98 protein-coding genes and 1 tRNA gene are annotated in these 115,343 nt (G+C 71.0%); 44 read left to right on the top strand and 55 right to left on the bottom strand.

The window, feature by feature from the left end:
* The first annotated feature begins 13 nt into the window (after positions 1-13).
* Positions 14-391, top strand: a complete 378-nt coding sequence (locus tag ACZ5DC_RS10760; protein ID WP_468651470.1) for a DUF6344 domain-containing protein — start codon at positions 14-16, stop codon at positions 389-391.
* 159 nt (positions 392-550) lie between these two features.
* The gene (locus ACZ5DC_RS10755) at positions 551-1,333 is read left to right on the top strand and encodes a glycosyltransferase family 2 protein (RefSeq protein WP_468651468.1); all 783 of its coding nucleotides are present in this window, start codon (positions 551-553) and stop codon (positions 1,331-1,333) included.
* A gap of 24 nt (positions 1,334-1,357) precedes the next feature.
* Here the strand turns inward: ACZ5DC_RS10755 and ACZ5DC_RS10750 are convergent, their stop codons facing one another.
* The gene (locus ACZ5DC_RS10750) at positions 1,358-1,558 is read right to left on the bottom strand and encodes a ferredoxin (protein ID WP_468651466.1); all 201 of its coding nucleotides are present in this window, start codon (positions 1,556-1,558) and stop codon (positions 1,358-1,360) included.
* Between the two features lie 539 nt (positions 1,559-2,097).
* On the opposite strand from ACZ5DC_RS10750, the gene ACZ5DC_RS10745 reads away from it, so the two are divergent.
* Both ACZ5DC_RS10745 and ACZ5DC_RS10740 read left to right on the top strand, forming a co-directional pair.
* The gene (locus ACZ5DC_RS10745) at positions 2,098-6,522 is read left to right on the top strand and encodes an nSTAND1 domain-containing NTPase (RefSeq protein WP_468651464.1); all 4,425 of its coding nucleotides are present in this window, start codon (positions 2,098-2,100) and stop codon (positions 6,520-6,522) included.
* Positions 6,523-6,733: 211 nt separating this feature from the next.
* The gene (locus ACZ5DC_RS10740) at positions 6,734-6,904 is read left to right on the top strand and encodes a hypothetical protein (RefSeq protein ID WP_468651462.1); all 171 of its coding nucleotides are present in this window, start codon (positions 6,734-6,736) and stop codon (positions 6,902-6,904) included.
* Positions 6,905-6,966: 62 nt separating this feature from the next.
* Here the strand turns inward: ACZ5DC_RS10740 and ACZ5DC_RS10735 are convergent.
* The 9 genes from ACZ5DC_RS10735 to dnaA form a co-directional block, all read right to left on the bottom strand.
* Positions 6,967-7,043: transfer RNA gene (locus tag ACZ5DC_RS10735), tRNA-Ile, on the bottom strand.
* A gap of 112 nt (positions 7,044-7,155) precedes the next feature.
* Positions 7,156-7,905: a DUF3566 domain-containing protein gene (locus ACZ5DC_RS10730; protein ID WP_468651460.1), complete on the bottom strand. Its 750-nt coding sequence runs from the start codon at positions 7,903-7,905 to the stop codon at positions 7,156-7,158.
* Positions 7,906-7,923: 18 nt separating this feature from the next.
* Positions 7,924-10,518 (bottom strand): DNA gyrase subunit A, encoded by a 2,595-nt coding sequence (gene gyrA, locus ACZ5DC_RS10725; protein ID WP_468651458.1) that lies wholly within the window; start codon positions 10,516-10,518, stop codon positions 7,924-7,926.
* 42 nt (positions 10,519-10,560) lie between these two features.
* A complete protein-coding gene (gene gyrB, locus ACZ5DC_RS10720) occupies positions 10,561-12,642 on the bottom strand; it encodes a DNA topoisomerase (ATP-hydrolyzing) subunit B (protein ID WP_468651456.1) in 2,082 nt (693 codons plus the stop codon).
* A 395-nt stretch (positions 12,643-13,037) separates the two neighbouring features.
* Entirely contained in the window at positions 13,038-13,598 is a 561-nt protein-coding gene (locus ACZ5DC_RS10715) for a DciA family protein (RefSeq protein ID WP_468651454.1), read from the bottom strand.
* Entirely contained in the window at positions 13,595-14,716 is a 1,122-nt protein-coding gene (gene recF / locus ACZ5DC_RS10710; RefSeq protein WP_468651452.1) for a DNA replication/repair protein RecF, read from the bottom strand. The genes ACZ5DC_RS10715 and recF overlap by 4 nt, the downstream gene beginning before the upstream one ends.
* Positions 14,717-14,792: 76 nt before the next feature.
* The gene (gene gnd, locus ACZ5DC_RS10705; RefSeq protein ID WP_468651450.1) at positions 14,793-15,668 is read right to left on the bottom strand and encodes a phosphogluconate dehydrogenase (NAD(+)-dependent, decarboxylating); all 876 of its coding nucleotides are present in this window, start codon (positions 15,666-15,668) and stop codon (positions 14,793-14,795) included.
* Between the two features lie 261 nt (positions 15,669-15,929).
* Entirely contained in the window at positions 15,930-17,060 is a 1,131-nt protein-coding gene (gene dnaN / locus ACZ5DC_RS10700; protein WP_468651448.1) for a DNA polymerase III subunit beta, read from the bottom strand.
* 914 nt (positions 17,061-17,974) lie between these two features.
* A complete protein-coding gene (gene dnaA, locus ACZ5DC_RS10695) occupies positions 17,975-19,918 on the bottom strand; it encodes a chromosomal replication initiator protein DnaA (RefSeq protein WP_468651446.1) in 1,944 nt (647 codons plus the stop codon).
* A 396-nt stretch (positions 19,919-20,314) separates the two neighbouring features.
* Here dnaA and rpmH point away from each other — a divergent pair, with 396 nt between their 5' ends.
* From rpmH to ACZ5DC_RS10650, 9 genes are all read left to right on the top strand, one after another.
* Positions 20,315-20,452 (top strand): 50S ribosomal protein L34, encoded by a 138-nt coding sequence (rpmH, locus tag ACZ5DC_RS10690; RefSeq protein ID WP_003956500.1) that lies wholly within the window; start codon positions 20,315-20,317, stop codon positions 20,450-20,452.
* Between the two features lie 21 nt (positions 20,453-20,473).
* Positions 20,474-20,845: a ribonuclease P protein component gene (gene rnpA, locus ACZ5DC_RS10685; protein WP_078611778.1), complete on the top strand. Its 372-nt coding sequence runs from the start codon at positions 20,474-20,476 to the stop codon at positions 20,843-20,845.
* Positions 20,842-21,216 carry a membrane protein insertion efficiency factor YidD gene (yidD, locus tag ACZ5DC_RS10680; protein ID WP_366752780.1) on the top strand — a complete coding sequence of 125 codons (375 nt, stop codon included), beginning with the start codon at positions 20,842-20,844 and terminating at the stop codon, positions 21,214-21,216. Before rnpA ends, yidD begins: the two co-directional genes overlap by 4 nt.
* A gap of 3 nt (positions 21,217-21,219) precedes the next feature.
* Complete coding sequence (yidC, locus tag ACZ5DC_RS10675; protein ID WP_468651443.1) at positions 21,220-22,491, top strand: membrane protein insertase YidC; 1,272 nt, start codon at positions 21,220-21,222, stop codon at positions 22,489-22,491.
* Positions 22,492-22,506: 15 nt separating this feature from the next.
* Positions 22,507-23,019, top strand: coding sequence for a Jag family protein (locus ACZ5DC_RS10670; protein ID WP_344346964.1), 513 nt, complete (start codon positions 22,507-22,509; stop codon positions 23,017-23,019).
* A 117-nt stretch (positions 23,020-23,136) separates the two neighbouring features.
* Positions 23,137-23,853: a 16S rRNA (guanine(527)-N(7))-methyltransferase RsmG gene (rsmG, locus tag ACZ5DC_RS10665; protein ID WP_366759902.1), complete on the top strand. Its 717-nt coding sequence runs from the start codon at positions 23,137-23,139 to the stop codon at positions 23,851-23,853.
* Between the two features lie 319 nt (positions 23,854-24,172).
* Positions 24,173-25,246, top strand: coding sequence for a ParA family protein (locus ACZ5DC_RS10660; RefSeq protein ID WP_468652058.1), 1,074 nt, complete (start codon positions 24,173-24,175; stop codon positions 25,244-25,246).
* The gene (locus ACZ5DC_RS10655) at positions 25,243-26,343 is read left to right on the top strand and encodes a ParB/RepB/Spo0J family partition protein (RefSeq protein ID WP_468651440.1); all 1,101 of its coding nucleotides are present in this window, start codon (positions 25,243-25,245) and stop codon (positions 26,341-26,343) included. The genes ACZ5DC_RS10660 and ACZ5DC_RS10655 overlap by 4 nt, the downstream gene beginning before the upstream one ends.
* A gap of 221 nt (positions 26,344-26,564) precedes the next feature.
* On the top strand, positions 26,565-27,182 hold the full coding sequence (locus ACZ5DC_RS10650) for a GNAT family N-acetyltransferase (RefSeq protein WP_468651438.1): 618 nt from the start codon (positions 26,565-26,567) through the stop codon (positions 27,180-27,182).
* 66 nt (positions 27,183-27,248) lie between these two features.
* On the opposite strand, the gene trxA is transcribed toward ACZ5DC_RS10650, so the two are convergent.
* The 7 genes from trxA to ACZ5DC_RS10615 all read right to left on the bottom strand — a co-directional run bounded on the left by trxA (position 27,249) and on the right by ACZ5DC_RS10615 (position 37,094).
* Positions 27,249-27,581, bottom strand: coding sequence for a thioredoxin (gene trxA, locus ACZ5DC_RS10645; RefSeq protein WP_468651436.1), 333 nt, complete (start codon positions 27,579-27,581; stop codon positions 27,249-27,251).
* 47 nt (positions 27,582-27,628) lie between these two features.
* Positions 27,629-28,597, bottom strand: coding sequence for a thioredoxin-disulfide reductase (gene trxB, locus ACZ5DC_RS10640; RefSeq protein WP_366752774.1), 969 nt, complete (start codon positions 28,595-28,597; stop codon positions 27,629-27,631).
* A 153-nt stretch (positions 28,598-28,750) separates the two neighbouring features.
* A complete protein-coding gene (locus ACZ5DC_RS10635; RefSeq protein ID WP_468651433.1) occupies positions 28,751-29,692 on the bottom strand; it encodes an anti-sigma factor family protein in 942 nt (313 codons plus the stop codon).
* A complete protein-coding gene (gene sigM / locus ACZ5DC_RS10630; protein WP_468651431.1) occupies positions 29,689-30,438 on the bottom strand; it encodes an RNA polymerase sigma factor SigM in 750 nt (249 codons plus the stop codon). The genes ACZ5DC_RS10635 and sigM overlap by 4 nt, the downstream gene beginning before the upstream one ends.
* Positions 30,439-30,463: 25 nt before the next feature.
* Positions 30,464-32,185: a protein kinase family protein gene (locus ACZ5DC_RS10625; RefSeq protein ID WP_468651428.1), complete on the bottom strand. Its 1,722-nt coding sequence runs from the start codon at positions 32,183-32,185 to the stop codon at positions 30,464-30,466.
* A gap of 118 nt (positions 32,186-32,303) precedes the next feature.
* Positions 32,304-34,676: a murein biosynthesis integral membrane protein MurJ gene (gene murJ, locus ACZ5DC_RS10620; protein WP_468651426.1), complete on the bottom strand. Its 2,373-nt coding sequence runs from the start codon at positions 34,674-34,676 to the stop codon at positions 32,304-32,306.
* A gap of 45 nt (positions 34,677-34,721) precedes the next feature.
* Positions 34,722-37,094, bottom strand: a complete 2,373-nt coding sequence (locus ACZ5DC_RS10615; protein ID WP_468651424.1) for a DUF6049 family protein — start codon at positions 37,092-37,094, stop codon at positions 34,722-34,724.
* A 256-nt stretch (positions 37,095-37,350) separates the two neighbouring features.
* Here ACZ5DC_RS10615 and ACZ5DC_RS10610 point away from each other — a divergent pair, with 256 nt between their 5' ends.
* A complete protein-coding gene (locus ACZ5DC_RS10610; RefSeq protein WP_468651422.1) occupies positions 37,351-38,793 on the top strand; it encodes a CCA tRNA nucleotidyltransferase in 1,443 nt (480 codons plus the stop codon).
* Positions 38,794-38,885: 92 nt separating this feature from the next.
* Here the strand turns inward: ACZ5DC_RS10610 and ACZ5DC_RS10605 are convergent, their stop codons facing one another.
* The 3 genes from ACZ5DC_RS10605 to ACZ5DC_RS10595 form a co-directional block, all read right to left on the bottom strand.
* Positions 38,886-40,148, bottom strand: coding sequence for an MFS transporter (locus ACZ5DC_RS10605; protein WP_468651420.1), 1,263 nt, complete (start codon positions 40,146-40,148; stop codon positions 38,886-38,888).
* A gap of 100 nt (positions 40,149-40,248) precedes the next feature.
* Positions 40,249-41,331, bottom strand: coding sequence for an inositol-3-phosphate synthase (locus ACZ5DC_RS10600; RefSeq protein ID WP_468651418.1), 1,083 nt, complete (start codon positions 41,329-41,331; stop codon positions 40,249-40,251).
* Positions 41,332-41,374: 43 nt separating this feature from the next.
* On the bottom strand, positions 41,375-42,058 hold the full coding sequence (locus ACZ5DC_RS10595; protein ID WP_468651416.1) for a PadR family transcriptional regulator: 684 nt from the start codon (positions 42,056-42,058) through the stop codon (positions 41,375-41,377).
* Positions 42,059-42,841: 783 nt separating this feature from the next.
* Between ACZ5DC_RS10595 and ACZ5DC_RS10590 the strand changes: the two genes are divergently transcribed.
* Positions 42,842-45,157 (top strand): transglycosylase domain-containing protein, encoded by a 2,316-nt coding sequence (locus ACZ5DC_RS10590; RefSeq protein ID WP_468651414.1) that lies wholly within the window; start codon positions 42,842-42,844, stop codon positions 45,155-45,157.
* 129 nt (positions 45,158-45,286) lie between these two features.
* Positions 45,287-46,843 carry a glycosyltransferase family 87 protein gene (locus ACZ5DC_RS10585; protein WP_468651412.1) on the top strand — a complete coding sequence of 519 codons (1,557 nt, stop codon included), beginning with the start codon at positions 45,287-45,289 and terminating at the stop codon, positions 46,841-46,843.
* 64 nt (positions 46,844-46,907) lie between these two features.
* Here the strand turns inward: ACZ5DC_RS10585 and ACZ5DC_RS10580 are convergent, their stop codons facing one another.
* The 3 genes from ACZ5DC_RS10580 to ACZ5DC_RS10570 form a co-directional block, all read right to left on the bottom strand.
* On the bottom strand, positions 46,908-47,939 hold the full coding sequence (locus tag ACZ5DC_RS10580) for an alanine racemase (protein ID WP_366752762.1): 1,032 nt from the start codon (positions 47,937-47,939) through the stop codon (positions 46,908-46,910).
* A gap of 85 nt (positions 47,940-48,024) precedes the next feature.
* Positions 48,025-49,143 (bottom strand): lipid II:glycine glycyltransferase FemX, encoded by a 1,119-nt coding sequence (locus ACZ5DC_RS10575; protein WP_030640113.1) that lies wholly within the window; start codon positions 49,141-49,143, stop codon positions 48,025-48,027.
* Between the two features lie 120 nt (positions 49,144-49,263).
* Complete coding sequence (locus ACZ5DC_RS10570; protein WP_468651409.1) at positions 49,264-49,578, bottom strand: hypothetical protein; 315 nt, start codon at positions 49,576-49,578, stop codon at positions 49,264-49,266.
* 273 nt (positions 49,579-49,851) lie between these two features.
* On the opposite strand from ACZ5DC_RS10570, the gene rpsF reads away from it, so the two are divergent.
* The 4 genes from rpsF to rplI all read left to right on the top strand — a co-directional run bounded on the left by rpsF (position 49,852) and on the right by rplI (position 51,596).
* Positions 49,852-50,142, top strand: coding sequence for a 30S ribosomal protein S6 (gene rpsF / locus ACZ5DC_RS10565; RefSeq protein ID WP_014673750.1), 291 nt, complete (start codon positions 49,852-49,854; stop codon positions 50,140-50,142).
* 80 nt (positions 50,143-50,222) lie between these two features.
* Positions 50,223-50,813, top strand: coding sequence for a single-stranded DNA-binding protein (locus ACZ5DC_RS10560; RefSeq protein ID WP_468651407.1), 591 nt, complete (start codon positions 50,223-50,225; stop codon positions 50,811-50,813).
* 81 nt (positions 50,814-50,894) lie between these two features.
* A complete protein-coding gene (gene rpsR, locus ACZ5DC_RS10555) occupies positions 50,895-51,131 on the top strand; it encodes a 30S ribosomal protein S18 (protein ID WP_003949403.1) in 237 nt (78 codons plus the stop codon).
* Between the two features lie 18 nt (positions 51,132-51,149).
* The gene (gene rplI, locus ACZ5DC_RS10550; RefSeq protein ID WP_030640106.1) at positions 51,150-51,596 is read left to right on the top strand and encodes a 50S ribosomal protein L9; all 447 of its coding nucleotides are present in this window, start codon (positions 51,150-51,152) and stop codon (positions 51,594-51,596) included.
* Between the two features lie 132 nt (positions 51,597-51,728).
* Here rplI and ACZ5DC_RS10545 read toward each other — a convergent pair whose 3' ends face one another.
* Positions 51,729-53,072 carry an MATE family efflux transporter gene (locus tag ACZ5DC_RS10545; RefSeq protein WP_468651404.1) on the bottom strand — a complete coding sequence of 448 codons (1,344 nt, stop codon included), beginning with the start codon at positions 53,070-53,072 and terminating at the stop codon, positions 51,729-51,731.
* A 475-nt stretch (positions 53,073-53,547) separates the two neighbouring features.
* Between ACZ5DC_RS10545 and dnaB the strand changes: the two genes are divergently transcribed.
* Entirely contained in the window at positions 53,548-55,026 is a 1,479-nt protein-coding gene (dnaB, locus tag ACZ5DC_RS10540) for a replicative DNA helicase (RefSeq protein WP_468651402.1), read from the top strand.
* Between the two features lie 112 nt (positions 55,027-55,138).
* On the top strand, positions 55,139-56,524 hold the full coding sequence (locus ACZ5DC_RS10535) for a serine hydrolase domain-containing protein (protein WP_468651400.1): 1,386 nt from the start codon (positions 55,139-55,141) through the stop codon (positions 56,522-56,524).
* 64 nt (positions 56,525-56,588) lie between these two features.
* On the opposite strand, the gene ACZ5DC_RS10530 is transcribed toward ACZ5DC_RS10535, so the two are convergent.
* Both ACZ5DC_RS10530 and ACZ5DC_RS10525 read right to left on the bottom strand, forming a co-directional pair.
* Positions 56,589-57,041, bottom strand: a complete 453-nt coding sequence (locus tag ACZ5DC_RS10530; RefSeq protein ID WP_468651398.1) for a GNAT family N-acetyltransferase — start codon at positions 57,039-57,041, stop codon at positions 56,589-56,591.
* 9 nt (positions 57,042-57,050) lie between these two features.
* The gene (locus tag ACZ5DC_RS10525) at positions 57,051-57,509 is read right to left on the bottom strand and encodes a MarR family winged helix-turn-helix transcriptional regulator (RefSeq protein WP_468651396.1); all 459 of its coding nucleotides are present in this window, start codon (positions 57,507-57,509) and stop codon (positions 57,051-57,053) included.
* Between the two features lie 145 nt (positions 57,510-57,654).
* On the opposite strand from ACZ5DC_RS10525, the gene ACZ5DC_RS10520 reads away from it, so the two are divergent.
* On the top strand, positions 57,655-58,863 hold the full coding sequence (locus tag ACZ5DC_RS10520; protein WP_468651394.1) for an MFS transporter: 1,209 nt from the start codon (positions 57,655-57,657) through the stop codon (positions 58,861-58,863).
* A gap of 94 nt (positions 58,864-58,957) precedes the next feature.
* Complete coding sequence (locus tag ACZ5DC_RS10515; RefSeq protein ID WP_468651392.1) at positions 58,958-59,377, top strand: GlcG/HbpS family heme-binding protein; 420 nt, start codon at positions 58,958-58,960, stop codon at positions 59,375-59,377.
* Between the two features lie 79 nt (positions 59,378-59,456).
* Here ACZ5DC_RS10515 and ACZ5DC_RS10510 read toward each other — a convergent pair whose 3' ends face one another.
* The 6 genes from ACZ5DC_RS10510 to ACZ5DC_RS10485 form a co-directional block, all read right to left on the bottom strand.
* Positions 59,457-60,323, bottom strand: coding sequence for a GNAT family N-acetyltransferase (locus ACZ5DC_RS10510; protein WP_468651390.1), 867 nt, complete (start codon positions 60,321-60,323; stop codon positions 59,457-59,459).
* Positions 60,324-60,542: 219 nt separating this feature from the next.
* On the bottom strand, positions 60,543-61,025 hold the full coding sequence (locus ACZ5DC_RS10505) for an NUDIX hydrolase (RefSeq protein WP_468651388.1): 483 nt from the start codon (positions 61,023-61,025) through the stop codon (positions 60,543-60,545).
* Between the two features lie 87 nt (positions 61,026-61,112).
* Positions 61,113-62,018, bottom strand: a complete 906-nt coding sequence (locus ACZ5DC_RS10500; RefSeq protein ID WP_468651386.1) for a LysR family transcriptional regulator — start codon at positions 62,016-62,018, stop codon at positions 61,113-61,115.
* Between the two features lie 213 nt (positions 62,019-62,231).
* Entirely contained in the window at positions 62,232-63,377 is a 1,146-nt protein-coding gene (locus ACZ5DC_RS10495) for a cystathionine gamma-lyase (RefSeq protein WP_468651384.1), read from the bottom strand.
* Positions 63,374-63,865, bottom strand: a complete 492-nt coding sequence (locus ACZ5DC_RS10490; RefSeq protein ID WP_468651382.1) for a low molecular weight protein-tyrosine-phosphatase — start codon at positions 63,863-63,865, stop codon at positions 63,374-63,376. Before ACZ5DC_RS10490 ends, ACZ5DC_RS10495 begins: the two co-directional genes overlap by 4 nt.
* Before the next feature lie 4 nt (positions 63,866-63,869).
* Positions 63,870-64,247, bottom strand: a complete 378-nt coding sequence (locus ACZ5DC_RS10485; protein ID WP_366752747.1) for a phage holin family protein — start codon at positions 64,245-64,247, stop codon at positions 63,870-63,872.
* Positions 64,248-64,351: 104 nt separating this feature from the next.
* Here ACZ5DC_RS10485 and ACZ5DC_RS10480 point away from each other — a divergent pair, with 104 nt between their 5' ends.
* The 4 genes from ACZ5DC_RS10480 to ACZ5DC_RS10465 all read left to right on the top strand — a co-directional run bounded on the left by ACZ5DC_RS10480 (position 64,352) and on the right by ACZ5DC_RS10465 (position 66,702).
* Positions 64,352-64,669 carry a cupin domain-containing protein gene (locus ACZ5DC_RS10480; protein WP_171154736.1) on the top strand — a complete coding sequence of 106 codons (318 nt, stop codon included), beginning with the start codon at positions 64,352-64,354 and terminating at the stop codon, positions 64,667-64,669.
* 134 nt (positions 64,670-64,803) lie between these two features.
* Positions 64,804-65,016: a DUF5326 family protein gene (locus tag ACZ5DC_RS10475; RefSeq protein ID WP_356118675.1), complete on the top strand. Its 213-nt coding sequence runs from the start codon at positions 64,804-64,806 to the stop codon at positions 65,014-65,016.
* A 201-nt stretch (positions 65,017-65,217) separates the two neighbouring features.
* On the top strand, positions 65,218-66,165 hold the full coding sequence (locus ACZ5DC_RS10470) for an IclR family transcriptional regulator (RefSeq protein WP_468652056.1): 948 nt from the start codon (positions 65,218-65,220) through the stop codon (positions 66,163-66,165).
* 99 nt (positions 66,166-66,264) lie between these two features.
* Complete coding sequence (locus ACZ5DC_RS10465; protein WP_030640078.1) at positions 66,265-66,702, top strand: SsgA family sporulation/cell division regulator; 438 nt, start codon at positions 66,265-66,267, stop codon at positions 66,700-66,702.
* Positions 66,703-66,832: 130 nt separating this feature from the next.
* Here the strand turns inward: ACZ5DC_RS10465 and ACZ5DC_RS10460 are convergent, their stop codons facing one another.
* Positions 66,833-68,233 (bottom strand): YibE/F family protein, encoded by a 1,401-nt coding sequence (locus tag ACZ5DC_RS10460; protein ID WP_468651378.1) that lies wholly within the window; start codon positions 68,231-68,233, stop codon positions 66,833-66,835.
* A gap of 242 nt (positions 68,234-68,475) precedes the next feature.
* On the opposite strand from ACZ5DC_RS10460, the gene thiC reads away from it, so the two are divergent.
* Entirely contained in the window at positions 68,476-70,260 is a 1,785-nt protein-coding gene (gene thiC / locus ACZ5DC_RS10455) for a phosphomethylpyrimidine synthase ThiC (protein ID WP_468651376.1), read from the top strand.
* Between the two features lie 100 nt (positions 70,261-70,360).
* Here the strand turns inward: thiC and ACZ5DC_RS10450 are convergent, their stop codons facing one another.
* The 3 genes from ACZ5DC_RS10450 to ACZ5DC_RS10440 form a co-directional block, all read right to left on the bottom strand.
* Positions 70,361-71,224, bottom strand: a complete 864-nt coding sequence (locus tag ACZ5DC_RS10450) for a hypothetical protein (protein WP_468651374.1) — start codon at positions 71,222-71,224, stop codon at positions 70,361-70,363.
* A gap of 181 nt (positions 71,225-71,405) precedes the next feature.
* The gene (locus tag ACZ5DC_RS10445) at positions 71,406-72,485 is read right to left on the bottom strand and encodes a metallophosphoesterase (RefSeq protein ID WP_468651372.1); all 1,080 of its coding nucleotides are present in this window, start codon (positions 72,483-72,485) and stop codon (positions 71,406-71,408) included.
* Positions 72,486-72,781: 296 nt separating this feature from the next.
* Entirely contained in the window at positions 72,782-73,894 is a 1,113-nt protein-coding gene (locus ACZ5DC_RS10440; RefSeq protein WP_171154747.1) for a LacI family DNA-binding transcriptional regulator, read from the bottom strand.
* Between the two features lie 452 nt (positions 73,895-74,346).
* Here ACZ5DC_RS10440 and hisC point away from each other — a divergent pair, with 452 nt between their 5' ends.
* The 4 genes from hisC to cydD all read left to right on the top strand — a co-directional run bounded on the left by hisC (position 74,347) and on the right by cydD (position 81,887).
* On the top strand, positions 74,347-75,426 hold the full coding sequence (hisC, locus tag ACZ5DC_RS10435) for a histidinol-phosphate transaminase (protein ID WP_366752741.1): 1,080 nt from the start codon (positions 74,347-74,349) through the stop codon (positions 75,424-75,426).
* 319 nt (positions 75,427-75,745) lie between these two features.
* Positions 75,746-77,254, top strand: a complete 1,509-nt coding sequence (locus ACZ5DC_RS10430) for a cytochrome ubiquinol oxidase subunit I (protein WP_468651369.1) — start codon at positions 75,746-75,748, stop codon at positions 77,252-77,254.
* 15 nt (positions 77,255-77,269) lie between these two features.
* Entirely contained in the window at positions 77,270-78,289 is a 1,020-nt protein-coding gene (cydB, locus tag ACZ5DC_RS10425; protein WP_468651367.1) for a cytochrome d ubiquinol oxidase subunit II, read from the top strand.
* Between the two features lie 61 nt (positions 78,290-78,350).
* A complete protein-coding gene (cydD, locus tag ACZ5DC_RS10420) occupies positions 78,351-81,887 on the top strand; it encodes a thiol reductant ABC exporter subunit CydD (protein ID WP_468651365.1) in 3,537 nt (1,178 codons plus the stop codon).
* A 186-nt stretch (positions 81,888-82,073) separates the two neighbouring features.
* On the opposite strand, the gene ACZ5DC_RS10415 is transcribed toward cydD, so the two are convergent.
* The 4 genes from ACZ5DC_RS10415 to ACZ5DC_RS10400 form a co-directional block, all read right to left on the bottom strand.
* A complete protein-coding gene (locus ACZ5DC_RS10415; RefSeq protein WP_468651363.1) occupies positions 82,074-82,946 on the bottom strand; it encodes a Cof-type HAD-IIB family hydrolase in 873 nt (290 codons plus the stop codon).
* Between the two features lie 101 nt (positions 82,947-83,047).
* On the bottom strand, positions 83,048-83,950 hold the full coding sequence (locus ACZ5DC_RS10410) for an LLM class flavin-dependent oxidoreductase (RefSeq protein ID WP_468651361.1): 903 nt from the start codon (positions 83,948-83,950) through the stop codon (positions 83,048-83,050).
* 74 nt (positions 83,951-84,024) lie between these two features.
* Positions 84,025-84,573 carry an RNA 2'-phosphotransferase gene (locus tag ACZ5DC_RS10405; protein WP_468651359.1) on the bottom strand — a complete coding sequence of 183 codons (549 nt, stop codon included), beginning with the start codon at positions 84,571-84,573 and terminating at the stop codon, positions 84,025-84,027.
* Positions 84,574-84,709: 136 nt separating this feature from the next.
* The gene (locus tag ACZ5DC_RS10400) at positions 84,710-86,458 is read right to left on the bottom strand and encodes an SDR family oxidoreductase (protein ID WP_468651357.1); all 1,749 of its coding nucleotides are present in this window, start codon (positions 86,456-86,458) and stop codon (positions 84,710-84,712) included.
* A gap of 531 nt (positions 86,459-86,989) precedes the next feature.
* On the opposite strand from ACZ5DC_RS10400, the gene ACZ5DC_RS10395 reads away from it, so the two are divergent.
* The 5 genes from ACZ5DC_RS10395 (at position 86,990) to ACZ5DC_RS10375 (ending at position 90,871) form a co-directional block, all read left to right on the top strand.
* Entirely contained in the window at positions 86,990-87,949 is a 960-nt protein-coding gene (locus tag ACZ5DC_RS10395; RefSeq protein ID WP_468652054.1) for an ABC transporter ATP-binding protein, read from the top strand.
* Entirely contained in the window at positions 87,939-88,856 is a 918-nt protein-coding gene (locus tag ACZ5DC_RS10390; protein WP_468651355.1) for an ABC transporter permease, read from the top strand. The genes ACZ5DC_RS10395 and ACZ5DC_RS10390 overlap by 11 nt, the downstream gene beginning before the upstream one ends.
* Positions 88,857-88,908: 52 nt before the next feature.
* On the top strand, positions 88,909-89,820 hold the full coding sequence (locus ACZ5DC_RS10385) for an ABC transporter ATP-binding protein (protein ID WP_366752732.1): 912 nt from the start codon (positions 88,909-88,911) through the stop codon (positions 89,818-89,820).
* A gap of 10 nt (positions 89,821-89,830) precedes the next feature.
* Entirely contained in the window at positions 89,831-90,550 is a 720-nt protein-coding gene (locus ACZ5DC_RS10380; RefSeq protein ID WP_468651352.1) for an ABC transporter permease subunit, read from the top strand.
* Between the two features lie 78 nt (positions 90,551-90,628).
* On the top strand, positions 90,629-90,871 hold the full coding sequence (locus ACZ5DC_RS10375) for an SGM_3592 family protein (protein WP_468651350.1): 243 nt from the start codon (positions 90,629-90,631) through the stop codon (positions 90,869-90,871).
* Positions 90,872-91,251: 380 nt separating this feature from the next.
* Here the strand turns inward: ACZ5DC_RS10375 and ACZ5DC_RS10370 are convergent, their stop codons facing one another.
* The 9 genes from ACZ5DC_RS10370 to ACZ5DC_RS10330 form a co-directional block, all read right to left on the bottom strand.
* On the bottom strand, positions 91,252-92,052 hold the full coding sequence (locus tag ACZ5DC_RS10370; protein WP_468651348.1) for an HAD family hydrolase: 801 nt from the start codon (positions 92,050-92,052) through the stop codon (positions 91,252-91,254).
* Positions 92,049-93,326 (bottom strand): serine--tRNA ligase, encoded by a 1,278-nt coding sequence (serS, locus tag ACZ5DC_RS10365; RefSeq protein WP_468651346.1) that lies wholly within the window; start codon positions 93,324-93,326, stop codon positions 92,049-92,051. Before serS ends, ACZ5DC_RS10370 begins: the two co-directional genes overlap by 4 nt.
* A 586-nt stretch (positions 93,327-93,912) precedes the next feature.
* The gene (gene pheA / locus ACZ5DC_RS10360; protein WP_468651344.1) at positions 93,913-94,845 is read right to left on the bottom strand and encodes a prephenate dehydratase; all 933 of its coding nucleotides are present in this window, start codon (positions 94,843-94,845) and stop codon (positions 93,913-93,915) included.
* A gap of 120 nt (positions 94,846-94,965) precedes the next feature.
* Positions 94,966-96,246: an iron uptake transporter deferrochelatase/peroxidase subunit gene (gene efeB / locus ACZ5DC_RS10355; protein ID WP_468651342.1), complete on the bottom strand. Its 1,281-nt coding sequence runs from the start codon at positions 96,244-96,246 to the stop codon at positions 94,966-94,968.
* Positions 96,247-96,254: 8 nt separating this feature from the next.
* Positions 96,255-98,228, bottom strand: a complete 1,974-nt coding sequence (locus ACZ5DC_RS10350) for a copper resistance CopC/CopD family protein (RefSeq protein WP_468651340.1) — start codon at positions 98,226-98,228, stop codon at positions 96,255-96,257.
* A 13-nt stretch (positions 98,229-98,241) separates the two neighbouring features.
* Positions 98,242-98,706: a copper chaperone PCu(A)C gene (locus ACZ5DC_RS10345; RefSeq protein ID WP_468651338.1), complete on the bottom strand. Its 465-nt coding sequence runs from the start codon at positions 98,704-98,706 to the stop codon at positions 98,242-98,244.
* Entirely contained in the window at positions 98,703-99,356 is a 654-nt protein-coding gene (locus ACZ5DC_RS10340) for an SCO family protein (protein WP_468651336.1), read from the bottom strand. The genes ACZ5DC_RS10345 and ACZ5DC_RS10340 overlap by 4 nt, the downstream gene beginning before the upstream one ends.
* Positions 99,357-99,460: 104 nt before the next feature.
* Positions 99,461-100,183, bottom strand: a complete 723-nt coding sequence (locus ACZ5DC_RS10335) for a YcnI family copper-binding membrane protein (RefSeq protein WP_468651334.1) — start codon at positions 100,181-100,183, stop codon at positions 99,461-99,463.
* A 173-nt stretch (positions 100,184-100,356) separates the two neighbouring features.
* Complete coding sequence (locus ACZ5DC_RS10330; protein ID WP_468651332.1) at positions 100,357-101,217, bottom strand: hypothetical protein; 861 nt, start codon at positions 101,215-101,217, stop codon at positions 100,357-100,359.
* Between the two features lie 186 nt (positions 101,218-101,403).
* Here ACZ5DC_RS10330 and ACZ5DC_RS10325 point away from each other — a divergent pair, with 186 nt between their 5' ends.
* Positions 101,404-101,847: an ATP-binding protein gene (locus ACZ5DC_RS10325; protein ID WP_468651330.1), complete on the top strand. Its 444-nt coding sequence runs from the start codon at positions 101,404-101,406 to the stop codon at positions 101,845-101,847.
* On the opposite strand, the gene pdxR is transcribed toward ACZ5DC_RS10325, so the two are convergent.
* The 3 genes from pdxR to ACZ5DC_RS10310 form a co-directional block, all read right to left on the bottom strand.
* Positions 101,837-103,234, bottom strand: a complete 1,398-nt coding sequence (gene pdxR, locus ACZ5DC_RS10320; protein WP_468651328.1) for a MocR-like pyridoxine biosynthesis transcription factor PdxR — start codon at positions 103,232-103,234, stop codon at positions 101,837-101,839. The genes ACZ5DC_RS10325 and pdxR overlap by 11 nt on opposite strands.
* Positions 103,235-103,356: 122 nt before the next feature.
* Positions 103,357-104,841 carry an aminopeptidase P family protein gene (locus tag ACZ5DC_RS10315; RefSeq protein ID WP_468651326.1) on the bottom strand — a complete coding sequence of 495 codons (1,485 nt, stop codon included), beginning with the start codon at positions 104,839-104,841 and terminating at the stop codon, positions 103,357-103,359.
* 154 nt (positions 104,842-104,995) lie between these two features.
* Positions 104,996-106,381, bottom strand: coding sequence for a PP2C family protein-serine/threonine phosphatase (locus ACZ5DC_RS10310; RefSeq protein ID WP_468651324.1), 1,386 nt, complete (start codon positions 106,379-106,381; stop codon positions 104,996-104,998).
* Positions 106,382-106,992: 611 nt separating this feature from the next.
* Between ACZ5DC_RS10310 and ACZ5DC_RS10305 the strand changes: the two genes are divergently transcribed.
* The gene (locus tag ACZ5DC_RS10305; protein WP_468651322.1) at positions 106,993-107,658 is read left to right on the top strand and encodes a bifunctional DNA primase/polymerase; all 666 of its coding nucleotides are present in this window, start codon (positions 106,993-106,995) and stop codon (positions 107,656-107,658) included.
* A 190-nt stretch (positions 107,659-107,848) separates the two neighbouring features.
* Positions 107,849-108,322, top strand: coding sequence for a hypothetical protein (locus ACZ5DC_RS10300; RefSeq protein ID WP_468652052.1), 474 nt, complete (start codon positions 107,849-107,851; stop codon positions 108,320-108,322).
* Positions 108,323-108,583: 261 nt separating this feature from the next.
* Here the strand turns inward: ACZ5DC_RS10300 and ACZ5DC_RS10295 are convergent, their stop codons facing one another.
* From ACZ5DC_RS10295 to ACZ5DC_RS10285, 3 genes are all read right to left on the bottom strand, one after another.
* Positions 108,584-109,546 (bottom strand): DUF5926 family protein, encoded by a 963-nt coding sequence (locus ACZ5DC_RS10295; protein ID WP_468651320.1) that lies wholly within the window; start codon positions 109,544-109,546, stop codon positions 108,584-108,586.
* A 208-nt stretch (positions 109,547-109,754) separates the two neighbouring features.
* Positions 109,755-110,432 (bottom strand): ATP-binding protein, encoded by a 678-nt coding sequence (locus ACZ5DC_RS10290; RefSeq protein WP_468651318.1) that lies wholly within the window; start codon positions 110,430-110,432, stop codon positions 109,755-109,757.
* An 83-nt stretch (positions 110,433-110,515) separates the two neighbouring features.
* The gene (locus ACZ5DC_RS10285) at positions 110,516-111,343 is read right to left on the bottom strand and encodes a glycerophosphodiester phosphodiesterase (RefSeq protein WP_468651316.1); all 828 of its coding nucleotides are present in this window, start codon (positions 111,341-111,343) and stop codon (positions 110,516-110,518) included.
* A gap of 239 nt (positions 111,344-111,582) precedes the next feature.
* Between ACZ5DC_RS10285 and ACZ5DC_RS10280 the strand changes: the two genes are divergently transcribed.
* The 3 genes from ACZ5DC_RS10280 to ACZ5DC_RS10270 form a co-directional block, all read left to right on the top strand.
* The gene (locus tag ACZ5DC_RS10280; RefSeq protein ID WP_468651314.1) at positions 111,583-113,019 is read left to right on the top strand and encodes a S1C family serine protease; all 1,437 of its coding nucleotides are present in this window, start codon (positions 111,583-111,585) and stop codon (positions 113,017-113,019) included.
* Positions 113,020-113,434: 415 nt separating this feature from the next.
* Positions 113,435-114,565, top strand: a complete 1,131-nt coding sequence (locus tag ACZ5DC_RS10275; RefSeq protein WP_468651312.1) for a hypothetical protein — start codon at positions 113,435-113,437, stop codon at positions 114,563-114,565.
* A 299-nt stretch (positions 114,566-114,864) separates the two neighbouring features.
* Positions 114,865-115,343, top strand: a 479-nt coding sequence (locus tag ACZ5DC_RS10270; RefSeq protein WP_468651310.1) for an alcohol dehydrogenase catalytic domain-containing protein, incomplete at its 3' end; no start/stop codon positions are given.

Here is a 115,343-nt window from a genome sequence, read left to right as displayed (position 1 = left end):
AAAGTGAGGGGCCATGACCGCGCAGAACAAGGTCATGAAGCTGTGGACCGCCATCGTCACCGCCTTCCTCGCGCTGTGCACGGCGCTCGGACTCGTCTCCGCCACCACCACGACCGCCGCCGCGGCCGCACCCCGGACCGAGACCCCGAGCACCGGCACGGCGCACCGCACCATCCCGACGATCCCGGCGATGCGCCACTGGGCCTGGTCCCATGCCAAGGCCCTGCCCCCCACGATGAAGCAGCGGATCCGGGCGGAGGCCCACGGCAAGACGCCGAGCTGCCGCCACCGCCCCCTCGACGGGACACAGACGGAACCGCAGCCGCGGGTACCGGAGCAGACGGACGCCAGGTCCCACGAGCAGCACCTCTCGGACTCCCTCGACTGCTGAGCCCTCCCCACCGCTGTACCGCAACGTCTCGACCGCACGGCGACTTGCGTACGCACCAGTCGACACGAACAGACCCCCGGCCGGGTTCGGCCGGGGGTCTCGCGCTTTTCCCGGTAGGTCATCCTCGTACGGCAACGACCGGCACCCGCAGGAGAGGTGGTGAGCGCTGCCGTGAACCGGCGCGTCACCGTAGTCACCGCTGTCCACGGCCCGTCCGCCCGTTTCCTGGCGGACGCGTACGCGTCGCTGCGCGCGCAGCGGCTGCCCGCCGGCTGGGAGTGGGAGTGGGTCGTCCAGGAGGACGGCACGACGGACGCGGTCCGCCCGTACGTCCCCGACGACGCCCGCGTCAGCTTCCGCCAGGGCCGGCCCGGCGGACCCGGGGTCGCCCGGACGATCGCGCTGGCACGCGCCCGGGGCGCCTACGTCAAGGTCCTGGACGCCGACGACCAGCTCACGCCGGGCGCGCTCGCCCGCGACCTGGCCGTGCTGGAGGCGGACCACACCGTCGGCTGGACGACGTGCCGCGTCCTCGACCTGCTGCCCGACGGCTCCACGGCCGCCTTCGCCGGCGATCCCGGCGAGGGCCCGATCGAGCGCGGTACCGTCCTCGACCACTGGAAGCGGAACGACTTCCTGGCCCCGGTCCACCCGGCGGGCCTGTGCGTACGGCGGGAGCTGCTCACCGCGCTGGGCGGCTGGATGGCGCTGCCCGCCTCGGAGGACACCGGTCTGCTGCTGGCGCTGGACGCGGTGAGCCGCGGCTGGTTCTGTGCGGAGCCCGGTCTGCTGTACCGCAAGTGGGAGGGGCAGGTGACGGGGCAGGCGGCCCACGTCGACCCCGCCGAGCGGGCGGCCCGCATGGCCGTGGCGGAGGCCCGTGCGCGCGCGCTCGCCGCCTTCGGCTGGAGCTACGCACCGGCTCCTTCCGCCGCCCGGTGAGGACGGCCGTGCCGCCCCCGGTGCCTACTCGGTGAGGACGATCGCCTGCGACGGGCACTTCTCGGCGGCCTCCAGGACCGCCTCCCGGACCCGCGCGTCCCCGGCCATGTCCGCACCGCCGGGCCGTACGACGCCGTAGCCGTCCTCGAACGCGAACACGGCCGGCGCCCGGTGCGCGCACTCGGCGGAGCCGTAGCACAGGGAGCGGTCGACGGAGACCTTCATCTGTCCTCCAGTCGGGGCGGGTGACCTCCGGGCGGTCTTCAGGGCGTCACTGCCCGGCCGCGCACCCCCCGAACCGGGCCACCGGACCGGAACGCGGCTTCGGCGACGGCGGGTGAGCCGAGACGTCCCGTCGAGCGGCTGGGTTCCCGCCCGCCCGGCACCGGTCCCTCCCCTCGTGGGGACCGGTGCCGAACGGTGCGGGGCCGTCGACCCGCGCCAAGTCGGCGGGGTGGCGCGGGTCGAAGCACGGGAACGGTTTCCGGTGCCGCGCGCGGACCGGCGCGGGGCGGCGCGACGCGATGGGGAGTGGCCGACTTTGACCGAGAACGTTCGGTGCCATGGGCTGTCTCTCCGAGCGCTGGGCCGGTGGCCTGTCCGGACGGTGTGTGACGGGTCCGCTACCGGGTTCGGATCCTGCCACCTGTCACCCCCGTGGAGGAGGCACCGGTCTCCGGTCCGGCCCTTAACCGCAGGTCAGGCGTATAAGGTGAGTTTTCCGGTCCGGACGTCACTCGCGAGGGAGAGTAAGGGGTGGGACCTTGAGTTCCGACTCAGGGGCACGCACAGCCTTCGCCGAGCGCCTCGCGCTGCTGTACAAGGAGGCCGGAAACCCTCCCCTCAAGAGCGTCTCGGAAGCGGTCGTACGACTCCAGCGGATCGACGAGCGCGGCCGGCCGGTCCGGGTCTCCGCGCAGCGGATCAGCGACTGGCGCCGGGCCAGGAACGTACCGGCCCAGTTCGCCGCCCTCGCGGCGGTCCTGCAGATCCTGATCCCGGAGGCGCGGCGGCTGCGTCCCGCTCCGGTCTCCGCCGGCCTGTACGACCTCGGCCACTGGCAGCGGCTGTGGGAGCTGGCGGTGGCCGGACCGGCCGCCGACCGGCCCGCGCCGCCCTCGCAGGAGAACCGGCGGCCACCGGCCCAGGCCCCGCCCGTCGCCGGCGGCGTGTGTCCGTACCGGGGGCTGGCCCCGTACCGGCGGGAGGACGCCAGGTGGTTCTTCGGCCGGGAACGGAGCACGAAGGCCCTCGTCGCCCAGCTCCGCGCGGCCGAGCGGTCCGGCGGGCTGGTCATGCTGGTCGGCGCCTCGGGAGCCGGGAAGTCGTCCCTGCTGAACGCCGGCCTGGTCCCGGCGATCCGCGGCGGAGCCTTGGACACGGGGGCGCCCGGCGGGGCGGGGAGCGTGGGTGCGGGGGTGCAGGCCGGGCACGCGGGCGCGGAGGCCGGCGCGGGTGCTTACGCCGGGGCCGGGCATGGGGGTGCGGGGGGTCCCGGCGACGCCGGGAACGCGGGCACGGGTGCTGATGGCGGGGCCGGGAACCCGGGCGCGGACACGGGGGCGGGCGGCACGGGGCCGGGAGCCGACGGGGCATCGGTCCCTTCCCGGCACGAGGCGGGCCCCCTTCGGCACGAGACGGCCCCTGCCCGACAGGAGACGGTCCCTTCCCCGCGCGAGGAGGCGCCCGCACCCGCCGGGGAGGCCCCCGCCCAGCCCGCCGACCACCCTGACCGCCCCACGGGCCACCCCACCGGCCGTCCCACCGGCGACCACCCCACCGACCCGCCCGGCCCCGTCCTTCAGTTCGTCCCGGGTGCCGATCCGCTGGGTGAGCTGGTCCGCCGTGTCCCCGAGCTCGCCGCCGTCGCCGAGGAGGCCCGCAGGGCCGAGCGGGAAGCCGCGCGGAACCCGGCGCTGCCGGGCTGCGACGCCCCGCACCTCACCCGGGCCGTGCGCGCGGCGGTCGCGGCCTGGGCGCACCGCGCGACGGGCCCGGACGACCGGCCGGTCGTCATCGTGGACCAGTTCGAGGAGGCGTTCACCCTCTGCGCCGACGAGGCCGGCCGGCGCGTCTTCATCCACTTCCTGCACACCGCCTGCACCCCGCCCGCCGGCGCCGCGGGCCCCGCGCCCGTCCGGGTCGTCCTCGGCATCCGCGCCGACTTCTACGAGCAGTGCCTCGACCACCCGGAACTCGCCGACGCGCTCCAGCACCGGCACATGGTGCTCGGCCCGCTGACCGGCACCGAACTGCGCGAGGCGGTGACCGGTCCGGCCAAGGCGGTGGGTCTGGAACTGGAGCCGGGCCTCGCCGAGCTGATCGTGCGCGAGGTGAGCGCCGACGGCCCGCGCGGCGCGCACGACGCGGGCGTGCTCCCGCTGCTCTCCCACGCCCTGCTGGCCACCTGGCAGCGCCGCAAGGCCGGCCGGCTGACCCTGGCCGGCTACCGCGCGGCGGGCGGCATCCAGGGCGCGGTCGCGGCGACCGCCGAACGCGCCTGGTCCGGTCTGGATCCGGCGGCCCGCGCCGCCGCCCGGCTGCTCCTGCTGCGGCTGGTCCGGCTGGGCGAGGACACCCAGGCCACGCGCCGGCGCGGCACCCGGCGGCAGCTGGCGCAGGAGTCGTCGGACCCCGGCAAGACGGAGGAGTCGCTGGAGGCCCTGGTGCGGGCCCGGCTGGTGACGCTGGACGCGGACACCGTGGAGATCACCCACGAGGCGCTGCTGCACGCCTGGCCCCGGCTGCGGCACTGGATCGACGAGGGCCGGGGCGACCATCTGCTGCGCCAGCGGCTGGAGGAGGACGGACGGGCCTGGGAGGACTCGGGCCGGGACAGCTCGCTGCTGTACCGGGGGTCGCGGCTGGAGCAGGCCCGCGGCTGGGCGAGGTCGGCCGGGGACACGTATCTGACCCGCAGCGCGGTGGAGTTTCTGGCCGCCTCGGTGCGGCTGCGCAAGCGCTCGGTGTGGCTGAGCCGGGCCGCGGTGGCGGCGCTGGTGGCGCTGGCCGTGCTCGCGGCCGGCACGGCGGTGATCGCCTGGAAGCAGCGCGACGACGCCGTGTTCGAGCAGGTGCTCGCCGAGGCCGACCGGGTCCAGCACACCGATCCGTCCCTGGCCGCCCAGCTCGACCTGGTCGCGCACCAGCTGCGCCCCGGCGACGAGGGCACGTACAGCCGCCTGATCTCGATCGTGAACGCGCCGCTGGCCACCCCGCTGTCCGGCCACACCGGCGCCGTCTACCTGACCTCCTTCAGCCCGGACGGCGACACGCTGGCGACGGCCAGCTACGACCGCACCATCCGGTTGTGGGACGTGACCGACCCGAACCGCCCCGCCCCGCTCGGCGCACCCCTGACCGGCCACACCAGCTGGGTCAGCAGTGCCGTCTTCAGCCCGGACGGCCGCACCCTGGCCAGCGCCGGCGACGACGGCACGATCCGGCTGTGGGACGTCTCCGACCCCGCGCACGCCCGCCCGCTGGGCGCACCGCTCACCGGCCACCAGGGCACGATCTACCTCGTCGCCTTCAGTCCCGACGGGCGCACGCTGGCCACGGCCGGCGAGGACCGCACCGTGCGGCTGTGGGACGTCACCGACCCGCGCAGGCCCGGCGCCCTCGCCACCCTGCGGGGGCACCGCGCCGCGGTGCGCTGTGTGGCGTTCGCCCCGGACGGGCGGACGCTCGCGACGGGCGGCGACGACGACACGATCCGGCTGTGGGACGTCTCCGCGCCCCGCCGGCCCCAGCCGGTCAGGACGCTGCGCGGGCACACGGACCTCGTGCACTCGGTGGCCTTCAGCCCCGACGGGCACACCCTGGCCAGCGGCAGCGCGGACGACACCATCCGGCTGTGGGACGTCACCGACCCCGCCCGCGCCGCGGCGGTCGGCTCGCCGCTGACCGGCCACACCGGCCCGGTCTGGTCGGTGGCGTTCAGCCCGGACGGCGGCCGGCTCGCCGCCGCGAGCGCGGACAGCACGGCGAGCCTGTGGAACGTCAGCGACCCGGACTCCGCGTCCCAGGTCGGCGAGCCGCTCGCGGGCAGCAGCGGCGAGATGTACGCCCTGGGGTTCCGCCGGGACGGCCGGACCCTCGCCACCGGCAGCGGGGACGGCAAGGTACGCCTGTGGTCGGTCCCGACCTCGGACATGATCGGCCGGACCGGAGCGTTCCGCCCCGACGGGCGGGTGCTGGCCACGGCCGCCCGGGACGGCAGGCTGCGGCTGTGGAACGTGACGCGGCCCGGCCGGCCCGTCCTGCTCGGCGAGCCGTTCATGCGGGCCGACGGCGACCAGCGCTCCCTGGTGTTCTCCCCCGACGGCCGCACACTCGCCGTCCTCACCGGTGTCCGGACCGTCCGCCTGTGGAACGTCACCGACCCCGCCCACCCGGTCGCCGCCGGCCCGCCGCTGCACCTGCGCACCCGCTTCATGGGCCCCGAGGCGCTGGCCTACAGCCCGGACGGCCACACCCTGGCCACCGCCTACGACGACCGCACCGTCCAGCTGTGGGACGTGGCCGACCCGGGCCGCCCGGCCCCGCTCGGCAGGCCGCTCACCGGCCACCGGGGCTACATCGACAGCCTCGCCTTCAGCCCGGACGGCCGCACCCTGGCCAGCGGCAGCGCGGACAGCACGATCCGGCTCTGGGACGTGACCGACCCCGCGCACACCCGCCCCCTGGGCAGGCCCCTCACCGACCACTCCGGCCCGGTCAACGCGCTCGCCTTCGCCCCGCGCGGCCACACCCTGGCCAGCGGCAGCGACGACGACACGGTCCGCCTGTGGAACACCGCCGACCCGGCGCGCGCCGCACCCCTGGGCAAGCCGCTCACCGGGCACACCGAGGCGGTCACGTCCCTGACGTTCAGCGCCGGCGGCTCCACCCTGGCCAGCGGCGGCAACGACAACACGGTCCGCCTGTGGGACGTCACCCACCCCGCCTCGGCGGCTCCGATCGGCCAGTCGATGAGCCCCAACGCCAAAACGGGCAACTTCCTCATCTTCAGCCCCAAGAGCCACGTCCTCGGCGTCTCCAGCGGCACCGACACGGTCCGGCTGTGGAGCCTGGACGCCGGCACGGCGATCCGGCACATCTGCTCGGTCACCCGGGGCGTCCTGACCCCCCGGCGCTGGCACGAGTACCTGCCGCGCCTGGGCTACGACCCCCCGTGCGGTCGATGATCGGCCAACCTGCCCCTTTCCCCCCGGACTTGGCCCCACACAACCGACAACCTTGTTACCCTTGGCCATAGCCCGATCGCTGGTGCATCCCCCGTCGCCAGCGGTCGGGCCTTTTCTTGCGCCGGCGCCCGCATTCGCCCGCCCGTGAGCCTGCCGCAGCGTGACCACCGGTATGCGGGGCACTCGTGCGGCGCCGGAGGAGGCGGTGCACATGACCGACGACGAGTTCTACAAGCGAGACCAGACCGAAGGCGCGGCTCTCCCCGAGGACCGCCCCAGGGAGGGAGCGCTCCCGAGCCCGTCCCGGGGCGGCAAGGGCGTCTGGGTGGTCCTGGGCATAGTGGTTCTTCTCATCATCGTCTTCGCACTCATACTGGTATGAGCGACGGATGCGTCACCCGAAACGAAAGACCCCCGGCCCTGCTGGACCGGGGGTCTTATCGCTGGTGGGGCTAACAGGATTTGAACCTGTGGCCTCATCCTTATCAGGGATGCGCTCTAACCAACTGAGCTATAGCCCCGCCGCGCTCTGCGGTGTGTGTCCCGCGCGCTGACTCCTGAAGATTAGCGCACGACCGCGCCAGTCCCAAAATCGGTTGTCGGGGGGCCGTCAGAACGCCGCTGGTCCGCGGGTCACTCGTCCTCCGCCAGCGTCAGCTCGATGCCGCCCACGAAGCCCGCGGAGAGGTTGTAGATGAACGCGCCGAGCGTCGCGAGCGCCGTGGCCAGGACCACGTCGATGACCGCGATGATCGCCGCGAACGTCAGGACGTGGGGGAGCGACAGGAACGCCTGGAGGTCGAAGCCGTTCGCCTCGCTCGAACCGGTCGCCTCCGAGATCGTGCCGCCGACCGTCGAGAACACGCCCATCGCGTCCATGACCATCCACAGCACCGCCGAGGCGACGACCGTACAGATGCCGAGCGCGATGGAGAGCAGGAAGCTGACCTTCATCACCGACCACGGGTCGGCCTTGGCCACCCGCAGCCGTGCCTTGCGGGTCCGGGGGGCCGTCCGCACGCCCGTACGCGGCTTGCGCGTCGCTCCGGCCGGCGCCTGCGCCGGATAGGCCTGCGGCGGGTGGTAGGGCCCGTCGGGCTGCTCCTGGCGCCGCTCCCCGGGCAGCGGCGACGCCGGCCGCGCCTCACCGGACGCGGCCGGGCCTCGGGTGTCCGTCACAGTTCCCCCCTGGGATCCAGACGTACGGGAAGAGTCCGTCTCGGACACCTTCACCGGCTTCAGGTTCGTCGTCTGCGGGTCGTGCGCACCACCGGCGGGCGCACTGCCCGCCGGCAGCCCGCTCGCGGCGGAGCCACGGCCGCCGCCGTCCGTTTCCGTACCCGTGGAGGTACCGGCCGATCCGGCGCCCGTGGCTCCGCTCACGCTGACTCACTCCTCGTGCTACTCGGCCGAGGGTGCCTCACCCTCGTCCGTGCCGGCGGTCGCGACACCCTCGGCGGTCTCGTCCACGGCCACGTCGCCGTCGACTTCCTCCGCCTCGCGCCCCGCTTCGGCGTTACGTGCGATACCGACGACGGCATCGCGCTTGCCCAGATTGATCAGTTGGACGCCCATGGTGTCACGGCCCGTCTCCCTGACCTCGCTGACTCGCGTGCGAATCACACCGCCGGACAGGGTGATCGCGAGGATTTCGTCGTTCTCCTCGACGATCAGCGCGCCGACGAGCGACCCGCGGTCCTCCACGATCTTGGCGGCCTTGATGCCGAGGCCGCCGCGGCCCTGGACGCGGTACTCGTCGACGGCGGTCCGCTTCGCGTACCCACCGTCGGTGGCAGTGAACACGAACGTACCGGGTCGCACCACATTCATCGAGAGGAGCTCGTCGCCCTCCCGGAAGCTCATTCCCTTGACGCCGGAGGTGGCGCGGCCCATCGGACGCAGCGAATCGTCCGAGGCGGTGAACCGGATCGACTGCGCCTTCCTGCTGATCAGCAGCAGGTCGTCGTCCGCCGAGACCAGCTCGGCGCCGATCAGCTCGTCGTCCGAACCGTCCTCGCGTTCCCGCAGGTTGATGGCGATGACACCACCGGAGCGAGGCGAATCGTAATCCTTCAGTGGCGTCTTCTTGACCAAGCCGGACTTGGTGGCCAGCACCAGGTAGGGCGCCGCCTCGTAGTCACGGATGGCCAGGATCTCAGCGATCGCCTCGTCCGGCTGGAAGGCGAGCAGGTTCGCCACGTGCTGGCCGCGCGCGTCCCGGCCGGCCTCGGGCAGCTCGTACGCCTTCGCCCGGTAGACCCGGCCCTTGTTGGTGAAGAACAGCAGCCAGTGGTGCGTGGTGGAGACGAAGAAGTGGTCGACGATGTCGTCTTCCTTCAGCTTCGCGCCGCGCACACCCTTGCCGCCGCGCTTCTGCGCCCGGTAGTCGTCCGTCTTCGTCCGCTTGACGTAGCCGCCGCGCGTGACGGTGACGACGATGTCCTCCTCGGCAATCAGGTCCTCGATGGACATGTCGCCCTCGTACGGGATCAGCTTGGTCTGCCGGTCGTCGCCGTACTTCTCGACGATCGCGGCCAGCTCCTCGCTGACGATCCCGCGCTGGCGCACCGGCGAGGCGAGGATCTGGTTGTACTCGTTGATCTTCGCCTGGAGTTCGTCGTGCTCCTGGACGATCTTCTGCCGCTCCAGGGCCGCCAGCCGGCGCAGCTGCATCTCCAGGATCGCGTTCGCCTGGATCTCGTCGATCTCCAGCAGGCCCATCAGGCCGCTGCGCGCGACGTCGACGGTCTCACTGCGCCGGATCAGCGCGATGACCTCGTCGATGGCGTCCAGGGCCTTCAGCAGACCGCGCAGGATGTGCGCGCGCTCCTCGGCCTTGCGCAGCCGGAACCGGGTACGGCGGACGATGACCTCGATCTGGTGCGTCACCCAGTGGCGGATGAACGCGTCCAGCGACAGGGTGCGCGGCACGCCGTCGACCAGCGCCAGCATGTTGGCGCCGAAGTTCGTCTGCAGGTCGGTGTGCTTGTACAGGTTGTTCAGCACGACCTTGGCGACCGCGTCCCGCTTCAGGACGATCACCAGGCGCTGCCCCGTACGGGACGACGTCTCGTCGCGGACGTCCGCGATGCCGCCGATCTTGCCGTCCTTCACCAGGTCGGCGATCTTCTGCGCCAGGTTGTCCGGGTTCACCTGGTACGGCAGCTCGGTCACCACCAGGCACTGCCGGCCCTGGATCTCCTCGACCTCGACCACCGCGCGCATCGTGATGGAGCCGCGGCCGGTGCGGTACGCCTCCTCGATGCCCTTGCGGCCCACCACCAGGGCGCCGGTCGGGAAGTCGGGGCCCTTGATGCGCTCCATGAGCGCGTCCAGCAGCTCCTCGTGCGAGGCGTCCGGGTTCTCCAGGTACCACTGGGCGCCGGCCGCGACCTCGCGCAGGTTGTGCGGCGGGATGTTGGTCGCCATGCCGACCGCGATACCGGCCGAGCCGTTGATCAGCAGGTTCGGGAAGCGGGCCGGCAGGACGGTCGGCTCCTGGGAGCGGCCGTCGTAGTTGTCCGTGAAGTCGACGGTCTCCTCGTCGATGTCCCGGACCATCTCCATCGACAGCGGCGCCATCTTGCACTCGGTGTAGCGCATGGCCGCCGCCGGGTCGTTGCCCGGCGAGCCGAAGTTGCCGTTGGAGTCCACCAGCGGCATCCGCATCGACCACGGCTGGGCGAGACGCACCAGGGCGTCGTAGATGGAGGAGTCGCCGTGCGGGTGGTAGTTGCCCATGACGTCGCCGACGACACGGGCGCACTTGTAGAAGCCGCGCTCGGGGCGGTAGCCGCCGTCGTACATCGCGTACAGCACGCGGCGGTGGACGGGCTTGAGGCCGTCCCGGACGTCGGGCAGCGCACGGGACACGATGACGGACATCGCGTAGTCCAGGTACGAGCGCTGCATCTCCGTCTCGAGCCCGACGGGCTCGACACGCATCACGAGTTCGCCGCCCTCTTCGGGGGTGGCGGGAGTGTTCTCGTCGGCCATTGCTGGTGAGGATCCTTCCTGGTGCGGTCAGCTGAGACCGACTCAGATGTCGAGGAAGCGGACGTCCTTGGCGTTGCGCTGGATGAACTGGCGACGGGCCTCGACGTCCTCGCCCATGAGGACCGAGAACAGGTCGTCGGCCTGGGCCGCGTCGTCCAGGGTGACCTGGCCGAGGACCCGGTGCTCCTGGTCCATGGTGGTCACGCGCAGCTCCTCGGCGTTCATCTCGCCGAGGCCCTTGAAGCGCTGGATCGAGTCCTCGCGCACGCGCTTGCCGCGCTGGCGGCCCATCTCGATCAGCGCGTCGCGCTCACGGTCCGAGTAGGCGTACTCCACGTCGTCCCGGCCCCACTTGATCTTGTACAGCGGGGGACGGGACAGGTAGACGTGCCCGGCCTCCACCAGCGGCCGCATGAAGCGGAACAGGAAGGTCAGCAGCAGGGTGCTGATGTGCTGGCCGTCGACGTCGGCGTCCGCCATCAGGATGATCTTGTGATAGCGCAGCTTCTCGATGTCGAAGTCCTCGTGCACACCCGTGCCGAAGGCCGAGATCAGCGCCTGGATCTCCTGGTTCTGCAGGATCTTGTCGATCCGCGCCTTCTCCACGTTCAGGATCTTGCCGCGGATCGGGAGGATCGCCTGGTACTGCGGGTTCCGGCCGGACTTGGCCGAGCCGCCGGCGGAGTCACCCTCGACGATGAAGATCTCGCACTTGGCCGGGTCGTTGGACTGGCAGTCGGCCAGCTTGCCCGGCAGCGACGCCGACTCCAGCAGCCCCTTGCGGCGGGTCAGGTCGCGGGCCTTGCGGGCCGCCACGCGCGCGGTGGCCGCCTGGATGCCCTTGCGGATGATGTCCGCCGCCTCGACCGGGTTGCGGTCCAGCCAGTCGTTGAGGTGCTCGTAGACCGCCTTCTGCACGAAGGTCTTCGCCTCCGTGTTGCCCAGCTTGGTCTTCGTCTGGCCCTCGAACTGCGGCTCGCTCAGCTTGACCGAGATGATCGCGGTCAGACCCTCACGGATGTCGTCGCCGGTGAGGTTGTCGTCCTTCTCGCGCAGCAGCTTCTTGTCGCGCGCGTACTTGTTGATCAGGCTGGTGAGGGCCGCGCGGAAGCCCTCCTCGTGCGTGCCGCCCTCATGGGTGTGGATGATGTTCGCGAAGGAGTACACGCCCTCGGTGTAGCCGCTGTTCCACTGCATGGCGACCTCGAGGGACAGGCTCTTGTCCCTGTCCTCGGCCTCCAGCGAGACGACCGTCGGGTGCACCGCGTCCCCCTTGCGGGAGTTGAGGTACTTCACGAAGTCGACGATGCCGCCCTCGTAGTGGTACGTGACGGTCTTGACCTCGGCCTTCTCGTCCGCACCCGCCTCGTCCGCGCCGCTGGTGGCCTTCGCCGACTCGCGCTCGTCGGTGAGCCGGATCGTCAGGCCCTTGTTGAGGAACGCCATCTCCTGAAAACGCCGGGACAGCGTCTCGAAGGAGTACTCGGTGGTCTCGAAGATCTCCGGATCGGCCCAGAAGGTGACCGACGTCCCGGTCTCCTCCGTCGCCTCGTGCTTGACCAGCGGCGCCGTCGGGACGCCCATCTTGTAGTCCTGCGTCCAGCGGTGGCCGTCCGTCCTGACCTCGACGGCAACCTTGGTGGACAGCGCGTTCACGACGGACACACCCACACCGTGCAGACCGCCGGAGACGGCGTACCCGCCGCCGCCGAACTTGCCGCCCGCGTGCAGCACGGTCAGCACGACCTCGACGGCCGGCTTGCCCTCGGAGGGCACGATGCCCACCGGGATGCCACGGCCGTTGTCGACGACGCGCACGCCGCCGTCGGCGAGGATCGTCACGTCGATGGTGTCCGCGTAACCGGCCAGCGCCTCGTCGACCGAGTTGTCGACGACCTCGTACACGAGGTGGTGCAGTCCGCGCTCGCCCGTGGAGCCGATGTACATGCCGGGCCGCTTGCGGACCGCGTCCAGCCCTTCGAGCACGGTGATAGCGCTGGCGTCGTAGGACGCGGAGGCCGCGGCGGGCTCCGTGGCCTCGGCGTTCACGCCGGCGTCGGTGGACGGGATGTTCTCGTTGGGGTTGCCGGAATCGGCCACGAAGCGCCCTTTCTGGCACAGCACGAGCCGGGCTCGTCGGCAGGTTGCCGGAGCGGCTGCGGCATGTTGCGTTGGTAAGCCTTGATCAGCGTTGCTCAGCTTTTCCCGGGCGGTCCCCACGTTGGGGCGGGATTGTCTTCCAGTCTACCGGTAGCACTGACATCGATGGGGGTTTGCGGGCACCTGGGCTCCCATGTGCCGCCCTCAACCGGTCTCCGCCGAGTACCGATATACGGAAGGGGGCTCCAAGGGGCTCACAGCGGCACTCAGCGCTTCGAGCCGTCAACCCGTGGCTACTGGCGGGTCAGATGGCGGTCCGAGGCCTGCCGACGGGGGCTGCGGCGCACCCCACAGCGGTGATCCACACCTGTGGACGGGGCGCGACGGCACGCCGGGCCGGGCGCCCGACGTGAGGTACATCACCCGTAGGTGTCGCCGGGTCCGGTGCTCCCCGGAGCCCGCAGCGGGCCGTAGCGGCGGGCCTGGCCGCCCGGATTGAGCACCTTGATCATCCGGACGCTGCCGTGCCCGAGGTCCTCGTTGATCCGCGCCACCAGGGCGGGGGCGAGCACCCGCAGCTGGGTCGCCCAGGCCGTCGAGTCGCACTGGACGGTCAGCACCCGCTCGTCCTCGTCGTACCGCTGCGGCACACAGTGCCGGGCCAGGTCCTCGCCGACGATCTGCGGCCAGCGGCCCATCACCCCGCCCACCGCGGCCGGCTTCTCCCAGCCGCGCTCGGTGATCAGCCGGTTGATCGCCGCGCCCAGCGCCATGGGATCGCGTCCGTCGGCGCGCGCGCCGGAACGCAGACCGCCGCCCCGCCGCGCCTGCTTCTTCTGCCGCGCCGCGTCCCCCCGCGCGCGTGCCTGCTCCCTCGCCGCGCGCAACGCCACGCGCGCGAGGTCGACGCCGGACGGCTCGTCACCGCCCCGCGCGGCCGTCTTCCGGCGATCGGGGGTGTCCGGCCCGTCGGTGCTCATACGCGCTCCACCGCCCCGCCGGCCACCGTGTACCGCGCGCCGGCCAGCACAGGGGGTACGTCGTCGTCCACGGCGGCGGTGACCAGCACCTGCTCGCCCGGCGCGACCAGCTCCGCCAGCCGCTCCCGGCGGCGGGCGTCCAGCTCGGCGAAGACGTCGTCCAGGACCAGCACCGGCTCGTTGCCCTCGGCGCGCAGCAGGTCGTAGGAGGCCAGCCGCAGCGCCAGGGCGTAGGACCAGGACTCGCCGTGCGAGGCGTAGCCCTTGGCCGGCAGCTGACCGAGTTTGAGGAGCAGGTCGTCGCGGTGCGGCCCCACCAGGGTCACGCCCCGCTCGATCTCCTGCTTGCGCGCCTCCGCGAGGGCCGCCGTCAGCTGGGCGTAGAGGTCCTCGCGCGTGTGCGCCTCGCCCGGCGCCGACGGCTTGTACTCCAGCGCCACCGGACCGCCCCCGGGAGCGAGCTGCTCGTACGCCTTGTCGGCGAGCGGCCGCAGCGCGGCGATGAGATCCATCCGCTGGGCGAGCAGCTCCGCGCCCGCGCGCGCGAGATGCTGGTCCCACACGTCGAGGGTGGAAAGGTCCATGGACCGCCCACCGTGCCGGCGGGCCAGCGCGGCCGTCTTCAGCAGAGTGTTGCGCTGCTTGAGCACCCGCTCGTAGTCCGAGCGCACACCCGCCATCCGCGGGGACCGCGCGGTGATCAGCTCGTCAAGGAACCGCCGCCGCTCACCCGGGTCGCCCTTGACGAGCGCGAGGTCCTCGGGCGCGAACAGCACGGTCCGTACGATCCCCAGCACGTCCCGCGGCCTGACCTGCGAGGAGCGGTTGATCCGGGCGCGGTTGGCCCTGCCCGGGTTCAGCTCCAGCTCGATGAGCTGCTGCCGGTCGCCCTGCCGGACCTGCGCCCGCACGACCGCCCGCTCGGCGCCCATGCGGACCAGCGGGGCGTCGGAGGCCACCCGGTGGCTGCCGAGGGTCGCCAGGTAGCCGACCGCCTCCACGAGGTTGGTCTTGCCCTGCCCGTTGGGGCCGACGAAGGCGGTGACGCCCGGGTCGAGCGGGACCTCGGCCCGGGCGTACGAGCGGAAGTCGGCGAGCGACAGATGCGTGACGTGCATGGCGGGACCGCCGACCTCCCTCAGGCTCGTGGATCGCGGAACGACCCTCTTGTGGATCGCGGAGCGACCCTGTGGATTACTTCTTCTCCACCGCGTGGCCGCCGAACTGGTTGCGCAGCGCGGCGATCATCTTCATCTGCGGCGAGTCCTCCTGGCGGGAGGCGAACCGCGCGAACAGCGACGCGGTGATCGCCGGCAGCGGCACCGCGTTGTCGATCGCGGCCTCCACCGTCCAGCGTCCCTCACCCGAGTCCTGCGCGTACCCGCGCAGACCCTCCAGGTGCTCGTCCTCGTCCAGGGCGTTCACCGCGAGGTCCAGCAGCCAGGAGCGGATGACCGTGCCCTCCTGCCAGGAGCGGAAGACCTCACGGACGTCCGTGACGGAGTCGACCTTCTCCAGCAGCTCCCAGCCCTCGGCGTAGGCCTGCATCATGGCGTACTCGATGCCGTTGTGGACCATCTTCGCGAAGTGGCCCGCGCCGACCTTGCCCGCGTGCACCGAACCGAAGTCGCCCTCCGGCTTCAGCGCGTCGAAGACCGGCTGCACCTTGGCGACGTTCTCGGCGTCGCCGCCGTACATCAGCGCGTACCCGTTCTCCAGGCCCCAGACGCCGCCGGAGACACCGCAGTCGACGAAGCCTATGCCCTTGGCGGCCAGCTCCTCGGCGTGCCTCTCGTCGTCCGTCCAGCGGGAGTTGCCGCCGTCCACGACCACGTCGCCGGGCTCCAGCAGCTCGGCCAGCCGGTCGATGGTCGACTGGGTGGGCTCGCCGGCCGGGACCATCACCCAGACCACGCGCGGGCCCTTGAGCTTGCCCACAAGCTCTTCCAGGCTGTGGACATCCGCGAGGTCCGCGTTGCGGTCGTATCCGAGGACGGTGTGGCCCGCGCGGCGGATCCGCTCGCGCATGTTGCCGCCCATCTTGCCGAGGCCGACGAGACCGAGCTCCATCAGTTGTGTCCTTAGGTCGCTGTGTGGCGTGAGAGGCACCGAAGTGCCGAGCCGAGCCTAAACCCGGACGCTCATGCACAGCTGTGGGCATAGCCGCTCACCTGCGGGAACAGCCCCGTCCACGGACTCGTGCTCATCACCGGGTGCCCTTCGCGGCGAACCCGGCCGCCCTGGCCGCGCGGCCGGCGCCCCCGCCGGGGCCGACCGCGGTGCCGGGCGCCCCGTGCGGCACCCGGCACCGTGCACAGCTGTGGACGACGATCAGCCGCTGAGCCGCACCGGCATGATCAGGTACTTGTAGGCCTCGTCGGCCTCCGCGTCCACCGCCGGCTTGCCGCTCAGCAGCGCCGGCTTCGTGGACGTGGTGAACGACAACTGCGCCACCGGCGAGTCGATCGCGCTCAGACCGTCCAGCAGGAACGTCGGGTTGAACGCGATGGAGATGTCATCGCCGTCCAGCTGGGCGTCCACCCTTTCCACAGCCTGTGCGTCGTCGCTCGACCCGGCCTCCAGGATCAGCACGCCCTGCTCGAAGCTCAGCCGCACCGGGGTGTTCCGCTCGGCGACCAGCGCCACGCGCTTGACGGCCTCCACGAAGGGCGCGGTCTCGATCACGGCGATGGAGTTGAACTCGGTCGGGAACAGCGTGCGGTACTTCGGCAGGTCGCCCTCGAGCAGGCGCGTGGTCGTACGCCGCCCGGCGCCCTCGAAACCGATCAGGCCCTCACCGGCGCCGGACCCGGACAGCGCCAGCGTGACGCTGTCCCCGGCGCCCAGCGACTTCGCGGTGTCCAGCAGCGTCTTCGCCGGGACCAGGGCGACCGCGGACGCGTCCGGGTTCTCCGGCTTCCACAGGAACTCGCGGACCGCGAAGCGGTAGCGGTCGGTGGAGGCCAGGGTGACCGTGTCGCCCTCGATCTCGATGCGCACACCGGTGAGCACCGGCAGCGTGTCGTCCCGGCCGGCCGCGATGGCCACCTGGGAGACCGCCGCGGCGAAGACCTCGCCGGGGACGGTGCCGGTCGCGTTCGGCATCTGCGGCAGCGCCGGGTACTCCTCCACAGGCAGGGTGTGGAGGGTGAACCGGGAGGAGCCACAGGTCACCGTGGCCCGTACACCGTCTGTGGAAATCTCCACCGGCCGGTTGGGGAGGGCGCGGGAGATGTCGGCGAGCAGCCGGCCGGAGACGAGGACGGTGCCCTCCTCCTCGACCTCCGCCTCGACGTTCACCCGCGCGGAGACCTCGTAGTCGAAGCTGGACAGGCTGAGCTTGCCGTCCTCCGCCTTCAGCAGCAGGCCGGCGAGGACAGGCGCCGGCGGACGGGCCGGGAGGCTGCGTGCGGCCCACGCCACTGCCTCCGCGAGTACGTCGCGTTCCACCCGGATCTTCACCGTAAGCCGCCTCCTGATGCTGCCGTTGCTGCTGAGTCCTCCGACTCGGTGTCACCGCCCTCTGCGACGGGAAGGACACCGGAACCAGTCTGACGCACGGCACTGACAGTAGGTGCCCGTTGGGGTCAAGTCCGACCGAGGGGCAGCCGGACGCGAGAGGGCGAGTTGTGCACAGGCCCCGCTTCCAAACGATTGCCGAGCTCTCTCTAGTCGGGAGTAGTAGTAGGGCCTGTGGATACCGTGGATAACCACGTTTGCCCAGCTCAGCGCTGATATTTTGTCCACCGGCCCTGTGGGTGGAGGCAGTGGACAACCGGGGCTGTCTGTGGAGAACGGAAAGTTCTGCACACGCCGCCCACAGGCTGAGGGCAGTTCTCCCCAGCTGTGTCCCCAGGAATACCCAGGTTTCCCACACCCCAATCCGGCACCTTCCTGTGACGGCTTTCACTCGACGCGGTGAGCGGGTGCGCCGGGTTGCCGAACAGTGGACAGCGCTGTGGAGAAGCTGGGGATCGCTGGGGACAACTGCCCCCAGCCTGTGGGCCGCCGGTGGACAACTCCGTGCACAGGCTGTGGATCGCGGAGTTGTCCACAGTCTGTGGAGATCGTTCGTCCACGATTCCACAGGCCTCTGAGCTGGGCGGAAGCCGGGGCCGAGGCTTCCCTGTGGACACGGTTCGGGACAACTTCCCAGTCCCCAGGATGTGGATGGAAGAAAGTCACCGAATCTGTGGAGAGTGGCCGTAACCAGGCAAGTAATCGAACACCGGGTGGCGGGCGGGGCCACCACGGGAGCCGTGCCGCCGGCGGCTGACGGGCCGTCCCGGCCGCCTGCGGGGACGCGAAAGGCGCCCCCGGGATCTCTCGTCCCGAAGGCGCCTCGGTGCGGCCGTACGACCTGCGCCGGCCGCGGGTCAGCCGTTCTTGATGCGGTTGGTCAGCTCGGTCACCTGGTTGTAGATCGACCGCCGCTCGGCCATCAGCGCCCGGATCTTGCGATCGGCGTGCATGACGGTCGTGTGGTCCCGCCCGCCGAACTGCGCCCCGATCTTCGGCAGCGACAGGTCCGTCAGCTCCCGGCACAGGTACATCGCGATCTGCCGCGCGGTGACCAGCTGACGGCCGCGCGAGCTGCCGCACAGGTCCTCGACCGTGAGCCCGAAGTAGTCAGCGGTCGCCGCCATGATGGCGGTCGCGGTGATCTCCGGCGTCGAGTCCTCGCCCCCGGGGATCAGATCCTTCAGGACGATCTCCGTCAGGCCCAGGTCCACCGGCTGCCGGTTGAGCGAGGCGAACGCCGTCACCCGGATCAGCGCGCCCTCCAGCTCACGGATGTTCCGCGAGATCCGGGAGGCGATGAACTCCAGCACCTCCGGCGGTGCGTTGAGCTGCTCCTGCACCGCCTTCTTCCGCAGGATCGCGATGCGCGTCTCCAGCTCGGGCGGCTGGACGTCGGTGATCAGGCCCCACTCGAAGCGGTTGCGCAGCCGGTCCTCCAGCGTGACCAGCTGCTTGGGCGGCCGGTCGCTGGAGAGCACGATCTGCTTGTTCGCGTTGTGGAGCGTGTTGAAGGTGTGGAAGAACTCCTCCTGCGTCGACTCCTTGTCCGCGAGGAACTGGATGTCGTCGACGAGCAGGATGTCCATCTCCCGGTAGCGCTTGCGGAAGCTGTCGCCCTTGCCGTCGCGGATGGAGTTGATGAACTCGTTGGTGAACTCCTCCGAGCTGACGTACCGCACGCGCGTGCCCGGGTAGAGGCTGCGCGCGTAGTGCCCGATGGCGTGCAGCAGGTGCGTCTTGCCGAGCCCCGACTCCCCGTAGATGAACAGGGGATTGTAGGCCTTCGCCGGAGCCTCGGCGACCGCGACCGCCGCCGCGTGCGCGAACCGGTTGGAGGCGCCGATGACGAACGTGTCGAACAGGTACTTCGGGTTCAGCCGCGCGGTCGGCTCACCGGGGCCGCTCGCCGGCGCGGACTGCGCGGCCGGCGGTCCGGCGGGGCCGGCCGGGGGCATGTCCGGGCGGCCGGGACCACCGCGGTGCACCGGCGGCTCGGGCAGCTCGCGGCGGACCGGTTCGCGCTGGTCGTACTCGGTCCGGGACGGGTCGTAGTCCCCGCGCGGGGCGTCGTAGTCCGGGCGGGACGGCTCGTACTCCGCGCGCGGGCCGTCGTAGTCGCCGCGCTTGTGTTCGTACGGTGACCGGTCCCTGCCCTGCGGGCGGTAGTCCTGGGACGGCGAGCCGTACGCGTCCCCGCCGTAGCCGTCCTGGGACGACGGCGAGGCGTACGGATCACGCTCGGGGAAGCCGAGCCGGGGCTGCTGCCAGCCGTACTCGTCCTGCCCGGGGCGCGGCCAGGCGCCGGGCTCGGGGCGCTGGTACTCGGAGGGGTAGGCCGGGCGGGCGGTGGGGAGCTGGTCCGGGCGGCCGGGCGGCAGCTGCTCGGCGCGCGGGTCGCCGACCGGGCGGTCGCCGCGGTGGCGGCCGTAGCCCTCGTAGGGCCCCGCGGGGAGTTCCGGCTCCTCGTAGCGCGGCTTCGGCGTCTGCGGCGCGGGGGGCGCCGCGGGCGCCGGCGGCTCGCCGGCCGAGTCGTCCACGGTGATCGCGATGCGGATGGGGCGGCCGCACTCCCGGCTCAGCGTCTCGCTGACGATCGGTGCCAGGCGGCCTTCCAGCACACCCTTCGCGAACTCGTTCGGTACGGCCAGCAGGGCCGTGTCCGCGACCAGCGCGAGCGGCTGGCAGCGCCGGATCCAGTGCTCGTCCTTCGCCTCCACACCCTGTCCGCGGCCCTCTCCGAGGAGCTGCTCCAGTACTCGTGGCCACACTGCGGCAAGATCGGCAGGTACGTCAGCCACAGGGCACGCTCTCTCACAGGTCCCACGAACGTGTGGTTCGCGGACGGGTCGGGATGGAATCCGGGTGGTGGGCGGGGGCGATCCCGCTCGGGTGGGGACAAAGGAACGAATCGGAGTCCAGCCACGGTAGTCAGCGCGGCGGGTACGGTTCAAGTTGTTGTCCCCAGCCTGTGGACAGTGTCCCCCGGCGCCCCTCGGTTTGACCGGATGGCGCAGCCGCGCGTACCGTAACCAGGTCGAGTTGTCGATGGCTGCTGCCGCCTGCCTCCGATGGGCACAGATCACGTCAGGTGATCGGGAAGCGGTGCACTCGGGCGTGACGCGAGCTACTCGTGGGCGCACGGTGACAGCCAGGACGGCACCCCGCCACTACCGATTCTTTTCTGGAGCCCCCGAGTGAGCAAGCGCACCTTCCAGCCGAACAACCGTCGTCGCGCGAAGACCCACGGCTTCCGGCTGCGTATGCGCACCCGTGCCGGCCGCGCGATCCTCGCGTCCCGCCGTAGCAAGGGTCGCGCCCGCCTGTCCGCCTGATCCCGATCAGGTCATGACGTCGTGCTGCCCACCGAGAACCGGCTGAGGCGGCGCGAGGACTTCGCGACCGCGGTACGACGAGGTCGTCGGGCCGGACGCCCGACCCTCGTCGTCCACCTTCGAAGCGGTGCAACGGACCCGCACGCGCCTGGGGAGAGCGCTCCCCCGACGCGTGCGGGTTTCGTCGTGAGCAAGGCCGTGGGTGGTGCGGTCGTGCGCAACACAGTGAAGCGCAGACTGCGCCATCTGATGCGTGACCGAGTCGCCCTGTTCCCCCCCGGTAGCCTGGTAGTCGTACGAGCGCTGCCCGGAGCGGGCGACGCAGACCACGCACAGCTGGCCCGAGACCTGGATGCCGCCCTTCAGCGGCTGCTGGGAGGGGGCGCGCGATGAAGTACCCGCTGCTGGCTCTGATCAAGCTGTACCAGTGGACGATCAGTCCATTGCTGGGGCCTGTGTGCAAGTACTACCCGTCGTGCTCCCACTACGGCTACACGGCCATCGACCGGCACGGTGCGATCAAGGGAACGGCACTCACCGCCTGGCGCATCCTCCGGTGCAATCCGTGGTCGCTGGGCGGTGTGGACCATGTTCCGCCGCGTAAGCGCCCGCGGTGGCACGAAATGCTGCGCAATGCGTGGCGCGCACGCAGGGGCGGGTCCTCCGCCGCCGAACCGGCCACCGAAGCGAAGCTCGAGAAGCCTGCTTCCGAGCTTCCTCCGAGCCCGGCCGCAGAGACCTCGTCCCATGCCCAAGGAGCATGATTAGTGGACACGATTGCCAGCCTCTTCAGTTTCATCACCTGGCCCGTCTCCTGGGTCATCGTCCAGTTCCACAAGGTGTACGGGGCGCTCTTCGGCCCTGACACCGGATGGGCCTGGGGCCTGTCCATCGTGTCCCTGGTGATCCTGATCCGCATCTGCCTGATCCCGCTCTTCGTGAAGCAGATCAAGTCGACGCGCGCGATGCAGACGCTCCAGCCGGAGATGAAGAAGATCCAGGAGCGCTACAAGAACGACCGGCAGCGTCAGTCCGAAGAGATGATGAAGCTGTACAAGGAGACGGGCACCAACCCGCTCTCCTCGTGCCTTCCCATCCTGGCGCAGTCCCCGTTCTTCTTCGCCCTGTATCACGTGCTCAACGGCATCGCGACGGGCAAGACCATCGGTGTCATCAACGAGCCGCTGCTCGCCAGCGCCCGTCACGCGCACATCTTCGGCGCTCCGCTGGCCGCCAAGTTCTTCAGCAGCGAGAGCCAGATCAGCGCTCTCGGCGCCTCGCTGACCGACGTCCGTGTCGTCACCGCGATCATGATCGTGCTGATGTCGGCGTCGCAGTTCTACACGCAGCGCCAGCTGATGACGAAGAACGTCGACACCACGGTGAAGACGCCGTTCATGCAGCAGCAGAAGATGCTGATGTACGTCTTCCCGGTCATGTTCGCCGTCTTCGGTGTGAACTTCCCGGTCGGTGTCCTCGTCTACTGGCTGACCACCAACGTGTGGACCATGGGCCAGCAGATGTACGTCATCCACAACAACCCGACCCCGGGTTCCAAGGCCCAGGCCGCCTACCTGGAGCGCCTGTCCAAGCACGTCACGCAGCACGGCAAGATCCGCCGGCGCAGCGAGAAGGTCATCATCAAGGCGATCGTCGCCAAGGGCCGTGACCGGAACGAGTTCGAGCGCAAGTTCATCAACGCGCTGAACAAGGCGGGCCTCGCCGCCCAGGCCGACGGCACTGTGACGCAGGGCACGGTCCAGGCCGCGGCGCAGACCGAGGAAGGCGCGGACACCGGCACCGCCACGGCTGCCGCCGCCCGGCGCCAGCAGCCCAAGCGCCAGACCAAGGCCCAGCGCCAGTCCGGGCCCAAGCAGGCGGGTGAGCCCACCTCGCTGGAGAAGTCCGACGAGCCGCAGGACGCCAAGCCCGCCGCTGCCAAGCAGCCCCAGAAGCCCGGTTCCGGCACCCGCAGCAAGGCCCAGTCCGGCCAGCGCAAGGGTGGCCCGCAGCGGCCCAAGTCCCCGTCCAAGAAGTAAGAAGGAGCCCATCCCGTGACGGAAGGCACCACCTCCGCCGCTGCCGAGGGTGCAGACACCCTCACCCGCCTGGAGCAGGAGGGTGAGATCGCGGCGGACTACCTGGAGGGTCTGCTGGACATCGCCGACCTCGACGGCGACATCGACATGGACGTCGAGGCCGACCGCGCCTCCGTGTCGATCATCAGCGACACCGGCAGCCGTGACCTGCAGAAGCTGGTCGGCCGGGACGGCGAGGTGCTGGAGGCGCTGCAGGAGCTGACGCGCCTGGCGGTGCACCGGGAGACCGGCGACCGCAGCCGGCTGATGCTGGACATCGCGGGGTACCGGGCCAAGAAGCGGTCCGAGCTGTCCGAGCTGGGTGCCAAGGCCGCCGCCGAGGCCAAGAGCAGCGGCGAGCCGGTGAAGCTCAAGCCGATGACCCCGTTCGAGCGCAAGGTCGTGCACGACGCGGTCAAGGCCGCGGGGCTGCGCAGCGAGTCCGAGGGCGAGGAGCCGCAGCGGTTCGTCGTCGTGCTGCCCGCCTGATCGGCTCTCCCGTTCCACCGGCCCCGTCTGTTGAGCAGGCGGGGCCGAACTTTGTCAGCCTGGTAGTTCTGGTGGCCGGTGCGCGAAGCGCCGGCGCTGTACGGAAGGACGGTCCCCGTGACGGAGGCAGCGGAGCTTCCCCCCGCGCCCGAGCAGGCGCGCGAAGTGTTCGGTGATCGCTTCGCCGATGCGGTCCGCTATGCGGAACTGCTCGCCGAGGCGGGTGTGCAGCGCGGCCTGATCGGCCCGCGGGAAGTGCCCCGCCTGTGGGAGCGGCACCTCCTGAACTGCGCGGTGCTCTCCGAGGCTGTCCCCGAAGGGGTGACGGTCTGCGATGTCGGTTCCGGCGCGGGACTGCCGGGTATCCCGCTGGCCCTGGTCCGCGACGACCTGAACATCACGCTGCTGGAGCCTCTGCTGCGGCGCACCAACTTCCTCACGGAGGTCGTCGAGCTCCTCGGTCTGGACCACGTCACCGTGGTGCGGGGCCGTGCCGAGGAGGTCCTGGGCAAGCTCCAGCCCGTCCATGTGGTGACCGCCCGGGCCGTGGCCCCGCTCGACCGCCTGGCCACCTGGGGCATCCCGCTGCTGCGGCCGTACGGCGAGATGCTCGCGCTCAAGGGCGACACCGCCGAGGAGGAGCTGAAGGCATCCGCTGCCGCGCTCAGCAAGCTGGGCGCGGTGGAGACGTCCATCCTCCACGTGGGTGAGGGCATCGTGGATCCGCTGTCGACGGTGGTGCGGGTCGAGGTCGGTGAGAGCCCGGGTGGCGTCCGCTTCGCCGCCAAGCGGGCGAAGGCGGCCCGGACGGGACGCACTCGCCGACGCCGCTGATCCGTCCTGACGACGAGACGTACTCCACACAAGCTGCCAAACCCGCGCAAGCCGGAGTGTCGCAACGGTCCGGTCGCAGCCGCTGTGCATCGTGTTTCACGTGAAACGTCGCTCACTGCTGCACGGCATCATCAGTCGTGGCCGCGCCGCGGCCGAACCTCGCGACCGGAAGCCTCTCGGTTCCCTGGGAGAGGTCCCTGCTCCGGATACCCCGGCCCTTCCCCCGGCAACTCCGTCCCCCTCCAGGGGCACGGAGTTGTCCACAGAGGTGGATTTCTCCACAGAAGACCAGGCCTCACTGGTTCACGACCCCGAAGGCATGGGAGGCTCTGTTCATTGCGAGCCTGAAGTCGAGGAGAGTGAATCCTTGCGGTCCGACGCCAACATCGCGGGACCGATGACCGATCCGGTCCCCGGTCCCCGTACCGAGTCGATGGGGGCGGATGTTTCACGTGAAACACCGCCTCCGATGGACGACACTCCCATCGGTCGTGCGGCCCAACTGGCGGTGGAGGCTCTCGGCCGCGCCGGCGAAGGTCTGCCCCGGCCGGAGCAGACCAGAATCATCGTGGTCGCCAACCAGAAGGGTGGCGTGGGCAAGACGACGACGACCGTCAACCTTGCCGCTTCGCTGGCTCTGCACGGCGCCCGCGTCCTGGTGATCGACCTCGACCCGCAGGGCAACGCGTCCACGGCCCTCGGGATCGACCACCACGCCGACGTTCCGTCCATCTACGACGTGTTGATCGAAAGCAAGCCTCTCGCCGAGGTCGTCGAGCCGGTCGTAGACGTCGAAGGCCTCTTCTGCGCCCCCGCCACCATCGACCTTGCCGGTGCGGAGATCGAGCTGGTGTCCCTGGTGGCCCGGGAGAGCCGGCTCCAGCGGGCCATCCAGGCGTACGAGCAGCCGTTGGACTACATCCTCATCGACTGCCCGCCCTCGCTCGGCCTGTTGACGGTCAACGCGCTGGTCGCGGGCGCCGAGGTACTCATCCCGATCCAGTGCGAGTACTACGCCCTGGAGGGCCTCGGCCAACTCCTGCGCAACGTCGACCTGGTGCGGGGGCACCTCAACCCCACCCTGCATGTGTCGACCATCCTGCTCACCATGTACGACGGCCGGACGCGCCTTGCCTCCCAGGTCGCGGAAGAGGTGCGCAACCACTTCGGTGACGAGGTGCTGCGGACGAGCATTCCCCGCTCCGTCCGTATCTCCGAGGCACCGAGTTACGGGCAGACGGTGCTGACTTACGATCCAGGATCGAGCGGCGCCCTCTCGTATCTTGAGGCGGCCCGAGAAATCGCGCTGAAGGGCATCGGCGTCAGTTACGACGCGAGCCAGGCCCATATCGGCGCCCAGAAAGACCAGAGCATGGTGGAGGGGATCCAGTGAGCGAGCGACGGAGGGGTCTGGGCCGTGGTCTCGGCGCACTGATCCCTGCTGCCCCGACGGAGAAGGCACCGGCTCCGGCGGCGATGGGGGGTGGAGGATCCAGTTCCTCCACAGCCGCTCCGGTGCTGACGACCGACCGCGGAGTGGCCGCGGCGAAGGTGGCCGCACTGCCGCCGGTGGCGCAGGAGACAGAGGCGGCTCCGGCGAGCGAGGCCGTCGAGGTGTCCGCATCCCCGATGGGCGCCCACTTCGCCGAGATCCCCCTGGACGCCATCACGCCGAACCCACGCCAGCCGCGTGAGATCTTCGACGAGGACGCCCTCCAGGAGCTGATCACCTCCATCAAGGAGGTCGGCCTCCTGCAGCCCGTCGTCGTGCGGCAGCTGGGTCCCGGCCGCTACGAGCTGATCATGGGTGAGCGGCGCTGGCGCGCGTGCCGAGAAGCCGGCCTGGAAGCCATCCCGGCCATTGTCCGGGCCACGGACGACGAGAAGCTCCTCCTGGACGCGCTGCTGGAGAACCTGCACCGCGCGCAGCTGAACCCGATCGAAGAGGCCGCCGCCTACGATCAGCTGCTGAAGGACTTCAACTGCACACACGACCAGCTGGCCGACCGGATCGGCCGGTCCCGTCCGCAGGTCTCCAACACACTGCGTCTGCTGAAGCTGTCGCCGACCGTCCAGAAGCGGGTGGCGGCCGGAGTCCTCTCGGCCGGCCACGCCCGGGCCTTGCTGGCCGTCGAGGACTCCGAGGAGCAGGACCGGCTGGCGCACCGGATCGTGGCCGAGGGGTTGTCGGTGCGCTCCGTCGAAGAGATCGTGACGCTGATGGGCTCGCGCCCGCAGAAGGCCTCGCGCGCCCGGGGACCCCGGGCCGGGTCGCTGCCCTCGCCGGCGCTGAGCGAGCTGGCCACCCGGCTCTCGGACCGCTTCGAGACACGGGTGAAGGTGGAGCTGGGTCAGAAGAAGGGCAAGATCACCGTGGAGTTCGCCTCCGCGGATGATCTGGAGAGGATCCTCAGCACGCTCGCCCCGGGCGAGAAGCTGGCCCTTCAGAAGAGCCTTCAGGAGAGCGACGGCGAGGAGACGCACGACTGAGCCTCGGGCGGTGCCGCCCTGTGAGCAGTGGAGCGGACCGTGTCCGGTGTGTACCGGAACACGGTCCGCTCTTTGCTTTGAGGCGGTATCGAGTGAATCCGATCGTGGATACGATGCGATCAGATAGGGCACATCCACCAGACAGCGTCTGCATCTGTGAGTGGAAAGACGGGGGCAGCCGCTCGCGATGCGGCGGGCGAAGGAAGCGAGGATCAGCCTTCATGGGGCGTCGGCTCGTGCCGCTCACACTGGACAACCTTCAGGACGTTCCCCACCCTTGCCGTTCGTGTGTCTTTTGGGAGCTGGACCCTGTCAGCGGCGAAGCGGCGGTGAACGCGGGCACGGCCGCAATGGAGAAGGAATCCTGGATCTCCGCCGTTCTGCTGGACTGGGGGTCGTGCGGCCGGGTGGTGTACGTCGACGACGTACCGGCGGGCTTCGTCCTCTACGCCCCGCCGGCCTATGTCCCTCGCTCGACGGCCTTCCCCACGAGCCCGGTCTCGCCGGACGCCGTTCAGTTGATGACCGGTTTCGTCATGCCGGGATACCAGGGACAGGGGTTGGGCCGGGTGCTGGTGCAGGCGGTTGCCAAGGATCTGCTGCGCCGGGGCTTCAAGGCGGTCGAGGCCTTCGGCGACTCCCACTGGAAGGAGCCCGCCTGTCTGCTGCCCGCCGAGCATCTGCTGGCCGTGGGCTTCAAAACGGTACGGCAGCACCCCATGCATCCTCGGCTGCGGCTGGAGTTGCGATCCACGCTCTCCTGGAAGGAAGACGTGGAGATGGCGCTTGACCGGCTCCTGGGGGCGGTCCAGAAGGAGCCCGCGCTGAGGCCGCTGTAGCGGAGAGGGCTCAACATGAAGGGGCCGACCCTTGCGGGTCGGCCCCTTCATGTTTCACGTGAAACGTCACTGGGTGATGAACTCTTCGAGGTCGCGGAGAAGCGCGGCCTTGGGCTTGGCGCCGACGATGGTCTTGGCAACCTCGCCGCCCTGGTAAACGTTCAGGGTCGGGATGGACATGACGCCGTACTTGGCAGCCGTGCCCGGGTTCTCGTCGATGTTGAGCTTGACGATCTCGATCTTGTCGCCATGCTCGGCGGCGATCGCCTCCAGGGAGGGGGCGATCTGACGGCACGGGCCGCACCACGCCGCCCAGAAGTCCACGAGGACGGGCTTGTCGCTCTTGAGGACGTCCTGATCGAAGGAGTCGTCGGTCACAGTCTTCAGGTTGCCGGCCACGGTGGGCTCCTTACCTTGGTCGTGCGGTGGGGTGAGGGAGAGGAAGGTCAGACGGCGGTCTTCTCAGGCTCCGCCTTCTCCTCGTCCGCGAGGGCGGCGAGGAAGCGCTCGGCGTCCAGGGCGGCGGAGCAGCCGGTGCCGGCCGCGGTGATCGCCTGGCGGTAGGTGTGGTCCACCACGTCACCGGCGGCGAAGACACCGGGCAGGTTGGTGCGGGTGGACGGGGAGTCGACCTTCAGGTAGCCCTCCTCGTCCAGGTCCAGCTGGCCCTTGAACAGCTCGGTGCGCGGGTCGTGGCCGATCGCGATGAACAGGCCCGTCGCAGGGAGCTCGGACAGCTCGCCGGTCTTGACGTTGCGCAGCGTCAGGCCGGAGAGCTTCTGGTCGCCGTGGATCTCGGCGACCTCGCTGTCCCAGACGAACTTGATCTTCGGGTCACCGAAGGCACGCTCCTGCATTGCCTTGGAGGCGCGCAGGGTGTCCCGGCGGTGGACGATCGTCACGGACTTGGCGAACCGCGAGAGGAAGGTGGCCTCCTCCATCGCGGTGTCGCCACCACCGATCACGGCGATGTCGTGGTCCTTGAAGAAGAACCCGTCACAGGTGGCGCACCAGGAGACGCCCCGGCCGGACAGCGCGTCCTCGTTCGGCAGGCCCAGCTTGCGGTGCTGGGAGCCGGTGGTGACGATGACGGCCTTCGCCCGGTGGACCGTGCCCGCGGTGTCGGTGACGGTCTTGATCTCACCGGTGAGGTCGACGGAGACGACGTCGTCCGGGATCAGCTCGGCGCCGAACCGTTCGGCCTGGGCGCGCATGTTGTCCATGAGCTCGGGGCCCATGATGCCGTCGCGGAAGCCCGGGAAGTTCTCCACCTCGGTGGTGTTCATCAGCGCGCCACCCGAGGTGACAGCTCCTTCGAACACCAGGGGCTTCAGCGACGCACGGGCGGTGTAGAGCGCCGCCGTGTAGCCTGCGGGCCCGGAGCCGATGATGATCACGTTACGGACGTCGCTCACGGCTTGATTCCTCGTCTCTGGTCTGCGTCAGTCGACCGGTGGGAGCTCCTTTCGGAACTCTCACCCCACCCAACGGATCCTACGGTCCCTGCATTCCCGGTGTGCCCCGGCACACGCGTGCCCGGGAACGACCGAAGGAGTGTTCCAGCCGGCTCAGTGACGCGCGACGGACTGCTTCAGCAGAACCGTGCCGGCGGAAGCCGTCTGCTGATGCACACAGACAGCGTCGACCACATAGGCGGTGACCCGCCTGTTGTCGTGTGCATCGGCCACGACGACGAGGTAGGCGGGCTTCCCCCCGTAAGTTCCCGTCTTGGCGGCCAGGACGTTCGTGCTCGGGGTGAGTGCTCCCCGGACACAGTCGGGGACCGGAACCGTGGTCTGGAGGAGGGTGTTGGGGCCCTGGGTCGACCCGGGTGTGTCCGACCCGTCGTCACCGCCCAGCCGAGGCTCCACGCTGTCCGACGGCAGACCCTTCTTGGCGCTGAGGAGGGCGTGCACCTGGTTCTGCACGCTGTCGCCGGAGAAGGTGTCAGCGGAGATGGTCGGTGTCCCATGGGCGGTCGTGTGGTCGCTGGTGCCCCCGAGCGACTTCGCGATCAGCCCTCCGGCACCCAGCACCGCGGCGGTGAGGACGGCGCCCAGGACGAGCCGGCCACGGCGCCGACCACGCTGCGGTCCCTTGCGTCCGGGGCCGGTCCCCGCGCGCGAACGTCCGGCGGGACGGTCGACGGGGTGATCAGGGGCAGGAGCAGTGGAGTGGACGACGGGGCGGGTAGTGGGGTCCTCGGTGGCGGGCGATGTTTCACGTGAAACATCGCCTGCGGTGTCCTCGGTGCCCACGCGCTGTGGTGCCTCGGCCGCAAGGGCGGCGCCGATGCGCTCGACCACCTCGTCCGGCATGCGTTCCGGCGCAGGCACGGCACCCAGCAGGTCCCGGATCCCCTGCAGTGACGCGTAGACGTCCGCGCATGCCTCGCAGGCGTCCAGATGGCGCCGTACATCGGTGCTGCGATCCGACGGAAGGAGGCCCTCGCTGAGGTCGGCGATCTCCGTGACGTCCGGATGCCCGGCCGTGTCTGTCGTGGAAGTCACGCTCGCCCACCTCCGCCCTTCACTACGGCTGTATCGCTCGGACCCATGTCCCCGGGATGTCCGCTCGGTGACCCCGTTGCCGGTGGGACGGATGCCCCCTGCCCCCGGTTCCGTCCCGGACTGGTTTCTTTCCCGGCCCCGGCGCCGGCCGATCGCGTCTCCGGGGTGCCTTCAGGCCGTAGATGCGTGAGCAGCGGCAACAGCCTTGCCCTGCCCCGGGCGCACCTGCTCTTCACCGTCCCCGTCGGGACATCGAGGATCCGTGCGGCTTCGGCCACGGGGTAGCCCTGCATGTCCACCAGAACAAGCGCGGCCCGCTGCTCTGGCGGAAGAGTGCCGAGCGCTTCGAGGAGCTGGCGGTGCACGTCCTTCCGCTCGGCCGGCGCCGAGGCGGACTCGTACGGCTCCAGCAACTGCTCCAGCCGCTCGGTGTCGTCGACCGGGGCCGTCTTCCGCGAAGCCGCCTTGCGGGCCCGGTCCAGGCAGGCGTTCACCGTGATCCGGTGCAGCCACGTCGTGACGGCCGACTGTCCCCGGAACGTGTGGGCGGCCCGGTAGGCGGACACCAGGGCGTCCTGAACCGCGTCAGCGGCCTCCTCGCGGTCCCCCAGGGTCCGCAGGGCGACCGCCCACAGCCGGTCCCGGTGGCGCCGTACGATCTCGCCGAAGGCCTCGGAGTCGCCTTCCACGTGGCGGGCGAGCAGGTCGTGGTCGCCCACCCCGTCGTATCCGGCGCCGTCCGCCATCTGCCCCTCCGGTCCGGGTGAGACGTCAGCCCGTGAACTTCACTTCGCCGATGGCCTGCTTGTACCCGGCACTGGCGTACAGGGTGGAGTCGTATCCCGAGTTGGGCACGGCCGTCAGCCAGACGAGCACGTACTGCGTCTTGACCGACTTGGTGGCCTTCACCGTGGCCGTGGTGCCCGTCGTCGTCACGCTGCCGATCTTCGTCATGGAATCCAGCGAGGCCGGGGACAGCGAATCCGCGGCGTAGAGCTCGACCGTCGTGTGGTCACCGCCGTAACGGAGGTCGATGGTGGCCGTGCTGAGCTGCTTGGCCGAGCCGAGGTCGTACACGATGCCGACGCCCGGCTTGAACGGCGCGATCGTCGGACCTTCGTTGAAGCTCTTGGTCTTCCAGTACGTCGAGGCGTCGCCGTCGTACGTCTTGGAGACGTTGCCGGGACTCTGGGCGTCACCCTTGGCGACGAACTCCTGGCCGTTCTGGATCTTTATGGGAGTCGGCTTCGGCTTCAGGGCGTTCTTGTCGCCGCCGTCCGTCGTCTGGCTCTTGTTGGTGTCGTCCGACTTCCCGCCGTGGTCCATCAGAGCGTCCGCCAGCTGCCAGCTGCCCAGACCCAGGGCGGCGATGAGCAGGGCCGACACCGCCCACTTCAGGGCCTTCCCGGTGCGGCTCTGCAACGGCGGCGGCGGGGGAGCCATCGGCTGCGTGACCCCCGGGTGGGGCGCCGGGCGGCCGTAGGTGCCCTGCTGATAGGTCGTGCGCTGGTACTCCGGAGGGGCCGTGAACGCCGGCTCGGGCGGGCGGATGCGCGGCATCTCACCGATCGCCTTCACCAGCTCCTCCGGCGTGGTGCACGGAGCCTCGTGGCGGGATGCCGTGGCACCGTCGTTGACGAGGGCGCGCATGGCGAGTTCGGACAGGCCGCGGTGCACACCGGCCCGCACCTGGTCCGGAGGGATGAGGCCGATGTCCTTGGGGAGACCGGACAGGCCGTAGGCGTCGCTCTCGTAGGGCCAGCGCTGGGTCAGCGCCGCGTACAGCAGGGCGCCGATCGCCTCGGTGTCGGTGCGCTGCGGGGTGTCGGAGCTGATGCCCCGCAAGGCGGCGTTCACGGCCAGGCCCCGGATGCGCCACTGGCCGGTGGAGGCGCGCAGCACGGCGTTCGGGTTCAGCCGCAGATGGGCCAGACCCTCCCGGTGCGCGGCGGCCATGGCGGAGGCGACCTGACTGACCATCTGGTAGGCGTCGTGCGGCTCCAGCGGGCCGCCGGCGAGCAGGGTGGACAGTTCGGTGGCGTCGGGCAGCCACTCATGGACGACGTAGACGAGGTCGTTCTCCTCGACGGCGTCGAGGACCTGGACGAAGCGCGGGTCGCCGAGGAGGGCTGAGGAACGGGCGGCGGCGAGGACGGCACGGGCCCGGGCGTGGTCCGCGGGCAGTACGTGGACGCCGACGGCACGACGGAGTTTCTCGTCGACCGCACGCCAACTGCTGAATCCGTCCAGACGGGTGACGCACTCCTCCAGCCGGTAACGTCTGGCGAGCTTGTGACCGCTGTGCAACTCCGGGGACGAAGCCTTCCGCCCGGGACCTTCGGTTCCGCCGCTCCCCTGTGCCTCCACGCTGTCCGTGTCCCGCTCCGGGTTCTTGGCCACCCCGTCGGCCGTGGACTGGTCCGCCTTGGCGGTCAGCGGTTGCTCACCGCTGTTGTCTGCCACGTCGACGGCAGCCGTGCTCCGTTCCGCCACCGTCGTCCCTGCCTCCCCATCCGTTGCACGCTGTCCGACGCCGAAACCAATTGTGCCCACAGTCCGCCGCTATGCACGACACACAGCGGCGGACGATGGTTGTGCGCCTACCCCCGCCTCAACGCCCCAGACGCCCGCGCACCATACCGACGAGCGAGTTGAGTTCCTCGATGCGCATCCGCCGGGCGGCGACGAAGAAGACACCGACCAGAACGACGCCGCCGGCGAGCAGCGCGGCGAAGGAGCCGACGACGCCCAGTCCGAGGGTGTGTCCGATGCCGTAGCAGGCCGCGCCGCTGAGGAGCGCCGCCGGGAGGGAGGCGATACCCAGGCGCGCGTAGGTGCGCAGCACCCGCGAGCCGTCCAGGTCCCCGCCCAGCCGCTGGCGCAGCCGGCGCCAGGCGACGCCCACCCCGATGGCGTAGGCCAGGCCGTAGGCGGCGGCCATGCCGGCGACGGCCCAGCGGGCCGGCAGCAGGAAGTAGCACAGAACCGAGGCGCCGGCGTTGACCGCTGCCACGATGACCGTGTTGTAGAAGGGGGTGCGGGTGTCCTCGTAGGCGTAGAAGGCGCGCAGGACGACGTACTGCACGGAGTAGGGGATCAGACCGAGGGCGAAAGCCATCAGCATGTACCCCATGTTGGTGGCCGCGCCGGTGCCGGCGGAGCCGAAGATGAGCGTGCACATCGGGATGCCGAGCGCGACGAACCCGAAGGCGATCGGCACGATGGCGACCGCGGTGGTGCGCAGACCCTGGGAGATGTCGTCGCGGACGGCGCCCGCGTCGCCCTCGGCCGCCGAGCGCGAGATGCGCGGCAGCAGGGCGGCCATCAGGGAGACGGTGATGATGGCCTGCGGCAGGCCCCAGATCAGCTGGGCGTTGGCGTAGGCGGCGAAGCCGGCGCCCTTGACCCCGGAGTCCTTGCCCGCGGCGGTGGACAGCTGCGTCACGACCATGGCGCCCGCCTGGTTGGCGAGGACGAACAGGACCGTCCACTTGGCGAGCATCGCGGCCTTGCCCAGGCCGTGACCCTTCCAGTCGAAGCGCAGGCGGACCCGGAAACCGGTCTCGCGCAGGTAAGGGATCATCGCCAGGGCCTGGACGACCAGGCCGAGCAGCACGCCGGCGCCGAGCAGGCGCTGGCCCTCCGGCGGGATGGTGGTGACGTCCATGTGGGAGTTGGCGGCGGTGCCGTAGACCCAGATGAACATGCCGAGCGTCACGATGATGACGATGTTGTTCAGGACCGGGGTCCACATCATCGCGCCGAACTTCCCGCGCGCGTTGAGGATCTGACCCATCACCACATGGATGCCCATGAAGAAGATCGAGGGCAGGAAGTAACGGGTGAAGGTGACCGCGACCTCGTTCGCCGCCGGGTTGCTGGCCACCGGGTTGGCGAGCAACCGCACCAGGAGGGGCGCGGCGAACATCGCGAGTCCCGTCAGGGCGGCCAGGGCCACCATCACAAGGGTCAGCAGCCGGTTGGCGAAGGCCTCGCCGCCGTCCTCGTCCTCCTTCATCGAGCGCACGAGCTGGGGCACGAACACGGAGTTCAGGCCACCGCCGACGGTGAGGATGTAGATCATCGTCGGCAGCTGGTAGGCGACCTGGAAGGAGTCGGCGAGGAAGCCGAGGCCCAGCGCGGCGGCGATCAGCGCGGAGCGGATGAAGCCGGTGAGGCGGGAGACCATCGTGCCCGCCGCCATGACCGCGCTGGACTTCAGCAGCCCGGTGGCCCGTCCGCCCTTCTTGGCGGGAGCGGCCGTGTCACCGGCCGTGGTGGCTTCCGGCTCGACGAGCCCGGGCGGGCCCGCGGGATCCGCGGCGGCGGCCGGAGCGGGCACCTGGGACTGCGCCGCGTACCCGGTGGCGGGACCGGCCGGGTACCCGGCGCCCGCGTACGGGTGGCCCTGCTGCGGGTGGTGACCGTGCTGCGGCGGGTACGGGCCGGCGGGGCCGTACCCGCCGCCCGGCGCCGCGGCGGGTCCCGGAACGGCCGGGGGATCCATGGGCGCCTGGGCGCCGCCCTGCTGCTGGTCCTTGAAGAGGTGCGCGAAGGCGTCCGGCTCGTGGTACTCCTCGCCGGAGTGGCTGACCAGGTCGTCCACGCCCACGAACTGGGTCGTGCGCGGATCTTCGCCGTAGGGCAGGTAGGGGGCCGTGGTGCCCGGCTCAGGCGCCGGGGTCTGCGCCCACACGTTCGGGTCGGGTGCGTAGGGCGACTGGGCGGGCGGGGCGTACAGCGGCTGCTGCTGGTCGTAGCTGCCCGGGGGCGGCGGCGGGTGCGCGGCACGGTCGTACAGCGCCTCGGCGACCGGGTCCTGGGCAGCCAGGTCGCGCGCCCGGTACGGGTCCTGCTCGTAGGCGTCCTGGAGGTACATGTCCGCCGCGTGCTGCGGCGGTACCTGGCCGGGCTCGGGCGGCGGCTCGGGGTAGCCCGAGCCGGCCGCGCCCTGACCGCGGTCACCGTCGTACGGCGCGTTCATGCTTACCCCACCTCATCGTCCCGGGCCCACCGGCCACGACATCGCTCAACGGTCCACTCTCTCACCCGTCCCGGACGGGTCGGCGTTTTCCGGTGCGGTGTCCGGCGCAGGGTCACTCGGCTGCTCCGGGTCGTCGGCCCCGGAGGTGGAGTCGGACTCCTCCGGGAGACGGTCACCGGGCCCCTCCGGGTTCCCGGGCCGGCCCGCGTCCTCCCCTGCCGTGCCGGGACCGTCCTCGTCGGCCTGCCGGGCGGCCGCGCGCTTGCGCTGGGTGTACATGCGGAATCCGGCGAGCACGAGGAGCAGGACGCCGCCGCCGATGACCAGCATCACGGTGGGCGTGACCTCGGTGACCTTCACGTCGAAGCTGACGGCGTCGCCGTAGGGCCGGCCGTCCTCGGTGTACAGCTGGGCGAGGACCGTCACCCGGCCGTTGGCGTTGGCCGAGGTGGTGAACTTCACCGACTGGCTGTGCCCGCCGGAGACCTCGACGGGCTGTTCCGCGTAGGCCTTGCCGTGGATCTTCAGACGGGTCGGCATGGTCGAGGTGAGGCGCAGCACCAGGTGGCCCACGGGCTGGACCAGGTTGTTCTGGACGGTCACCGGGATGGTGGCGCTGCGGCCCGAGAGCTTGGTCTCGGACTTGTCGATCAGCTTGACCTGCTTGGACAGGTCGTCCATCCAGGCCTCCACACCGTCGCGATAGCCGACGGCCTCGCCCCTGCGGCCCCGCCAGGACGTGGACATCTCCCGGTTTATGGCCCGCCCGAAGGGCGTGACGACGCGGGACTGGTCGGAGAGGATCACCCGGAAGTTGTCGAGCTTGTCCTGGGTGCGGGCGATCTGGTCGAAGGCCGCCCTCGGCAGTTCCTGCCGGCGCAGCGAGGAGGGGTAGGTGGACCTCGGGGGGATGCGCGTGGTGGCGCCCGGGTCGGGCTTGTCCTTGGCCGCCGCGGAGAGGTCCTGCGACTGCGACCAGGTGCCGCCCTGGAGCGCCTTCAGCGCCGCCGCCATCGCCTGCGCCTGCCTCGCCGTGGGCATGCGCTGCGGGGCGACGACGATGCTGCGCTGCTTGTCCGTCTGGGCGTTCAGCGCCAGGCTCTGGGCCAGGAAGCGCTGGACGGCGAGGGTGGCCGAGCCCGCCTTCGTGAGGTCGCCCTCGAACGCCGTGGACAGCCGGGCGTCGGCGACGACCGCCGTGGTGCCCCCGCCGACCGGACGGGCGGCGGACGGCGTGTACGGCAGTCCGCCGGTCTCCTGGAGGCTGTCGCTGCGGGCGATCACCCGGTCGGCGCCGGCGGAGGTCGCGACCTTCATGATCGACGGATCCACGGCGCCGTTCACCGGCCAGGCGAAGTCGGTGCTCGGTGTGACATGGAGCACGGTCTTCACGGTGATCGCGGCGACGTCGGTGGCGTCCTTGAGGTGGCTGAGCGAGCCGGTGACGCTGGTGCCGTTGTGGGCCAGAGAGGCCAGGTCCGGGTCGGCGAACGGCAGGGCGACGACCTCTTTGCCGGCCACCGCCTTCTGCAGGGCGGCCAGCCACTGCTGGGCGGCCGCCTGGTGTGCGCGCGGGCCGGGCGTGCTGGTGCCGTCGGCCGCCTGGAGCCGGTAGTTGCCCGCGGCCATCGCGTCGACCGAGGCGAGCAGGTCGGGGTCGATCACCCAGGTGACGTCGAGGTCCTTGCCCAGGTCCACCATCTGAGCCAGCCGGCCGCCGGGGGCCAGCTCCTTGGCGAGGTCGTCGTCGAGGAACTCCGGCGTCTGCAGTTCGCCCGCGCCCGTCTTCGCCGTCAGGTGGGCCGTGGAGATCAGCGGCCACAGGAACGACGTCTTGGTCTTGGCGTCGGCGTCCGACGGCTGCCAGGGCAGGAACGTCCGCTGGATGCCGAGCACCTGGTCCCATGCCTGGGCGGAGGTCTGGCCGGACAGGGTGACGTCGAACTCGTAGACCCCGTCGTCGCCGAGGTCGAGCTTGTCCACGGGCACGGAGATCGTGAAGTGCTCGGCGACCCCGGGGGCCAGCTTGTCGAACTTCTCCTCGTACTTGTCGCCGACCTCCGTGCCGGTGCCGCCCTGCGGCTCGTCGGAGTGCCGGGCGACGGAGTCGATCTCCGAGCGGCTGGTCAGCTGGGGGCCGACCCGCAGACCCACATGTGCGTCGGTGACGGCCCGCTTGCCGTTGTTCGTCACCGTGCCCGAGACGGTCACCGTGTCGCCGTCCGTGGGGGCACTGGGGCTGAGCGAGTCCAGGGAGACGGACACCGTGCCGGACGAGTCGGCCTGTGCGGGCCCGGCGGCGGGCAGCTGGAGCAGACCGGTCAGCAGTGGTGCCCCGGCGAGCAGTGCTCCGGCGCGCCGCAGCCACCGGCGGGCAGGTGAGGCACTGGTCCCCTGGAAGTCAGCCGCCTCGGCCACGCGCTCGCCCGTCCCTCGTCGTCGTCAGTGGTCGTCGGAATGTGCGTCCACGCATGGTAACGATGCGCGCCGAAGGGAAGTGCCGCGGTCTCCTCTACAAGATCGAAGGACAACCGTGACCCGTCCCCTATATCCAGTATCGAGGGGAGAGCGGCCGTACGCCGCAAGAGCAGCGCTTGCACGGATATGCCGGGAGCTGTCCGCACCGCGTTATCGGGGCGCCCCCGGTCGCGCGAGGCACGTACCCTCTTCTGTTGTGCCGAACCCGAACGAAGACACTCCCTCTGCCCTGAGCCAGGCGCAGCAGCGCGCGGTCGCCGAGCTGCTGCGGGTGGCCCCCGTCGCCGACGATCTCGCCCGTCGATTCCAGGAGGCGGGCTTCTCGCTCGCCCTGGTCGGCGGATCGGTCCGCGACGCACTGCTCGGCCGGCTCGGCAACGACCTGGACTTCACCACCGACGCCCGCCCCGAGGACGTACTGAAGATCGTCCGGCCTTGGGCGGACGCCGTATGGGAGGTGGGCATCGCCTTCGGCACGGTCGGCGCGCACAAGGGCGGCTACCAGATCGAGATCACCACGTACCGGTCCGAGGCGTACGACCGCACCTCACGGAAGCCGGAGGTGTCGTACGGCGACTCCATCGAGGAGGATCTGGTCCGCCGCGACTTCACGGTCAACGCGATGGCCGTGGCGCTTCCGGCGAAGGAGTTCATCGACCCGCACGGTGGACTGGAGGATCTCGCGGCGCATGTCCTGCGGACACCGGGCACGCCCGAGGAGTCGTTCTCGGACGATCCCCTGCGCATGATGCGGGCCGCCCGGTTCGCCGCCCAGCTGGACTTTGAGGTCGCCCCCGAGGTCGTCACCGCCATGACGGAGATGGCCGGACGGATCGAGATCGTCTCCGCCGAGCGGGTCAGGGACGAGCTGAACAAGCTCATCCTGTCCGCGCACCCGCGCAAGGGCCTGACGCTGCTCGTCGACACTGGGCTCGCCGGGCACGTACTGCCCGAGCTGCCGGCGCTGCGACTGGAGAGGGACGAGCACCACCGGCACAAGGACGTCTACGAGCACACGCTGATCGTCCTGGAGCAGGCGATCGCGCTGGAGGAGGACGGTCCGGACCTCACCCTCCGGCTGGCCGCGCTGCTGCACGACATCGGCAAGCCGCGCACCCGACGCTTCGAGCAGGACGGCCGGGTCTCCTTCCACCACCACGAGGTGGTCGGCGCCAAGATGACCAAGAAGCGCATGACCGCCTTGAAGTACTCCAACGAGCTGGTGAAGGACGTCTCACGGCTGGTCGAGCTCCACCTGCGTTTCCATGGCTACGGAACCGGTGAGTGGACCGACTCGGCGGTCCGCCGGTATGTGCGTGACGCGGGCCCGCTGCTGAACCGCCTGCACAAGCTGACCCGCTCCGACTGCACCACGCGCAACAAGCGCAAGGCGGTCGCCCTGTCCCGGGCCTACGACGGCCTGGAGGAGCGCATCGCCCAGCTCCAGGAGCAGGAGGAGCTCGACGCGATCCGCCCCGACCTCGACGGCAACCAGATCATGGAGATCCTCGGCGTCGGTCCCGGCCCGGCCGTCGGCAAGGCGTACAAGCACATGCTGGAGCTGCGCCTGGAGAACGGGCCGATGGAGCACGACACCGCGGTGACGGCGCTCAAGGAGTGGTGGGCCGAGCAGGGCTGAGTCGGTCCGGGCGATGTTTCACGTGAAACAGACACCAGGGACGGAGGCACCGAGGGGCGATGTTTCACGTGAAACATCGCCCCTCGCTTTGTCTACCGACGCGCGAAACGGGCCAGCCCGGCGGCGATCACGCCATAGATGACGGCGACGAGAGTCACCAGTACGGTCGAGCGGCCGTCCGGCGGGAGCATCAGGGCCGCCACTCCCGCGGCGCCGACGAAAGCGACGTTGAAGAGCACGTCGTACACGGAGAAGACCCGGCCGCGGAATCCGTCTTCGATGCAGGACTGGACGATCGTGTCCGTGGCGATCTTGGCGCCTTGGGTGATCAGGCCCAGGACGAAGGCCGCGACCATGAGGGGTCCGGCCGTGAAGGGCAGACCCAGGGCGGGTTCCAGCACCAGGGCCGCGCCGGAGCACACGATGATCCAGCGGAGGGGACCGAGCCGGCCCGCCGCCCACGGCGTCACCACGGCCGCCGCGAAGAATCCCGCGCCGGACAGCGCCAGCGCTGCCCCGAGGAGTCGCAGCCCTTCCTCGGGAGTGTCGGCCAGGGCGTAGCGGCAGAGCATGAGCAGCAGGACGAGGAGGGCGCCGTAGCAGAAACGCATCAGGGTCATCGCGCCCAGGGCCCAGGCCGCCTCCCTGCGTCTCGGCGTGGCCAGGTGGCGCATGGCCGCCAGCAGTTCGCGCGCCGTCGTGGCGAGCGCCGCGCCGAGAGGGGGCCGGGCCGGGTGCCGGTCGGGGCCGAGGAGGTCGGGCGCCAGGCGGAGGGACGCGAGGCTCGCGCACAGGTACAGGAGGGCGCCGAGCAGCACCACTGCCGCGTCGGAGTCCGATGCGACGATCCGTACGCCGAAGGCCAGGGCTCCGCCGACGGTCGCGGCGAGGGTGCCGGCGGTCGGGGAGAGCGAGTTGGCCAGCACCAGGCGCTCGGTGTCGACGACGCGCGGCAGGGCGGCGGACAGCCCGGCGAGGACGAAACGGTTGACGGCCGTAACACACAGAGCGGACACGTAGAACAGCCAGTCGGGAGCGTGGCCGAGCATCAGCACGGCGGTGGCCGCGGCCAGCAGGGCACGCAGCAGATTGCCGTACACGAAGACCTGCCGGCGGCGCCAGCGGTCCAGCAGGACACCGGCGAAGGGCCCGACCAGTGAGTAGGGGAGCAGCAGGACCGCCATCGCCGAGGCGATCGCGGCGGCCGAGGTCTGCTTCTCCGGGGAGAAGACGACGTACGCGGCGAGCGCGACCTGGTAGACGCCGTCGGCGCCCTGGGACAGGAGGCGGACGTACAGCAGCCGCCGGAAGTTGTTCAGGCGCAGCAGGACGCGCAGGTCACGGACGACGGGCATGGGTCACACCCTCACACATGCGGAAGGTCCCCGGGTCACGGGACCCGGGGACCTTCACAGCCCTGGCAGGAGCGTTCTCGTGCGAGCGGCGCCGGACGTCTTAGCGCTCGACCTCACCGCGGATGAACTTCTCGACGTTCTCGCGGGCCTCGTCGTCGAAGTACTGGACCGGCGGGGACTTCATGAAGTATGAGGACGCGGAGAGGATCGGGCCACCGATGCCGCGGTCCTTGGCGATCTTCGCGGCGCGTAGCGCGTCGATGATGACACCGGCGGAGTTCGGGGAGTCCCAGACCTCCAGCTTGTACTCCAGGTTCAGCGGGACGTCACCGAAGGCACGACCCTCCAGGCGGACGTAGGCCCACTTGCGGTCGTCCAGCCAGGCCACGTAGTCGGACGGGCCGATGTGGACGTTCTTCTCGCCGAGGTCCCGGTCGGGGATCTGGGAGGTGACGGCCTGTGTCTTGGAGATCTTCTTGGACTCCAGGCGCTCGCGCTCGAGCATGTTCTTGAAGTCCATGTTGCCGCCGACGTTCAGCTGCATCGTGCGGTCGAGGATGACACCGCGGTCCTCGAACAGCTTCGCCATGACGCGGTGCGTGATGGTGGCGCCGACCTGGGACTTGATGTCGTCACCGACGATCGGCACACCGGCCTCGGTGAACTTGTCCGCCCACTCCTTGGTGCCGGCGATGAAGACCGGGAGGGCGTTGACGAAGGCGACCTTGGCGTCGATGGCGCACTGGGCGTAGAACTTCGCCGCGTCCTCGGAGCCGACGGGCAGGTAGCAGACCAGGACGTCGACCTGCTTGTCCTTCAGGACCTGGACGATGTCGACCGGCTCGGCGTCCGACTCCTCGATGGTGGCGCGGTAGTACTTGCCGAGGCCGTCGAGGGTGTGGCCGCGCTGGACGGTGACACCGGTGGTGGGAACGTCGCAGATCTTGATGGTGTTGTTCTCGGAGGCGCCGATGGCGTCCGCGAGGTCGAGGCCGACCTTCTTGGCGTCGACGTCGAACGCGGCGACGAACTCGACGTCGCGGACGTGGTAGTCACCGAACTGCACGTGCATCAGGCCGGGGACCTTGGACGCCGGGTCGGCGTCCTTGTAGTACTCGACTCCCTGCACCAGCGACGCGGCGCAGTTGCCCACGCCGACGATGGCTACGCGAACCGAACCCATTCCGGTTGCTCCCTGTGTGTACGAGTGAGGCCCTGACTGGGACTCACGTGGCGGTGTCGTCGGGCGTATCCGTCCGCGGGGTGTCCCCGGAACGGGGCAGGCCGCCCGTCGATCCAGTGGTGGTGTCCTGCTGAGCGGGCCCCCCGGACGCGGAACCCTTCAGGTCCCGTCCGGCCCGCTCGCTCTCGATGAGCTCGTTCAGCCAGCGCACTTCGCGCTCCACGGACTCCATCCCGTGGCGCTGGAGCTCAAGTGTGTAGTCGTCGAGGCGCTCCCGGGTGCGCGCCAGGGAGGCGCGCATCTTCTCCAGGCGCTCCTCCAGGCGGCTGCGCCTGCCCTCCAGGACGCGCATGCGCACATCGCGCGAGGTCTGCCCGAAGAAGGCGAACCGTGCGGCGAAGTGCTCGTCCTCGTACGCGTCGGGACCGGTCTGCGAGAGCAGTTCCTCGAAGTGCTCCTTGCCTTCCGCGGTCAGCCGGTAAACGATCTTGGCGCGGCGTCCGGCGAGGGGAGCGGCGAGGGCGTCGTCGTGGGTGTTCCCGGGTTCCTCGATCAGCCAGCCGCTGGCCACCAGCGTCTTGAGGCAGGGATACAGCGTTCCGTAGCTGAACGCGCGGAACACACCCAGTGACGTGTTGAGTCGTTTGCGCAGCTCGTAGCCGTGCATCGGGGACTCCCGGAGCAGGCCGAGCACGGCGAACTCAAGGATGCCGGAGCGCCGGCTCATCGTCGCCTCCTCTCGGTCCCGCAGGTCCGTCCCACAGGTCTCGCACTGCCTGGCAGCGTCTTTATCTCGTGCTGATGTATCGACTCGATACATCAGCACGATAGAACGGCCTACCGCACGCGACAAGGGGGTCGGTGGTGAACGGGATCACATCACTGTTTCGTTGGAGGCAACTTGCCTGTTTTGGGGTGAACTTCGGAGCTCGGCGCGTTTTGGTGGTGCGTAGTCTGTGCGGCATGCACACCACCGGGAACCGCGTGATGCCTGGGGAGCGTCGTCGTCCCTGGTGCAGTACGGGTGAATGCAGGACCGACCACATCCGTACTTCGGGGGGACCGGAAATCAGCCGCCGTTCCAGGCGCGCACGGGTGCGCCTGCCCGAGGAGTAATCGTTCGATGAGCGAGCACCGTCGCAAACCGCCGCAGCCGCAGGGAGGCGGACGTGCCGCGGCCCGACGCGGCCAGTCCGGTCCGTCCTCCGGCCGCCGTGCGGCACCGCGAGGCGCCACCGGGTCCCCTTCCGACTCCTATGGGTCCCGTTCCCCGGGGTCGGAGTCCGCTGACCCGGGAAGTGAGGAGCGTGCCTACGGCGGCCGTGCCGAGGCCCGCCGTGCCGCCCAGAGAGGTGGCCGACGCAGAGCGGCCGACAACGCCGGCGGCCGGCGCGGCGGCCCGGGCGGGCCGACCGGTCCCGGGCGCGGTAACGGCCGCGCGACGACCGCGCCCGGCAAGAAGCGGTTCATCGACTACCCGAGGGCCGGCAAGTACGGCTGGCGACGGTGGGTGCCGTCCTGGAAGCTGGTCAGCGGGCTGTTCATCGGCTTCGTCGGCAGCCTGGTGGTGATGGTCGGCGTCGGCTACGCGATGGTCTCCATCCCGAACGAGAACGACGCGGCCAAGTCGCAGAACAACGTCTACTACTGGGCCGACGGCAGTCAGATGGTGGCGACGGGCACCGGGGTGAACCGGCAGAACGTCACCATCGACAAGATCCCCGAGGCCATGCAGTGGGCCGTGATCTCGGCGGAGAACAAGAGCTTCTACGACGACTCGGGCGTCGACCCCATGGGTATCGCCCGAGCCCTGGCGAACATGGCCCGGGGCGGCCAGACGCAGGGTGGCTCGACGATCACCCAGCAGTTCGTGAAGAACACCTACCTGAGCCAGGAACAGACGGTCACCCGCAAGTTCAAGGAGATGTTCATCTCCATAAAGGTGGGCACGAAGCTCGACAAGAAGCAGATCCTGCAGGGCTACCTGAACACCTCGTACTACGGCCGGGGTGCCTACGGCATCCAGGCCGCCGCGCAGACCTACTACGGCGTGAACGCCGTCGATCTCAAGCCGAGCCAGTGCGCCTTCCTCGCGGCCCTGCTGAAGGGCCCGACGTACTACGACCCGGCCGGCAACGCCGACCTCGACCCGTCGGCGAACGCCACGGACAACCTGCGGCGTTCCCAGGAGCGCTGGGCCTGGATCCTCAGCGAGATGCACAAGGACAAGCACCTCAGCGATGCCCAGTACCAGGTGGCCAAGAGCAAGTACCCCAAGCCGCAGGGCCGCAAGGCGACCAAGAACATGACCGGCCAGATCAGCTACCTCGTCGACACGGCCAAGAAGTACGTCCTGAACCACTCCAAGATCACCGAAGCGCAGTTCGACCAGGGCGGCTACCAGATCTACACGACCTTCGACAAGAAGAGCGTCAACGCCCTGAGCGCGGCCGTGAAGAAGGTCCAGAAGGAGCGCCTCGACCCGAAGCGCCGTGATCTGGACAAATACGTCCAGTTCGGTGCGGCATCGGTGGTGCCGAAGGACGGTGCGATCGTCGCGCTCTACGGAGGTGACGGCTACGAGAACGGGCACTTCACCAACAACGCCGACACGTCCGGTGTCCCCGTCGGTTCGACGTGGAAGCCGTTCGTCCTGGCCGCGGCGATGGAGTACGGCACCTACAAGTCCGACGGTGAGGGCCTCTCACCGCTGAGCAAGTACAACGGCAACGACAAGCTCAAGGTGAGGAACCAGGACGGGAGCTACGTCCTGAACAAGGACGGCTCGGTCTTCTACCAGCGCAACGAGGGTCCCAAGCCCTGGGGCTACATCACGCTGCGCAAGGCCATGGAGCAGTCCATCAACACCCCGTTCGTGCAGCTCGGCATGGACGTGGGGATGTCGAAGGTCCGAGACGTCGCGAGGGCGTCCGGCATCCTCGACTCGAGCTTCGCCACGCTCAACCCCTCCTTCGCCATCGGCACCTCGACGCCGAGCGCGATCCGTATGGCCGACGCGTACGCCACGTTCGCCGCGTCCGGCCAGCACACGGATCCGTACTCGGTGACGAGCGTCAAGAAGGAGGGTCAGGAGCTGCCGGGCTTCACCAAACCCAAGCGGAAGCAGGTGATGCCGGAGAACGTGGCCAACAACGTCACGGACACGCTGGAGAACGTGGTCCAGAACGGTACGGGCCAGAACGCCAAGGCGCTGGGACGTACCGTGGCCGGCAAGACCGGTACCACCGACAGCAACAAGTCGGCCTGGTTCGTCGGCTACACCCAGCAGCTGTCGACCTCGGTTGCGATGTTCCGAGAGAACCCCAAGGACCACGAGCTGCTGTCCATGAACGGCACGGCGGGTGTGGACTCCATCCACGGTGGTGACATCCCGACGCTGGTGTGGACCGAGTACATGAAGGCCGCACTCAAGGGCAAGAACGACCCCGGCTTCCCGGACCCCACCGAGATCGGCAAGGTCCAGGACGAGCTGGGTGCTCCCTCCCCGACCCCGAGCGTCACCATCACGCCGAGCGAGACGCCGAGCGACTCGCCGACTCCGACGCCGAGCGTGACGACCACCTCACCGTCGCCGACGCCGAGCGAGTCCTGCCAGCTCGGCTGGGACCCGAACTGCAACGGCAACGGAAACGGCAACGGAAACGGAAACGGCGGGGGCAACGGCAATGGCAACGGAGGCCTGGACACGGGTGGTGTCGACGGAGGCGGAGGCGAGTCGCCGACACCCACGGCCACGGACACGACCGGCACCGGTAACACCCGAGGAAACGGCAACGGGGGCTTCTTCGGGGGCCAGAACGGCTGACCCGGCGATCTGACCGGTTGGCGACCATATCGCCCACCAAGGGTGTTTCACGTGAAACATGGGCCGCCGCACCCACCAGGTGCGGCGGCCCTCGGTGTTTTCCCAGCCGGGTACGGCAGGATGTGCCCCATGCCCAGTGCAGAGATGACGCCCGCGAGCATGCACGAGCCCGAGTCCGTGCGGTCCGCCGTGGCGGAGCCGGTGCAGCCGACCAGGGAGGACGAGGTCGCCGCCGCCGGCAGTGAGCTGATCGGTGGTCCCCTGGGGCGGCATGCCCTGCTGGGAACCTCCTGGTGGACCCCCGTGCGGGTCGTGGCGCTCGTGGCGATCGGCATGTTCGCCCTCGGCCTGGTCCAGAAAGCACCCTGCTACCACAGCGGCTGGTTCTTCGGAGCGAGCAGTCAGTACACGCACGCCTGCTACTCGGACATCCCGCACCTCTACCAGGGCCGTGGGTTCGCCGACCATCTCGTGCCGTACTTCGACAAGCTCCCCGGCGACATGGACTACCTCGAATACCCGGTGCTCACCGGGCTGTTCATGGAGGTGGCCTCCTGGCTGACCCCGCACAGCGGGAGCATCCAGCACCAGGAGCAGTGGTACTGGTTCGTGAACGCCGGGATGCTGATGGTGTGCGCCGCCATCATCGCCGTGTGCGTGGCCCGTACCCACCGCCGGCGCCCCTGGGACGGTCTGCTGGTCGCCCTCGCGCCCGCCCTCGCGCTGACCGCGACCATCAACTGGGACCTGCTGGCCGTGGCGCTCACGGCCGCCGCGATGCTGATGTGGTCCCGGGGCCGCGCCCTCGCCTTCGGTGTCCTCCTGGGACTCGCCACGGCCGCCAAGCTGTATCCCGTACTGCTGCTGGGGCCGCTGCTGGTTTTGTGCTGGCGGGCGGGCAAGTGGCGCGCGTTCTTCCAGGCCGCGTCCGGCTCGGTGGTGGCCTGGCTCGTGGTCAACCTACCCGTGATGATCACGCATGACGCGACGGGCTTCCACATCCGCGAGGGCTGGGCGAAGTTCTACACCTTCAGCAAGGAGCGCGGCGTCGACTTCGGCTCCTTCTGGCTGATCTGGGCGCAGAACTCCAGCAGCCCGCCCACCACCGAGTTCGTCAACACCGCCGCCACGGTGCTGGTGGTCCTGTGCTTCCTCGGTGTCGCCGCGCTGACGTTCACCGCCCCGCGCCGGCCGCGCTTCGCCCAGCTGGCCTTCCTGATGGTGGCCGCCTTCATCCTCACCAACAAGGTCTACTCCCCGCAGTACGTCCTGTGGCTGGTGCCGCTGGTGGTCCTCGCCCGGCCCAAGTGGCGGGACTTCCTGATCTGGCAGGCCTGCGAGGTGGCGTACTTCCTGGGTATCTGGCTGTACCTCGCCTACACGACCAGCGGAGACGCACACAAGGGCCTGCCGACGCAGGGCTACCACTGGGCGATCGTCGTGCACCTGCTGGGCACGCTGTACCTGTGCGCCGTCGTCGTGCGGGACATCCTCATGCCGGAGCGGGACGTGGTGCGCCGGTCCGGCGACGACGATCCGTCCGGCGGAGTGCTCGACGGTGCCGAGGACGTGTTCGTGCTCGGCGCGGAAGCCCGTCCCCCGCACCACGCCGACCACTTCGAGGGGCCTCAGGTGGACTGGGGCCGGCCGGAGACCCTGACCCAGGAAGACCGCCGTTCGCTCTGAGCGAACACGTGGAAGGCCGTATCCGGGAGCACCGGATACGGCCTTCTCGTCGTTCTCGACGGGCTCAGCGGTCCACGAGACGGTCGAACTGGGTCGTGGTGTGCCGCAGATGGGCGACCAGCTCGTCGCCGACCTTCGGCTCGGGGGCGTCCGAAGGCACGAACAGGATCGACACCTGCATGTGCGGCGGCTCGGCGAACCAGCGCTGCTTGCCGCCCCAGACGAACGGGGAGAGGTTCCGGTTGACCGTGGCGAGCCCCGCCCGGGCGACGCCCTTGGCGCGCGGCATGACGCCGTGCAGGGCCTTCGGGGCCTCCAGACCCACCCCGTGCGACGTTCCGCCCGCCACGACCACCAGGAAGCCGTCAGAGGCCGCCTTCTGCTGCCGGTAGCCGAACCGGTCGCCCTTCGTCACACGCGTGACGTCCAGGACGGCACCGCGGTACTCGGTGGCGTCGTGGTCCCCCAGCCACAGCCGCGTGCCGATGCGGGCGCGGAACCGGGTCTGCGGGAACTGCTGCTGGAGCCGGGCCAGGTCGTCCGCCTTGAGGTGGCTGACGAACATCGTGTGCAGCGGCAGCCGTGCCGCACGCAGCCGGTCCATCCAGCCGATGACCTCCTCGACGGCGTCCGAACCGTCGGTGCGGTCCAGCGGCAGATGGATGGCGAAGCCCTCCAGCCGGACGTTCTCTATGGCCTGGTGCAGCTGGGGCAGGTCCTGCTCGCTGATGCCGTGCCGCTTCATCGAGGACATCACCTCGATGACGACACGGGCGCCCACGAGGCCGTACACGCCGTCGATCGACGACACCGAGCGGACGACCCGGTCGGGCAGCGGCACGGGCTCCTCGCCACGCCGGTACGGCGTGAGCACGAGCAGGTCGCCGCTGAAGAAGTCCTTGATGCGCGCGGCCTCGTAGGTCGTGCCGACGGCGAGCAGGTCGGCACCGAGCCGGGTGGCCTCCTCCGACAGCCGTTCGTGCCCGAAGCCGTAGCCGTTGCCCTTGCAGACCGGGACGAGTCCCGGGAACTGCTCCTGCACGTGCTTGTGGTGCGCCCGCCAGCGCGCGGTGTCGACGTAGAGCGTGAGCGCCATGGCCGGACCCGGAACCTTTCTCGTGGCTGCGGTGAATCAGAGGTGTGAGAGCTGTGAGGGCTATGGAACCAAACGCCCGCGCGGCTCAGCGCCGCGACATGTAGATGTCGAGCGCCTTGTGGAGCAGCTTGTTCAGCGGGAAGTCCCACTCGCCGAGGTACTCGGCGGCCTGGCCGCCGGTGCCGACCTTGAACTGGATGAGACCGAAGAGGTGGTCGGTCTCGTCCAGCGAGTCGGAGATGCCGCGCAGGTCGTAGACGGTGGCGCCGAGCGCGTAGGCGTCGCGCAGCATCCGCCACTGCATGGCGTTGGACGGCCGGACCTCGCGGCCGATGTTGTCGGAGGCGCCGTAGGAGTACCAGACGTGCCCGCCGACGATCAGCATGGTCGCTGCCGAGAGGTTCACCCCGTTGTGGCGGGCGAAGTACAGCCGCATGCGGTTGGGGTCCTCGGTGTTGAGGGCCGTCCACATGCGCTGGAAGTACGACAGCGGGCGGGGCCGGAAGTGGTCGCGGACGGCCGTGATCTCGTACAGCCGCTGCCACTCGGGCAGGTCCTGATAACCGCCCTGGACGACCTCGACGCCGGCCTTCTCGGCCTTCTTGATGTTGCGGCGCCACAGCTGGTTGAAGTTCTTGTGGACCTCTTCCAGGGAGCGGTTGGCCAGCGGCACCTGGTAGACGTACCGGGGCTGCACGTCGCCGAAGCCGGCACCGCCGTCCTCGCCCTGCTGCCAGCCCATGCGGCGCAGCTTGTCGGCCACCTCGAAGGCGCGCGGCTCGATGTAGTCGGCCTCCAGGTCGCGCAGGCGCTTGACGTCCGGGTCCTGGATGCCCCTCTTGATCGTGTCGGCGTTCCAGCGGCGGATGATCACCGGCGGGCCCATCTTCACGGAGAAGGCACCCTGCTGCTTCAGGTGCGCCAGCATCGGCTGGATCCAGTCGTCCAGGTTCGGCGCGTACCAGTTGATGACCGGGCCCTCGGGCAGATAGGCGAGGTAGCGCTTGATCTTGGGCAGCTGGCGGTAGAGGACCAGGCCCACGCCGACCAGCTGGCCGCTCCGGTCGAACCAGCCGAGGTTCTCCGAGCGCCACTCCGCCTTCACATCTGCCCATGCCGGGACCTGCATGTGGCTCGCCGCCGGCAGGCTCTGGATGAAGGCCAGATGCTGCTCGCGACTGATGGTCCTCAGGGTCAGGCTCATTCGGGGCGCTCCTCGGGCTGGTGTGTCCCCATGGGTACAGGGGCTCCGGCTCTCGCGCCGAAGCCTACTGCGCCTGGCGAGCGCCCCGACTGGGCGTACGGGGCTTTGAGCCCGGTGAGGTCAGCTGATGACCCCGCCGAACAGGCCGCCGTGGGCCATGCCGATCAGAAAACCGACTCCGGCGGCGCCGAGACCCAGGACCAGACCGAACCGCTGCCGCGTGGTCACCGAGATCCACTGTCCGTACACGCCCGTGGCCAGTGCCACCAGGCCCGCCCACGAGGACAGCAGGTGAAGGCTGTGAAAGAAGGACGTGATGAAGGACAGCAGGCCCAGGACGAACGTCACCGCCATCAGGGTGTCCTGAAGCGGATGGGGCTTGCCGTCCGTGGCGAAGAGGGAACCGGCGGTGTTGGGTCGCAATGCCTGTGCCATGGGCACCTCCTGCGGAAGGCGGCGCATCGTAGCGCCGTACACACCCGATGTGTACAGATTGTCGGGGACGACGGACGGATTTCAACCGGAAGCGTGGGTGCGGGTAGTCTGTACCGTCTGCACTGGTGTCTGCCCAGACCTGTCCAGGTCACACTGCGGGCTTCCCTGAGGGAACCCCGATTGTCAGTGGCGGCCGATACCGTTGCGTACGCATCACAACCCTCCTGCCACGGAACGACCGTGGCCGCTGAGTCCAAAGGAGGTGGGTTCCACATGCGTCACTACGAGGTGATGGTCATCCTCGACCCCGATCTCGAGGAGCGCGCTGTCTCCCCGCTGATCGAGAACTTCCTGTCCGTCGTCCGTGACGGCGGCGGCAAGGTTGAGAAGGTCGACACCTGGGGCCGTCGTCGTCTCGCCTACGAGATCAAGAAGAAGCCCGAGGGCATCTACTCGGTCATCGACCTGCAGGCCGAGCCTGCGGTCGTCAAGGAGCTCGACCGCCAGATGAACCTGAACGAGTCGGTCCTCCGGACCAAGGTCCTCCGTCCCGAGACCCACTGAGCCCTCCCGCTCAGCTGATCCCGGGATTCGAGTAGCAGCAACAAGCAGCCAGAGCAGCAAACCCGCCGAGAGGTTCCCCCATGGCAGGCGAGACCGTCATCACGGTCATCGGCAATCTTGTCGACGACCCCGAGCTGCGCTTCACCCCGTCCGGTGCGGCGGTCGCGAAGTTCCGCGTCGCGTCCACTCCCCGCACCTTCGACCGCCAGACGAACGAGTGGAAGGACGGCGAGAGCCTCTTCCTGACCTGCTCGGTCTGGCGTCAGGCGGCGGAGAACGTCGCCGAGTCGCTCCAGCGAGGCATGCGCGTCATCGTGCAGGGCCGGCTGAAGCAGCGGTCCTACGAGGACCGTGAGGGCGTCAAGCGCACGGTCTACGAGCTGGACGTCGAGGAAGTCGGCCCCAGCCTGCGCAACGCCACGGCCAAGGTCACCAAGACCGCCGGTGGCGCTCGCGGTGGCCAGGGCGGTTACAGCGGCGGTGGCGGCCAGGGTGGCGGTGGCTGGGGCGGTGGCCCCGGTGGCGGCCAGCAGGGCGGCGGCGCTCCGGCCGACGACCCGTGGGCGACCGGCGCTCCCGCCGGTGGCAACCAGGGTGGCGGCCAGGCTGGCGGCGGCTGGGGCGGAGGCTCCGGCGGCGGTGGCGGCTACTCGGACGAGCCCCCCTTCTAAGCCTTCGGGCCAGGCCTTCAGGGCCGGTCCGGGTCGAGGGCGGGTCGTATCCCAACTTCTTGATCACACAGGAGAAACACCATGGCGAAGCCGCCTGTGCGCAAGCCGAAGAAGAAGGTCTGCGCTTTCTGCAAGGACAAGGTCACGTACGTGGACTACAAGGACACGAACATGCTGCGGAAGTTCATTTCCGATCGCGGCAAGATCCGTGCCCGCCGCGTGACCGGCAACTGCACGCAGCACCAGCGTGACGTCGCCACGGCCGTCAAGAACAGCCGTGAGATGGCGCTGCTGCCCTACACGTCCACCGCGCGCTAAGGGAAGGGTGACCGACTCATGAAGATCATCCTCACCCACGAGGTCTCCGGCCTCGGTGCCGCGGGCGACGTCGTCGACGTCAAGGACGGCTACGCTCGCAACTACCTCATCCCGCGGAAGTTCGCTATCCGCTGGACCAAGGGTGGCGAGAAGGACGTCGAGCAGATCCGTCGTGCTCGCAAGATCCACGAGATCCAGACCATCGAGCAGGCCAACCAGGTCAAGGCCCAGCTCGAGGGCGTGAAGGTCCGTCTGGCCGTCCGCTCCGGCGACGCCGGCCGTCTCTTCGGTTCCGTCACCCCGGCCGACATCGCGTCCGCGATCAAGGCTTCCGGTGGCCCCGAGGTCGACAAGCGCCGCATCGAGCTGTCCGCTCCGATCAAGACCCTGGGCGCCCACGAGACGTCCGTGCGTCTGCACCCCGAGGTTGCCGCCAAGGTCAACGTCGAGGTCGTCGCGGCCTGATCGCCGCGTGATCGCCGCGCTCGCTTGAGCCGGTGAAAGGGGCCGCACCCTTCCGGGGGTGCGGCCCCTTTCTCATGATCCCTTCTCATGGCCGGGCTTCCACGACGGGACGGAATGTTTCACGTGAAACGGTCAGCGGGTCGCGCCCGTCACGATCCAGCGGCCCGAACGGCTCCGCAGCCACAGGGTCAGCATCCGGATCGACATCATCAACGTCATGGCGCCCCAGAGGGCGGTGAGGCCACCGCCGAGTGAGGGAACGAGCAGGGCCGCCGGTGCGAACACCACCAGGGTGACGACCATGGCCCAGGCCAGATAGGGGCCGTCCCCCGCTCCCATGAGGACGCCGTCAAGGACGAAGACGATCCCGCAAACGGGCTGCGACAGTGCCACGAGGAGCAGGGCCGGCAGAGCGGCGTCCTTCACCAGGGAGTCGCCAGTGAACAGCGGCAGGAAGAGCGGTCGTGCGGCCACGACGAGAAGGCCCAGGACGACACCGGTCGCGACGCCCCACTGGACCATGCGACGGCAGGCTTCACGGGCTCCCTGGGTGTCGTCCGCTCCGAGATAGCGGCCGATGATGGCCTGTCCCGCGATCGCTATCGCGTCGAGTGCGAAGGACAAGAGGTTCCACAGGGACAGGACGATCTGGTGGGCGGCGATGTCGGCATCGCCGAGACGGGCCGCGACCGCCGTGGCGATCATGATGATGGCCCGCAGGGACAAGGTGCGGACCAGCAGTGGGACGCCGGCCTGAGCCGAGGCCCGGATGCCGGCTGCGTCCGGCCGGAGGGACGCACCGTGCCGACGGGCCCCGCGGACGACGACGGTCAGATAGGCGGCCGCCATGCCGCACTGTGCGATGACCGTGCCCCAGGCCGAACCGGCGATGCCGAGCCCGGCGCCGTAGATGAGCCCCGCGTTCAGTGCGGCGTTGGCGATGAATCCCGCGACGGCGACATAGAGCGGGGTCCTGGTGTCATGCAGGCCGCGCAGCACTCCGGTCGCGGCCAGGATGATGAGCATGGCCGGGATGCCCAGCGCGGAGATGCGCAGATAGGTGGTGGCGTAGGGAGCAGCGGTCGTCGAGGCGCCGAGGAGGTCCACGATGCCGGGTGCGAGGGGCAGGACGACGGCGATGACGGCGATGCCGAGCAGCAGCGCCAGCCAGATGCCGTCCATGCCCTGGCGGATGGCTGCCGTGAGATCACCGGCACCGACGCGGCGGGCCACGCCGGCCGTGGTGGCGTAGGCGAGGAAGACGAAGACACTCACGGCGGTGGTGAGGAGCGCCGAGGCGACGGCGAGACCGGCGAGCTGTGCGGTCCCGAGATGGCCGACGATCGCACTGTCCGCCATGACGAAGAGAGGCTCGGCGACGAGGGCGCCGAAGGCCGGGACGGCCAGCGCGACGATTTCTCGGTCGTGCCGGCGCAGGGCGGCCTTGGGGATCTCTGGAGCCTGTGTCATGAGCATCAATGTAATCGTCCACAGGTAAGAGATGCAACCGGCTATTGATCCTTACTTTTGCTGGTGGGTCGTGTCCTTTCGGGTGCCGTTCGACGCGATCTTGGCCCGACTGGGGAAGTTTTTTCTCTGCACAGCCGGTGGATCGTAAAAACGCAGGTCACAGGCTTGGTCTCGATGGGATCGAGGGCTTGTTCACAGGGCTTTCCACCGGGTCGTGCACAGGTTTCGGCGAGTTCTCCACAGCATCCGGGCCGTCGTCCACATGGCCTGTGGATAACCAGATTGGCTGACGGTGCCGACGGGCCTACGGTGGTCCGGCGCCCGCTCCCTCACCGGGCTCCGGAAACGTCCTTCTCCGGGCCTGGGAACCGTCACAAACCCGACGCGCCAGAACCGGAGTTGGGCGTCTTATTTGTCAGTGTCGTGCCGTACAACAGAGGACACGGCGAGGTCCGCCGTGCGGACGGGAGGAGGTGGCTCGGTGAGCATTTCCGAGCCCTTGGACGATCCGTGGGCCGACAGCGGGCCCAGTGATCGTCTGCCGGCCTCCCGTCGGCGGGATGACGTCGGCCGGGGTCGTGACGAGCAGCACGACCGGGGCCGGGAGAACGGCGCCTGGGACGGCGGGGGTTCGTCCTTCGAGCGGGTCCCGCCGCAGGACCTGGACGCCGAGCAGTCCGTGCTGGGCGGCATGCTGCTGTCCAAGGACGCCATCGCCGATGTCGTCGAGATCCTCAAGGGCCACGACTTCTACAAGCCCGCGCACGAGACGATCTACCAGGCCATCCTGGACGTCTACGCCAAGGGCGAGCCGGCCGACCCGATCACCATCGCCGCCGAACTCACCAAGCGCGGCGAGATCAACAAGGTCGGCGGCGCCGCGTATCTGCACGGCCTCGTCCAGACCGTGCCGACGGCGGCCAACGCCGAGTACTACGCGGAGATCGTCCATGAGCGGGCCGTCCTGCGACGCCTGGTCGAAGCCGGTACGCGCATCACGCAGATGGGATACGCGGCCGACGGAGACGTGGACGAGATCGTCAACCGCGCCCAGGCCGAGATCTACGCCGTCACCGAGCAGCGCACCAGCGAGGACTACCTCCCGCTCGGCGACATCATGGAAGGCGCCCTCGACGAGATCGAGGCGATCGGCTCGCGCAGCGGCGAGATGACGGGTGTGCCCACTGGGTTCACGGACTTCGACTCGTTGACGAACGGCCTCCATCCCGGCCAGATGATCGTCATCGCGGCCCGTCCCGCCATGGGTAAATCGACCCTCGCCCTGGACTTCGCGCGGGCCGCCTCCATCAAGCACAACCTTCCGAGCGTCATCTTCTCGCTCGAGATGGGCCGCAACGAGATCGCGATGCGCCTGCTGTCCGCCGAGGCCCGGGTCGCCCTGCACCACATGCGGTCCGGCACGATGACCGACGAGGACTGGACGCGGCTCGCCCGCCGCATGCCGGACGTGTCGGCCGCGCCGCTGTACATCGACGACTCCCCGAACCTGTCGATGATGGAGATCCGCGCCAAGTGCCGGCGCCTGAAGCAGCGCAACGACCTGAAGCTGGTCGTCATCGACTACCTCCAGCTGATGCAGTCCGGTGGCTCCAAGCGGGCCGAGAGCCGTCAGCAGGAGGTCTCGGACATGTCCCGTAACCTCAAACTGCTCGCGAAGGAACTGGAGCTCCCGGTCATCGCGCTCTCGCAGCTCAACCGTGGTCCCGAGCAGCGCACCGACAAGAAGCCGATGGTCTCCGACCTGCGTGAGTCCGGTTCCATCGAGCAGGACGCCGACATGGTCATCCTGCTGCACCGCGAGGACGCGTACGAGAAGGAGTCCCCGCGTGCGGGCGAGGCGGACCTGATCGTCGCCAAGCACCGAAACGGTCCGACGGCCACCATCACGGTCGCCTTCCAGGGCCACTACTCGCGTTTCGTGGACATGGCCCAGACCTGATCCACCGGGTGCGGTGCGGCCACGGTCACGGACGGGGGGCGGGGGCGGCCACGGCCGGGGGCGCACGGCAAATGCATTCGACGCCCGCCCCCGCACCAGGTGGACTGGGTCCATGACGACAACTCAGGAAGCGCTGCTCCCCGCCACCCGCCGGGCCCTGCTGCACCGGATCGCCGTCGCGCAGGCCGAAGGACGGGCTCCGTCCCTGGTCGCCGCGGTGGTCCGGGACGGGCAGGCCGTGTGGCACGGGGCGCGGACCTCGGTGGACGGCCACGGACCGGACGAGACCGTGCAGTACCGGATCGGGTCCATCACCAAGACCTTCACCGCCGTTCTGGTGATGCGGCTGCGGGACGAGGGCGTCCTCGACCTCGGTGACCCGCTGGAGAAGCATCTGCCGGGCACCGGTGCGGGGGAGTCGACGATCGTGGAGCTGCTCGCCCACACCGCGGGGCTGGCGGCCGAATCCCCCGCGCCCTGGTGGGAACGGACGCCCGGCGCCCTGCGGCCCGAACTGAGCGATGTGCTCGGGGAACAGCCCCTCCTGCATCCCGTCGGCCGCCGGCACCACTACTCCAATCCGGGCTACACGGTCCTCGGCGCCCTTGTGGAAGAGCTGCGCGGCGCCCCCTGGGAGGAGGTGCTGCGCGCGGAGATCCTGGAGCCGCTGGGCCTGCACCGGACGAGCACGCAGCCGGAACCCCCGCACGCGGGCGGATGGGCGGTGCACCCGTGGGCCGACGCGATGCTCCCCGAGCCGATGGAGGACCTGGGCCGGATGGCGCCGGCCGGTCAGCTCTGGTCGACGACCGGGGACCTGGCGCGGTTCGCCGCGTTCCTGGCCCGGGGAGACGAGCGGGTCCTGAGTGCGGAGTCCATCCGGGAGATGCGTACTCCGGCGGCGCCCGCCGAGGCCGCGGATGTGGTGGACGGGGTCACGTACGGTCTGGGCATGCAGATCCAGTGCCGTGACGGCCGGCTGCTCGTCGGACACTCCGGCTCCCTGCCGGGGTTTCTGGCGAACCTCACGATCAGCGTGGAGGACGACGTGGCCGCAGTGGTGCTCGCCAACTGCACCAGCGGTCCGCTGCTGGGTGCCGTGGGAGCGGACCTCGTCCGGATCGTCGCGGAGGCGGAACCGCGGATCCCCGAGCCCTGGCGGCCGCTGCGTGAGGCGGATCCGGCGGTGCTGGAGCTGGTGGGGCAGTGGTACTGGGGCACTCACGCCTTCGGCCTGCGCGCGACCGCGGATGGCCTGCTCGCGTTGGCGCCCCTGACGGGTGGCGGACGGAAGGCCCGTTTCCGTCCGAACGGCGACGGCACCTGGACCGGGCTGGAGGGCTACTACGCCGGTGAGCTGCTGCGGCCCGAACGGCGTCCGGACGGATCGGTGAGTCACCTGGATCTCGGCTCATTCGTGTTCACCCGGCAGCCGTACGACCCCGAGGCACCGGTGCCCGGTGGCGTGGACCCGAAGGGATGGCGGGGCATCGGCTAGCCCGGATGCATACAAGGGGTGTGTTTCACGTGAAACACACCCCTGTCCGTTCTTCGGGGCGCCGTCAAAGACGGAGCTTGAAGCCCTCGTGTGAGGCGGTGAAGCCCAGCCGCTCGTAGAAACGGTGTGCGTCGGTCCGCGTCTTGTCGGACGTGAGCTGGACCATCTGGCAGCCGCGCTGTCGGGACGTGTCGATCGCCCACTCGATCAGCCGGCTCCCCAGCCCGCTGCCCCGCTCATCGGCGTGGATGCGTACGGCCTCGATCAGCGCGCGAGTGGCCCCCTTGTGGGAAAGCCCGGGGATGATCGTCAGTTGGAGAGTGCCGATCACACGGCCCGCGCGCACGGCGACGACGACGTGCTGATGGGGGTCGGCGGCGAGGCGCTCCAGCGCGTTCCGGTACGGCGTGAGATCGTCGGGCGACTCACGCTGGACCCCGAGCGGGTCGTCGGCGAGCATCGCCACGATCGCCGGGAGGTCGTCAGCGGTCGCGGCGCGAATCTCAAGATCGTCCATAGGCGCACCCTATGCGGGCACGTTCAGGGACTCCACCACGCGCACCAGCGGTGCGAGTTCCGGATTCTGGGCGGCACTGTCCAGGGCCTCGCGCAGGGCGGCGTCATTGGTGGGCCGCGCCTCCTCCAGCAGCCGCAGGCCCGCCGGGGTGACGTTGGTGTAGATGCCGCGCCGGTCGGTGGGGCACAGATAGCGCTCCAGCAGGCCGCGGTCCTCCAGTCGGGTCACGAGGCGGGTGGTGGCGCTCTGGCTGAGCACGACCGCGTCGGCGACCTGCTTCATCTGCAGATGGCCGCCCTCGCCGTCGTGCTGTCTGCTGAGGACATCCAGCAGTGAGTACTCGCGGACGCTCAAGTCGTGTGCGGCCTGCAGAGCGCGCTCTATGTGCGCCTCGATCCGTCCGTGCAGCGCAGAAAGGGCGCACCAGCCCTGTGCGAGGGCGGTGAGCGCGGGGTCCGTCGCTGTCATTGGCGTTCTTCCTCCGTCCCGGAGTTGCTGCACCCCAGGGTAGACCACCAGCGCAATAGTCGCCGGTTGCATATATCCCGCGTCTGCAACTATTGTGGTCGAACGCAAAGCGCTCATGCAATCTTCTGGGAAGGTGTACCCCTTCATGCCTCTCGCGCTTCTGGCCCTCGCGATCGGGGCCTTCGGAATCGGAACGACCGAGTTCGTGATCATGGGTTTGCTGCCCGAGGTCGCGGCCGACTTCGGGGTCTCCATCCCCACGGCGGGCCTGCTCGTGACCGGCTACGCGCTCGGCGTGGTCATCGGCGCGCCGCTGATGACCGTGCTCGGCACCAAGGTCCCGCGCAAGCGGATGCTGATGCTGCTGATGGGCCTGTTCATCGCCGGGAACCTGCTCTCGGCCGTCGCCCCGACCTTCGCGGTCATGCTGATCGGACGGGTCGTCGCCTCGCTCGCCCACGGCGCCTTCTTCGGCATCGGCTCGGTCGTCGCCGCCGAGCTGGTCGCGCCCCACAAGAAGGCCGGCGCCATCGCCATGATGTTCACCGGTCTGACCATCGCCAACGTCGTCGGCGTCCCGCTGGGCACGTTCATCGGGCAGAGCGCAGGCTGGCGCGTCACCTTCGCCATCGTCGCCGCCCTCGGTGTCGTCGGCCTCGCCGGCATCGCCAAGCTCGTTCCGGAGCTGCCCCGGCCGGAGGGCGTACACCTCCGCCACGAGCTGGCCGCCTTCAAGAACGCCCAGGTCCTGCTGGCCATGGCGATGACCGTCCTCGGCTTCGGCGGTGTCTTCGCGGCCATCACCTACATCGCCCCGATGATGACCCACATCGCCGGCTTCGCAGACGGCTCCGTCACCTGGCTGCTGGTCCTGTTCGGCCTCGGCATGGTCGGCGGCAACCTCATCGGCGGCAAGTTCGCCGACCGCGCCCTGATGCCGATGCTGTACATCTCCCTGGGCGCGCTGGCCGTCGTCCTGGCGCTCTTCACGCTCACCGCCCACAACAAGATCGCGGCCGCGGTGACCATCGCCCTGATCGGCGCCCTCGGCTTCGCCACCGTGCCCCCGCTGCAGAAGCGCGTCCTCGACCAGGCGCACGGCGCTCCGACGCTCGCCTCGGCCGTCAACATCGGCGCCTTCAACCTGGGCAACGCCCTGTCCGCCTGGCTCGGCGGCATCGTGATCGCGGCCGGCTTCGGCTACACGTCCCCCAACTGGGTCGGCGCCGCCCTAGCCGCCGCCGCCCTGGTCCTCGCCTTCGTCTCGGCGGCCCTGGAGCGCCGTGACGGCGCCCGGGGGAGCGTGACCGCCTCCGCTACGGCGGTGGAGCAGCGGGCGCCCGTCCACCACTGAGCGCCGGGCCCCGGGCGCCTCACAGCCACAGACCTCCGTACCGAGCCCTCGGTACGGAAAGCACCCACACAGCACCACCCGAGGAGACATCTCCATGACCACCACCGCTGTCGCCCCGCTCAGTATCGAGGACGCCGAGCTGCTGGTCGCCACCGCCCGCCGGGCGGCCGAGGACGCCGGAGTCGCCGTCAGCGTGACCGTCCTGGACGCCGGTGGCCACCTGCTCGCCTTCCGCCGGGACGACCGTGCCGTGCTGATCTCCGGCGAGACCAGCACTCGCAAGGCCTACACGGCCCTCCAGCTGAACGCGCCCACCGCCGACCTCGTCGACGCCGTTCAGCCCGGCGGCCTCTTCCACACCCTGCCCACGGCACTCGACCGGCCCCTGCTGTTCATCGCGGGCGGTGTCCCCGTCCACCGCGACGGCCGGCTGGTCGGCGCGATCGGTGTCGGCGGCGGTGCTCCGGACCAGGACCACGGTTTCGCCACCGCGGCCGTGCAGGCCCTGGCCTGAGCCACAGTGACGGCACGGACCTCAGGACACCGGCCCCGCCGCTTCGAACGGCGGGGCCGGTGTCGGTCCGTCCGTCGGCTCAGCCCGCGGCGACCGTCAGCGGTGCGAACCGCCGGGTCCAGTCCCCCGGCAGGTCCGTGATGCCGTAGGTCATCACCGAGTTGAAGGCCACGGAGGCCAGGCCGCGCTCCTTCACCCAGGTCAGCAGCCCTTCATGGCGCACGTCGATGTCGGTCCGCAGCGGCCGGTCGGTGTGGGCCGCCAGGGAGGCGATCAATGCCTTGGCGGTCTCCGTGTCCCGGGCGATCAGCGGACCGACGACATGGGTGTCCATGTTGGGCCACGCGGCGGTATAGCCGATGAGGCGGCCGTCCTCCTCGGCCACCCGGAGCTGATCGGCGAAGGCGGGCAGGCGAGTGATCAGAGCGGTGCGATCGGTACCGAACACCTCCTCGTCGAGGCGCAGGATCGCCGGGAGGTCCTCTGCGGTGGCCGCGCGTGTGGCGATCCCGGAATCCCGGCCGCCGGTGATGAAGCGGCCCCTCAGCATCTCCGCCCGGCCCGTCACCTTGAAGCCCAGCTCCTCGTACAGGGGACGGCCGTACGGGGTGGCGTACAGGGTCAGCGGAGTCGTCCCCATGCTGGACAGCACATGCCGCATCAGCCGGCGCCCGACGCCCTGACGGGCGTGTCGCCGGGCCACCAGCACCATGCCGATGGCGCCGAGTTCCGGCCGCCCCCACCCGCCGTATTCCGTGACCACACACGCGGCGACAAGGCCGCCCTCAGGGTCGTCGATGCCGACGCCCTTCCCGGCCGTGAGAAGGAACCCCCACTTGTGTTCCTCGCGTGGCCACCCCCGGTCTTCGGACAGGTCGGCGCAGGCAGTGAGATCGCGAGGCGTCAGGCGGCGAATGGGCAGAGCGGTGAGGGAAGGAGTTGGCACGCAGGTCAGGCTGTCCGACGGGCACCCTCGCCGTCCACCCGTTTCGATGCGGACGCACGTGCTTTTGGCCATCTCGTAGCCCTGGGGACAGCCCGTGGACAGCTCCGCGTGTTTCACGTGAAACATAGGCAGGTCACTAGCTTCCGGCCATGGCGGGACTTCACTCGTCGGCACGTTGCTGCTTGGAACGACCGGGAGGTACCGCGGGGCTGACCGCGCCTAGCCGAGGTCGGGGGCGTGCATGGCCCGTACCCCTTCGATGTTCCCGTCCAGGTAGTGGCGCAGGGACAGTGGTACGAGATGGACGGAAGCGATGCCGACGCGGGTGAACGGAACACGGACGATCTCGTACTCGCCGACGGGCTCGTCCACTTCGGGGCCGTGACGCAGGGAAGGGTCCATGGACTCCAGTCGGCAGACGAAGAAATGCTGCACCTTCACACCGGTCGCGCCGCCGTCGTCCCCGATGTGCTCCACCGTGTCCACGAAACACGGCACCACGTCGGTGATCTTGGCGCCGAGTTCCTCCTCCACCTCACGGTGCAGGGCGTCCACGACGGTCGAGTCCCCGGGTTCGACTCCCCCGCCGGGAGTGACCCAGTAGGGATCGATACCCGGCTTGGTGCGCTTGATCAGGATCAGGTCGTCACCGTCCAGGAGAACGGCACGGGCGGTGCGCTTGACCACGGGTCGGACGGTCATGGGAGAAATGTGGCCCCGCTGGTTCCACGTGAAACATCGCAAAGTGCCACGACTTGACCGCAGCACGTGTATCCGTGCCGTGCGGCGTCAGCACCAGGCCGCGGCGGCGCGCTGGAGCCACTCATGGGCCCGGGCGATATGGGGCAGGGCGAGCGTACCGGTGCGCACCACGAGGAAGTACGTACGCAGGGGCGGGACCGCCGGATCGTGCAGGGCCACGATCGAGCCGTCCTCCAGCGCCGGGGCGCACAGGTAGCGGGGCAGCACCGCCAGTCCGGCCCCGGCGGTGACGCAGGAGAGCACGGCCCGGAGATCCGGGACGATGACCGTGCCCGTGGCGGCCGGGCGGGAGTCGAAGACGGAGGCCCAGTAGCGCGAGACGAACGGCAGGGATTCGTGGACCTCGACGAGCGGCAGGTGCTCCAGGGCCGGAGCGCCCTTCAGCCGCAGGGTGTCCGAGTCGATCCGCTCAGCCCAGCGAGGGGCCGCCACCAGCACATGCTCCTCGTCGCAGAGCGGGGTGGCGGTGAGCAGGGCCCCGCGCGGCCATGCCGTACTGATGGCCAGGTCATGAAGGCCGCAGGCCAGCCCCTTCAGCACCTCTTCGGTCGTCCCGAAGGAAGCCCGTAACGCGAAGCTCCGGCCGTCGTCGCCGGTCAGCTCGCTGAGTGCCGGCAGAGCACGTTCGGCGGTGAACTCGGCGGGACCCGCCAGGTGCAGCGTCCGGGACGAGGACTCGTCGTCCAGGCCGCTCTCCACTATCTCCACCAGGGCGTCGAGATGCGGTGCGGCCCTGTGCGCCAGTTCGTCGCCGACGGTCGTCGGGGTCACCCCGCGCGCCTGGCGGAGGAACAGCGGTCTGCCGAGCTGACGCTCCAGCGTGCGGATCTGCGAGGTGACGGCGGGCTGGGAGAGGCCGAGCAGGGCTGCGGCCCGGGTGAAGGAGCCGGCTCTGTGCACGGCGACGAAGGTCCGCAGCAAGGCCAGATCCATGGCACGCCCTCCCCTGTCGCTGCCTCCTCCGGCCCCAGGCAGGCACCAACTATAAATATGTCGATAGGCTTCTGTCGTTAGCGTGATTGGACACTGACCCAGAGTCAACTAGCCTGGTTCGCACGGTCTTTCCCCTGGGAAAGCCGCAGACGGTCCGAGCCACGAGGGGGGAGGCTCGGACCGTCCTGACGACAGCGGCGGGGGAGACGGACGCTACTCGGCGGACTCGTCCAGGGCGCGCAGCACGTCTGCCACCAGGTCCTCCGGGTCCTCCGCGCCGACGGACATGCGGATGAAGCCCTCCGGGACGGCGTCCCCGCCCCAGCGGCGGCGGCGTTCGGCCGTGGACCGCACCCCGCCGAAACTCGTCGCGTCCTCTACCAGCCGCAGGGCAGCCAGGAAACGCTCGGCACGCGCGCGCGTGGGCAGGGTGAACGAGACGACGGAGCCGTAGCGCCGCATCTGCTGCGTGGCGGTCTTGTGCGAGGGGTCGTCGGGCAGGCCCGGGTAGCGCAGGCCCAAGACCTCGGGCCGCTGCCGCAGTGCCTCGGCGACGGCCAGGGCGGTGGCGTTCTGCCGGTCGACGCGCAGCTGCAGCGTGGCGATGGACCGGTGCGCGAGCCATGCCTCCATGGGGCCGGAGATGGCGCCGACGATCTTGCGCCAGCGGCGCACGGCGGCCATCGCCTCGGTGTCTCGGCCGGTGACGTAACCCAACAGGACATCGCCGTGGCCGGTGAGCTGCTTGGTACCGCTCGCCACGGAGAAGTCGGCGCCCAGCTCCAGCGGACGCTGGCCGAGCGGGGTGGCGAGGGTGTTGTCGACGGCCACCAGGGCGCCACGCGCGTGGGCGGCCTCGGCCAGGCGCCGGATGTCACAGACGTCGAGCCCGGGGTTGGACGGCGACTCGATCCACAGCAGCCGGGCCCCGTCGAGCACCTGAAGCTGGGCGTCCCCGCCGGTCGGCGCCGTGCGGACCTCCACGCCGTACGCCTCCAGCTGGGCGCCGACCAGCGGCAGCACCTGGTAGCCGTCGGACGGCAGGACGACCGCGTCCCCGGCGCGCAGCTGCGAGAACAGCACGGCGGAGATCGCCGCCATGCCGGAGGCGAAGACCAGCGTCTCGGCGTCCTGTCCGGGTGCCTCCAGCTCGCTGACGGCCCGCTCCAGCAGCGTCCAGGTCGGGTTGTCGTCCCGGCCGTACGCATACGGTCCCGAGACCTCACCGGGCAGGTGGAAGTGGGCCGCGAACACCGGTCCGGGCAGGGTCGGCTCGTTCTTGGCCGGCTCCGGCAGTCCCGCCCGCACCGCGCGCGTGCCGTCGCCGACGCGGCCCTCGTCCTTCGTGGCGTCGCTCATGCGGCCCGTCCCTCCAGCTCGTCCCTCACGGCGGCGAGCAGACCGGTGCTCGCCGCCTCCACCATCTCAAGACACTCCTCGAAGCCGTCCCGGCCCCCGTAGTACGGGTCCGGCACGTCGAGGTCATCACCGGCGGCGGGGTCGTAGGAGCGCAGCAGGCGTATCTTGCGCGCGTCCTCCGCGGTGGGCGCCAGGCGGCGCAGGGCCTTGAGATGACCGGTGTCGAGGGCGATCACGAGGTCGAGACCGTCGAACCACGACGGCAGGAACTGGCGGGCGACGTGCTCGCTGTCGTAGCCGTGCTCCTGAAGGACCGAGACGGTACGCGGGTCGGCGGGCTCGCCCTCGTGCCAGCCGCCGGTGCCGGCGCTGTCGACCGCCACCAGGTCCTCCAGCCCGGCCTCCGCCACGCGCGCGCGGAAGACGGACTCCGCCATCGGGGAGCGGCAGATGTTGCCGGTGCACACGAAACAGACGCGGTAGGTCATGTACTCAGTCCTCGTCGGGCAGGACGACGTGCAGCGCCCAGGAGACGACGGAGATGATCAGACCGCCGACGACGGCCGTCCAGAAACCGTCCACATGGAAACTCAGGTCCAGCTTGCCGCAGACCCAGGAGGTCAGCAGCAGCATCAGCGCGTTCACGACCAGGGTGATCAGGCCCAGGGTCAGGATGAACAGCGGGAAGGTGAGCACCTTCACGATCGGCTTGACCAACCAGTTCACCAGGCCGAAGATCAACGCGACGACGATCAGCGTGCCGGCCTTCTTGGCGGTGCTGTCACCCGTCAGAGTGATCTTGTCGAGCAGCCATACAGCGACCGCCAGGGCGCCTGCGTTGGCGATCGTCTTGACTACGAAATTCTTCATGTGTCTGATCGTGGCAGACCCGGCGGACCGGGGCCGGATGGACGGCGAGCGGTGCGACGGCGGGCAGCGGAACAGCGAGCAGCGAGGCGAGGGCGGCAGCGGCGATGAAGGCATTCCGGCTGGATGATCTGGAGGCGGAACGCGCCGCCAACGAAGGCGCCTACCTGCAGTTCCTGCGCGAGCGGAACATGTCGGTCGGCCTCTACGCCCTCGACGCGGGTGAGCACGACCCGCAGAATCCGCACGGCCAGGACGAGGTGTACGTCGTGGTCAGCGGCCGGGCGTCGATCACCGTCGGCCTGGAGACGACGCAGGTGGCGCGGGGCAGCGTCGTGTACGTGCCCGCCGGGGTCCCCCACAAGTTCCACCACATCAGCGAGGACCTCAGGGTGCTCGTGGTCTTCTCTCCACCCGAGGCGTGAGCCCGCGGCCCCGGGTTCCCTAGGGGACGGGTCAGGGGAGGACAAGGGATGCGAGGCCCCCCTGAGGGCCCTCCGCGGCCCTAGCATCGAGTGCGGAACATCGACAACGCACATGAACGCAAAGGACGAGGGCGATGCGAGAGATCTTCGCGGGGCTGCCGTGGTGGGTGAAGTGGGTCGCGGTGCCGGTCATCGCCCTGGTCGTGTTCGGCGGCCTGATAGCGACGGTGGTCGGGTTCGTGATCGGTCTGCTGTTCAAGGCGCTGGTCTTCGTCGCCCTGGTCGGCGGACTGATCTACGTCGTCCGCAAGTTCATGGGGAACTCCTCGTCACGCAGCGACTGGTGAGGCGCCAGGGAGCCGGTCACCCGTGACGGAGGGCCGGTTCCCTCGGGGGAGGGAAGTTTCTCCCGGGAGCCGTCCGCGGGCGGTGGCGGGCGGTTAAAGTCCGGAACTCCCCGCGGGGTCCGGCCCCGTGGGCGGCGCAGACCCCCCTCCGTGCTCTTGTCGCACGGGCTGCCCCTCGCGCTCCGGGAGTGACCCTTGGCCATGGTTGACACCGCACCGGCAGAACCCCACGCACCCCCCGTCCAGCGGCCGGTCCCGCTGGCCGTCCCGGGCCAGCCACAGGCGACGGACATCCCCGGACCCCCACGTGCCGCGGACACTCCGGGACCCCCGCGAGCAGCGGACCGCTGCGGGCGACCGCCTTCCGCCGGCCGGCCGGGACCACCGGCCGCCCCCGCCCCCGCCGCCACGCTCATCGGGTCCGTCCAGCGCGCCATGCGCCTGCTGGAGACCGTCGCCGCGCACGCGTACGGCGCCCCCGCCAAACAACTCGCCCGTGAGACCGGCCTCGCGCTGCCCACGACGTACCACCTGCTGCGCACCCTGGTCCACGAGGGCTATCTGCGCCGCGAGAAGGGGCTGTTCTTCCTCGGTGACGCGGCGGAGCGACTGGGCCGCAGTGGAGCGCAGCAGAAACGTCGCAGCACGGTGGCGGACACGCTCGCGCACTGGCGCGATTCCATCGGAGCGCCGGTGTACTACGCGATGTACCGGGACGGCGAGATCGAAGTCATGTGCGTCTCCGCCTCCCGTCAGGCGCCCGCGGTGGAAGAGTGGGCGGACTTCCGGGAGACGGGCCACGCGCACGCGATCGGACAGTGCCTGCTCTCCCAGCTGGACGAGGACGCGCGGCGCGACCACCTCGCCCGGTATCCCGTGCGGCCCATCACGCCGTACACCGTGCGGGACAGCGACGTGCTGCTGCGTCGGCTCGCCCGGACGCGGCGCATGGAACCGGTGGTGGAGCGCCAGGAGTACGCGGTCGGCACCGTCTGCGCGGCGGTCCCGATCACGGTAGGCACCGCCGCGGCCACCGTGGCCATCTCCCTGCCCGTCCACCAGGCCGACCGGCTGATGCCCGCGGCGCACCGGCTCCAGGCGGAGATCGGGCGGCACCTGGGATCGCTCAGCCTCTCTATCAGTATCTGAAAACTCACTCCTTGTGATCTCTCGTGTACTTTCAGCAAGATTTGACCACGGTCAGAGGGATCAATCCCGGCCAGTCGATGTCATATGACGGGATAGGCAATGCGCGAGTCCGTACAGGCAGAAGTCATGATGAGCTTTCTCGTGTCGGAGGAGCTCTCCTTCCGCATCCCGGTGGAGTTGCGCTACGAGACCTGTGATCCGTATGCCGTACGCCTCACCTTCCATCTGCCCGGCGACGCCCCGGTGACCTGGGCCTTCGGGCGGGAGTTGCTGATCGACGGGGTCGGCCGCCCGTGCGGGGAGGGGGACGTGCACATCGCCCCCGTCGAGTCCGAGGTGCTCGGTGAGGTGCTGATCCGGCTTCAGGTCGGCGGCGACCAGGCCCTGTTCCGCTCGTCGGCGCCACCGCTCGTGGCCTTCCTCGACCGGACGGACAAGCTCGTGCCGCTCGGCCAGGAGGGTGCGCTCGCCGATTTCGACGCCCATCTCGACGAGGCCCTGGACCGCATCCTGGCCGAGGAGCAGAGCGCCGGCTGAAACGCTGGGCAAGGGGTGGTGGGCGGTCCGCCGTGCCACGCGGCTGTGCAGGAACGCTTCTGCGGCGGACGGCTGACCGCTACCGGCTCATCCCTCCGTGCGTCACCGCGTCCGGCTCATCCTTTCCGCGTCACCGCTTCCGGCGTCGGCCCCGGCCGCCGCGTGCCGGTGCGGACTGTGCCCCTGCGGTCGCCGGGGCACCAGGGCCGGTCCGGTCGGCCGACACGACGAGCGCGGCCAGCGCGGTGGTGACCGGGACCGAGGCGACCAGACCGATCGAGCCGACCAGCGTGCGCACGATCTCCTCGGCCACCAGCTCGCTGTTGGCCACGGTGCCGACGCTGCTCTGCGCGATCGAGAACAGCAGCAGCAACGGCAGTGCGGCACCGGCGTAGGCGAGCACCAGGGTGTTGACCACGGACGCGATGTGGTCGCGGCCGATGCGGATGCCCGCCCGGTACAGGCCGCGCCAGCCCATCGACGGGTTGGCCTCGTGCAGCTCCCAGACGGCCGAGGTCTGTGTCACCGTCACGTCGTCGAGGACGCCGAGCGAACCGATGATGACGCCGGCCAGCAGCAGACCGCTCATGTCGATCGACGGATACAGGCCGTGGATCAGGCCGGTGCTGTCGTCCGTGTTACCGGTCAGCGCGGCCCAGCCGATGAACAGTGACCCGAGCATGCCGATCAGGCAGAGCGAGATCAGCGTGCCGAGCACCGCCACCGACGTGCGCGCCGACAGCCCGTGGCACATGTACAGGGCGATGAGCATGATGGCGCTCGACCCCACCACGGCCACCAGCAGCGGGTTCGCCCCCTCCAGGATCGCCGGCAGGATGAACAGCGTCAGCACGAGGAAACTTACGGCGAGTGCGACCAGTGCCATGACTCCGCGCAGCCGGCCTACGACCACGACGGCCACCGCGAAGATCCCCGCGAGCAGTGCCATGGGGAACTTCCGGTTCACATCGGTCACCGAGTACTGCAGGTCCTTGGGGGCCGAGGGCTCATAGGCGACCACGACCTTCTCGCCCTGGTGCAGTTGCCGCGACTGGTCGGGCTGCACGATCTCGGTGAAGGTCCGGCCCTCGTCCTTACCGGTGTCGATCCGGATGGTGGCCCTCTTGCAGGTCCGGTTGGCCTCCGCCTCCGCCGGCGTGCCCTCGGCGGTGGAGGTGTCGCCGGCCGGAGTGCCGCCGGAGGCGTTCACCGACTTGCAGCTGACCTCGACGACCCTGCTGACCGTGGCCTGTTGGGTCTGCCGGTCGAAGCCGACGCCGGTGCGCTTGTGGGAGGGGGCTTGCCCCGGCCAGAGCACCACGAGGCCGACCAGGACCGCCGCGGTGAAGGGGACCAGGACCGCCGCGATGACCTTGCGCAGGTGTCGGGAGACGGGGGTGGCGGGCCCGTGGCTGTGGCCGTGCGAGTGACCGTGGCCGCGTGGACCGTGGCGGTGTCCGTCACCCTGTTCCGGGCCGTCTCGGCGGGGCGGCTCGGGCGGCTGGTAAGGGTACTGCTCGGTCCTGGTCACCACCCGATCATCGCAAGAACGGCGGGGGGCCCACTGTTCACCGCGCCACACATGGCGCTAGCGTGGAGGCACCTTTGCACACGCGGGAGCTCGGAGCACCGGGCTGAGAGGGCGCTGATCTCCGTACACGCGATGTTTCACGTGGAACAAGAGGTGTTCCACAGGAAACGTCGGCAGACGGACACCGCTGCGTCGACCGCCGAACCTGTTACCGGGTAATGCCGGCGTAGGGAGTAGGTCTCATGGCCAACAAGGACGCACGCACGCCTGCCTCCGTCCAGGACGAGAAGTCCCCGGAGGCCGGGAAGTCCATCGGCTGGCACAAGGCGTACGTCGAGGGCTCGCGCCCCGATCTGCGCGTGCCGGTCCGTCAGGTGCACCTCACCAACGGGCAGTCGGTCACGCTGTACGACACATCGGGCCCGTACACCGATCCACTCGTCGACACGGACGTCCGCCGCGGCCTGCCGCCGCTGCGGGAGAACTGGATCACCGCCCGCGGCGACACCGAGGAGTACGCGGGACGTCCGGTCCGTCCCGAAGACGACGGCATCAAGCACACCTCGCCGCGCGGCGGGCTGCGGAACCTGGACGCGGTCTTCCCCGGACGCCCGCGTCAGCCGCGACGGGGCCGCGACGGCCAGGCGGTGACGCAGCTCGCGTACGCCCGCCGTGGCGAGATCACGCCGGAGATGGAGTTCGTGGCCCTCCGGGAGAACGTCTCACCCGAGGTGGTGCGCGAGGAGATCGCGGCGGGCCGGGCGGTGCTGCCGGCCAACGTCAACCACCCGGAGATCGAGCCGATGATCATCGGCAAGCGGTTCCTGGTGAAGGTGAACGCCAACATCGGCAACTCCGCGGTGACGTCCTCCATCGAGGAGGAGGTCGAGAAGATGACCTGGGCGACCCGCTGGGGCGCCGACACGGTCATGGACCTGTCCACCGGCCGCAACATCCACACCACTCGCGAGTGGGTCCTGCGCAACTCCCCCGTTCCCATCGGCACGGTGCCGCTCTACCAGGCACTGGAGAAGGTCGACGGCAAGGCCGAGGAACTGACCTGGGAGATCTACAAGGACACCGTCATCGAGCAGGCCGAGCAGGGCGTGGACTACATGACGGTCCACGCGGGCGTCCGGCTGGCGTACGTGCCGCTCACCGCCCATCGCAAGACCGGCATCGTCTCGCGCGGCGGTTCGATCATGGCCGCGTGGTGCCTGGCGCACCACAAGGAATCGTTCCTGTACGAGAACTTCGAGGAGCTGTGCGAGATCCTCGCCGCCTACGACGTCACGTACTCGCTGGGTGACGGCCTTCGGCCGGGGTCGATCGCGGACGCCAACGACGAGGCGCAGTTCGCGGAGTTGAGGACGCTCGGGGAACTCAACCGGATCGCCAGGCGTTTTCACGTACAGACGATGATCGAGGGCCCGGGACACGTCCCGATGCACAAGATCAAGGAGAACATCGACCTTCAGCAGGAGATCTGCGATGAAGCCCCGTTCTATACGCTCGGCCCGCTGACCACGGACGTCGCGCCGGCGTACGACCACATCACCTCCGGCATCGGTGCCGCGATGATCGCCTGGTGGGGCACGGCGATGCTCTGCTACGTCACGCCCAAGGAGCACCTCGGCCTGCCCGACCGGGACGACGTCAAGACCGGCGTCATCACGTACAAGATCGCCGCACACGCGGCCGACCTCGCCAAGGGGCACCCCGGAGCGCAGGAGTGGGACGACGCGCTGTCCGACGCCCGCTTCGAGTTCCGCTGGGAGGACCAGTTCAACCTTGCACTGGACCCGGACACGGCACGGGAGTTCCACGACGAGACCCTGCCGGCCGAGCCCGCCAAGACGGCGCACTTCTGCTCCATGTGCGGCCCGAAGTTCTGCAGCATGAAGATCTCGCAGGACATCCGGCGTGAGCACGGCGGCAGCCGGGCCGAGATCGAGGAGGGCATGGCCCGGAAGTCTCAGGAGTTCGCGGCCGCGGGCAACCGGGTGTACCTGCCGATCGCGGACTGAGCGCAGCACGCCGAACTCGCCGCGCCGGCCGGTCCCATGACGGCCGGCTGGTGCGGCGGGGCCGACGGCCGGCCGGTGTGGTGGCAGCACACCGGCCGGATCACTCGGGCTGGTGTTCCGGGCCTCCGAAGTCCGGGCTCGTGTAGTCGGGGCTGGTGAAGCTCGGGCGGCCGGTCGCGGTGCCGTCGCCGGGGCTGCTGAAGCCGGGGCGGTCGTAACCGAGGCGGGGTATGCGGCCGGTCGGTGCGGGCGGGATCGAGGAGTGCCCGGCGGTGGTGCCGGGCTCGGCGAGTGCCTCCCGGAGGAAGGGCAGGATGCCGCGCTCCAGCAGGGCGTCCCGCCACGCCTCCCTGGCCCTTGCGAGCTCCTCGCGGGCCGCGTCCCGTGCCCGGTCGTCCGCCGGGGTGCTGTTGCGCAGAGCGGTGAGCAGCAGTCCGACCGCGGCGACGAGGACGGTCGCCGCGGTGATGGCACCGAACACCCACCCGGCGGTGAGCATGGTCCGGGCGAAGGTCTGGCCGGGGTCGAGTGCCTTCAGGATGTAGCCGACGAGCAGGAAGATCACCGCGGCGGTCCCGGAGAGGACGGGAGCCAGGACGGCGACGACCGCGATGGCGCCCGCGCCGGTGCTCTCGGCGGCTTCCCCGAGGGTGGTGGCGAGGCCCGCGGTGGTCGAACCCGGGCTGTCCTCCTCGGAGTCGCCGGCGGCCGGCGGGCCGGACAGCGCCGGGTGACGCAGTGCGTCGCGCAGCTCGACGTAGTGCTGGTACTCGGCCGCCGCCGCCGGCGTGATCAGGGCGGAGGCGTTGAGGGCCATGGTGCGCAGTTGTTCGGAGTTGAGCCGCTGTCCGACAGCGGCCAGTTCCGGTCGGTGCGGTGCGGAGCGCAGCGCCTCATCGAGGAGCCGCTCGAATTCCTGGCGGTCCTCGCTCTGCAGGTGCTGCGGAACGCTGTTCATGTGCATCCCCCGATGCTCCGTAGGGCTTGGGGCTCGCACGCCGGCGAGCCGTCGGGCAGAAACGGAGGGGAGCCTGCTACGGATAAGCCGATGGTAGAGCCGTGACGGCGCGCGGTGACAGGGGATTGCCGGAATTCACGGTCCGGCCTGCGCGTACGCGGCTGGGGGATGCCTGCCGGACGAACGGTCAGCCGTCGAGGGGGAGTTGCTGGACCAGCAGTTTCCCGGCCATGGTCACTCCGCCGTCCATGGCGATGGCGAGTCCGTCGGCGTAGACGTGCGGTCCCTCGACGACGGGGCGGGTGCTCTCCTCGCCGTCCTCGGAGCCGACCTGGCCGAGGAGATAGGGAATGGGGCTGTGCCCATGAACGACCCGGGTGCCGCCGTACGTATCGAGGAGCGAGCGTACGGCGTCGGCGCCGCCCTCGTCGCGGAAGGAGAAGCGTTTGGTGAACTTGCGGAACAGGTCCCAGACCTCGTCGGCGTCGTTGCGGGTCAGAGCCTCGCGGACGGTGTCGTTGACCGCCTCGATGGAGTCGCCGTAATCGAGGTAGGCGGTGGTGTCGGAGTGGAGGAGCAGATAGCCGTCGACCTCCTCGACGGCGTCGAGGCGGGCCATCCACTGCAGATGGTGGTCCTGGAGGCGGTCCATGTCGGTCTTCTGGCCGCCGTTGAGCAGCCAGGCCGCCTGGAAGGTGGCGGTGCCCGCGCCGGAGGTGACGGGCGTGTCGCCGAACCGCTTGGCACCGAGGAGCAGCAGCTCGTGGTTGCCCATGAGGGCCTTGCAGTAGCCGCCGGCCGCCGCGGCCTCGGCGGACAGCCGCATGACCAGGTCGATGACGCCGATGCCGTCCGGGCCGCGGTCGGTGAAGTCGCCGAGGAACCACAGCCGGGCGGTGCCGGCGCACCACTGGCCCGAGGCGTCGATCAGGCCCTGCTCCTGCAGGGCCGCCACCAGCTCGTCCAGGTAGCCGTGGACGTCGCCGACGACGTAGAGCGGGCCGGGCCCGGCCGCGGGCTGCGGGGCCGGGGCGGCGGGGGCGGGCTCGACGGGCAACTGGAGGGTGTCGCCGCGGTTGATGACGGGCAGGTCGCGCTGGGTCGGCGTGTAGCCCTCGGGGTACGCCTCGTCGGCGGGCGGTACGACGTCGCCGGGGTGGACGTGCTGGACGTACGGACCGGTCTCGTGGACGTACGCGGGTACCCGGAAATCGCGCAGCGTCGCCGTCCGCTCCGCCTCGGGTCCCTGACCGGCCCCCTGAGTCATCAGACCCCTCCACCATCGCGCCGCATCTGCACCGCTTCGGACTGCCTGGTCGCAGCGGTCCGCGGTGTCGTGGGCCCATCATAGGAACGCGCGTCGCGCCGTGTGACGACCCAGGGGTGGTGAATCGGAACAGACTCCAGTTCACCGCGGCATTCGCCCCGTTTGGGCAGATGTTCGACCGGCTGTCGGCCGGCCGGGCCCTCGGTCCGGCGGGTCCGGCCCGCCCGCGGTGCGCCGACGGGTCACTCTGTGCCGCACCGGCCGGGTCCACGCGGAGGCCGGTGCGGCGGGCGGTGCTACGTGTCGTCCGGTGTCCGCGGCGGGCTGACCGTCGTGCGCGGCGACCGCCGCTGGGACGAGGTGCGCACGATCAGTTCGGTCGGTATCACCTGCTCGACCGGCTGGTCCGACTCGACGCCCTCGATGGCGTCGATGAGGAGCTGGACGACGGCGGTGCCGATGCGGCGCGGCTTCAGGGACAGGGTGGTGATGGGCGGCTCGGTGCTGGCGTAGACGGTGGACTCGCTGCAGCACACGAGCAGCAGGTCGTCGGGGACGCGCAGGCCGTAGCGGCGGGCGGCGGCGAGCAGGTCGGTGCCGTTGGGGTCGAACAGCCCGTAGACCGCGTCGGGCCGGTCGGGGCGGGCGAGCAGCCGGTCCGCGGCGACGGCGCCCGCGCACGGGTCGTGGGCCGGATAGGCCTCGTAGACCGGGTCCTGGCCGACCCGCTCGCACCAGCGCAGGTACGCGGTGGTCGACAGGTGGGTGTACGTGTCCGTCGTGGTGCCCGTGAGCAGGCCGATGCGGCGGGCGCCGGCGGCGGCGAGGTGGTCGAGGATGCCGAGTACGGCGGCCTCGTGGTCGTTGTCGACCCAGGCGGTCACGGGGAGCGCGCCGGCCGGGCGGCCGTCCGAGACGACCGGCAGTCCCTGCCGGACCAGCTCGCTGACCACCGGGTCCTGGTCGGAGGGGTCGATGACGACCGTGCCGTCCAGGGCGACGTTGGACCAGACGTCGTGGCGGGAGGTCGCGGGCAGGATGACCAGGGCGTAGCCGCGGGCGAGCGCGGCCGAGGTCGCGGCCCGGGCCATCTCGGCGAAGTAGGCGAACTCCGTGAAGGTGAAAGGTTCATCCCCGTACGTGGTCACGGTCAGGCCGATCAGGCCCGACTTGCCGGTACGGAGGGTGCGGGCGGCCGCCGACGGCCGGTATCCGAGCCGGTCGGCGACCTCGCGGACATGGCGCCGGGTGGCGTCCGGGAGCCGGCCCTTGCCGTTGAGGGCGTCGGACACGGTCGTGATGGAGACCCCGGCGGCGGCGGCGACGTCCCTGATGCCCGCCCGACCCGGCCGGCTGCCTCGACGAGAGGTTTCCGCGCGGCTCACCTGGTGCTTCCCTGCTGCTGTCATGGCGAGCCGATAGTAGGGCTCATGCGGTGGGGTAGTGCGGACGCATATGCATGCGTTGACAGGCACGTTTCTGCATGGTCAATGGGTGTCAACTTCCTTGGAAAACAAGGTTGTTGAGCGATCCAATAGTAAGACGTAGCTTGTCGACGCGGATGGACCTACCAAGTCCCCGATGTCTCGAAGAGGTCTCAACTCACCTGCACGGGGGATGCGCGCCACGGCGCAAGCTACCGGCGCATAGATATATGTACGGCGCGCCCCCCGAAACGTACGCCTTCGTACGAGGATGCCCTTGATGTCGGCCGAAGACGTGAGCTTCGCCTCTGCCCGTGGCGGTGGCCGCGTTTCTGGGCGTCACGAACCTGTTCGCAGCGGCGCCGAATCCTCTTAAGGTGTGGAGTATTGGAGTCGGCGGTGTCGACGGGCCGCCGGTGGTCGCGAGGAGGACTGCGGTGAGCGAGACGAGCCCCAAGCTGCGCGCCGAGCTGGAGGGTATCCCCACCTACAAGCCGGGCAAGCCGGCCGCGGCCGGCGGACCGGTCGCCTACAAGCTGTCCTCCAACGAGAACCCGTACCCGCCGCTGCCCGGTGTGCTGGAGAGCGTGAGCGCGGCGGCCTGCGACTTCAACCGTTACCCGGACATGGCCTGCACCGGGCTGATGAACGAGCTGTCCGACCGCTTCGGTGTGCCGCTCTCCGACCTGGCCACCGGCACCGGCTCGGTGGGTGTCGCCCAGCAGCTGATCCAGGCCACCAGCGGCCCCGGCGACGAGGTGATCTACGCCTGGCGGTCGTTCGAGGCGTACCCGATCATCACGCAGATCAGCGGCGCCCGCTCGGTGCGGGTGCCGCTGACGCCGGGTGATGTGCACGACCTGGACGCGATGGCGGACGCGATCACCGACCGGACCCGGCTGGTCTTCGTCTGCAACCCCAACAACCCGACCGGCACGGTGGTGCGACGGGCCGAGCTGGAACGATTCCTCGACCGGGTGCCCACTGATGTGCTGGTGGTGCTGGACGAGGCCTACCGGGAGTTCATCCGCGACCCCGAGGTGCCCGACGGTGTCGAGCTGTACCGGAAGCGGCCGAACGTCTGCGTCCTGCGGACCTTCTCCAAGGCGTACGGGCTGGCCGGGCTGCGCGTCGGTTTCGCGATCGCCCATGAGTCGGTGGCGGCGGCGCTGCGCAAGACGGCGGTGCCGTTCGGGGTGAGCCAGCTGGCTCAGGAGGCCGCGATCGCCTCCCTGCGGGCCGAGGACGAGCTGCTGGGCCGGGTGGGCTCGCTGGTGTGCGAGCGCACACGCGTGGTCGACGCGCTGCGCGCCCAGGGCTGGACGGTGCCGGACACGCAGGCGAACTTCGTGTGGCTGCGGCTGGGGGAGAGCACGGTCCCGTTCGCACAGGCCTGTGAGGAGCACGGCGTGGTGATCCGGCCGTTCCCGGGCGAGGGTGTGCGGGTGACCGTCGGGGAGGCCGAGGCGAACGACATCTTCCTGAAGGTGGCGGAGGTGTTCCGCAAGGGACTGTAGTCCCGGCGTAGCTGTCACACCTGGTGCGGGCTCGCGAGGCGGCGCCTCTCCGCCTCGCGGGTCCGTGCCCGGCTCCACGGTCTGCCGGGCCTCCGTTCCACGTGAAACGGGAAGCCTTGTGCCGAAATGCGCCTCCGCCACTGTCATGCTCTTGACAAACTGGCCCAGAGGGGACCCCCCCTGCGCAGTCCGAAAATCAGTGCGTCATAATGGCTTGTGAATGTGAACGCTTTCACAAGCTCGTCTCGTTTGCTCCGTATGTGTGCAACAAAAGGGGCAAACCGCCGCTGTACCACGCCGCAGTAAGGAGAGTGACGACGTGGACCTGGCTCTGGCGCCGGAGACACTGGCGCGCTGGCAGTTCGGCATCACCACCGTCTACCACTTCCTGTTCGTTCCGCTGACGATCTCCCTGGCCGCGCTCACGGCCGGGCTGCAGACGGCCTGGGTGCGCACGGAGAAGGAGAAGTACCTCAGGGCGACGAAGTTCTGGGGCAAGCTCTTCCTGATCAACATCGCGATGGGCGTGGTCACCGGCATCGTGCAGGAGTTCCAGTTCGGCATGAACTGGTCCGACTACTCGCGTTTCGTCGGTGACATCTTCGGCGCCCCGCTCGCCTTCGAGGCGCTGATCGCCTTCTTCTTCGAGTCCACCTTCATCGGCCTGTGGATCTTCGGCTGGGACAAGCTGCCCAAGAAGATCCATCTGGCCTGCATCTGGATGGTCTCGATCGGCACGGTCCTGTCGGCGTACTTCATCCTCGCGGCGAACTCCTGGATGCAGCACCCGGTCGGCTACAAGATCGACAAGGCCAGGGGACGGGCCGAGCTGACCGACTTCTGGGCCGTGCTGACCCAGAACACCGCCCTCAGCCAGGCCTTCCACACCCTGTCCGCGGCGTTCCTGACCGGTGGCGCCTTCATGGTGGGCATCTCCGCCTACCACCTGGCCCGCAAGAAGCACATCCGCGAGATGAAGACCTCGCTGCGGCTCGGCCTGGTCACCGTGGTCATCGCCGGCCTGCTCACCGCGGTCAGCGGCGACACCCTCGGCAAGGTGATGTTCAAGCAGCAGCCGATGAAGATGGCCGCGGCCGAGGCACTGTGGGACGGTCAGAAGCCGGCGCCGTTCTCGATCTTCGCCTACGGCGATGTGGACAAGGGCCACAACTCCGTGGCCATCGAGATCCCGGGCCTGCTGTCCTTCCTCGCCGACGACAACTTCAGCTCGTACGTGCCCGGCATCAACGACGTGAACAAGGCCGAGCAGCAGAAGTTCGGGCCCGGTGACTACCGGCCCAACATCCCCGTCGCCTTCTGGGGCTTCCGGTGGATGATCGGCTTCGGCATGGCCTCCTTCGCCCTCGGGCTCGCCGGGCTCTGGCTGACCCGGAAGAAGTTCATGCTGCCGCAAGCGCTCAGGGTCGGCGAGGACGAGGTGCCGCACCTGGTGCTGTTCAAGAACAAGGCGCTCAGCCCGAAGCTCACGCCCTGGTACTGGCGCATCGCGACCTGGACCCTCGCCTTCCCGCTGATCGCCAACTCGTGGGGCTGGATCTTCACCGAGATGGGCCGCCAGCCATGGGTCGTCTACGGCGTCCTCCAGACCCGGGACGCGGTCTCCCCCGGTGTCTCCCAGGGCGAGGTCCTCACCTCGATGACCGTCTTCACCGCGCTGTACGCCATCCTCGCCGTGGTCGAGGTCAGGCTGCTCGCGAAGTACGTCAGGTCCGGCCCTCCCGAGCTGACCGAGGCCGACCTCAACCCGCCCACGAAGATCGGCGGCGACACCCGTGACGCCGACAAGCCGATGGCCTTCTCGTACTAGGCCGAGGGAACAGTCATGGAACTACACGACGTCTGGTTCGTCCTGATCGCCGTCCTGTGGACCGGCTACTTCTTCCTGGAGGGATTCGACTTCGGGGTCGGCATCCTCACCAAGCTGCTGGCCCGCAACCGGCCCGAGCGCCGGGTGCTGATCAACACCATCGGCCCGGTCTGGGACGGCAACGAGGTGTGGCTGCTCACGGCGGGCGGCGCGACCTTCGCCGCGTTCCCCGAGTGGTACGCCACCCTCTTCTCCGGCTTCTACCTGCCCCTGCTGGTCATCCTGGTCTGCCTGATCGTCCGGGGTGTCGCCTTCGAGTACCGGGCCAAGCGGCCGGAGGAGAACTGGCAGCGCAACTGGGAGACGGCGATCTTCTGGACCTCCCTGCTCCCGGCGTTCCTGTGGGGCGTCGCCTTCGGGAACATCGTGCGGGGGGTGAAGCTCGACCGGAACTTCGAGTACGTCGGCAACGTCTGGGACCTGCTCAATCCCTACGCCCTGCTCGGTGGCCTGGTGACGCTCACGCTGTTCACCTTCCACGGAGCGGTGTTCACCGCGCTCAAGACGGTCGGGGAGATCCGGGTGCGGGCCCGGAAGCTGGCCCTGCGGGTCGGTCTGGTCGCGGCCGTCGTGGCGCTCGCCTTCCTGCTGTGGACGCAGGCCGACAGCGGCGACGGCAAGAGCCTGGTGGCTCTCATCGTGGCCGTCGTCGCCCTGGTGGCGGCTCTCGTGGCCAACCAAGCCGGGCGGGAGGGCTGGTCGTTCGCGCTGTCCGGCGTCACCATCGTGGCGGCCGTGGCGATGCTCTTCCTGTCGCTCTTCCCGAACGTCATGCCGTCCACCCTGAACGGGGACTGGAGCCTGACGGTCACCAACGCCTCGTCGAGCCCGTACACCCTGAAGATCATGACGTGGTGCGCGGCGATCGCCACGCCGCTCGTTCTGCTCTACCAGGGCTGGACCTACTGGGTCTTCCGTCAGCGGATCGGCACACAGCACATCGCTCCTGACGCTGCGGCCGGCGCCGCGCACTGAGTCCGCCGAGGGTGCGGTTTCACGTGAAACAGCACCCTCGGTACCGAAGGGCATGTTTCACGTGAAACCAATCGATCCCCGCCTTCTGCGGTACGCCCGCGCCACCCGTCTCTTCCTCGTCGCGGTCATCGGCCTGGGGGCCGTCGGCGCCGGACTGGTCATCGCCCAGGCCATGCTCGTCGCCGAGATCGTGGTCGGGGCGTTCCAGCACGGGCAGTCGGTCGCCGAGCTGCGTACTCCCCTGCTGCTGTTGGCCGGCGTGGCCGTCGGGCGATCGTTGGTCGCGTGGCTCACCGAACTCGCGGCGCACCGTGCGAGCGCGGCCGTGAAGTCGGAGCTGCGCGGGCGGCTGCTCGACCGGGCGGCGGCGCTCGGTCCGGGCTGGCTGAGCGGTCAGCGGACCGGCTCGCTGGTCACCCTGGCCACGCGCGGTGTCGACGCCCTGGACGACTACTTCTCGCGCTACCTGCCGCAGTTGGGGCTCGCCGTGGTCGTGCCGGTGGCGGTGCTGGCCCGGATCGTCACCGAGGACTGGGTCTCGGCGGCGATCATCGTCTGCACCCTGCCGCTGATTCCGGTCTTCATGATGCTGATCGGCTGGGCGACCCAGTCCCGGATGGAGCGGCAGTGGCGGTTGCTGTCCCGGCTGTCCGGCCACTTCCTGGACGTGGTCGCGGGACTGCCCACGCTGAAGGTGTTCGGCCGGGCCAAGGCGCAGGCGGAGTCCATCCGGCGGATCACCGGCGAGTACCGGCAGGCCACCCTGCGGACGCTGCGGATCGCCTTCCTGTCCTCGTTCGCGCTGGAGTTGCTGGCCACGCTGTCGGTCGCGCTGGTCGCCGTGACGATCGGGATGCGGCTCGTCCACGGAGACATGGATCTGTACATCGGTCTGGTCATCCTCGTGCTGGCGCCCGAGGCGTATCTGCCGCTGCGGCAGGTGGGTGCGCAGTACCACGCGGCGGCGGAGGGGCTTGCCGCGGCGGAGGAGATCTTCTCCGTGCTGGAGACGGCGGTGCCGGAGTCGGGTACCGGTGCGGTGCCGGCGGGTGGCGTGGCGTTCGAGGGTGTCACCGTCCGGTATCCGGGGCGGTCCTCGGATGCGGTGACCGAGGTGTCGTTCACCGTCGAGCCCGGCGAGACCGTTGCGCTGGTCGGGCCGAGCGGAGTGGGCAAGTCGACGTTGCTGAGCGTGGTGCTGGGGTTCGTACGGCCCACCGCGGGGCGGGTGCGGATCGGGGGCGCGGATCTCGCCGGGCTGGACCTGGAGGAGTGGCGGTCGCGGATCGCGTGGGTGCCGCAGCGCCCGCATCTGTACGCCGGGACGATCGCGGAGAACGTGCGGCTGGCGCGGCCTGACGCCGACGACGGTGCCGTGCGCGGGGCGCTGCGGGACGCGGGGGCGTGGGAGTTCGTGGCGGCGCTGCCGGAGGGGGTGGACACCGTGCTCGGGGAGGACGGGGCGGGGTTGTCGGCGGGGCAGCGGCAGCGGTTGGCGCTGGCCCGGGCGTTCCTCGCTGATCGACCCGTGCTGTTGCTGGATGAGCCGACGGCCGCGCTGGACGGGGGAACCGAGGGGGAGGTGGTGGCCGCGGTGCGGAGGCTCGCCGCCGGGCGGACCGTGCTGCTCGTCGTGCATCGGCCGGCGTTGTTGGGGGTGGCTGACCGGGTGGTACGGCTGGGAGGTGCCGCGGCTGTGCCGTCCCTGGACCCCCGCCCGCGCCCACCCGCCACCGGACTGGGCCGGCTGGAAGGCGAGCCCACGGCGTCCCGGCCCGGTGGGCCGGACCGTGGGCCGGTGGGAGCCGGGCCCGGCCGGCTGGAGGGTGGGCCGGAGCAGCGGGTCGGGAGCGGCGTGTTGCGGCGGGTCCGGGGGATCGGCGGGGGACGGCGGGGGCGCCTGGCCGGGGCCCTGGGGCTCGGGAGTCTCGCCCTGGCCAGTGCCGTGGGTCTCATGGCCACCTCCGGCTGGCTCATCTCGCGCGCCTCCCAGCAGCCGCCGGTGCTGTACCTGATGGTGGCCGTGACCGCGACCCGGGCGTTCGGCATCGGACGGGCCGTCTTTCGGTATGCCGAACGGCTGGTGTCGCACGACGCCGTCCTGCGGATGCTGGCCGACACCCGGGTCGCGGTGTACCGGAGGCTGGAGCGCCTGGCCCCCGCGGGGCTGCGCGGCACCCGGCGCGGTGATCTGCTCACCCGGCTGGTGGCGGACGTGGACGCGTTCCAGGACTACTGGCTGCGCTGGTTGCTGCCCGCCGGAGTGGCCCTCACCGTGTCCGCCGCCTCCGTCGGCTTCACGGCCTGGCTGCTGCCCGAGGCCGGTGTCGTCCTCGCCGCGGGCCTGCTGGCCGCCGGTGCCGGTGTCCCGCTGCTGACCGCGACCGTGGCCCGGCGGACCGAGCGGCGGCTGGCGCCCGCCCGGGGAGCCCTCGCCACCCGGGTGACCGATCTGCTCACCGGCACGGCCGAGCTGACCGTCGCCGGCGCGCTGCCGGCCCGTGCGGACGCGGCCCGGCGGGCCGACGGCACCCTCACCCGGATCGCCGCGCGCGCCGCCGCCGTCACCGGGCTCGGGGACGGGCTCACCGCGCTCGTCTCCGGGCTGACCGTCACGGCCACCGCGGCGTGCGGCGCCCAGGCGGTCGCGGCCGGCCGGCTGAGCGGCGTGGCGATGGCCGTGGTCGTCCTGACGCCCCTGGCCGCCTTCGAGGCCGTACTGGGGCTGCCGCTCGCCGCGCGGTACCGGCAGCGGGTGCGGCGCAGCGCGGAGCGGGTGTACGAGGTCCTGGACGCGCCCGAGCCCGTGCGCGAACCCGTCTCGCCCCGGCAGGCGCCTGCCGCGCCGTTCCCGGTGGTCGTCAAGGGCGTGGTCGCGCGGTACCCGGGACAGCGGCGGGAGGCGCTCGCCGGGCTGGACCTGACGCTTCAGGAGGGGTGCCGGGTCGCGGTGGTGGGGGCCTCCGGCTCCGGCAAGACGACGCTCGCCCAGGTGTTGTCGCGCTTCCTCGACCCGGAGGCGGGCTCGTACACGCTCGCCGGTGTGGACGCGTGCGCGCTGGACGGCGACGACGTACGGCGGTTCGTCGGGCTGTGCGCGCAGGACGCGCATCTCTTCGACAGCTCGGTGCGCGAGAACCTGCTCCTGGCCAGGAAGGACGCCACCGAGGCCGACCTGCGCGGAGCGCTGGCCCGGGCCCGGCTGCTGGACTGGGTGGACGCGCTGCCGGACGGCCTGGACACGCTGGTCGGCGAGCACGGGGCGCGGCTGTCGGGCGGGCAGCGGCAGCGGCTGGCGCTGGCCCGCGCGCTGCTGGCCGGTTTCCCCGTGCTGGTCCTGGACGAGCCCGCCGAGCACCTGGATCTGCCGACGGCGGACGCGCTGACCGCCGATCTGCTGGCCGCCACGGAGGGGCGTACGACGCTGCTGATCACCCACCGGCTGGCGGGACTCGACGCGGTGGACGAGGTGATCGTGCTCGAAGCGGGCCGGGTGGTGCAGCGAGGCCCGTACGAGCGGCTGATCACCGAGGAAGGACCGCTGCGGGAGATGGCACGCCGGGAGGCCGAGGCGGAGTCGCTGGTGGGGGCGGGCTGAGGGTTCGCCCCGGGCCCCGCGGGTCTGGGCGGGCCGCTTCGAGGGGCCTCGGCCTCCAGGAGCGTGATGGCCTGCCGCGCCGGTGGACCCGGCCAGAGCGGCCGGGCCGCTGACCCCCGTCCTGACGGGCCGGTTGTCCCGGCCCGCCGGGCTCGTGCGGCGCGTCGTCGGCAGCCGCGCGGAGCGCTACCGCACCCGGTCGGCGAGCAGGTGCTCGATCACCACCGCCACGCCGTCGTCGTTGTTGGCGACCGTGCGGCCCGACGCGGCGGCGATGACGTCGGGGTGGGCGTTGCCCATCGCGTAGGACTGGCCGGCCCAGGTCAGCATCTCGACGTCGTTGGGCATGTCCCCGAACGCCACGACCTCCTCGTGCGAGATGCCGCGCTCGGCGCAGCACAGCGCGAGGGTGCTGGCCTTGGAGACGCCGGGACCGCTGAGCTCCAGCAGGGCGCTGGGGCTGGAACGCGTGACGTTGGCGTGCTCGCCGACGGCCAGCCGGGCGAGGGTGAGGAACGCGTCGGGGTCGAGGGACGGGTGATAGGCGAGGATCTTGAGCACGGGCTGGCCGGCGCCGGGACCGTCGGGCGCGAGCAGCTTCTCGGCGGGCAGCAGATGGTCGGGTGTCTCCATGTGCAGCTTGGGGTAGTCCGGCTCCTGGTGGAAGCCGTACGTCTGCTCGACCGCGAACACCGTGCCGGGCGCCGCCTCGCGCAGCAGCCGTACCGCGTTCAGGGCGTTGTCCCGGGCCAGCTCGCGGACCTTCACGAACCGGTGGGTGCCGGGGCCGCCGTGCAGGTCGACCACGGCGGCGCCGTTGCCGCAGATCGCCAGGCCGTGGCCGTGGACGTGGTCGCTGACCACGTCCATCCAGCGGGCCGGCCGGCCGGTGACGAAGAAGACCTCGATCCCGGCCTCCTCGGCGGCGGCCAGCGCGGCGACGGTCCGTGGCGAGACCGACTTGTCGTCGCGCAGCAGAGTGCCGTCCAGGTCGGTGGCGATCAGCCGCGGTGGCAGGGCGGCGGCAGGGGTCCCGGGCTGTCTGGTCGCTGAGGTCACCCGGCCATTCTCACCCAGGCCCCCGCACGGTCGTGCGGCAGTCCGCACAGATGAGACGCAGGCGACGCTCGCGGCGGCCGGCGCGGACGGCCGGCCCGGGGTCAGTTCAGCTGGGCGAGGGCTTCCATGGCGATCCGCTCGAAGACCTTCTCGTCGGCGGCGAAGTCGGAGTCCGGGATGGGCCAGTGGATCACGATCTCGGTGAAGCCCAGCTCCTGGTGGCGACCGGCGAAGTCCACGAAGGCGTCCAGGGACGCGAGCGGCCGGCCGCGGTCCGGGGTGAAGCCGGTGAGCAGCACCTTGTCCAGCTCGGCGGTGTCCCGCCCGGCGGCCTCGCACGCCTCGGTCAGCTTGCCGATCTGCCCGCGCAGGGCCGTGACGGACTGCTCGGGCGTGCCGGTCTCGTACAGCTTCGGGTCGCCGGTGGTCACCCACGCCTGGCCGTACCGCGCGGCGAGCCGCAGGCCGCGCGGACCGGTGGCCGCCACCGCGAACGGCAGCCGGGGCCGCTGCACGCAGCCGGGGATGTTCCGGGCCTCGTGCGCCGAGTAGAAACGGCCCTCGGACGACACCGCGCCCTCGGTGAGGAGCCGGTCCAGCAGGGGCACGAACTCGGCGAACCGGTCGGCGCGCTCGCGCGGGCTCCAGGGCTCCTGGCCGAGGGCGGTGGCGTCGAAACCGGTGCCGCCCGCGCCGATGCCGAGGGTGACCCGGCCGCCGGAGATGTCGTCCAGCGAGATGAGTTCCTTGGCGAGGGTCACCGGGTGGCGGAAGTTCGGCGAGGTGACCAGCGTGCCGAGGCGCAGCCGGTCGGTGGCCGCCGCGGCCGCCGTCAGCGTCGGGACCGCGCCGAACCAGGGGCCGTCACGGAAGCTGCGCCAGGACAGGTGGTCGTAGGTGTACGCCGTGTGGAAGCCCAGCTGCTCGGCGCGCACCCAGGCCGCACGGCCACCTTCGTGCCAGCGGCGGTACGGCAGGATCACGGTGCTCAGACGCAGACTCATGCGTCCGAGCGTAAGCGGCCCCGGCGGTGGCGGACGAAACGGTCACCGTGTGCCATCCGGCGGCCACGGTGGGCTCAGTGCGGGCCGGGGAAGCGCAGGTAGCGCGCGGGTACGGTCTCGGTCAGCCAGACGCCGTTGTCGCTGACGTGGAACACGTGGCCGTCGCGGTGCATCGCGCCGGAGTCTGCGGAGAGCACCACGGGCCTGCCCCGGCGGGCGCCGACGCGGGTGGCGGTCTCCCGGTCGGCGGAGAGGTGCACGGCGTGCCGGTTCATCGGACGCAGGCCCTCCGCGCGGATCGCGTCCAGGTGCCGGGCGACCGTGCCGTGGTACAGGTACGGCGGCGGGATCGCCGGGGGCAGGCCGAGGTCGACCTCGATGCTGTGGCCCTGGCTGGCGCGGATCCTGCCGTCCTCGACGGCGAAGCGCCGCTTGTCGTTCGCGGCGACGACGTGGTCCAGTTCCTCGCGGGTGAACGGGAAGCCGTGGGCGGCGGCCGCGTCGATCAGTGTGCCGATCTCCACCCAGCCGGCCGCGTCCGGTGTGAGCCCGATCCTCCCGGGCTGGTGCCGCAGGTGTCGGGAGAGGTACTTCGACACCCTCACGGTGCGGCGTTCGTCCATGGGTCCAGCGTGCGGGAGAGACGCGGATCACGCAGCTTGTTTTCGCTGCGATGTTTGATCCACAGCCAAGTGCGGTTATCCACAGGCGGATGGGCGAAGTTGTGGACAACTACCGCGCCCCGCGCGGCGTTTCGGGTCACAGCCTCGGTTCCACCCGCGCGATCCTCCGCAGCAGTCCCGGCGCGAAGCGGTACAGCAGACGGGCGCCGTGGGCCTCCGGGGTCACCGGCGCCACCGCCCTGTTGCCGGCCACCGCGTCCAGGATCGCGCCGGCCACCTTCTCCGGCGGGTAGTTGCGCAGGCCGTACAGGCGGGCCGTCTTGCGCCGGCGGCGGCGCTGTTCCTCCTCGTCGACACCGGTGAAGCGGGCCGTGGAGGTGATGGCGGTGTTGACGAAGCCCGGGCAGACCGCCGTGACGCCGATGTCCTGGGCGGTCAGCTCGGCGCGCAGGCACTCGGAGAGCATCAGGACCGCCGCCTTGGAGGTGCTGTAGGCGGGCAGCGCGCGTGAGGGCTGGTAGGCGGCGGCCGACGCCACGTTGACGATGTGGCCGCCCTGGCCGCGCTCGGCCATCCGCGCGCCGAACAGCCGGCAGCCGTGGATCACGCCCCACAGGTTCACGTCCAGCACCTTGCGCCAGTCGTCGGTGGTCGTGGCGAAGAAGGAGCCCGACAGGCCGACGCCCGCGTTGTTGACCAGCACGTCCAGCACGCCGTACTCGTCGTGGACCTTCTCCGCGAGCTTCTCCATCGCCTGCTCGTCGGAGACGTCGGCCGGCTCCGCCCAGGCCTCGGGCGCGCCGGCCCGCCGGGACAGCTCGGCGGTGCGGGCGGCGGCCTCGGCGTCGCGGTCGACGGCGATCACGCGCGCACCGGCCTCGGCGAAGGCGCACGCCGTGGCCCGGCCGATCCCGCTGCCCGCGCCGGTGACCAGCACCAGCTGCCCGGCGAACCGGTCGGCGTGGCGCCCGGTGGGCTGCGGGGCGGGGCGGCCGCCCTCGACGGAGGTCGCGAACTGCCCGATCCAGGCGGCCACCTGGTCGGGACGCGTGCGGGGGACCCAGTGCCCGGCCGGGATGGTGCGGCGGGTCAGCCGGGGCACCCACCGGTCCAGGTCGTCGTAGAGCCGCTCGGAGAGGAACGCGTCGTCCTGGGGGACGATGAGCTGCACGGGCGCGTGTGCGTACGCGTCCGGACGCGGCCTGCGAAGCCGGGCGCGGACGTTGTCCCGGTACAGCCAGGCGCCGTGCGCGGCGTCGGTGGGCAGCGAGTCGGTCGGGTAGTCGCCGCCCGTCACCCGCTCGGTCCGCTCCAGGATCTTCGGCCAGAGCGTGCCGAGCGGACCGCGCCAGGCAAGCTCCGGCAGGGCCGGCGTGTGCAGCGCGTACACGTACCAGGACCTGGCGCCCTGGCCGAGGAGCTGGCCCGCCCGGCGGGGCGTGGGGCGCTTCACGCGCGCGTTGGTCCAGTGCCCGAGGTGGTCGAGGGACGGGCCGGAGATCGAGGTGAAGGAGGCGATACGGCCCTCCGTCCGGCCCGTGGTGACGAACTCCCAGGACTGAACCGAGCCCCAGTCGTGCCCGACGAGGTGCACCGGCCGGTCCGGGCTGACCGCGTCCACGACGGCCAGGAAGTCGTCGGTGAGCTTGGCGAGGGTGAAGCCCCCGCGCAGCGGCCGGGGCGCGGTGGAGCGGCCGTGGCCCCGGACGTCGTAGAGGACGACGTGGAAGCGGTCGGCGAGCCGGACGGCGACCTCCGACCAGACCTCCTTGCTGTCCGGGTAGCCGTGCACCAGCACCACCGTCGGCCGGCCGGGGTCGCCCAGTTCGGCGACGCACAGCTCGACGCCGCCCGTGCGCACCCAGCGCTCGCGTGCACCCTTCAAGGTCACTCCTCCTCCGCCCAGCGCCGCGTCTGCGGCAGATCGTCGTCCAGCCGGAATGCGCTCTCCCCGGGGCCCCGGGAGCCGGTGACCACCAGGATCTCCTCGAACCCCGCGCCCGTCACCCGGAGGCCGGGGCGGGGTAGGCCGCCCGGGGACCCCTCGGGGACGGCGCGCCGGACCCGGACGGGTGGCGCGGCCCGTGACACCGCTTCACCCGGTCCGCCGTGTGGGTGATCACCCCGAAGGGGCGCCGGTCGGCGTGGCGCCGCGCACGGGATCTGGGATCGCCGCGGCCCCACCGGACGCCGCCTGGCCGAGCCCGCCGCCATGCACCCCGCCGCCCCTCGCCGTACGCGCCCGTGACGTGACACCGGAGAATCTCGCACTTGTTAGACCGAGCGTCAACAGGGGGCCCGTACCTCTCAAGGAGGGGTTCCCTTACGGGCCCCCTACACCTGGAGGCTGACGCGAAGACTGCTCTTCGGTCTGACGACGGACGTGGTCCGCGTCACTACCGTCGACATCGTGACTGTGATCGCGACCGAAAGCCTGAGCAAGCGGTTCCCCCGGGTGACCGCGCTCGACCGGCTGTCCGTGGACATCGGACCCGGTGTGACCGGACTCGTCGGGGCCAACGGCGCCGGCAAGTCCACCCTGATCAAGATCCTGCTGGGCCTGTCCCCCGCCACGGAGGGCCGCGCCGAGGTGCTCGGCCTCGACGTCGCCGCCAAGGGCGCCGCCATCCGCGAGCGCGTCGGGTACATGCCGGAGCACGACTGCCTGCCGCCGGACGTCTCGGCCACCGAGTTCGTCGTCCACATGGCGCGCATGTCCGGCCTGCCGCCCGCCGCCGCCCGCGAGCGCACGGCCGACACCCTGCGCCACGTCGGGCTGTACGAGGAGCGGTACCGCCCCATCGGCGGCTACTCGACCGGCATGAAGCAGCGGGTGAAACTCGCCCAGGCGCTGGTGCACGACCCGCAGCTGGTCTTCCTGGACGAGCCGACCAACGGCCTCGACCCGGTCGGCCGCGACGAGATGCTCGGCCTGATCCGCCGTATCCACACCGACTTCGGCATCTCGGTCCTCGTCACCTCCCACCTGCTCGGCGAGCTGGAACGCACCTGCGACCACGTCGTCGTCATCGACGGCGGCAAGCTCCTGCGCTCCAGCTCCACCACCGACTTCACCCAGACCACGACCACCCTCGCCGTGGAGGTCACCGACACCGACGAGCACCCCGACGGCACGCGTGCGGTGCGCGAGGCGCTGCACGCGCGCGGGGTGAGCGTCGAGGCCGGCAGCGGCCTGCCGGGCGCCGGGCACATCCTGCTCCTGACGGCGCAGGGCGAGGAGACGTACGACCTGGTCCGTGACGTCGTCGCCGACCTGGGCCTCGGGCTGGTGCGCATGGAGCAGCGCCGGCACCACATCTCGGAGGTCTTCACCGAGGACGAGCAGCGGAAGGAGGCGGCCGTCCATGGCAGTTGAGCAGCCCCTGCCGGCATCCGCCGCGACCCCGGGCGACCAGACCCGCATCCACAACATCGGCTACCGCACCTACGACGGCCCTCGCCTCGGCCGCTCCTACGCCACCCGTTCCCTGTACTCGCAGTCCCTGCGCGGCGCCTACGGCCTCGGCCGCTCCGTGAAGTCCAAGGTGCTGCCGATGCTGCTGTTCGTGGTGATGTGCGTGCCCGCGGCCATCATGGTCGCCGTCGCGGTGGCCACCAAGGCCAGGGAGCTGCCCGTCGACTACACGCGCTACGCGATCATCATGCAGGCCGTCATCAGCCTGTACGTCGCCTCGCAGGCGCCCCAGTCGGTCTCGCGGGACCTGCGCTTCAAGACCGTCCCGCTGTACTTCTCGCGGCCGATCGAGACCGCCGACTACGTCCGGGCGAAGTACGCGGCGCTGGCCTCCGCGCTGTTCGTCCTCACCGCGGCCCCGCTGCTCGTCCTCTACGTGGGCGCGCTGCTGGCCAAGCTGGACTTCGCCGACCAGACCAAGGGATTCGCGCAGGGACTCGTCTCCGTGGCACTGCTCTCACTGCTCTTCGCCGGCATCGGCCTGGTCATCGCCTCGGTCACCCCGCGGCGCGGCTTCGGCATCGCGGCCGTCATCGCCGTACTCACCATCTCCTACGGCGCCGTCTCCACGCTCCAGGCCATCGCCGACGCGCAGAACAGCACCGGCGCCATCCCCTGGATCGGCCTCTTCTCGCCCGTCACCCTCATCGACGGCGTCCAGTCGGCCTTCCTCGGCGCGAGCTCGGCGTTCCCCGGCGCGGCCGGCCCCGGCAGCGGCGAGGGCGTGGTGTACGTCCTGGTCGTGCTGGGCCTGATCGCCGCCAGCTACGGCCTGCTGATGCGCCGCTACAAGAAGGTGGGACTGTGACCACGCCCACCCGTCCGGCCACCACCACCCTGCTAAGGAACGGGCCGCGCCCATGAGCACCCTCGTCATCGACCACGTCTCCCGCTGGTTCGGCAACGTGGTCGCCGTCAACGACATCACCATGACCATCGGCCCCGGCGTCACCGGCCTGCTCGGCCCCAACGGCGCCGGCAAGTCCACCCTCATCAACATGATGGGCGGCTTCCTCGCCCCCTCCACCGGCACCGTCACCCTCGACGGGCAGCAGGTCTGGCGCAACGAGACGATCTACCGGCACATCGGCATCGTCCCCGAGCGCGAGGCGATGTACGACTTCCTCACCGGCCGTGAATTCGTCGTGGCCAACGCCGAACTGCACGGCCTCGGGGAGAAGGCCGCCCAGCGCGCCCTGGCGACGGTGGAGATGGAGTACGCGCAGGACCGCAGGATCGCGACGTACTCCAAGGGCATGCGCCAGCGCGTGAAGATGGCGTCCGCGCTGGTCCACGACCCCTCGCTGCTCCTGCTGGACGAGCCCTTCAACGGCATGGACCCGCGCCAGCGCATGCAGCTCATGGACCTGCTGCGGCGCATGGGCGACGAGGGCCGCACCGTGCTGTTCTCGTCCCACATCCTCGAAGAGGTCGAGCAGCTCGCCTGGCACATCGAGGTCGTGGTCGCCGGCCGGCACGCGGCCAGCGGTGACTTCCGCAGGATCCGCCGCCTGATGACCGACCGCCCGCACCGCTACCTGGTCCGCTCCAGCGACGACCGGGCCCTCGCGGCCGCTCTGATCGCCGACCCCTCGACGGCCGGCATCGAGGTCGACCACGCCGAGGGCGCCCTGCGCGTCCAGGCCGTCGACTTCGGCCGCTTCACCGCCCTGCTGCCGAAGGTCGCCAGGGACCACGGCATCCGGCTCCTCACGGTCTCGCCGTCCGACGAGTCCCTGGAGTCCGTCTTCTCGTACCTGGTCGCGGCGTAGGAGGCCGAAGATGTACGACCCCACTGTCGCCCGGCTCACCTACCGGGCCCTGCTCGGCCGCCGCCGGGCCCTCATCCTCGGCGCGCTCCCGCTGCTCCTGATCGTGATCTCCGTGGCCGTCCGCGCCCTGACCGGGGCCGACGACCAGACGGCCGCGGACGTCCTCGGCGGCTTCGCGCTCGCCACCATGGTGCCGATCATCGGCGTCATCGCAGGCACCGGGGCGATCGGCCCGGAGATCGACGACGGCTCCGTCGTCTACCTGCTGTCCAAGCCGCTCAAGCGGCCCACGATCATCTTCACCAAGCTGATCATCGCCGTCGCCGTGACCATGGTCTTCTCGGCGGTGCCGACCCTGGTCGCCGGACTGATCCTGAACGGCAACGGCCAGCAGATCGCGGTCGCCTACACGGTCGCCGCGCTGGTCTCCTCCATCGCCTACTCGGCGCTCTTCCTGCTGCTGGGCACGGTCTCCCGGCACGCGGTGGTCTTCGGGCTCGTCTACGCCCTGGTCTGGGAGGCGCTGTTCGGCTCCCTGGTGCCTGGCGCGCGCACGCTGAGCGTCCAGCAGTGGTCGCTCGCCGTCGCCCACAAGCTGGCCGGCGGGGACCTGGTGACCTCCGACGTGAGCCTGCCGACGGCCACCGTGCTGCTGGTGGCGGTCACCGTCCTGGCCACCTGGTACGCCGGCCAGAAGCTGCGGTCGCTGACGCTCGCGGGCGAGGAGTGACGGGCCCGGGCCTTGACGGGGGCTTCACCCCGGCCCGGGCACACTGGGCCCAGCGGACGTACGGCCAGGAGGCCGGAGATGGCTGAGGAGACGCCGCAGCACGAAGACCGGGAGCGGACCGGCAGGGACGTGTGGGACGACGCCGTCCTGGACGAGACGTTCGTCCGGGCGGCCGGCATCTCCGAGCCGTCGGCGCGGGCCCGGATGCTCGCCGCGCGCTGGCGGGCCGAGGCGCCCGAGCCCCGGCCCTGGCGCTCCGACGACCCGCCGGCCGGCTGGTTCTTCAGCAAGGCGCGGCGCCGCAGGTGGCGCCGGAGGTAGCGGGTGTCCGCCCGCCGGCCTTATTCGGTGGCGCCCGGCTCCGGTGCGGGGCACAGTGGTTGTGCCCCATACGCCGGGATCGTCCCGGCGTCACCGACTGGGGGCGTCTCCGTGAGGCCACGGGGACTGCCCGGCGCGGCCGCTTCGAGCACGCGATGTCGCTCTCGCGTGGGCCGCGCACCCAGGCGTTGCCACGGGGGTCCGGCCGCCCGCGGTGACCGGGCCCCCTGGCGCCGGGCCGGGTCGGACGAGGCCGGCGACCGCGCCGGTGACGGGGCCCCGGCGCGCCGCACCGCGAACGGCGGCCCGGACACCGGGCACGACGGCCACGGCAAGGGCACCCGGTCCTGGTCCGCTACGTGCCCCGGCGCGACGGCCCGCTAGCCGAGCAGCCGCTCCAGCACGACCGCGATCCCGTCCTCCTCGTTGGAGGACGTGATCTCGTCGGCCACCGCCCGCAGTTCCGCGTGGGCGTTGGCCATGGCCACGCCGCGGGCCGCCCAGGCGAACATCGGGATGTCGTTGGGCATGTCGCCGAAGGCGATCGTGTCGGCGGCCTTCAGGCCCAGGCGGCGGGCGGCCAGGGACAGGCCCGTGGCCTTGGACAGGCCGAGCGGGAGCAGCTCCACGATGCCCTCGCCCGCCATGGCCACCGTGACGAAGCCGCCGGCCGTCTGCCGGGCCGCCTCCGCCAGCTCGTCGTCGCCCATCGTCGGATGCTGTATGTAGATCTTGTTCAGGGGCGCCGTCCAGAGGTCGGAGGCGTCCGTGAACGGGGTGGCGGGCAGCTTGCCGGCGACCGCGTAGCCCGGCCCCACCAGCACCTCGCCGTCCAGGCCGTCCCGGCTGGCCGCAAGGTACAGCGGACCCACCTCGGCCTCGATCTTGGCCAGGGCCACGCCCGCGAGCTGCCGGTCCAGGGTGACCGAGGTCAGCAGGCGGCGGGATCCGGCGTCGTACACCTGGGCGCCCTGACCGCAGACGGCGAGGCCGTGGTAACCGAGGTCGTCCAGGATGGGCCGGGTCCAGGGGACCGCGCGGCCGGTGACGACGATGTGCGCGGCGCCCGCCGCGGTGGCCGCGGCGAGCGCGTCACGGGTGCGCTGCGAGACCGAGTCGTCGGAGCGCAGGAGCGTTCCGTCGAGATCGGTGGCGATCAGCCGGTAGGGGAACCCGGTCACTTGGCGACCGGCTCCAGCACCTCACGGCCGCCCAGGTAGGGGCGCAGCACCTCGGGGACCCGGACGGAGCCGTCGGCCTGCTGGTGGTTCTCCAGGATCGCCACGATGGTGCGCGGCACGGCGCACAGCGTGCCGTTGAGGGTGGCGAGCGGCTTGACCTGCTTGCCGTCGCGGACCCGGATGGACAGCCGGCGGGACTGGAACTCGGTGCAGTCCGAGGTCGAGGTCAGCTCGCGGTACTTGCCCTGGGTCGGGATCCACGCCTCGCAGTCGAACTTGCGGGCGGCCGAGGAGCCGAGGTCACCGGAGGCCACGTCGATGACGCGGAACGGAAGCTCCAGCGAGGTCAGCCACTGCTTCTCCCACTCCAGCAGGCGCTGGTGCTCGGCCTGCGAGTCCTCCGGGGCGACGTACGAGAACATCTCGACCTTGTCGAACTGGTGCACGCGGAAGATGCCCCGGGTGTCCTTGCCGTGCGAGCCGGCCTCGCGGCGGAAGCACGGGGAGAAGCCCGCGTACCGCAGCGGCAGCCGGTCCGCGTCGATGATCTCGTCCATGTGGTACGCGGCGAGCGGGACCTCGGAGGTGCCGACCAGGTACAGGTCGTCCTTGTCGAGGTGGTAGACGTCCTGGGCGGCCTGGCCGAGGAAGCCGGTGCCGGCCATGGACTGCGGGCGGACCAGCGCCGGGGTGAGCATCGGCGTGAAGCCGGCGGCGGTGGCCTGCGCGATCGCCGCGTTCACCAGGGCCAGCTCCAGCAGGGCGCCGACACCGGTGAGGAAGTAGAAGCGGGAGCCGGAGACCTTGGCGCCGCGCTCGACGTCGATCGCGCCGAGCAGCTGGCCCAGCTCCAGGTGGTCCCTGGGCTCGAAGCCCTCGGCGCCGAAGTCGCGGATCGTGCCGTGCGTCTCCAGCGTGGCGAAGTCCTCCTCGCCGCCGACGGGCACGTCGGGGTGGACGAGGTTGCCCAGCCTGAGCAGCAGCTCCTGGGTCTCGGCGTCGGCGGCGTCGCGCTCGGCGTCGGCGGCCTTCACGTCCGCCTTCAGCTGCTCGGCGCGGCCCAGCAGTTCGGCCTTCTCCTCGGCGGTGGCCTTGGGGATCAGCTTGCCGAGCTGCTTCTGCTCGGCGCGCAGTTCGTCGAAGCGGACGCCGGAGGACCTGCGCCGCTCGTCGGCAGACAGGAGGGCGTCGACGAGCGCGACGTCCTCTCCACGGGCGCGCTGGGACGCGCGCACACGGTCGGGGTCCTCACGGAGCAGGCGAAGGTCAATCACGAGGGCAAGGCTACCGGTGCGGGGTCGCGGCTCACGAATCACTAATCCGGGGAGTTCGGTTTCGCGGCGTACGTTCCGTTATGCGGTAATTGCGTGCGTGTTCCGTCGTGCCGCCTGTACGACACGCCGGGCGTCAAGGGAAGAGTGTCTCACTCCCTGGGACGGGCCACGCCCCGAGCGCGCGGTTGACCCGACTTCCTTGTGGAGAACGGGATTTGGCGGCCGGGTTGTCCACAGCGATCCGCACCCCCGGGGAAGTTATCCACAGGCTGTGTGGAAGATCTGTGGACTTCGGAATTGATCACTCCGTAAAGGGTGGGCGGACTGAAGAATTCCCGGGCCAAACCGTAACGACGCCCACTTTCGGGTGGAAAACGGTCGCCCCAGAAGATGAACCAAAGGAAACGGGTGGACGAAGGGTGAGTCGGCCGCCGGTGGCCTCGGGTGGGCCTTCCAGGGCGATTTGTCGACCCTGTGGCGTTGCCCTGTCGACTTGTCCCCAGGTCGAGAAGGGTGCCTGTGGATAACTTCTGTGGATAACGTTCGTTCGCAGGTACGACCGGTCGGCGTCCGTGGGTACGACCCGCTAGAACCGGCCGTCCTGGCAGCGCGCCACCCAGTCCGCCGCCGCCATGAACTCCTCGTCCGACGTTCCCGGCAGCGTCGGACGGGCCCCGCCCGGCGCGATGTCCGCACGCGGGTAGGAGCCGAGGAAGCGCACCTGGAGACAGATCCGCCGCAGGCCCATCAGCGCCTCCGCCATCCGCCGGTCGGCGATGTGCCCCTCGGCGTCGACGCAGAAGCAGTAGTTGCCGATGCCCGCGCCGGTCGGCCGCGACTGGAGCAGCATGAGGTTGATGCCGCGCGAGGCGAACTCCCCGAGCAGGTCGCGCAGGCCGCCGGGGTGGTCGTCCCGCTGCCACAGCACCACGGAGGTCTTGTCGGTACCGCTGGGCGCGGCCGGCCGGGCCGGGCGGCCGACCAGCACGAACCGGGTCTGCGCGTTCTCCGCGTCGTGGATCCCGGTCTCCAGCGCTTCGAGACCGTACCGGGCGGCGGCGAACTCGCCGGCGAAGGCGGCGTCGTAGCGGCCCTCCTGGACCAGACGGGCGGCGTCCGCGTTGGAGGCCGCCGACTCCCAGGCGGCCTCCGGGAGGTTCGCGCGCAGCCAGTTGCGCACCTGGGGCTGGGCCGCCGGGTGCGCGGAGACCGTCTTGACGTCCGCGAGCTTCGTGCCGGGGCGCACCAGCAGCGCGAAGGTGATCGACAGCAGCACCTCGCGGTAGATCATCAGGGGCTCGCCCGCGACCAGCTCGTCGAGGGTGGTGGTGATGCCGCCCTCGACGGAGTTCTCGATCGGCACGAACGCGGCCTCGGCCTCGCCGGCCCGGACCGCGTCCAGCGCGGACTGCACCGAGACGTACGGGATCAGCTCCCGGGTGGCCGCCTCCGGAAGCGTGCGCAGGGCGACCTCCGTGAAGGTGCCCTCCGGGCCGAGGTAGGCGTAGCTCGCTGGCATGTGCTCACCCTAATGGCCGCGGACCCGGTCGGCCGGGGCGTCCGGCGACAACCACTCGACCGGGTGGTTTGAACCCCGGTTCGCCCCGCACACCGCTGGTTCGCCCCGTGGTTCCCCGGTTCACCCCTCCAGCAGCCGCTGCCCCACGTACTCCCCCTTCGCCGCCCCGCCCGGCACCGCGAACAGGCCGCTCGCCTCGTGCCGGATGTACGCCGACAGCGCGTCACCCCGGTCGAGCTTGCGCTGCACCGGGACGAAGCCGCGCAGGGGGTCCGCCTGCCAGCAGATGAACAGGAGCCCGGCGTCGGGCGTGCCGTCCGCGTCGATGCCGTCGTGGTAGGAGAACGGGCGCCGCAGCATGGCCGCGCCGCCGTTCTTCTCGGGCCGGGTGATCCGGGCGTGCGCGTTGAGCGGGACGACGTAGTCGCCGTGGGCGTCGGTCTTCTCCAGGTCCATGGGGGTCGTCTCGTCGCCGCCGGACAGCGGTGCCCCATTGGCCTTGCGGCGCCCTATGACCTGCTCCTGCGCGGTGAGCGAGAGCTTCTCCCAGTCGTCCAGGAGCATGCGGATACGGCGTACGACCGCGTAGGAGCCGCCGGCCATCCACGCCGGCTCGCCCGGGTCCGGCACGAAGATCCGCTGGTCGAAGTCGGTGTCCGTGGGCTTGGGGTTGCGGGTGCCGTCGAGCTGGCCCATGAGGTTGCGGGCCGTCATGGGGTGGGCGGTGGCGCCCGGGCTGCGGTTGAAGCCGTTCATCTGCCAGCGCACCCGTGCGGCCGAGCCCGCGTCCTTCTGGATCGCGCGCAGGGCGTGGAAGGCGACCAGGGCGTCGTTCGCGCCGATCTGCACCCACAGATCGCCGTCGCTGCGGGACTTGTCGAGGTGGTCGGAGGAGAAGTCCGGCAGCGGGTCGAGCGCGCCGGGCCGCTGCTTCTCCAGGCCCGTCCTGGCGAAGAAGCTGTGTCCGAAGCCGAAGGTGAGGGTCAGCGAGGAGGGTCCCGCGTCCCGGGCCACATCGGTGTCGCCGTGCGGGGCGGCCTCGCCCGCCATCAGCCGCTCGGCGGTCGTGGACCAGCGGCGCAGCAGGGCCGCCGCTTCCTTGCGGCCCGCGCCCGCCGCCAGGTCGAAGGCGACGAGGTGGCCGCGCGCCTGGAGGCCGTCGGTGATACCGGGCTGATGTTTCCCGTGAAACATCGCCCTCCCCGCACCCACCGAGGTGAGCGGAGTGGCCCCGGCGGGCGCGGAGGCGTAGCCCACGGCCCCGCCGGCCGTGCCGAGCACGAGCCCGGTGGCGCCGGCGGTGCCGAGCAGGGCGCGCCGCGAGATGCCGCTCGCCTTGGACACGGGCTCCGCCGTCGGCGTCTCGGGCGTACGGGCCTGGGGGATGGACTGGTCGGGCATGGTGTGGTTCAGCCGATCTGAGCGTTCTTGGAGACGGTCACCTGGTCGATGTCGGAGGTGCGGACCGTGACGGCGATCTTCCAGTCGCCGGCCATGGGAATCTGCACGCCGCTCGCCGACCAGTGGCCGGTGGTGATGTGGTCGGGGTTCACGGCAAGCGGACCGATCTTCTTCGCCTCCTGGGTGAAGGAGACCTTCACCTCCGGGACGTCGAAGGCCCGGCCGTTGGGGCGCTGGACGTAGACGTGCATCTCGTTGCCGCCCACGCGCGCGGGGTCGAGGTCGATGCTGACGACGCCCTTGCCGTCGGTGCCGCCGGTGTCGAACGGCATGTCCAGGGTGAGCGCGCCGGACGCCGCCGAGGTGCCGGAGCCGGCCGACGTGGAGGTGGCCGCCTTGGCCTCCTGCTCGGTGCGGCCCGGCTCGGTCTGCGTCAGCGCGGTGGTGACGGCGAGCAGCACGAGGGCGACGCCGGCCTCGGCGAGCACCGAGCGGCGCAGGCCGAAGCGGTTAGGGTCGCCGTCCCGCAGCCGCTTCTCCCGGGCGGCGTCGGCGGCGGCGCGCTGGCGGGCGAGCTGGGCGGCGCGCCCGGTGTCCCGGGAACCGGCGCGGGTGTCCTTGCCGCCGGTCGGCTTCGAGGCGGCGACCTGCTCCTTGCGGGCCTGGGCCTTCTCCGTCCCCCCGGTGCCGACGGCCGGGTCCGTGAGCCGCCCCGTCCACCGCCGGGACACGGCCGCGATGCCGACCAGCACCGCCACCAGGCCGATCTTGACCAGCAGCAGCTGTCCGTAGCGGGTCTCGGTGAACGCCGACCAGGAGCCGAGCTGCCGCCAGGACTGGTAGACGCCGGTGACGACGAGGGCGAGGACGCTGCCGAAGGCCACACGGGAGAAGCGCTGTACGGCGGCGGCCTCGACCGGGGTCTCGGCGGGCGCCCGGTACAGCGCGGTGAGCAGGGCGGTGAGGCCGCCGAGCCAGGCGGCGACGGCCAGCAGGTGGACGACGTCGACCGGCATGGCGATGCCCGGCTGGAGCCCGGTGGAGGCGTGCTCGGCCATGGCCCAGCTGGTGGCGAGCCCGGCCGCGACGACCACGCCGCCGACGGCGAGCCCGAAGGTCAGGTCGCGCTTCTCCTCGCCTTCGTCCCCGGGATCAGGCAGTCGGCGCGCAGCGCCGTCGTTCAGGGTGGCGGTGGGTGACGGGCGGGTATAGGCGCCGAAGAGGACGGCGACGAACAGCGCGGCGGCGGCGAGCAGCAGCAGCCGGGACACGAGCGCGGCGCCGGTCTTCGTCTGCAGCACCTGGCCGAGCAGTTCGAGGTCGAAGACGTCGGCGACCTTTCCCGAGCCGGTGTACGCGCCGCGCAGGAGCAGCAGCCACAGGGTGGCCGCCGTCAGGGCGATCCAGCCGCCGACGACCAGTCGCTGGAGGGGCCGTACGCCCGCGCCGCGCCGCCAGCAGGCGAGCACGAAGGCCGCGCCGCCGGCGAGCACGATGAACCCGGCGTACGACACGTACCGGCCGAACGCGTAGAGCCCGCCCACGACACCGCCGCCCGCGACCGGGCCGGTGCCGGAGACGACGGTCCGCGAGGGCGCCCCGACGGAGAAGGTGTAGGCGCCGGCGACGGGGTGACTGTCCGCGGAGACGACCTGGTAGGTGACGGTGTACGTGCCGTCGGTCAGGCCGCTCTTGAGCCGCACGGCGTACGTCGTCCCGCTCACGTTGGCCGGGCTGCCGGTCTGGACCGGCTTGCCCTTGGGGTCGAGCACGCGCAGGGAGTCGTCGTTCAGCGCCACCTTCTCGGAGAAGGTGAGCGACACCTGGGTGGGTGCCTTGGCGGCCACCACCCCCTGCGCGGGGTCGCTGCCGGTCAGCGCCGCGTGGGCGGAGGCCGGTCCGGCGCCCGCAAGCAGCGCGCCGGTGACGGCGATGAACAGCAGCACCAGGATCCGCACGCGGGGGGCGATGGTCCGGGTCACGGTGGTCCCTCCCTCAGTGGCCGGTCGACGGGTTGTACGTGGCGGACTTCACGGGCATCTCGACGGTGAGCGGTCCGGACTTGCCGAAGGTGAGCTTCACGGTGACCGTCTGGCCCTGCTTCGGCGCGCGCTTCAGCCGCTCGAACATCAGATGGTTGCCGCCGCTCCGGAACACGAGCCGTCCGTGGGCCGGTATCGCGAAGGAGGACTTCTCCGCCATGGCCCCGCCGACCGTGCTGTGCATGGTCACCTCGCCGGCGACGTCACTGGTGACCGAGGTCAGTTCGTCCTCGGTCCCGCCCTTGTTGGTGATCGTCAGGAACCCGGCGGCCATGTCGGCGGAGACGGGCTGGGGCATGTAGGAGGAGCCGACGGACAGCTCGGCCGGATCCGGCCGCGAGCCGGACCCGGAGCAGGCGGTGAGGGCCAGGGCCCCGGCGAGCGCGCCGGTGGTCAGCACGGCGGCCCGGCGCCTCACGGGTTGGCCCCCTCGACGAGCTTGGGCAGGTCCTTGGTGTAGTCGTCGACGGTGGTGTCCTCGCCGTAGAGGACGTACCCGGCGTCGGTCTTCGGCGAGAAGGCGACGACCTGGGTGCCGTGGACGGAGACGAGCTTGCCGTTCTTGTCCTTCGTCGTCGGTTCCACGGAGATGCCGACGGACCGGGCGCCGGCCTGGATCTTGGCGAAGTCGCCGGTCAGGCCGATGAACTGCGGGTCGATGCCCTTGAGCCACCTGCCCAGCTCGGCCGGGGTGTCGCGGCCGGGGTCGGTGGTGACGAACACGACCCGGAGGTCGTTCTGCTCGGCCTTGGGCAGCGCCTTCTTGGCGACGGCGATGTTGCTCATCGTCGTCGGGCAGATGTCGGGGCAGTGCGTGTAGCCGAAGTAGAGCAGGGTCGGGTGTCCCTGGGTCGCCTTGCGGAGGTCGTACTTCTGGCCGTGGGTGTCGGTGAGGACCAGGTCCGGCTTGTCGAACGGCTGGTCCAGCACGGTGGCCGCCTTGCCCGCGTCCGACCCTCCGGAGACCACGCTGACCGGCGGCTTGCCGCCGTCGTCGCTGCCGCAGGCGGAGAGGGTCAGGGTGGCGGCGGCGAGCAGCACGGCCGCGGTGAACGTCTTCTTGCGCATAGAGAAATGTCCCAGATGTGTGTACTCCGGCGCGCACCGGGGTCGTGCGACGGCCCGGGTGGCGGGGTCGTACGGCCCCCGGTGCGCGCGGTGGAACGGCAGGGTCAGGCGGTGGTCCGGCGGCGGCCCGCGAGGACCCCGTAGGCCACGCCCGCGACGCCGATGACGATGCCGGCCACGCCGAGCACGCGCGCGGTGGTGTCACTGTCGTCGCCGGAGTCCGCGGCGGCGGCCGTCTGCCCGGTCTTGCCGGTGGTCTTCTCGGCACTCGCCGTGCCGTGGTGGTCGTCGGTGGCGGCGGACAGTTCCAGGACCGGGGCCGGGTTCTCCGGCTCGTCCTGGCCCTCCTGCGGCACCTCGATCCAGCGGACGACCTCCTTGTTGGAGTACGTCTGGACCGCCTTGAAGACCAGCTGGTCGGTGTCCTCGGGCAGCGCGCCCAGGGAGAGCGGGAACTTCTGGAAGTAGCCGGGCTCGACGCCCTTGCCGTCGGCGGTCCAGGTGACCTTGGTGACGGCCTCGTCGATCTTCTCGCCGTGCATGGTCAGCGGCTTGGCGAGCTTGGACTTGGTGATGTCGATCTTCCAGCCCGGGATCGCCTCCGGCATCACCGAGGCGATCGGGTGGTCGGCCGGGAAGTTCACCTCGAGCTTGGTCGTCGAGGCGTTGTCGCGCTCGTTCGGGACCTTGAAGTCCACGACCGCGTAACCGCCCTTGGTCGCGGTGCCCTCCGGCTGCACGGAGACGTGCGCGAAGGCGGGGGCGGACAGGGTGAGGACGGCCGTACCCGCGACAGCGGCGGCGGCGGCGATACGAGAAGCCTTCATGGAAGGAAGCACTCCACTTCGAGTGGGAACCGGTGATGAAGAGGGATACGCGCGTGGGCCGGGTGATGTGGCGGTACGGCGCGGAAATCGGCCGTTCGGCTGACCGGGAACGCGCACGCGCGTGCCGCGCGTCGGCGGCGCACCGGGTCCGTGTCGGGGGAGCGGCGGCCGCGTCAGGCGGCGAGGAGGAGGGCGGCGGCGGGCGGGCCGCGCCGGATCACCGTGTGCTGGAGTACGGCGGTGTGCGGGGCCGGTGCCCCGTCCCGGTCGGGACGCGGGCCGCGCGGGCCCGGCCCGGTGGCGGGCAGCAGCCCGGCGCACAGGGCGCGCGTCAGCGCGAGAGCCGCGCGCAAGGATCGTACGAGCGCCCCCTCCGCGACTCCATGCGCCGATAGCTCGATCAGCCGCAGCACCGCGAGATCCCCGCGGCGCAGCAGCCAGCCGGCGGCGACGGCCGCGAGCACGTGGCCGAGCAGCATCGGCAGCGAGGGCAGCAGACCGGCCGAGGCGCCGGTGGCGTCGTGGACGTGCTCGTAGCCGGCCGGGGCGGACGTCGGCCGGCCGGCGCGGTCGATCAGACGCGCGTCGAGCAGCAGGCGGAAGGCGTGTCCCGGAGTGAGGGACGCGGCGGTCGAGCCGCACACGAGCCGCGCGGCCCGTTCGACCAGCGCGCTGTCGCTCAGCGCGGCGCCCGCCGGCCCGCCGGCGGGCGGTCCCGTCGCGCCCATCGGCATCCCGGCGGAGGCCATCGCCACCCCGTGCTGGCCCAGTCCGAACAGCGTGTGCAGCACGGTCTGGCCGAGGGCGAGGAGCACGGCGATGCCCGGCAGCGAGCGGGCCCGCCCGGCGAGCGGTGCCACGAGCAGCAGGGCGCCGAGGAAGCCCGCGCCGAGCGTCCACAGCGGCACGCGCGCGCAGGAGGCCAGGGAGTGCCCGCCCGCGGCCAGCGCGACGCAGACCGCGGCGAACACCGCGGCCCGCAGGATCCGGAGCCCGGCTCCGGGGCGCGCCGTGCGCGGGTGGGGGGCAGTCATGGCGGGGTCATCATCGCACTGCCCTTACCGCGTGCCTACGGCAGGGCGTCTGAGGCGTCCCTCATACACCGATTCCTCCCCCGGCGCATCGGCCGGATGGGCGCAGACACGTCGACGGCGTGCTTACGGCCGCCTACGGGCGGCAATACGTAACGGTATGTCGAGCCGCGGCCGGGAGGCTGGAGCATGAGCATCTGGTGGTCACTCCATTTGCGGCGCGAGGCCGCCAGCGTGCCGCTCGCCCGGCGACTGCTGATCGGCACGATGGAGACGGCGGGGGTCGACCCGGAGATCTCCTACGACCTGTCCGTCGCCCTGAGCGAAGCCTGCGCCAACGCCGTCGAGCACGGCGGGGACACCGCGCGCGGCGCCTCGGAGGCCTACCGGGTGACCGCCTACCTCGACGGGGAGAAGTGCCGCATCGAAGTGACCGACGCGGGTCCCGGCCTCACCCGCCCGGCCGACCCCCGGCCGGCCCGCCCCGACGCCGAGCACGGCCGCGGCCTGTGTCTCATCCGCGAACTGGCCGACCACGTGCACATCGGCCCGAAGCCCGGCCGGGGCGGGACGGTCGTCAGCTTCGACAAGATCCTCAAATGGCGCAAGGACCCGTCCCTGCTCACGGCCTAGCGGCCGCCCTGCCGGTGCCGCCGAGCTGTCCGAGGACCTTCGCCAGGGTCTCCAGGGCCTCCGGGTACAGCCGCTCCCGGGGGGTGCCGTAGCCGACGACCAGGCCCTGGGGGCGGCCGGGGCCGGGGGTGTGCCAGTGGTCGCCGAGCGCGCCCAGCGCCAGGCCCTCCGCCTGCGCGCGTTCCAGGACGGCCGCCTCGTCCGGCACCTCGATCAGCGCGTGCAGCCCGGCCGCGATCCCCCGCACGCTCCGGCGGGCCCCCAGCCGGTCCAGCAACTGGTCCCGGCGCCGCCGGTAGCGCAGCCGGCACGCGCGCACATGGCGGTCGTACGCGTGGCTGTCGATCAGCTCGGCGAGCGCGAGCTGGCCGATGGTCTCGGTGTGGTGGTCGCTGTGCAGCTTGGCGTCGGCGACCGCGTCGACCAGGTGCGGCGGCAGCACCATCCAGCCGAGCCGCAGCGCCGGGCCCAGGGTCTTGGACGCGGTGCCCAGGTACACCACCTGGCCCGGCGCCATCCCCTGCACCGCGCCCACGGGCTGGCGGTCGTAGCGGAACTCGCCGTCGTAGTCGTCCTCCACGATCAGCCCGCCCCGCGCGCGTGCCCAGTCGGTGAGCGCCCGGCGCCGCTCGGGGTGCAGGGTCACCCCGGTCGGGTACTGGTGGGCCGGCGTGACCACCACGGCCGCGGCCCCGCCCAGCTCCTCGGGGCGCAGCCCGCGCGCGTCGACCGGCACCGGCAGGACCGTTCCGCCGTTGTGCCGCACCACCTCCCGGTGGAAGGGCAGCCCCGGGTCCTCCATGGCGACGGCGGCACCGTCCAGCACGCGCGTGAGCAGCGCCAGGCCCTGCACGTAGCCCGAGGTGATGACGATCCGCTCCGGCGGGGCCAGCACCCCGCGCGCCCGCCCCAGGTACCCGGAGAGCGCGGTGCGCAGCTCGATCCGGCCGCGCGGGTCGCCGTAGTCGTACGCCAGCGAGGGCGCCGTCGCTATGGCGCGGCGCAGCGCCCGCAGCCAGGCCGCCGCCGGGAACGCGCCGACGTCCGGGCTGCCGGGGCGCAGGTCGAGGCGCGGCGCCCGCGCGCGCGTGTCCGTCCCCGGCTCCTCCGCCTGCACGGCCGGCAGCTCGGCGACCCGGGTGCCCGAGCCCTGCCGTGCCGTCAGATAGCCCTCGGCGACGAGCTGGTCGTAGGCGGCCTTCGCGGTGCCGCGGGAGATCCCGAGGTCGGCCGCGAGCCGCCGGGTGGCGGGCAGCCGGGTGCCGGGCGTGAGCCGCCCGTCCCGTACGGCGTCCCTGAGGGCCCTCTCGAGCCCTGTCCGGCGGCCGTCGGCCGCGTCGGGTTCGAGATGCAGGTCGACACCGACGCCCGACCAGAAGTCGTCCACGTTTCCACCCCCGTCACTGCCCGCGCCCCGTGCGGGCGCGGGGAACCGCGCGGCCCGCCACGGCGCCACCCGCAGACGAAACGGCCGGGCACCTCCCCGGTGCCCGGCCATTCAAACGCAGATCAGCTCTTCAGGGAGGCCATCCACGATTCGACCTCGTCCGACCGCCGGGGCAGCGCGGCGCTCAGGTTCCGGTTGCCGTCCTCCGTCACGAGGATGTCGTCCTCGATCCGGACGCCGATGCCCCGGTACTCCTCCGGCACGGTCAGGTCGTCGGCCTGGAAGTACAGCCCCGGCTCGACGGTGAGCACCATGCCCGGCTCCAGGGTGCCGTCCACGTACGTCTCGGTCCGCGCGGCGGCGCAGTCGTGGACGTCCATGCCGAGCATGTGCCCGGTGCCGTGCAGGGTCCAGCGGCGCTGCAGGCCCAGCTCCAGGACCCGCTCGACCGGACCTTCGACCAGGCCCCACTCGACGAGCCTCTCGGCCAGCACGCGCTGCGCGGCGTCGTGGAAGTCGCGGTACTTGGCGCCCGGCTGCACGGCCGCGATACCAGCCTCCTGCGCCTCGTACACGGCGTCGTAGACCTTCTTCTGGATCTCGCTGTACGTGCCGTTGACCGGCAGCGTGCGCGTGACGTCGGCGGTGTAGAGGGTGTGGGTCTCCACGCCCGCGTCGAGCAGCAGCAGGTCGCCGGAGCGGACCGGACCGTCGTTGCGGACCCAGTGCAGGGTGCAGGCGTGCGGGCCGGCCGCGCAGATGGAGCCGTAGCCGACGTCGTTGCCCTCCACGCGCGCGCGGAGGAAGAACGTGCCCTCGATGTAGCGCTCGCTCGTCGCCTCGGCCTTGTCGAGGACCTTGACGACGTCCTCGAAGCCGCGGACCGTCGAGTCGACGGCCTTCTGCAGCTCGCCGATCTCGAACTCGTCCTTGACCAGACGGGCCTCGGACAGGAAGACGCGCAGCTCCTCGTCGCGCTCGGCGGTGACCTTGTCGGTCAGGGCCGCCTCGATGCCGGCGTCGTGGCCGCGCACCACGCGGACCGGGCCGGTGGCCTCGCGGAGCTTGTCGGCCAGCTCCCGCACGTCGGCGGCCGGGATGCCGTACAGCGCCCCGGACTCGGTGAGGGAGTGCCGGCGGCCGACCCACAGCTCGCCCTGGCCGGAGAGCCAGAACTCGCCGTTCTCGCGGTCGGAGCGCGGCAGCAGGTAGAGGGTGGCCTCGTGGCCGTCGCCCCTGGGCTCCAGCACCAGGACGCCGTCCTCGGTCTGGTTGCCGGTGAGGTAGGCGTACTCGACGGAGGCGCGGAAGGGGTACTCGGTGTCGTTCGAGCGGGTCTTCAGGTTGCCCGCCGGGATCACCAGGCGCTCGCCCGGGAAGCGGGCGGAGAGCGCGGCGCGGCGGCGCGCGGTCTCGGCCGCCTGCGGGATCGGCTCCAGGTCACGCAGCTCCGTGTCGGCCCAGCCGGACTTCATGTTCTCGGCAAGCTCGTCGGAGACGCCCGGGTACAGGCCGTTCTTCCGCTGCTTGACGGTCTCCTCGGCCTCGGTCTCCGGGCCCTCCGCGGTAGCGGAGTCGGGGACGGCCGGGTTGAGCTCGTCGGACACGTGATCCTCCTCGATACGCCAGTGATCTCCCCCGGGGCCCGCGACGCTCCTGCTTGTGGCCGGGCGGGGACCACCATCATCGTACGGTCGTACCGGCAGCGGGCGGGGGTGGATGACCTGTTATGCCCGGTCATGCCGGCCGCGCGCGGGCGGCTCAGTCGAAGCGGGCCGCCAGCAGGACCACGTCCTCCTCGCTGTCGGCCGCGTCCAGGCCGTCCGGCAGGACCGCGCGCAGGACGTGGTCGGCGACGGCTCCCGGATCGTGCCGCAGCGCGCGCGGGACACCCGCGGCGGCGGCGTGCAGCCGGGCGAAGGCCCGGTCCGTCGGGTCGCCGGTGCGGTGCAGCAGCCCGTCGGTGTAGAGCAGGACCGTCTCCCCGGCCTCCGCCTGGATCTCCGCGCTGGGCGCCTCCCAGCAGGCGAGCATGCCGAGCGGCGCGGAGACGGAGGTTTCGGCGAACTCGGTGCGCCGCTCGCCGATCAGCAGCGGCGGGCTGTGCCCGGCACCGGCCAGGGTGACCTTGCGCACGGCGGGCTCGCAGTAGGCGAACAGCGCGGTGGCCGAGCGGGCCGGCTCGGTCAGCCGCAGCAGCAGCTCCAGGTCGGACAGGACGGCGACCGGGTCCTCGCCCTCCATGACGGCGTAAGCGCGCAGGGAGGCGCGCAGCCGCCCCATGGCGGCCACCGCGCTCGGCCCGGAGCCGGTGACCGAGCCGACCGAGAGGCCGAGGGCGGCCTCTGGCAGCGGCAGGGCGTCGTACCAGTCCCCGCCGCCGCGCGGGGACGTGCGGTGCCGGGCGGCGAGCTGGACACCCGGCACCCGGGGCAGCCGGGCGGGCAGCAGCTCCTCGGTGAGGGTCGCCACGCACGCGCGCGTGCGCTCCACCTCCAGCAGCCGGGCGAGGTGCTCGGTGGCCTGCCGGACGTACAGGCCCGCCAGGTGGCGCCGGCGCTCGTGCGGCTCGGCCGGTTCGTCGTAGAGCCAGACGACGGCGCCGAGGCGGCCGGCGGACTCGGTGGCGAGCGGGAGGGAGTAGCTGGCGGCGTAGCCGAGGCGGTCGGCCACCTCGCGGTGGCGCGGGTCCAGGCCGTCCTCGGCGAACAGGTCGGGGTGCGCGATCTCGGCGGCGCCGCGGGTGTCGTACGGCAGGGCGGAGCGCGGCACGGTCTCGAGGTGGCCGAGGTCGGCGCGGCCGAGTCCGAGGCCGAGGGTGGTGCGGGGGCCGTCGCCGTCGGCGGGCTCCAGGACGGCCAGGCCCCGGTGGGCGCCGACCAGGGCGGCGCCGCCGCGCAGCAGTTCGTGCAGCGCGGGGTCGAGGGCGCTGGTGCGGGAGAGGCGCTCGGTGAGTTCGTGGAGGGTCGTGAGGTCGGAGACCCAGCCGGCCAGCCGGTCCTGGAGCAGGGCGCCGGGGGCGGGGCTCTGCGGCGCGGGGACCGCGGGGGCGGGACCTGAGACGGGGGAGGCGGGTGCGGCAGTGTGGGCGGGAGTGGGAACCGTAGAATCGATTCCGGCCACTTTCGGAGGGTGCGGGGCGTTCATGGCGTCCGGCCTTCAGACCGGTGCGTATTGCTCAAAAGCATCGCAAACCCCCATGTCACTCTGCGCCGCTAGCAGTGTCTCCACATGTACACGCACTCGTGAGGGGATGTCCAGCATTGTCCTGCGGGGATTCCTGGTGTCCATGAGGTTGGTGAGGGTTTTCCTCGAACCCCTTGCCTTACTGCCAAGTTGGCTCAAAACTGCCTTAGGTATCGGTTCATTGCGGTCGACTGGCCTTGCTCGACGGAGCGTCACAGCGGTCGTGATGGGTACGTACTCGGAGAAGGCCAGGGGTGGTTGGGGGCCACCCGGAACCTGGCGACGGACCCGGGCGTCATAGCCACCGACGGCCGAGCCCCATCCTCCCGTGGCGGAGGCGGAGAGAACTACGCGCGACGGCGAAACGCCAGACTTCGCCACCCCACGCCGCGGCCGTGCTTTTGATGGACGCACTATGGACGCGGACGCGGCCCACGCTCGACCCCCCGGGGTTCCCCCTGCCGTGCACGGGGGTGTGATGCGCCAACAGGTACGCCCAGTGAAGTGATCGACACATGGTGTGATGTGATCCACGGTGTTGCCAGCGGTGCAACGGAAAGGAACGAGCGCTGATGCGCGAGATCCTCGGAAGGCGACGCAGGCTTCTGTCCAGGCGGAACGGCGGGAGGCCTGAACTGATCGGCGCGGCCCTGACCTTCGCGACGCAGTGGCAGTGGCCGGTGCTCCCCGGAGTGGCGCCGGACCCGCAGGGGCGGGCCCGCTGCGCCTGCCCCGACCCGGAGTGCACGGTGCCCGGCGCGCACCCCTTCGACCCCGGCCTGTTCGCCGCCACCACCGACGCGCGCATGGTGCGCTGGTGGTGGACCAACCGGCCGGCCGCCCCGGTCATCCTGGCCACCGGGGGCAAGGCGCCCTGCGCGGTCAGCCTGCCGGCGCTCGCCGCCTCCCGTGCCCTCGCCCTGCTCGACCGGCGCGGCATGCGGCTGGGACCGGTGATCGCCTCGCCCAGCCGCTGGGCGCTGCTCGTCAAGCCGTACTCCATGGAGCAGCTCGGCGAACTGCTCTACGCCAAGGACTTCGTCCCCGGCTCCCTGCGCTTCCACGGCGAGGGCGGCTATCTCGCGCTGCCCCCGTCCGAGACCGGCCAGGGCGCCGTCCGCTGGGAGCGCGCGCCGCTGCCCGGCTCGGCCGCGCCCTGGGTGCCCGACGTGGAGGCCGTCGTGGACGCCGTGGTCGACGCCCTCACTCGTACGGGTGTGAGCGCGCCCGAGTTGTAGGGGTGTCGGGCGCGGGCGGGGCGGGCGAGCCCCGCTCGCTCGTTATCGTCCGCATATGCAGCGTCAACCCGGCGGCCATCGCGCCCCACGGCCGCACCGCGTGCCACGGCCGGACCGAGGCCGGCGGAACCACCGAAAGCCCGACCCCCGCCAGCTGCGGCTGCTCGCCCTCGCGGGCTTCGTGGCGGCCATGGCCGCGCTGCCGCTGGCCGTGGCCTCCGCGCGGCAGGCGGGCGACACCGGCCGGACCGCCGTACCGGCCGCCTCCCGCGGTGACGCGGGGACCCGTCCCCACACCGGCAGCCGCTTCCCCCGCCCGCTCGGCCTCGGGCTCACCACCGCCGCCCGCTGCGGCCCCGAACTCACCTCGCCCGAGGGCATCGAGGCGCAGACCTGTGTGCTGACACGGGGCGAGGACACCTGGGCGCGCACCTACTACCGCAATGCCACCGGCGAGTCGCTGGACTCCGTGCTGAGCCTCATGGGCCCGGACGACCGGACCGTGCAGATGCGCTGTGCCACCGGGTCCGACGACGAGCCCGCCACCTGTGAGACGCCGCGCGAGCGCAGCCGGGGCGGACCGGACGCCTACACGGCCGTCACCGAGTTCGCCGAGCGCGGCCCTGCGGGGGCGCTGCTGCTCCGCTCCGGCAGCAACTCCTGAGCCAGCGGGAGCAGTTGACCACCGACCGCCGCGCGGCCCGCCGTACGCGGGCATGGAAAGACCCGGTTGCTGGCGACGGGGGATGCACCAGCAACCGGGCTACTGGAACGGTAACAAGAGATCGGCGGTTCGCAAATTCCGGGTTGGCTATTCGGACACCGATTTCCCTGTCCGGGCCGGGAGTTGTGACAGGAGTCACCTGCCGCACGGCCCGGTGCCACGGCTGACCGACCGGTCAGCCGTGGCACCCGGGCGCGGGCGTCAGCTCAGCGTGACCTGCCGGTTGGTCAGGCCGCCGCGCGCCCGGCGTTCGTCCGGGGTCAGCGGCTCCTGGACGGCGAGGGCGGTGGCGAGGCGCTCGGCGAACTCGGCGGCCGGCTTCTCCACGTCCTCCGCGGTGACCCCGGTCGGCAGGTCCCAGACGGGCACGATCAGGCCGTGAGCACGGAAGGAGCCCACGAGCCGGGTGCCCTCGCCGAGGCTGGACCGGCCCGCCGCGTGCAACCGCGCGAGGGCGTCCAGAAGCTGCTCCTCCGGGTGGGGCATGACCCAGCGCAGGTGGTTCTTCTCCGGGGTCTCGCACCAGTACGCGGCGTCCACGCCGGACAGCTTCACGGTCGGGATGGCGGCGGCGTTGGCCCGCTCCAGGGAGGCCGCCACCTCCGGCGTGGCGTTCTCCACGTCCGGCACCCAGAACTCGAAGCCGCTGTGCACGACCGGCTCGAACGCGCCCTGCGGGTCGAGCAGATCCTGCAGGCGGGGGCCCTCGGCGGAGGCCCGGCGGCCCTGCACCGGGGTGCCGGGCGTGGCCTCCAGCGCCCGCAGCAGCGTGTCGGCGAGGTCGCGGCTGATGTCACCGGACGCCGTGTCGTTCTGCAGGCCGAGCAGCACCGAGCCGTCGTCGCGGCGCAGCGCGGGCCAGGCCATCGGCAGCACGGTGGCCAGGGTGACCGACGGGACGCCCTCGGGCAGCCCGTCGCGCAGGGTCAGCCCGGCCGTCGCGGCCGGGACCAGTTCGCGCAGCGCGACCCAGTCGCACTCGCCGGGCAGTCCCTCGAACGGGCGCTGCACCAGCTCGGTCGCGGCGTGCGCGGCGGCCCGGCCGTGGCAGGCCTTGTAGCGCCGGCCGCTGCCGCAGGGGCAGGGTTCGCGGGCGCCGACTACCGGGATCTCCCCGTCGATCGGCTGCGGCTTGGCCTTCGTCTGGGGTCGCTTCTTGGCCATGGTGGGTGTCTCCCGGTTACGGCTCTTCTCGTACGTCCGGAGCCTAGCCGTTCGGACCATGGCCGACGGGAACCTGTGGACAACGCACGCGCGCTCGACGCCGGTGGGTGAATCCGCGGGCGGTGGACGGGGGACACGCCGTCCAGCGGCCGTACGTCCCCGACCACGCGGGACCGCAGCGCCCCTGACGACGCGGCACCATGCCGGCTCAGTCCAGTTCGTCGAACGCCTCGGTGAAGTCCAGGCCGGACAGGGCCGACAAGCCCGGCAGGCCGGATGGGCCGGGCAGGCCGGGCGGCTGCGCGGATCTGGTGACGCGCGTAGCGAAACCGTCGCGGCGGCACCCGGCATCGGGATCGTGGACGTCCTCGTGGACCAGCGCCCAGACGGTCACCTCGCCCTGGACGTCGTCCCGGACGCCCCAGTCGTCGGCGAGGGCCGTGATGATGTTCAGCCCGCGGCCGCCGTGCGCGGTCACCGAGGGCGTGGCCGGCGCCGGGCGGGTCGGGCCGCCGCCGTCCGTGACCTCCACGACGAGCCGCCCGCGCGCGTCGACCCGCCATGCGGCGCGGACGTCCCCGTCCCCGGCCGCGGCGTCCCCCAGGGGCCGCCCGTGCTTGCAGGCGTTGCTCAGCAGTTCGGAAAGGATCAGTACGGCGTCGTCGATGACCGACTCGGACACGCCACCGCTGCGCAGCTGCGCCCGCATCCGGTGCCGCGCCTTCCCCACGCCCGCAGGGCCATGGGGTACGGCCATGCTCGACGACGTGGGCACCTCCTGTGCCACCACCAACGCCACCCCCGAGACCTCCTTCGCCCCACGCCATGGGGTGGATGCCCTCCCGGCCTGTGCCGGAAACCGGCCAATCCTCTTCCGGTGACGCATACGACGCGGGCGGACACGCAGCGAACGCGCCGGAGCACACCCCGTGACGGGCCCGCGCGCGCCAGGGGGTGGCGTCGGCCGGCTCAGCGGCCCAGTCGCCGCAGCACCGCGCGCGGACGGTTGGTGATGATGGCGTCGACGCCCAGCCCCACGCAGAGGTCGACGTCCTCGGGCTCGTTCACGGTCCAGACGTGGACCTGGTGGCCGGCCCGCTTCAGCCGCTCCACGTACGCGGGGTGACCGCGCACGATGCGGATCGAGGGCCCCGCGATGCGCACGCCCGCGGGCAGCCGCCCGTCGCGCAGCCGGGGCGAGACGAACTGCATCAGGTACACCGTCGGCAGCGTCGGCGACGCGGCCCGCACGCGGTGCAGCGAACGCGCCGAGAAGCTCATGACGCGCACCGGCGACTCGTCGGCGGAGGCCGGAGCGTCCAGCCCGAACCGTTTCAGCAGGGCCAGCAGCCGGTCCTCGACCTGGCCCGCCCAGCGCGTGGGGTGCTTGGTCTCGATGGCCAGCTCCACCCGCCGCCCGGCGTCCGCGACCAGCTCCAGCAGCCGCTCCAGGGTGAGCACGGACGTCTCCTCGCGGTCCTCCGGCCGGTGCTCCCAGTCGGGCTCCTCGTCCCGCCCGTGCCAAACCTCGCGCGTCTTCCAGGAGCCGAAGTCGAGGGCGGCCAGATCGGCCAGTTCCAGCGCGGAGACCGCGCCGCGGCCGTTGGAGGTACGGTTCACGCGCCGGTCGTGGACGCAGACCAGGTGGCCGTCGGCGGTCAGCCGTACGTCGCACTCCAGGGCGTCCGCGCCGTCCTCGATGGCCTTCCGGTAGGCGGCGAGGGTGTGTTCGGGTGCGTCCTCGGAGGCGCCCCGGTGGGCGACGACCTGGAGGGAGTGCTGTCGTGCGTGGGTCACCGCGTCATGGTGCCACCGTCGCCGGGTACACGGGGCGGCGCGGGCGGATGCGTGCGACGCACGGGGAGCCTGCGGCATGCACGTTACAAAACCTTTGCTCGGAAGATCCTATATAAACCTATATAAAGACGGCTGCCGGACCCACAGCCACCGCTTATGGTGCTCTGACGGCCCGTGGGAAAAGCTGGCCCCAGACCAGTGCGACCGACGACACCAGGCGTGGATCGAGGAGAAGACCTGTGAGCACCGAGAACGAGGGCAACACGGTACCCCCGGCGCCGTCCGCACCTCCCGTGCCGATGGCCTCTCCCGCCGCTGCACCGCAGGGCCCCGCCCCGGAGGGGAACGCGCCGACGGCTCCGCTGCCGCCCGTGCCCCACGAGGCCCCGGCGACCTCGGCGGCGGCGGACCACGGCCCCGCGTACCAGCCCGGCCCGGCCCCCGACGGCTCCTGGCCGCCCCCGCCGCCGGCCACCCCGGCCTACGCCGACGGCGGCTCCGGCGCCGCGGGCACCGGCTGGGGGAGCACCTACCAGCAGCCCGCCCCCAAGCCGCGCGGCGGACGCGGCGGGCTCGTGGCGGCGGTCCTGGTGGCCGCGCTGGTGGCGGGCGGCCTGGGCGGCGGCCTCGGCTACACGCTGGCCAAGGACCGCGACGACCGCGGCTCCACCACCGTCTCCGCGTCCGACAGCGGTGCCACGCAGGTCAAGCGCGCGCCGGGGACGATCGCCAACGTGGCCGCCAGGGCGCTGCCCAGCACGGTGACCATCGAGGCGGAGAGCACCAGCGGCGAGGGCGGCACGGGCACCGGGTTCGTCTTCGACACCCAGGGCCACATCGTCACCAACAACCACGTGGTGGCGGACGCGGTGGACGGCGGCAAGCTGACGGCCACCTTCCCGAGCGGCAAGAAGTACGACGCCGAGGTCGTCGGCCACGCGCAGGGCTACGACGTCGCGGTGATCAAGCTCAAGAACGCCCCCCCCGACCTCAAGCCGCTCGCCCTCGGCGACTCCGACAAGGTGGCCGTCGGCGACGAGACCATCGCCATCGGCGCCCCCTTCGGGCTGTCCAACACGGTCACCACGGGCATCATCAGCGCCAAGGACCGTCCGGTGGCCTCCAGCGACGGCGGCTCCGGCAGCAAGTCGTCGTACATGAGCGCCTTGCAGACCGACGCGTCGATCAACCCCGGCAACTCCGGCGGCCCCCTGCTGGACGCGGCCGGCGCGGTCATCGGCATCAACTCCGCGATCCAGTCCACCGGCAGCGGCGGCTTCGGCACCGGTCAGTCCGGCTCGATCGGCCTGGGCTTCGCCATCCCGATCAACCAGGCCAAGTACGTCGCCCAGCAGCTGATCAAGACCGGCAAGCCGGTGTACGCGCGCATCGGCGCGTCCGTCTCCCTCCAGGACTCCGGCGACGGCGCGCAGATCACCGACCAGGGCACGGGCGGCTCCGCCGCGGTCGAGTCGGGCGGTCCGGCGGACAAGGCCGGCCTGAAGTCCGGTGACGTCATCACCAAGCTCGACGACCACGTGATCGACAGCGGCCCGACCCTGATCGGCGAGATCTGGACCCACAAGCCGGGCGACAAGGTGACGGTCACCTACAAGCGCGGCGGCCAGGAGCACACGGTGGAACTGACGCTGGGTTCCCGGGTGGGCGACAGCTGACGACCGTGTCCTGACCAGGGATTCCGCGACCGGGCCACCCCGAATGCCGTCCAGGCCGAGGGGTGGCCCGGTCTTTCGTTTGCGGGGCTGCGGCTCAGCTCGGGGCCTCACCGGCCTCGTAGATCGTGGGCCTGTCCGCGGGCGCCGGACCGGGCATGGCGTCGATCGGTTCGCCCAGCGCGCCCGGCACCTTCGCCTCCCGGCGCTTGCCCCTCGCGACGGCTTGTCCCCGCTCGGGGTGCGGTGCGTCACCGGAGTGTCCGACAGCCCGCCGGCCCGTGCCGGAACCCCCTCGTTCGCCCGGTGGCCGGCCGCCGCGGTGGCCGGTCAGGCGTGTCAGGGGGCACCGAAGGTGTCCCGGGAGCATTCTGGGGGCACTGGTGAGCGCCGGGACAGCCGACGAGAGGGTCCGGTCATGCGGGAATCGTCGCAGGACGTCACGGTCGTGGCTCTCCTGGCGGATCCGGACGCGCCGACGCAGATCGCGCGGCGCATCGCCCGCGTACTCCCTGCGCGGCTCGCCGGCAAGTCGGGCCAGGGGCGGCGGTTCGACGTCAAGGTGGTCAGTGAGCCCTTCACCGGGGGGACCGAGGATCTGTCCACGTTGACGCGCCGGATCATCGACCGCGCGCGTGGGGAGCATTGGGACGTCGTCGTGGCCCTGACCGACCTGCCCCTGCACACGCACGGGCACAAGCTCGTCGTGGACCTGAGTCATGAACACGGCCTGGCGCTGTTGTCGCTTCCGTCGCTGGGGGGCCTGCGACTTCAGCGAAGGGCCCTGCGGACGGTCGAAGAAGCCGTGCTCAGCCTGTCGACTCCGCGCGCCACCGGGGAGGAGGAACCTTCCCGGCGTCATCCGCTGGGACGTTTCGCCCGTCATCTCGCTCCTGTTCACCCGGGTCCGATCGGTGAGGAGGAGGCCGCCGATCTGCGGTGCGTCGTCAGCGGGCCGGGCGGTTACCTGAGGGTGCTCAGCGGCATGGTCCGCGCCAACCAGCCGTGGCGGTTGGTGCCGGGCCTGTCGAAAGCCCTGGCGGCCGCCCTCGCCACGGGAGCCATCGCCACCGTGAACTCCACCCTCTGGAGCCTGTCCGAGGCCCTGAGCACCACGCGTCTCGTGATCGCGATGGTCGGGTCCGTCGTGCTCATGATCGGCTGGCTGATCGTGGACGCGAAGCTGTGGCATCGATCGACGGATGCCTCGCCGGAGGAGAGGAAGAGGACGACTCTCTACAACGCGTCCACGGTCGTGACCCTGGGCATCGGCGTGGTCGTCTGTTACGCGGGCTTGCTGGTCATCAACCTGGTGTGGGCGCTCTTCATCCTCAACGACAAGGTCTTCGCCTCGATGACACGGACCCCGCTGCACCCCACGGAGTACTGGACGCTGTCCTGGTTCGTCGCGTCGATCGCCACGGTGGGCGGCGCGCTGGGATCCGGTCTGGAGAGCGACGAGGCGATCCGGGCGGCCGCCTTCTCCAAGCGCGAACAGGAACGTCGCCGCCTGCGGGCGGGCGACCACGATGACCAGGGGGCGACCTGAGCCGGAGGGGTGCCGGGGACCCGTGACCGTCCGAGTACGGCAGATCCGCTGATCGATCGGTGCTGGTTGTTTCCGTCTCATGCGGACGGGGACCCGCACCGCGTGCCGTCGGAGTGCTGGGGTTGCGCCGGGCGGGCCGGCGGCGCGATCACCGTTCCACCTGATTTGGGTGAGCGGCCCGCGGAGGCGTTGCCGGAGCCAGGGACCCGGTCACGGCGACTTTCGGGTGTCGGGCTCTTCGCGTCGTCTCATCAGCGCCGTGCCGCGGTCGTCATGCCGCGACACCGAGGGAAGTCATCATGAAAGCAGCGGTATATGAAGGTCCGCGGACGGTCGCGGTGAAGGACGTGCCGGACGCGAAGATCGAGCACCCCTGCGACATCATCGTCAAGATCACCACCACCAACATCTGCGGTTCGGACCTGCACATGTACGAGGGCCGTACCTCGTTCGAGTCCGGCCGTACCCTCGGGCACGAGAACCTGGGCCAGGTCGTGGAGGTCGGTCCGGCCGTCCGCAAGGTCCAGGTCGGCGAGTACGTGGTCCTGCCCTTCAACATCGCCTGCGGCTTCTGCAAGCAGTGCGAGCAGGGCCTGACGAACTACTGTCTGACCATGCAGCCGGTCCCGGACCTGGCGGGAGCCGCGTACGGATTCGCCGACATGGGCCCCTACCAGGGCGGTCAGGCGGAGCTGCTGCGTGTGCCCTACGGCGACTTCAACGCGCTGCGTCTGGGCGAGGACGCCGGCGAGCGGCAGACCGACTATGTGATGCTCGC

It is taken from the genome of Streptomyces sp. NPDC031445 (assembly GCF_055581365.1).
The sequence above is the reverse complement of the archived record's forward strand: the minus strand, read 5'-3'. Positions and strand labels throughout refer to the sequence as shown.

Coding starts and splice junctions, on each gene's coding strand:
- ACZ5DC_RS10760 (WP_468651470.1), top strand. CDS start 14: ATGACCGCGCAGAACAAGGTCATGAAGCTGTGGACCGCCATCGTCACC.
- ACZ5DC_RS10750 (WP_468651466.1), bottom strand. CDS start 1,558: ATGAAGGTCTCCGTCGACCGCTCCCTGTGCTACGGCTCCGCCGAGTGC.
- ACZ5DC_RS10740 (WP_468651462.1), top strand. CDS start 6,734: ATGACCGACGACGAGTTCTACAAGCGAGACCAGACCGAAGGCGCGGCT.
- gyrA (WP_468651458.1), bottom strand. CDS start 10,518: ATGGCCGACGAGAACACTCCCGCCACCCCCGAAGAGGGCGGCGAACTC.
- ACZ5DC_RS10715 (WP_468651454.1), bottom strand. CDS start 13,598: ATGAGCACCGACGGGCCGGACACCCCCGATCGCCGGAAGACGGCCGCG.
- recF (WP_468651452.1), bottom strand. CDS start 14,716: ATGCACGTCACGCATCTGTCGCTCGCCGACTTCCGCTCGTACGCCCGG.
- gnd (WP_468651450.1), bottom strand. CDS start 15,668: ATGGAGCTCGGTCTCGTCGGCCTCGGCAAGATGGGCGGCAACATGCGC.
- yidD (WP_366752780.1), top strand. CDS start 20,842: ATGAAGTACCCGCTGCTGGCTCTGATCAAGCTGTACCAGTGGACGATC.
- ACZ5DC_RS10660 (WP_468652058.1), top strand. CDS start 24,173: ATGGGAGGCTCTGTTCATTGCGAGCCTGAAGTCGAGGAGAGTGAATCC.
- ACZ5DC_RS10650 (WP_468651438.1), top strand. CDS start 26,565: ATGGGGCGTCGGCTCGTGCCGCTCACACTGGACAACCTTCAGGACGTT.
- sigM (WP_468651431.1), bottom strand. CDS start 30,438: ATGGCGGACGGCGCCGGATACGACGGGGTGGGCGACCACGACCTGCTC.
- murJ (WP_468651426.1), bottom strand. CDS start 34,676: ATGAACGCGCCGTACGACGGTGACCGCGGTCAGGGCGCGGCCGGCTCG.
- ACZ5DC_RS10605 (WP_468651420.1), bottom strand. CDS start 40,148: ATGCCCGTCGTCCGTGACCTGCGCGTCCTGCTGCGCCTGAACAACTTC.
- ACZ5DC_RS10600 (WP_468651418.1), bottom strand. CDS start 41,331: ATGGGTTCGGTTCGCGTAGCCATCGTCGGCGTGGGCAACTGCGCCGCG.
- ACZ5DC_RS10595 (WP_468651416.1), bottom strand. CDS start 42,058: ATGAGCCGGCGCTCCGGCATCCTTGAGTTCGCCGTGCTCGGCCTGCTC.
- ACZ5DC_RS10585 (WP_468651412.1), top strand. CDS start 45,287: ATGCCCAGTGCAGAGATGACGCCCGCGAGCATGCACGAGCCCGAGTCC.
- ACZ5DC_RS10580 (WP_366752762.1), bottom strand. CDS start 47,939: ATGGCGCTCACGCTCTACGTCGACACCGCGCGCTGGCGGGCGCACCAC.
- ACZ5DC_RS10575 (WP_030640113.1), bottom strand. CDS start 49,143: ATGAGCCTGACCCTGAGGACCATCAGTCGCGAGCAGCATCTGGCCTTC.
- ACZ5DC_RS10570 (WP_468651409.1), bottom strand. CDS start 49,578: ATGGCACAGGCATTGCGACCCAACACCGCCGGTTCCCTCTTCGCCACG.
- rpsF (WP_014673750.1), top strand. CDS start 49,852: ATGCGTCACTACGAGGTGATGGTCATCCTCGACCCCGATCTCGAGGAG.
- ACZ5DC_RS10560 (WP_468651407.1), top strand. CDS start 50,223: ATGGCAGGCGAGACCGTCATCACGGTCATCGGCAATCTTGTCGACGAC.
- rpsR (WP_003949403.1), top strand. CDS start 50,895: ATGGCGAAGCCGCCTGTGCGCAAGCCGAAGAAGAAGGTCTGCGCTTTC.
- rplI (WP_030640106.1), top strand. CDS start 51,150: ATGAAGATCATCCTCACCCACGAGGTCTCCGGCCTCGGTGCCGCGGGC.
- ACZ5DC_RS10545 (WP_468651404.1), bottom strand. CDS start 53,072: ATGCTCATGACACAGGCTCCAGAGATCCCCAAGGCCGCCCTGCGCCGG.
- ACZ5DC_RS10535 (WP_468651400.1), top strand. CDS start 55,139: ATGACGACAACTCAGGAAGCGCTGCTCCCCGCCACCCGCCGGGCCCTG.
- ACZ5DC_RS10530 (WP_468651398.1), bottom strand. CDS start 57,041: ATGGACGATCTTGAGATTCGCGCCGCGACCGCTGACGACCTCCCGGCG.
- ACZ5DC_RS10525 (WP_468651396.1), bottom strand. CDS start 57,509: ATGACAGCGACGGACCCCGCGCTCACCGCCCTCGCACAGGGCTGGTGC.
- ACZ5DC_RS10520 (WP_468651394.1), top strand. CDS start 57,655: ATGCCTCTCGCGCTTCTGGCCCTCGCGATCGGGGCCTTCGGAATCGGA.
- ACZ5DC_RS10515 (WP_468651392.1), top strand. CDS start 58,958: ATGACCACCACCGCTGTCGCCCCGCTCAGTATCGAGGACGCCGAGCTG.
- ACZ5DC_RS10505 (WP_468651388.1), bottom strand. CDS start 61,025: ATGACCGTCCGACCCGTGGTCAAGCGCACCGCCCGTGCCGTTCTCCTG.
- ACZ5DC_RS10500 (WP_468651386.1), bottom strand. CDS start 62,018: ATGGATCTGGCCTTGCTGCGGACCTTCGTCGCCGTGCACAGAGCCGGC.
- ACZ5DC_RS10495 (WP_468651384.1), bottom strand. CDS start 63,377: ATGAGCGACGCCACGAAGGACGAGGGCCGCGTCGGCGACGGCACGCGC.
- ACZ5DC_RS10490 (WP_468651382.1), bottom strand. CDS start 63,865: ATGACCTACCGCGTCTGTTTCGTGTGCACCGGCAACATCTGCCGCTCC.
- ACZ5DC_RS10485 (WP_366752747.1), bottom strand. CDS start 64,247: ATGAAGAATTTCGTAGTCAAGACGATCGCCAACGCAGGCGCCCTGGCG.
- ACZ5DC_RS10480 (WP_171154736.1), top strand. CDS start 64,352: ATGAAGGCATTCCGGCTGGATGATCTGGAGGCGGAACGCGCCGCCAAC.
- ACZ5DC_RS10475 (WP_356118675.1), top strand. CDS start 64,804: ATGCGAGAGATCTTCGCGGGGCTGCCGTGGTGGGTGAAGTGGGTCGCG.
- ACZ5DC_RS10470 (WP_468652056.1), top strand. CDS start 65,218: ATGGTTGACACCGCACCGGCAGAACCCCACGCACCCCCCGTCCAGCGG.
- ACZ5DC_RS10465 (WP_030640078.1), top strand. CDS start 66,265: ATGCGCGAGTCCGTACAGGCAGAAGTCATGATGAGCTTTCTCGTGTCG.
- thiC (WP_468651376.1), top strand. CDS start 68,476: ATGGCCAACAAGGACGCACGCACGCCTGCCTCCGTCCAGGACGAGAAG.
- ACZ5DC_RS10450 (WP_468651374.1), bottom strand. CDS start 71,224: ATGCACATGAACAGCGTTCCGCAGCACCTGCAGAGCGAGGACCGCCAG.
- ACZ5DC_RS10445 (WP_468651372.1), bottom strand. CDS start 72,485: ATGACTCAGGGGGCCGGTCAGGGACCCGAGGCGGAGCGGACGGCGACG.
- ACZ5DC_RS10440 (WP_171154747.1), bottom strand. CDS start 73,894: ATGACAGCAGCAGGGAAGCACCAGGTGAGCCGCGCGGAAACCTCTCGT.
- cydB (WP_468651367.1), top strand. CDS start 77,270: ATGGAACTACACGACGTCTGGTTCGTCCTGATCGCCGTCCTGTGGACC.
- ACZ5DC_RS10410 (WP_468651361.1), bottom strand. CDS start 83,950: ATGAGTCTGCGTCTGAGCACCGTGATCCTGCCGTACCGCCGCTGGCAC.
- ACZ5DC_RS10405 (WP_468651359.1), bottom strand. CDS start 84,573: ATGGACGAACGCCGCACCGTGAGGGTGTCGAAGTACCTCTCCCGACAC.
- ACZ5DC_RS10390 (WP_468651355.1), top strand. CDS start 87,939: ATGGCAGTTGAGCAGCCCCTGCCGGCATCCGCCGCGACCCCGGGCGAC.
- ACZ5DC_RS10385 (WP_366752732.1), top strand. CDS start 88,909: ATGAGCACCCTCGTCATCGACCACGTCTCCCGCTGGTTCGGCAACGTG.
- ACZ5DC_RS10380 (WP_468651352.1), top strand. CDS start 89,831: ATGTACGACCCCACTGTCGCCCGGCTCACCTACCGGGCCCTGCTCGGC.
- ACZ5DC_RS10375 (WP_468651350.1), top strand. CDS start 90,629: ATGGCTGAGGAGACGCCGCAGCACGAAGACCGGGAGCGGACCGGCAGG.
- pheA (WP_468651344.1), bottom strand. CDS start 94,845: ATGCCAGCGAGCTACGCCTACCTCGGCCCGGAGGGCACCTTCACGGAG.
- efeB (WP_468651342.1), bottom strand. CDS start 96,246: ATGCCCGACCAGTCCATCCCCCAGGCCCGTACGCCCGAGACGCCGACG.
- ACZ5DC_RS10340 (WP_468651336.1), bottom strand. CDS start 99,356: ATGCGCAAGAAGACGTTCACCGCGGCCGTGCTGCTCGCCGCCGCCACC.
- ACZ5DC_RS10335 (WP_468651334.1), bottom strand. CDS start 100,183: ATGAAGGCTTCTCGTATCGCCGCCGCCGCCGCTGTCGCGGGTACGGCC.
- ACZ5DC_RS10330 (WP_468651332.1), bottom strand. CDS start 101,217: ATGACTGCCCCCCACCCGCGCACGGCGCGCCCCGGAGCCGGGCTCCGG.
- ACZ5DC_RS10325 (WP_468651330.1), top strand. CDS start 101,404: ATGAGCATCTGGTGGTCACTCCATTTGCGGCGCGAGGCCGCCAGCGTG.
- ACZ5DC_RS10310 (WP_468651324.1), bottom strand. CDS start 106,381: ATGAACGCCCCGCACCCTCCGAAAGTGGCCGGAATCGATTCTACGGTT.
- ACZ5DC_RS10305 (WP_468651322.1), top strand. CDS start 106,993: ATGCGCGAGATCCTCGGAAGGCGACGCAGGCTTCTGTCCAGGCGGAAC.
- ACZ5DC_RS10300 (WP_468652052.1), top strand. CDS start 107,849: ATGGCCGCGCTGCCGCTGGCCGTGGCCTCCGCGCGGCAGGCGGGCGAC.
- ACZ5DC_RS10295 (WP_468651320.1), bottom strand. CDS start 109,546: ATGGCCAAGAAGCGACCCCAGACGAAGGCCAAGCCGCAGCCGATCGAC.
- ACZ5DC_RS10290 (WP_468651318.1), bottom strand. CDS start 110,432: ATGCGTCACCGGAAGAGGATTGGCCGGTTTCCGGCACAGGCCGGGAGG.
- ACZ5DC_RS10275 (WP_468651312.1), top strand. CDS start 113,435: ATGCGGGAATCGTCGCAGGACGTCACGGTCGTGGCTCTCCTGGCGGAT.